The following is a 113493-nucleotide window of genomic DNA, read 5'->3' as shown; positions in this document are numbered from 1 at the left end:
GTCAGGTACTCGCTGTAGACCATGTCCGGGAGTTCGGGCATGGCGAAGCGGAAGAGGACGAAGGGACCGTACGTGCCGGGGTGGTGGCCGGACGCGAACTCCGCGATCTGCAGGGTGACGTTCGGCAGCTCGGACGCTTCGAGCAGCCGGTCGAGCTGGTCGCGCATCACCTCGGGCCCGTCGCCGACCGGCCGGCGGAACACCGTCTCGTCCATGATCACCCAGAACTTGGGGGCGTCCTCCCTGGTCAGCAGGGACTGGCGCTCCATCCGCAGGGCTACATGCCGATCGATGTCCTCCTCGCGCGCGGCGTCACCGCCGCCGCCGACCGCTCCGCTGCGCAGGATGGCGCGGGCGTACTCCTCGGTCTGGAGCAGACCGGGGACGAACTGGGGTTCGTAGGCCCGGATGAGGCTCGCGGCCCCCTCCAGGCTGACGTACATGGAGAACCAGCCGGGCAGCACGTCGTGGAACCGCTGCCACCAGCCGGGCAGGTTGGCCTCCTCGGCGAGGGCGACGAAGGCCTCCGCCTCGGGGCCGTCGATGCCGTACGCGCGCAGCAGCAGCTGGACGTACGGGATCTTCAGCGCGACCTCGGCGGTCTCCATGCGGCGGATGGTGGCCGGGGCGACGTGGAGGACCTTGGCGGCCTCCTCCCGCTTGAGGCCCGCGCGCTCGCGCAGGTCCTGCAGTCGCCGACCGAGTACGACCTGTCCCACCGTGGGGGCGGACCGCGGCTCGCTCACTCTCAGACCTCCCCGACGCGCTGTGTTCGACGAGTGTGCCACGAAGCCCGGCCAGAGAGAACAAGGCACTCTGCATTTTTCAGAGTGCCACTTGCCAAGTGTCCGAGTCAGGAGGACAGTGTTCCGGTGAACCAGTACGGACTGCCGCCGGTGCCCCCCTCGGGCCCGGCGACAGCGACGTACGGCAGCCCTGCCCACTGTTGTGAGGAACCGGTCGTGGCTTCTGGTAACGCGCAGCCCTCAGGTCTCATGAGCCCCAGAGTCATGGCCCAGCGTCCCCAGGCCCACCACGATCCCGCCCACCGCTTCGCCTTCGAGCTGCCCGCCCGCACCGAGTCCGTGAGCCGCGCCCGCCACCTCACCGAGGAGCGGCTGCTGCTCTGGGGCCGCGGCCCCGAGATACGCGACACGGCCGCCCTGGTCGTCTCCGAGCTGGTCACCAACGCCGTGCTGCACACCGCCAGCACCCGGATCGTCTGCGAACTCCGCCAGGGCGCCGACAGCCTCCGCATCGCCATCCGCGACGAGGGCGGCCCCGCCGGCCCCCGGATACGCGACTGCGGCGCGGACGAACGCGGCCGCGGACTCCTCATCGTCGACGCGCTCTGCGAGGCCTGGGGCGCCGAGCGCACCGGCCACGGCACGGCACAGATCGTCTGGGCGGAGCTGCCCCTCTCCCTGGGGGAGCGATGCTGAAGTCGATGGCCGGCCTGCTCGTCCCCCGCGCCCGCCGCTCCCCCGAGAACGGCCCCGGCCTCTCCCCCGCCGTCCCCGCCACCCGCCTCTCCGTGCCCACCGGCCTCAGCACCGGACTCGGCTGCGACGCGGTCGGCGTCCCCGCCCGCTTCGGCTTCAAGATCCTCTCCCGGCTCCCCGCCAAGGGCTGTGTGTACGCCGACACCGACTGGTGGTGGTGGCTGGTGCCGGCCGGCTCCGACCTCGACCTGGTCTGGCCGCTGCCCGCCTGCTACGCCCGGGGCGCCGAGATCCCCGACCGCGGACCGCGCCTGATCCACCACCCGGACGGCACCTCGCCCTACACCCCGCCGATCCCCCTCTACCTGCTGGCCTGCCAGCTCACCGGCATCGCCCCGGCCTGGCCGGCCCCCCAGGTGCGCACCGCCCTGTGACGCTCCGGGCCGCCCGCTGCGTAGAGTCGGCACCATGTTCACCCCGCAGGGTCCGACCCTCCGCGAACTGACCGTCCAGGCCCTCTCCTCGGTCGAGCACGGCTACGACCTCCTGGCGCCCACGTTCGAGGCGACGCCCTTCCGCACCCCGGACCGGATCCTCACGGCGGTGGCCCGCACCCTGGAGGAGCTGGGCCCCTTCGACGCGGGCCTCGACGTCTGCTGCGGCACCGGCGCCGGCCTCCCGGTCCTCCGCGCGGTCTGCGCGGGCCGGGTCACGGGCGTCGACTTCAGTACGAACATGCTGGCGGAAGCGCGCCGACGGCACCCCGCCGCGACCCTGGTGCGCGCCGACGCCCTGGCCCTGCCCTTCACCGCCGCCTTCGACCTGGCGGTCAGCTTCGGCGCCTTCGGCCACTTCCTCCCGGACGAGCAGCGCACCCTCTTCGCCGGCGTCCACTCGGCCCTCCGCCCCGGCGGCACCCTCGCCTTCCCCCTCCCGGCCCCGCCCCCGGTCGGCTCCCGCGCCTACTGGGCCCTCTGGGCCTTCGACGCGGCGATGCGCGTCCGCAACGCGGTGTGGCGCCCGCCGTTCGTCATGTACTACCGCACCTTCCGCCTGGCGGACGTCCGCACCCGCCTGGAGGAGACGGGCTTCCACGTCACCCACCAGCCCCTGACCGCCTTCGGCACCCGCCCCGACGGCAGCCCGAACTGCCGGCTGGTGGTGGCGCGGAAGGGGTGAGTCAGGGAAGCTTCCCGCCCCAGAAGGCGGAGTCGCCGGTGAAGTCGACGCTCACCTCGACCTCCAGGACGGAACCCGTCCCGGGCGGCACGTCGAAGGCGTAGGCCGCGACGGCCCGGCGACCGGGAAGCAGGGTTCCGGTGTGGCCGGACCCCAGGTCCTGAGCCGCGTCGAAGACGCGCTCCGTCTCCCGCCCGTCGCCGTCCCTGCCCCGGATCTGGACGACGGCGAGTTCGAGGCGTTCCCGCGAGCCGTTGCGGACCGTCACCTGCACCGTGACGGCGGTGTACCCGGCGCGGTGGCCCGCAGAGGTGTCCGAGGGCACGAAACGCTCCGGGGCCGAGACCGTCACCTCCACCCCGTCCGCGTACCGGTGGGTCCGGCCGAACGGCAGCAGGCCCGCGCTCTCCGGCGGCGGCGGCGTGGTCGTCTCCCGCGCGGGGGACGCCGGCGGTGGGGCCGAGGCCGCTCCGCCGCCCCCTCCCCCGCCGTCGCCCCCGAACGCTCCCGTGCCGACGAGGAGGCCGACGACGCCGACGGCGAGGACCAGCACCCCGGTCAGGGCGAGCAGCCAGGTGCGGCGGCGGGGCGGCGTGGGGGCCGGTCCGCTCAGCGGGCCGGGCGGGGGGCCTGCGGGAGGGCCGCCACCCGGGGAGGGCCGTCCGGGGCCGGAACCGTTCGCGTCGCTCATGGCACGCCTCCGCTGTCCCCGAGGGGTTTTCCTCAGGGTAGGCGTGGCATGCCGAAAGCGCCGGTCGATGAGATCGACCGGCGCTTCCGTGTGGTGTCCGAGGGGGGACTTGAACCCCCACGCCCGATAAAGGGCACTAGCACCTCAAGCTAGCGCGTCTGCCATTCCGCCACCCGGACAGGGTGTGTGTCGTTGTCGCGGGTGTTCCCCGCGGCGACATGGATAACTCTACCAGGGGTTCGCGGAGGCTTTCACCGGCGTTTTCCGTGGTCAGTCGTGGGGTGGCCGGAGGGGGAGGTCCCGTGCGCCGGTGGACCCCGGGTCGTGACCGGACGCACGGGGACCGCCCATCCCCTGGAGGATGCCGCCGTGGCGGCCGGGAGCCGGGCGCCCCCCGACGCCCGCTCCGGGGACCACGATCGCTCCGAGGGGTTGGTCCAGGCCAGTCGGTGTCCGGAATACGTCAGGTCAGGCACGGAGGTCGGTGAGGCGGGCGGAGACGACGACGTTGCCCGTGTAGCCGGTGGCGCGGCTGTAGGTCCCGCCGCAGGTGATCAGGCGGAGTTCGGGAGCGCGGGTGGAGGCGTAGACGCGGTCGGCGGGGAAGTCGTCCTTCGGGAGGAGTTCGACGGCGTGCACGGTGAAGACGGCCGTGCGGCCGTCGGCCCGGCGGACCTCCACGGTGCGTCCCCGGGTGAGGGCGCCGAGGGAGTGGAAGACGGCGGGGCCCGCGGCGGTGTCGACGTGGCCGGTGAGGACGGCGGTGCCGGGTTCGCCGGGGGTGACCGCGCCCGCGTACCAGCCGGCCCGGTCGGGGTGCCCGGCCGGGGGGGCCTCCAGCCAGCCGTCCGCGTCCAGGCCGACCCGGGTGAGGGGGGCGTCGACGCCGATCGCGGGGATCGTGACGGCGAGGGGGGCCGAGGCGGGGAGGCCGGCGCGGGCCGGGGGCGGGGGCGCCGCCGGGGCCGGGGCGTCCGCCGCCAGGGGCCGGGGCGGGCCGGGGGCGGTGAGCTGCTCCGTACCGCCGCGGACGAGGTGGACGCCGGCGAGGAGGAGGATCGCGACGACGCCCCAGGCGCCGCGCCGGCCGTACGCGCTGTCCACGGCCACGGGACTCCTCTCCTCGGATCCTCGGATGCGTGCTGGTCGCCCCTCCGTCCCGGACCTCGTCACACCGGGACGGAGGGGCGGTCTCAGGGGCGGCGGCGGGCGAGGACGAGGGCGGAGCCGGCCGCGGCGGCGATGAGGACCGCGCCGGTGGCCAGTTCGGCGGCGCCCAGCGCGTCGGAGCCGGTGGAGCCGCCGAAGCCCGCCTTCACGCCCTTGTGCGGGGGCGTCGGGTGCGCCGGGGTGACCGGCGCGGGCGGCGGGGTGGTGCCGTGGGCGACGGTCAGGGTGGTGGTGCCGCGCTCGCCCTTGCAGTCGAAGGCGATCTCGTACTCGGCGCCGGCCTTGGCGTCGAGGTCGACGGTCGCGCGCCCGGGGCGGCCCTCGGTGAGGGTCACCGTGTCGAAGACGCCGGAGGTGACCGTCACGGAGGGCACCTCGCAGCCGTCCGTGGTCAGGGTGACCGTGCCGCCGGGGGCGACGGTGCGGGGCGTGACGGAGAAGCCGAAGGAGGTGATGTTCGTTCCGCTGCCGGCCCCCGGGCCGGTGCCGGCCCCGGTTCCGGTTCCGTCGTCGGCGGAGGCCGTGGGGGCGGCGGAGAGCGCCAGGGCCGCGGTGACGATCAGGGCGGCGGAAGCGGTACGTATCGCGCGCATGCGGTCCTCCGGTTCGCGGCGGGGGCACGGGCACCCCCACCGCGATCGAAGCTAGGCGCGCCCCGGGGGCGCCGCCACCGGGCTCCCCCTCGCGCTCCGCCGAACGGGGCCGTTTCAGGGCAGTCGGACGACCTGGCCGGCGTAGGAGAGGTTGCCGCCGAAGCCGAAGAGGAGGACGGGCGCGCCGGAGGGCAGCTCGCCGCGCTCGACGAGCTTGGCGAGGGCGAGCGGCACGGAGGCGGCGGAGGTGTTGCCGGAGTCGACGACGTCCCGGGCGACGACCGCGTTGACGGCGCCGATCTTCGCGGCGAGGGGTTCGATGATCCGGAGGTTGGCCTGGTGGAGGACGACGCCGGCGAGGTCCTCGGGGACGATCCCGGAGCGGGTGCAGACCTCGCGGGCGAGGGCCGGGAGCTTCTGGGTGGCCCAGCGGTAGACGCTCTGGCCCTCCTGGGCGAAGAGCGGCGGGGTGCCCTCGATGCGGACCGCGTTGCCCATCTCGGGGACGGAGCCCCACAGGACCGGGCCGATGGCGCCGGTGTCCGTCTCGGTCGCCTCCACGATCACGGCGCCGGCGCCGTCGCCGGTGAGGACGCAGGTGGTGCGGTCGTTCCAGTCGGTGACGCCGGTCATCTTGTCGGCGCCGATGACCAGGGCGCGGCGGGCGGCGCCGGCGCGGACCGCGTGGTCGGCGGTGGCCAGCGCGTGGGTGAAGCCGGCGCAGACCACGTTGAGGTCGAGCGTGGCGGGCGAGGCCATGCCGAGGCGGGCGGCGACCCGGGCGGCCGTGTTGGGCGAGCGGTCGATCGCGGTGGAGGTGGCGACGATGACGTAGTCGATGTCGCCGGGGGCGAGACCGGCGGCGGCGAGCGCCTTGCCCGCGGCGTGCGCGGCGAGCTCGTCGACCGGCTCCTCCGGCCCGGCGACGTGCCGCGTGCGGATGCCGACCCTGCTGAGGATCCACTCGTCGCTCGTGTCGACCCGCTCGGCCAGGTCGTGGTTGGTCAGTACCTTGGCGGGCTGGTAGTGCCCGAGCGCGGCGATGCGAGTGCCCGTCATCCCGGGACCCCCTCGATGGTTCGTTCAGCGGCAGGAACCACCCAGTCTTGCCAGCGACTGATGGGTAACAGGTGACGTAAACCACCAAGATTCCCCCGGGTCGCTTGGCCGACCGTGACAAGGGGGCAGGCGGGACACCGGATCCGGCGGGTCGGGCGGGGGTGGCGCAGAATGGCACGGTCAGGGGCAGGAACACCGGAAGAATCGAAGGCGGCGGGGATGGGACGGGTCACCGAGCGACGGCGGGTCACACGGATCCGGGGCGGCGCGGTGAGCACGCGGCCGGACACGCTGGTGGCGGAGGAGCCGCTGGAGATCCGGCTGAACGGCAAGCCGCTGGCGATCACCATGCGGACGCCGGGCGACGACTTCGCGCTGGCGGCGGGCTTCCTGGTGAGCGAGGGCGTCCTGGCCTCGGCGGCGGACGTGCGGTCCATCGTGTACTGCGCCGGGGCGAAGGAGGACGGGACCAACACGTACAACGTGGTGGACGTGCGGCTCGCGCCCGGGGTCGCCGTCCCCGACATCACGCTGGAACGGAACGTCTACACGACCTCGTCGTGCGGCCTGTGCGGCAAGGCGAGCCTGGACGCGGTGCGGACGACGGCCCGTTTCCCGATCGCCGACACCCCGCCGGTACGGCTCTCCCCCGCGCTCCTGTCCGCGCTGCCGGACCGGCTGCGGGCGGCGCAGAAGGTCTTCGACACGACGGGCGGGCTGCACGCGGCGGCGCTCTTCACGGAGGACGGCGAGCTGCTCGACGTGCGGGAGGACGTGGGCCGGCACAACGCCGTCGACAAGCTGGTCGGGCGGGCTCTGCGGGAGGACCGGCTGCCGCTGGACCGGGCGGTGCTGCTGGTGTCGGGGCGGGCCTCCTTCGAGCTGGCGCAGAAGGCGGTGATGGCGGGGATCCCGGTGCTGGCGGCGGTCTCCGCGCCGTCGTCCCTGGCGGTCGACCTGGCGGCGGAGACGGGCCTGACGCTCGTCGGCTTCCTGCGCGGCCCGGACATGAACGTCTACACGGGCGAGCACCGCGTCACGCTGTGACGGAGCCCTTCGCGGGCGCGGCCGGGGCCGGCTCCGGGTCGCGGGCCCGCCGTTTGGCCAGGGCGGCGCAGGTCATGAGCTGGAGCTGGTGGAAGAGCATCAGCGGGAGGACCGCGAGCGAGGCGTGCGGGCCGAAGAGGACGCTCGCCATGGGCAGCCCGGCGGCCAGGCTCTTCTTGGAGCCGGCGAACTGGATCGCGATCCGGTCGGCCCGGCCGAAGCCCAGGCGGCCCGCGCCGTACCAGGTCAGCGTCAGCATCACCGCCAGGAGGACGGCCTCCGCCGCGAGGAGGAGGGCGAGCCGGCCGGGGGTCACCAGGTGCCAGATGCCCGCGACCATGCCCTGGCTGAAGGCCGCGTAGACGACCAGCAGGATCGAGCCCCGGTCCACGTACCCGAGGATCCGCTTGCGGCGGACCAGGAAGCCGCCCAGGCGGGGCCGCAGGAGCTGGCCCAGGAGGAACGGGGCCAGGAGCTGGAGGGCGATCCTGAGGACGGAGTCCGCCGACAGGCCCCCCGCGCCGCCGCCGAGGAGCGCCGCGGCGAGCAGCGGGGTGAGCACGATCCCGGCGAGCGAGGAGAAGGAGCCCGCGCAGATCGCGGCGGGGACGTTGCCCCGCGCCATCGACGTGAAGGCGATCGAGGACTGGATCGTCGACGGCACCAGGCAGAGGAAGAGGAAGCCGGTGTACAGCCCGGGGGTGAGGACCGTGGGCACGAGGGCGCGCGCGGCGAAGCCGAGCAGCGGGAAGACGAGGAAGGTGCAGCCGAGGACCGTGAGGTGGAGCCGCCAGTGGCGGAGCCCGTCGAGGGTCTCGCGGGTGGAGAGCCGGGCGCCGTAGAGGAAGAAGAGGACCGCGACGACGGCCGTGGCGGCCGACTCGGCGACGGTGGCGCCCGCGCCGGAGGCGGGCAGCAGGACGGCGAGGCCGACCGTGCCGAGCAGCGCGAGGAGGTAGCCGTCGACCGGCAGCCAGGGGGGCGGGAAGGAACGGCGGCGGGTCATGGCTCCACGGAGGTTCTCGGGGGGGTGGTTCGGTGTCCATCCTGGTCGAGGCCGGGGTCATCGGGAATCCCGTACAGCGCTCTGACTGTCATCACGGATCGCGATAGCCTCGTCCTGTGTACGAGCCCACCCAGCTGCGCACCTTCCTGGCCGTCGCGCAGACGCTCTCCTTCACCCGGGCCGCCCGCCGGCTCGGGGTGCGGCAGTCGACCGTCAGCCAGCACGTGCGGCGGCTTGAGGAGGCGGCGGGGCGGCCGCTGTTCACGCGGGACACCCACAGCGTGGAGCTGACCGGGGACGGGGAGGCGATGCTCGCCTTCGCCCGGACGATCCTGCGGGCGCACGAGCAGGCGGCGGCCTTCTTCGCGGGGACGCGGCTGCGCGGGCGGCTGCGGTTCGGGGCCTCGGAGGACTTCGTGGCGACCCGGCTGCCGGAGATCCTGGAGTCCTTCCGGCGCGCCCATCCCGAGGTCGACCTGGAGCTGACCGTCGAGCTGTCGGGGACGCTGGAGGCGCGGCTCGCGGCGGGGCGGCTCGATCTGGTCCTGGCCAAGCGGGGCGCGGGGGCGGACGGCGACGGCGAGGTCCTGGTGTGGAGCGACGTCCTGGTGTGGATCGGGGCGCCGGGGCTGCGGCTCGACCCGGAGCGGCCGGTGCCGCTGATCGTCTACCCGCCGCCGGGCATCACCCGCGCGCGGGCGCTGGCCGCCTTGGAGGCGGAGGGCCGGTCCTGGCGGATCGCGTGTACGAGTTCCAGCCTGAGCGCCAATGTCGCGGCGGCCCGCGCGGGGCTCGGCGTGATGGCCCACACGCGCGGTCTCTTGCCGCCCGGGCTCGTCCCCGTACCGGCCAGGTCGGGGCTGCCGGAGCTGGGCGGGGTGGACTTCGTGCTCCGGCACGGACGGCGCGGCGGGGCGACGCAGGAGGCCGCGGACGCGCTGGCGGAGGCGATCCTGGAGGGCGGCGACGGACTGCGGCGCCCCGACGAGCGGCACCCGCCCGGGGTGTGACCGACCGGGGCGCGGCGGGGCGCGGCCGGTCGGGCTCCGTCGGATACCGGCCGGTCACGGGGGCGTGCGGGGGCGGTACAGATTCCGTGGAGACTTCGGGACGGCCGGACCTACCGGACGGTACGCAACGGGGGGCTTTCGCCGGTCACTTGCCTGCCCACCTGCCCTGACCTGTACGAACGGCGAATGTCGCGGCTTGGTGAAGGTCCTGCCGCGGGCCGTCCGGGTGGGGTACGGTCACGGCGCCGCAGCCGATGCAGCGGCCCCTTTCAGCCACCGAGCCGTCGAGGGAGGAGCAGGTCCGTGCGTGAGTTCACCGTGCCGCCCGTCGAGGCGCCCCCGCTCGGCGGCGGGCTCGCGGACGCCGTCTTCACCCGCGCCGACGCCACCCCCGACGCGATCGCCTTCGGGCGCCGGACGCCGCACGGGGAGTGGGAGGACGTCAGCTGCGCCGCCTTCCGGGACGAGGTGCTGGCCCTCGCGAAGGGGCTCGTCGCGCACGGGGTGCGGTTCGGCGACCGGGTCGCGATCATGTCCCGCACCCGCTACGAGTGGACGCTCTTCGACTTCGCGCTGTGGACGCTCGGCGCCCAGCCCGTGCCGATCTACCCGACGTCCTCCGCCGAGCAGGTCCACTGGATGCTGTACGACGCCGAGGTCACCGCCTGCGTGGTCGAGCACGAGGACCACGCCATGACCATCGGGTCCGTGGTGGACCGGCTGCCGCGCCTCCAGCGGCTGTGGCAGCTCGACCCCGGCGAGGACGCCGGCCCGGGCGCGGTCGCCGAGCTGACCGCCGCCGGCGCGGCCATCGACGAGGACGTGGTGCAGCGGCACCGGCGGGCCGTGACCCCCGAGTCGGTGGCGACGGTCATCTACACCTCGGGCACCACGGGCCGCCCCAAGGGCTGCGTGCTCCACCACGGCCACTTCATGGTCGAGACCGACGCCCTGCTCGCCGGCTGGGAGCCCGTCTTCCGCTCGCGCCCCGGCGACCAGGCGTCCACCCTGCTCTTCCTGCCGCTCGCCCACGTCTTCGGGCGGATGGTGGAGGTCGCGGCCGTCCGCGGCGGGGTGAAGCTGGGCCACCAGCCGTCGATGACCGCCTCGGCGCTCCTGCCCGACCTGGTGACCTTCCGGCCGAGCTTCGTCCTCGCCGTGCCGTACGTCTTCGAGAAGATCTTCCACGCGGCGCGCCGCCGGGCGGAGGCGGACGGCCGGGCCGGCGTCTTCGACAAGGCCGTGGACGTGGCCGTGAAGTACGCGGAGGCGCTGGAGCAGAAGGCCTTCGGCCTCGGTCCAGGCCCGTCGGCGGCGCTGCGGATGCAGCACCAGTTCTTCGACAAGACGGTGTACGGCAGGGTCCGCGAGGCGCTCGGCGGGCGGATCCGGTACGCGATGTCGGGCGGTTCGGCGATGGACCGGCGGACCGGGCTCTTCTTCGCCGGCGCCGGCGTCACCGTCTTCGAGGGGTACGGCCTGACGGAGACGACGGCGGCGGCGACCGCGAACCCGCCCGGCCGGGTCCGGTACGGCACGGTGGGCCGGCCGGTGCCGGGCACGACCGTGCACATCGCGGAGGACGGCGAGGTGTGGATCCACGGCGGCCAGGTCTTCTCCGGCTACCTCGGCGACCCGGCGTCCACCTCGGCCGTCCTGAACGACGGCTGGCTCGCCACCGGCGACCTGGGCGCACTGGACGGCGAGGGCTATCTGACGATCACCGGGCGGAAGAAGGAGATCCTGGTGACCTCCGGCGGCAAGAGCGTGGCGCCGTCCGGTCTGGAGGAGCGGGTGCGGGCGCACCCGCTGATCGCCCAGTGCCTGGTCGTCGGCAACGACCGCCCGTACATCGCGGCCCTCGTCACCCTGGACCAGGAGGCGGTGGACCACTGGCTGGCCATCCAGGGCCGGGCGCCGCTCTCCCCCGCCGAGCTGGTCCGCGACCCGGACCTGGAGACGGAGATCCGGCGCGGGGTGGTGGCCGCCAACACGCTGGTGTCACAGGCGGAGTCGATCCGCACCTTCCGCATCCTCGCCCAGCCCTTCAGCGAGGAGCACGGGCTGCTCACCCCGTCGCTGAAGCTGAAGCGGAAGGCGATCGAGCGGGCGTACGCGGCGGAGGTCGAGGCGCTGTACGGCTGACGGAACCGCCGTACGGCCGTGGCGCGGTGACCGGAATGATGCGGGGCGCGTGATCGTTGGAGTTCGAGGGGCGGTCGTTTCGCGCGCCCGCCCGCGCACGAGCCACGAGCACGACGACGTAAGGATCCCTCCCACGTGAGCACGGACAGCAAGGTTCCCCCGGTCACCCTGAACAACGGCGTGGTGATGCCGCAGCTCGGCTTCGGCGTCTGGCAGGTCCCGGACGACGAGGCGGAGCGGGCGGTGGCCACCGCGCTCGAAGCCGGTTACCGGTCCATCGACACGGCGGCGATCTACGAGAACGAGCGGGGCACCGGCAAGGCGCTGGCCACCTCCGGGCTCCCCCGCGAGGAGCTCTTCGTCACCACGAAGCTGTGGAACGCCGACCAGGGGTACGACTCCGCCCTGCGGGCCTTCGACGCCTCCCTGGAGCGGCTCGGCCTCGACCACGTCGACCTGTACCTGATCCACTGGCCGACGCCGGCGAAGGACGCGTACGTCGACAGCTACCGGGCCCTGGAGAAGATCCTCGCCGACGGCCGCGCCAGGGCGATCGGCGTCTCCAACTTCCTCCCCGAGCACCTGGAGCGGCTGACGGCCGAGACCGGTGTGGTGCCGGCGGTGAACCAGATCGAGCTGCACCCGCAGCTGGCGCAGGCCGAGTCCCGCGCGCTCCACGCGGAGCTGGGCATCGCGACGGAGGCGTGGTCGCCGCTGGGCTCGGGCCGCGGCCTGCTCGACGTGCCCGCGATCGTCGCCGTCGCCCGCAAGCACGGGCGCACCCCCGCGCAGGCGGTGCTCCGCTGGCACCTCCAGACGGGCAACGTGGTCATCCCGAAGTCGGTGACCCCGTCCCGGATCCGGGAGAACATCGACGTCTTCGACTTCGAGCTGGACGCGGAGGACATGGCCGCGATCGCCGCGCTCGACGAGGGCCGGCGCCTCGGGCCGAACCCGGCCGAGTTCAACGCGGGCGCCTGAGGCCGTGGCGGAGGGGAGGGTCGACGGGGGCACCGCCCCCGTCCAGGACGGGCTGTACCGGCTGCGGAACGTGGGGAGCGGCCTGGTCCTGGAGGTGTACGCGGGTTCGCGGCGCGGCGGCGCCAAGGTGCAGCAGGGCGCCGCGACGGACGCGCCGGGGCAGCGGTGGCAGGTGTCCGCGGTGCCGAACGGCGGCGGGCTCTACCACCTGGTCAACGCGGCCAGCGGGAAGCGGCTCGACGTCGTGAACGCCTCCACGGAACCGGGCGCGCTGATCCAGCAGTGGCGGGCGAACAACTTCGGCGCCCAGGAGTGGATCATCGAGCAGGACGTCGAGTCGCCCGGGACGGTGACGCTGGTGAGCTTCATCAGCGGGCTGCTGCTCGAAGTGGCGGACGGCTCGACGACCGAGGGCGCCGACATACGCCAGGGCGAGGACACCGACTCGCCGTTCCAGTGGTGGCGGCTGGAGCCGGTGACCTCCTGAGCGTCCCCCGGGCGGTCAGCCCTTGCGGGCGGTGTGGACCGTGTGCGCCGTCAGGTGGAACAGGTCCGTGCGGTGGTGCAGGGACTGCTCGTCGGCCGGGTCGAGGAGCCGGTCGAGGGTCGCCCGGTCCTCGGCCTCCAGGTGCTCGCCGAAGCCCTCGCGGAGCCGCCCGAAGTGGCTGACGGCGAGCTCGCGCACGACCTGCGGGACGGGCGCGGGCACGTCCACGAGGAAGGTGCGGGTGCCGGCCGGGGTGAGGCCCGCGGAGACGAAGAGGGCGCGCCAGTCGTCGGGTTCGCGCGTCGAGCCGGGCAGCTCGGCGCGCATCCGGGCGAACCAGCCGGCGTGCTCGGCGTCGAGGCGGGCCTCCAGGCCGGGGCGGCCGATGCCGATGTCGCGGGGCAGGTGGCGGGGGGTGAGCCCGCCCTCGACGAGGGCGATCAGGCCGCCCGGGCGGAGCAGCTTCGCGACGTCGGCGAGGGCGGCGCGCTGGTCGCCGATGTGGTGCAGGGAGTTGCCGGCCCACAGCAGGTCGGCCTCGCCCAGGCTGCCGGTCTCCTCCGGGAGCTCGGCCCGCAGGGTGCTGACGCGCGCGCCGAGGCCCCGGACCTCGGCCCGGGCGCGGGCCCGCTCCAGGAGCTCCGGGGTGCCGTCGACGGCGACGGCCTCCGCGTACGGGAAGGCTTCCGCGAGCACGGCGGTGATGACGCCGGGGCCGCTGCCGACGTCGAGGAGCCGGCGGACGCCGCTCGCGGGGACGAGGGTGCCGAGCCAGGCGGCGGCCTCCCGGTAGGCGCCGCCGGCCACCTCGGCCTGCGCCTCCAGGAGCGGCGCGAGCCGGCCCCAGTCGAGCTCGGTGTCGTGCCCGTGGGAGTGCGCGTGCGTGTGCGCGTGCCCGTGGGAGTCGGAGTGGTCGTGGTCGTGGTCGCCGTGCGGCGGCTGGGATGCGCGATGCCGGTTCATGGCACCAGCGTGCGCCGGGACGTCCGGAAGCGCGAGAAAAGTTGCCGGTACGGCAAACGTGTCGCGCCCCGGCGGAAAAGGGGCGGCGGCGTGGCACGGGCGGCTGTTAGCCTCGGCGTATGGGTGCGTTCCACTACTACTTCCTCTGATTCCGGGTGCCGGCCCGGCCGCCGTCGCGGCCGTGGGGCCGGTTTCGTGTGCCCTGATTCCACGAACCCACCAGAGGAACACCCATGCGCGAGCGCGCTCAGCTCACCCTCCGTCAGGTCGGCGTCGCCTTCGGCGACCGCCGCGTCCTCGACCAGGTCTCGTTCACCGTCCGCCCCGGCGAGAAGGCGGTCGTCGTCGGCGAGAACGGCTCCGGCAAGTCCACCCTCCTCCGGCTGCTCGACGGCGGTCTCGCCCCCGACGAGGGCGAGGTCCTCGTCCGCTTCCCCGGGTCCGCCGCCCGGCTCGCCCAGACCCTCCCCGAGACGTACCCCGTCGGCCCCGACGACACCGTCCAGGACGTCGTCGACCTCGCCCTGCGCGAACTGCGCGCGATGGAGGCGGAGTTGAGGTCCGCCGAAGAGCGGCTCGGAGAGGCGGACGCCGAGGAGCTCACCGCGTACGGGGAACTCCTCGAACGCTTCGAGGAGCGCGGCGGCTACCGCGCCGACGCCGAGGTCGCCGCCTCCCTCCAGGCCCTCGGCCTCGGCCACATCACCGCCGGCCGGCGGCTCGCCGGACTGTCCGGCGGCGAGCAGGCCCGGCTGGCGCTGGCCTGTGTGCTCTCCTCCGGCGCCGAGCTGCTGCTGCTCGACGAGCCGACGAACCACCTCGACCGCGACGCCGTCGACTGGCTGCGCGGGCGGCTCGCCGCACACCGGGGCACCGCGCTGGTCGTCACCCACGACCGGTCCTTCCTCGCCGGTTTCGCCACCACCGTCCTGGAGGTCGACCGGGACCGGCGGACCGTGCTGCGGTACGGGGACGGCTGGGCCGGCTACCGGGCCGCGAAGGCCTCCGAGCGCCGCCGCCTGGCACAGGAGCACCAGGAGTGGCGGGAGGAGGTGGCCCGTACGGAGGAGCTGGTCGCGGCGGCCGGGCAGCGGCTCGCGGTGACCGGGAGGGATCCGCGCCAGGGCTTCGGCAAGCACCGCCGCTCCAGCGAGAACAAGCTCTCCGGGCAGGTCCGGACGGCCCGCCGCCGCCTCGATGAGCTGCTGCGGGAGCCGGTGGCCGCGCCGCCCGAACCGCTGCGGTTCGGCGGCCGGTTCACCGGGGACGGGACGCTCGCCGACGTGCTGGTGGAGTGCGACGGGGTCCGGGTCGGCGAGCGGCTCGCCGTGGACGGGGTGCGGATCGGAGCCGGCGAGCGGGTGCTGGTCTCCGGTCCCAACGGGGCTGGGAAGACGACCCTGTTGCGGCTGCTCGCCGGCGAACTCGCCCCGGAGGAAGGAGTGGTGCGCCGCACCGGCCGGGTCGGCTACCTCGCCCAGGAGCTGCCGCACTCCCCCACCCGCCGGACCGCCCTCGCGGTCTGGGCGGACGGCAGGCCCGGACCGCCCGAGGAGCACGCGGCGGAGCTGCTCGCCCTCGGACTGCTGCGCGAGGAGGACCTCGCCGTCCCCGTGGCCGCCCTCTCCGCGGGCCAGCGCCGGCGCCTCGAACTGGCCCTGCTGGTCTCCCGCCCCGCGGACCTGCTGGTCCTGGACGAGCCCACGAACCACCTGGCGCCCGCGCTGGTGGAGGAGCTGGAGGAGGCGGTGGCCGCCTTCCCGGGCACGGTCGTCGCGGTCTCGCACGACCGCGAGTTCCGCGCGCGCTTCGGCGGCCGCGGCCTCGAACTGGCCGGAGGCCGGGTGGCGGGCTAGGGCGCCACCGGCTTGGCGTAGGCCGCCAGGCGGTACTCCGGGGCCGGGCGGGGGCGGGACTGGTCCGGGAGGGCCGCCAGGGCGGTCGCCAGGGAGTCCGCCGCGGCCCGGTCGCCGCGGAACCAGGAGGCGTAGTAGCCGGCGCGGAGCTTGCGGGCGGTGCCTTCCGGGGTGGCGCCCTGGCCGTGGCCGGTGAAGGCGGTCGCGCCCGCGGGGGCGAGGCCGTGCGCGGCGGCGAGGGCCTCGACGCGGCCGGCGCGGTCGTGCGCGGCGCCGGGCGCGCGGTGCGGGCGCAGCAGGGCGTCGATGTCGCTGCCGACGTCGTGGGCGGCGTCCTTGTCGACGGTGACGGCGAGGACGCCGCCGGGGCGGAGCACCCGCGCGGCCTCGGCGACGATCTCCTCGGTGAACGGCACCAGGTGGAGCAGCCACACCGCGCCGACCGCGTCGAGGCTCGCGTCGGGGAACGGCAGGCGGCGGGCGTCGGCGCGCAGGACCCGGCCGGGGAGGCGCCGCCCGGCGGCCAGGAGCATGGCGTGGGCGGCGTCGGCGCCGAGGACCTTCAGGCCGGGCCGGGCGATCCGTCCGGTGACGAGCCCGGTGCCGCAGGCGAGGTCGAGGAGCGTGCGGGCGCCGGGAGGCACCAGGCGCAGCACGGCCGCGGCCGCCGCCTCCGCCCGGGGCACGCCGCCGCGGGTCTCGTCGTAGTGGGCCGCCTCGGTCTCGTAGTCGAGCAGGGTGTCCGCCATGGCGGACAGCCTACGGAGCGGACGGGACGTCAGTGGGCGCCGTGGCCGGGGGCGATGCCCTCGACGCGCTCGGCCAGCGTGAAGTCCTTCTCCGTGAGGGCCCCGCCGGCCGAGTGGGTGTGGACGGCGAGGGCGACCGTGTCGTAGCCGAGCGTCAGGTCCGAGTGGTGGTTCAGCTCCTGCTGGATCTGCGCGACGTGGACGACGAGGGCGGTGGCCGCGAAGTGGTCGGGGAGCCGGTAGGAGCGGACCAGGCGGGCGTCCTCGACGGACCAGCCGGGGAGCTCCCGCAGACGGTCCTCGATCTCCTTCTGCGACAGCGGCTGCGTGGACACAGGGGTGCTCCCTCCGGTCGGTGGTGCGCGGGGCGGGGTCGGTGGTGCGGACGCTCCCCGGGGTACGTACCCGGGTCACCCCTCTGGGATACCGTCTGCGCATGACGACAGTGGTGAGCGACACGGGGGTCGGGCCGCTGCTGCGCGGCTGGCGCGAGCGGCGGCGGCTCAGCCAGCTGGAGCTGGCGCTGCGCGCGGACTCCTCGGCCCGGCACATCTCCTTCGTCGAGACGGGCCGGTCGCGGCCGAGCGAGGAGATGATCCTGCGGCTCGCGGAGCACCTGGACGTGCCGGTGCGGGACCGCAACGCCCTTCTCCTCGCGGCGGGTTACGCGCCCCGGTACGCGGAGTCGACGCTGGACGCGCCGGAGCTGGAGACGCTGCGGGAGGGCATCGCGCGACTGCTCCAGGGGTACGAGCCCTATCCGGCGCTCGTGGTGGACGGCGCGTACACGGTGGTGGCGGCGAACCGGGCGATCGGGCTGATGCTCGGCGGGCTGCCGGAGCACCTGCTGACGCCTCCGCTGAACGTCATGCGGATCACCCTGCACCCGGAGGGCCTGGCGCCCCGGATCCACAACCTGCGGGAGTGGCGGGCGCATCTGCTGGCCCAGATGGAGCGTCAGATCGCCTTCGCCCGCTCGGACGCGCTGCGCGTGGTCTACGAGGAGGTGAAGGCGTATCCGCTGCCCGAGCCGCGCCCGGACGACGTGCCGGACCCGGAGCCGTATCCGTACTTCGCGCTGCCGCTGCGGATCGAGCACGACGGGCGGGTGCTGTCCTTCGTGTCGTCGATCTCGACGTTCAACACGCCGATGGACGTGACCGTCGCCGAGCTGGCCATCGAGACGCTGCTCCCGGCGGACCCGGCGACGGTGGAGTATCTGAAGTCCCTGGAGTTCTGACGGTCCTTCAGTCGGTCGCGGCGCGCAGCGCGGCCCACTGGAGGAGGGCGAAGCCGGCGACGGTGCCGGCCTGCATCGGGGTCCAGACGAGTCCGGCGGTGGTGGGCTCCAGCCAGGCGACGAGGGCGACCACGCTGAGGGCGGCCCACAGCAGGTTGGCGTCGACGACGAGCTTCACGGCGGTCGCCGGGGGCTGCGGGCGGCTCGCGAGCCAGGCGACGCCGGCGGCGTACGCGGTGAGGAAGAGGCCGAGTCCGAGGAGCAGCCCGGCGTCCACGCCGAGGAGTTCGCCGAGCGGGCCGGAGGCGAGGGCGTAGGCGAGTCCGTTGGCCCCGGTGACGACGGCGTCGAGGGCGAGGAAGCGGCGGAGCGCGGTGGCCGGCCGGGTGGTGCGGGCGAGACCGGTGAGCAGGGTCTGGGACATGGCGGATCACCCTCCAGTTGGGGTCGTGCGTACGCGGGGACCCGGCGCCCGGGCGGAGTGCGCCGCCCGGGTTCCGGTGCTTCAGAGCTTGCCGCCGGGGGCCGGTGCGGGTCGATTACCTCGGAGGTCATGCCGGGCGGCCGGGACCGGATCCGTCAGGAGGCGGCCTGGCGGCGGCCGATGTGGGCGCGCGGCCGGGCGGTGTCGGCGTCGGTCCAGCCCGGGGCCGGTCGGTCGGGGTCGTCCGGTCGGCCTCGTACGCCCGGACGGCCGCCCGCAGTCGGATTCCCCGGTCGCCGGGGGGATCCGGCCGCCGGGCGGCCGGATCTCCCGGGGGTCAGCGGGTCGGGTGCTCCCGGCGCGGGCGCGTCCCGGCCGCGTCCGGGGCGGTGTCCGGGGCGGTCGGCTCGGGCGCCGGTTCGGGCCGGTGCTCGGCGGCCCGGCGGTCCCGGGCGGCCTCGGCGCGCAGCAGGGCCTGGAGGACGGCGTACGGATCGGTGGGCATGGCGGTGCTCCTCGCGGACGCGGGGGTGGGTGGGTGAGAACTGCTGGAGGCGGGGCCTGTCAGCAGCGCAGCACCACCCGCCGGTGCGAGGACGTCCGCGGGGCGGGCACGAGGGCGGGGGCGGCGCCCCGCGGCGCGCGGCGGCGGGGCGGGCCCGCCGGACCGGCGGTCCTGGCCCTGGTCCGGCGGTGCCGGGTACGCCCGGGCAGCCCCGCCTCGGCGCTCCCCGGCTCGTACGTCTCCCCGGCGGGGTCGGGTACGGCGGGCGCCCCCGCCGGCCGGGGTTCGGCAGCGGATCCGGCGAGCTGCCCCGCCGGGCCGGGCGCGCCGAGGGCGGCGAGGACCGCGACCACGGCGAGCACGAGGAGGACCCCGCGGAGCAGGGCCGGCAGCCGCCGGGCGCGCGCCGCCCGCCCCGCCGGGGCGGCGGGGCGGGCGGGGGGCCTGGGGGCGGGGGTCACGGTGATCCGTACTGCCCCGCGCGGCCGGTGCGCGCTCCGGGCGGGCGGGAGATCCGCTCTCCTGGGCTACGCCTCCGGGGCCGGATTCACCGCCTCGGCCGCACGGGCGGCCGCCGCGCGCTTGCGGCCGGCCATCCAGGCGTGGACGAGGACGCCGGCGAAGAGGAAGAGGACGCCCTGGTAGACGGCGGCGTAGCCGGAGCCGGCGACGAGCCAGAGGGAGAAGCCGAAGGCGGCGAGGGCGAGGACCGCGTCGCGGACGAGCCGGGGCCGGTGGACGCGGTCGCCCTGGCCGGAGAGCAGGAAGTGGATCTGGGCGGCGGCGGAGAGCAGGTAGGGGACGGTCGCGGTGAAGGTGGTGACGAGGACCAGCATCTCGAAGACGCCGCTCGGGCCGGCCGTGTAGTTGTACACGGTCAGGAGGGAGGCGAGGACGACGGTCACGATCACGCCGACGGTGGGCACCCCGCGCCGCTTCACGGTGAAGACCTGCGGGAAGAGGCCGTCGCGGGCGGCGGCGTACGGGGTCTGGGCGCTGAGCAGGGTCCAGCCGTTGAGGGCGCCGAGCATGGAGACCAGGGCCATGCAGGCGACGGCGGCGCCGCCCCAGCTTCCGCCGAACATCAGGTTGACGGAGTCGGCGAAGGGGGCGCTGGAGGCGACGAGCGCGTCGTGCGGGACGGTGCCGAAGACGGAGACCATGGTGAGCAGGTACAGCGTGGCGGCGGCGAGGGTGCCGAGGACGGTGGCGCGGCCGACGTTGCGGCGCGGGTCGCGGACCTCGCCGGCGCTGACGGTGGCGGACTCGACGCCGAGGTAGCTGAAGAGCAGGATCGCCGCGGAGGCGGAGACCGCGCCGAGCGCGCTCTCGTCGCCGGCCCGGAAGGGGCCGAGGTTGGCGCTGTCGAAGAAGAAGAACCCGCCGACGGCGACGAGCAGCAGCGGCACGAACTTGAGCACGGTGGCGACGAGCTGGACGGCGCCGACGTACCGGGTGCCGGCGAGGTTGGCGAGGGCCGGCAGCCACTGGATCAGCAGGGCGGCGCCGATGGTGGCGGCCTTCGAGTCGTGGAGGGGCACGAGGACGTCGAGGTAGCCGACGGCGGCGACGGCGAGGGCCGCGTTGGAGACCCAGGCCGTGATCCAGTACGACCAGGCCGCGAGGAAGCCGGCGAAGTCGCCGAAGGCCTCGCGGGCGTAGACGTACGGGCCGCCGGTCTTCGGGTGGCGGTGGGCGAGCCGGCCGAAGACCAGGGCGAGGGCGAGGGCGCCGAGGGTGAGGACGCCGAAGGCGACCAGGCTGATGGTGCCGAAGGGGGCGACGGAGGCGGGCAGCAGGAAGATGCCGCCGCCGATGATGTTGCCCATGACCAGGGCGGTCGCGATCGGGAGGCCGAAGCGGCGGGCGTGCCGGCGGCCGGGGTCGCCGGTCCCGTCCGTGCCGTCCGTGCCGTCCGTGCCGTCCGTGCCGTCCGTGGGGAGCGTCGGGGCCGTGGGGGCCGTGGGGGCCGTGCTCATGGGGTGGTGCGCCTTCCGTCGTGCGGTTCCGGACAAGCCTCCGGAACCGGACCATGGTCGGGTACGGCGAACACCCGTCCAAATCAGTGCTTTTTGTCCGGCGGGACCGGCCACTCCACCGGAAGAACTGATTCCGTTTCCGTTCCGGACGGGGAAATCTCCGGGGCGTCGGCCGGGTCGGCGGACGGGCCGAGCGGCACCTGCGGCCCGTCGTCCTCGCGCAGCCAGCGCCGCAGCACCCGGTGCACCCGCTCGGCGCCCACCAGCTCCTCCCCCTCCGCGACCGGCGGCGACAGCTCCGGCGGCGACAGCAGGAAGGGGTGCGCCTGCTCGCCGCCCAGACCGCCGTGCGAGCCGATCTGCTCCTCGAAGGCGTGCACGGTACCGGCCGCCGGGTCGTACATCGAGTTCACCATCACGTCGGCGACGTGCGGGAAGCCGTCGGTGCGCCGGACCGCGTCGGCCGCGCCCCGGCCGAAGACCGCCAGCGGCCCGTCGTCGGCCAGCTCGGCCACCGGTACCTCCACGCCGTCCCCCGCCAGCACCACCGAACCGTGCGCCTCGCTCGCCACAAGGAGGAAGCCGATCCCCGGATGCTGGGCCAGGGTCCGCAGCAGCGCCGGATGACGCCGGTCGATCTCCTCCCGCGTCATCCGGTGCGGCACGTCCGGGAAGGAGACCAGGCCCAGATTGCCCGAGGCGAGGACCACCGGCTCGGACGGCCGGGCGGGCAGCTCCCGCTCCGTCTCCTCGCCCGTCTCCACCGGCCGGTGCAGGGCGCTGCGCAGCGCGTCCCGGGCGGCGTCCCCGGCCTCCGCGCCGCTGCGGGTCCGGCCGACCCGGCGCGACACCGGCAGCCCGCAGCCCGCCCGCACCAGGTCCTTCAGCGTCAGCCCGTACGCGCCCTCGAAGGTCTCCCCCGGGCTCTGCCCGTGGTCCGACAGGAGCACGATCCGGTACGGCCGCGGGGCGTGCTCGGCGACCCGAGCGATCAGCCCGACGGCGCGGTCGAGGCGGCGCAGCACCTGGTCGGTGTCGCGGCCGCGCGGCCCCGAGTGGTGCGCCACCTCGTCGTACGCGACGAGGTCCGCGTAGACGGCGGTGCGGCCGGCGAGCATGTCGCCCATCACCGCCGCGACCACCACGTCCCGCTCGACGACGGTCGCGAAGGCGCGCACGAAGGGGTACGTGCCGCCGCGCCGGATCCGGGGCGTCTCGCGGCGCAGCCGGGCCCGGGTCGACTGGACCACCTCGCGGACGACCTCGTTGACGAGGGAGCCGGCGGTGCGGACCGCGTTGGCCGGATCGGAGAAGTACGCGAAGTAGCCGGCGCGCGAGCGGTTGCGGCGGCCCCGGCGGGCGGCGACCGTCAGGACGAGCGCCACCTCGTCGGCGCCGCCGCTGAACAGGTTGCCCCGGGAGGCGCCGTCCAGGCTGAGCAGGCCGCCGTCCCCGGTGCGGCGCACCGCCCGCCGCTGCAGCTCCACGGCGCTCGCCGGCCGGTTCGACACCATCAGCCGCCCGGTGTCCTTCTCGTACCAGCGGAAGGCTGGCACGTCCTCGTTGCTGCCGTGCAGGATGCCGAGCTGGCTGGCGCCCGTCTGGCTCGACCAGTCCGTCCGCCACGGGGTGAGCCGGTACCCCGCCTCCAGCCACCCGGCCACCGTCGGCATCAGCCCGTCGTCGACGGCCCGCCGCAGCACCTCGTGCCCGACGCCGTCGAGCTGCAGGAAGACCGTGCCGGGCGCGGGCACGGGGACGGACCGGGGGTCGCGCGGCCGGGTCCGGCCCGTCAGGCGGTACAGCCGGCGGCGGTACGCGTCGTCGTCCCGCACGGCGAGGGCGGTCGACGTCGCGGACGCCACGGCCGACATCACGGCCGCGACGACGACGGCCGTCTCCGGGTCCGCCGCGCCCCGGCCGTCCGGGATCAGCCACAGGGCGACGAGCAGCAGCGAGCCGTTCAGGAAGAACACCAGCAGTCCGAGCACCAGCGCGGGCACGAGGAGCAGGGCGCGGACGACGAGCGGCCAGACGAGCGCGGTCAGCAGGCCGAAGGCGCCGGCGGCCCAGGCCGCGGTGAGGGCCGTACGGGTGAGGGTGTCGCCGTCCGGCGACTGCAGCTGGAAGTCGGGCAGGAGCGCGGCGAGCGCGAGCAGGGTCGCCGTCGACACCGCCCACACGCTGACCACCCTGACGGCGGCCCGCCCCGCCCCGCGCCATCGCCCGTACCCCACGCCACCCGACCTTCCACCCAAACGTCCCCCCACCCTGACATACCCACTCCGTTGCGGGCATACGTTCCGGGAGGGGGAGGGGGAGGGGGTCAGGTGCCGTCGTAGCCGGCGGTGGGCATGGAGAGGCGGCGGTGGACGGCCGCCTTCGCCGCCGAGTCGTACCCGGGCAGCGGCCCGTCCGCCGTCTCGACCCGCACCCCCCGCCGCGCGCACTCGGCGCGGAAGTCCGGCACCGAGGTCAGCGCCCGCGCGAGGACCCGCTCGTTCGCCGCGACGAAGACGTCGACCTCGCCCGACTCGACGTCGGCCCAGAGCGCGTCGTGGTCGGGGCGGACGCCGTAGCAGTGGAGCTCGCGCGCGAGGACGTACCCCCGCTCCACCGCCCAGCGGGCGCACACCGCGTGCTGGCCGCGCGTGTCGACGAGGAAGGGGTCGGAATCGAGTTCTTCGAGCGGGGTCAGGCTGGCGATCGCCGCGACCCGGACGTCGTTCATGGGCAGACCCTACTGCCCGTCGCGGCCGCACGGGAGGGCCGCCGGGCCTCTACCCTCGGGAGGGAGAGCGCGCGGGCGAGGGAAGGGCGGCATGCCGGTGGAGGTCACCTGGTGGGGGCACGCGACCTGCACGGTCGAGGACTCCGGGGTCCGGTTCCTCACCGACCCGCTGTTCGCCCGGCGCCTCGCGCATCTGCGGCGCAGAAGGGGCGCCCCGCCGCCGCCGGAGGCGACGGTCGCGGAGGCCGTGCTCGTGTCGCACCTGCACTCCGACCATCTGCACCTGCCGTCGCTCGCGCGCCTCGCGCCGGGCACCCGGATCCTGGTGCCGCGCGGCGCGCCGGAGGCCGTACCGGGGCTGCGGCGGCTCGCCGGGGCGGGGCTGCGGCTGACGGAGGTCGCGCCGGGCGACGAGGTGGCGGTGGAGGGCGTGACCGTGCGGGCGGTGCCGGCCCGGCACGACGGGCGGCGGCTGCCGTTCGGCCCGCACCGCTCCCCCGCGCTCGGGTACGTCGTCGAGGGCGAGGCGCGGACGTACTTCGCCGGGGACACCGGGCTGTTCGACACGATGGCGGAGGAGGTCGGGCCGGTGGACGTGGCGCTGCTGCCGGTCGGCGGCTGGGGTCCGTACCTGGGGCAGGGGCATCTGGACGCGGGGCGCGCCGCGGAGGCGCTCGCCGCGCTCTCCCCCGCCGCGGCGGTGCCGGTGCACTACGGCACGTACTGGCCGATCGGCCTGGACGGGGTGCGGCCGCACGAGTTCCACGCGCCGGGCGACGAGTTCGTGCGCCACGCGGCGCGCCTCGCGCCGAAGGTGGCGGTGCACCGGCTCGGCCACGGCGAGCGGGTGCGGCCGGAGGTCGCCCGGTGACGGGTGCCCTGCTGGCGGCGGCCGGCGAGCTGCCGCCGGAGTCGACGCAGCAGGCGGTCGGCTATCCGTCGCTGTTCCTCCTGGTGGCGCTGGGCGCCCTGGTGCCGGTGGTGCCGACGGGGGCGATCGTCAGCTCGGCGGCCGTCGTCGCCTTCCACCAGTCGTCGCCGTTCTCGCTGCTCGTCGTCTTCCTCCTCTCCTCGGCCGCCGCCTTCCTCGGCGACCTGGCCCTCTACTGGCTGGGGCAGCGCGGGGTGCGGTCGCGGAACGGTTCGCGCTGGCTGGCCGCCCTGCGCGCCCGGGTGACCCCGGACCGCCTCGCGCAGGCGCAGGAGCGGCTCGACACCCATCAGGTGTCGGTCCTGGTCCTGTCCCGGCTGGTCCCGGCGGGCCGCATCCCGGTCATGCTGGCCTGTCTCCTGGCCCGCATGCCGCTGCGCCGCTTCGCCCGCGGCGACGCGGCGGCCTGTCTGGCGTGGGCGGCGACGTACCAGCTCATCGGCATCCTGGGCGGTTCCCTCTTCCCCGAGCCCTGGCAGGGCGTGGTCGCCGCGGTCGGCCTGACCGTGCTGATCAGCGCCGCTCCGGCGGTCTGGCGGCGGCTGCGGGGCGGTGGCCGGCGGGACGGCGACGGGCGGGCCCTACGGCACGAGGACGCGTGAGCCGCCGACCGGGAGGGTCCACAGGTCCTCGGCGGGGAGGCCGGCGTGCGCCCAGGCGGCGCGGACCCGGGTGAGGGGTTCCAGGACGGGTTCGGAGGAGAGCACGAAGGTGGCCCAGTGCATGGGGGCCATCCGGCGGGCGCCCAGGTCCTGGAGGGCGCGGACGGCCTCCTCCGGGTCGGTGTGGACGTCGCGGAGCCACCAGCGCGGGGCGTACGCGCCGATGGGCAGGAGGGCGAGGTCGATGCCGGGGTGGCGGCGGCCGATCTCGGCGAACCAGTGGCCGTATCCGGTGTCCCCGGCGAAGTGGACGCGGTGTCCGGCGGGGTCGGTGAGCACCCAGCCGCCCCACAGGGAGCGGCAGGTGTCCAGGAGGGTGCGCTTGGACCAGTGGTGGGCGGGGACGAAGTCGAAGCGTACGCCGCCGAGTTCGGCCGCCTCCCACCAGTCGAGCTCGGTGACCCGGGTGAAGCCGCGGCGGACGAACCAGCGGCCGAGGCCGCCGGGGACGAGCACCGGGGTGGCGCGCGGGAGGCGCCGGAGGGTGGGGGCGTCGAGGTGGTCGAAGTGGTTGTGGCTGATGACGACGGCGTCGACCGGCGGCAGGTCCTCCCAGCGGACGCCGACCGGGGTGAGCCGGGCGGGCGTGCCGAGGATCCGCCGGGACCAGACGGGGTCGGTGAGGACGGTGAGGCCGCCGACCCGGAGGACCCAACTGGCGTGCCCGGCCCAGGTGACGGCGACCGTGGACGGCCCGGCGGGCGGCAGCGGACCGGGGTCGAAGGGCAGCAGCGGAGCGTCCCGCAGCCCCTCGGGGCGCGGCCGTACGGCCCCTTCGCGCGCGAGCCGCGCGAGCGCCCGCACTCCGGGCAGCGGCGCGGTCAGCCGGCCGGCGAAGCTGCGGGGCCAGTCCGCCCGCAGCCTTCCGAGCGGCTGCAGCACGGAGGTGGGCAGGACGGTGGCCCCGGCCGGACGCGGGTGGCCGGCGGGCGCGGTCGGGCGGAGGTGGTCCGTGGGCGCGGCCCGGGGCGGGGTCCCGGGCGGCGTGGCCGGGGGCGGGGCCTGGGTGGCCGGGGCGGGGTGGGCCGTCCGTTCGGTCATCTGCGGGCTCCGTTCTGCGCGGTCGGGTGGGCCAGGTCGTCGAGGACGGCGGTGAGGGCGGCCAGGGCCCGTACCGTCTGGGGCAGTTGTTCGGGTTCGCGGGTGGCGAGGGTCTCGGCGCGTTCGGGCGGGGTGGCGCCGAGCAGCGGCGCGGTGGCGAGGCGGACGCGCAGGGCGCCGAGTTCGTCGCCGAAGCGGTGGCCGCCGGGGGTGGGGGCGCCGAGGCGGGCGGTGAGGTACTGCTCCAGTTCCAGGGAGTCGGTGACGCCCCGGGCGGCGAGGCCGGCACGGAGCGGTCCGAGGTCGGCGTAGAGGTGGCGGCCGGCCTGCGGGGGCCGGGCGAGGGCGCCGGCGGCGAGGACGGCGCGGTGTGCGGCGGCGGCGAGCCGGCCGTGGACGGCGGCGGCGCGCAGGGCCGGCACGAAGACGTCCTCGGGTTCGTCGAGGGCGTGCGCGACGGCGGGCGCGACGGGGGCGGGGAGCACGGCGCCGAGGGCGGTGAGGACGTCGAGGGCGCGGGCGCGGGGGTCGCCGTACCGGTCGGCGCGGGCGGCGCCGGTGGGCGGGAAGCGGGCGATGGCGCAGGGCCAGGAGCCGGGGACGAGTCCGCCGCCGGCGAGGTCGGCGAGGACGGTGACGTCGTCGGGGCACATCTCGGCGGGGCTGAGCAGGACCGTGTCGCGGGGGTGGTGGAGGGTGTCGCGCCAGGTCTCGTCGCTGATGACGTGGAGGCCCTCGGCGACGGCGGCCTCGCAGCTCTCGCGGACGAGTTCGGGCGGGGGGACGGTGGCGGTCGGGTCGTCGGCTACGGAGAGCAGCAGCACCCGGGGGTCGCCGCCCTCGGCGCGGACCCGGCGGACGGTCTCCAGGAGGGCGTACGGGTCGGGGACGCCGCCGGCCTCGGCGGTGGTGGGCACGTGGTACGCGGGCCGCCCGAGGAGCCGGATCTGCGGGGTCCACCAGGCGGGGCAGGGGCGGGGCAGCAGCACGTCGCCGCCGTGCGCGGCGAGGAGGGCGAGGAGCAGGGCGGGGGCGCCGGGGGCGGCGAGGGAGTCCTCGGCGTGGCCGCGCAGGCCACGGCGCCACCAGTAGCCGGCGGCCGCCTCGCGCAGGACGGGTCCACCGCCGGGCGGTTCGGGGTCGGTCCGGCCTGCGGCGGCCGCGAGGAGGGCGGCGAGCCCCGGGGGGACGGGCCGGCCGCTCTCGGGCGCGGGAGGTCCGTAGCGCACCGGGCCGCGGCCTTCCGGAGCCGTCTCCCGCATGTCCCGTACCTCCTGAGCGCGCGGGGCGCCGGGCAGGGCGTCCCCGTGCCCTTTATACGGAGGTTCGTCGCGTCATGCCCGTTCAGGTGACGGTGATCGGGTGACGGACGACGGCGTCGAAGAGGTAGCCCTGGGTGTTGTGGACGGCGGTGCCGGGCTGGACGTTCCCGGCGGCGTCGGTGGTGCGGGAGAGGAGGGTGGCGGGCCCGGCGGCCGTGGGCCGCCAGGGCAGCGACCAGCGGACCCAGGCGCCGCGCCGGGGGCCGTCGTGGAGGCGTGCGGGACGCCAGGTGCCGCCGCCGTCGGTGGAGACCTCGACGGAGCGGACGGGCGCGTGCGCGGACCAGGCGCGGCCGGTGAGCCGGTGGACCCTGCCCGCCTCCAGGGTGGCGCCGAAGGGCAGCTGGAAGCCGGACTTGAGGGTCTGGCGGGTGATCGGGGCGCTGCCGCCGGCCGGGTGCGGCTCCCCGAAGAGGCGGTACCAGTCCGTGGACCAGGGGCTGGCGAGCGGGCGGGTCGCGACCTCGATGTCGCCGAGCCACTTGATGGAGGCGATGCCGACCCAGTGCGGCACGACGAGCCGGACGGGGTGGCCGTGGTCGTACGGGAGCGGCTCGCCGTTCATCTCGTACGCGAGGATCACGTCGTCCAGCGCCTTGGCGACCGGCAGCGGGCGGCGGACCCGGCCGTGGTCGGTGCCGCCGGAGACGTACGGGTCGTCCAGGCCGCGCGGCAGCAGGTCGACGGCGTCGGGGGCGAGTCCGGCGCGGTGCAGCACCTCGGCGAGGCGGACGCCGCGCCAGCGGGCGGCTCCGACGGCTCCCAGCGTCCAGGCGGTGCCGGAGACGGGCTGCCCCTGCTGGGTGGCGTAGAGGCTGCGGCCGTTTCCGGCGCATTCGACGAGGGCCGTCCGGGTGACGGAGGGCAGGTCACGGAGCTGTCCGTAGGTGAAGTGGACGGGGGCGCGGCCGTGGAGTCCGTCGCCCCAGAGGGTGAGCCGCCAGTCGGCGGCGTCGAGGACCGGGGTGGAGGTGTGGTTCCGGACGAAGAAGCGGTCGGCGGGGGTGAGGAACCCGGTGTCGGCGAAGGCGTCGAACCGGGCCTCGGCGTTGGTGCCGCGCACCGTGAAGTACGCCTCGGGCAGGGCCTTGACGATCCCGGGCGCGGCGGAGGCCGCGGGCGCGGCGGAGGCCGCGGGCGCGGCGGAGGCCGCGGGCGCGGCGGAGGCCGCGGGCGCGGCGGCGGCCGCGGGCGCGGCGGAGGCCGCGGGCGCGGCGGCGGCCGCGGGCGCGGCGGAGGCCGCGGGCGCGGCGGCGGCCGCGGGCGCGGCGGCGGCCGCGGGCGCGGCGGCGGCCGAGGTGGGGGCGGCGCCGAGGGCGACGGCGGCGGCCGGGGTGGCGGCGAGGGCCTTCAGGAGTGTTCGGCGGGCGGGCGCGGACGGGTGCGGCACGGGACTCCTCGGCACGGTCGCGGGACGGTCCGCCGGACGGCGGCGGGCCGATCGTAGGCGCGTGCGGGGCGCCCGGGCCGGGGCGACGGGGGTCTGTTCACGAGGCTGTCACGAGAACGGCCGAAAAGGGCGCGGCGGCGGCCCGGTTTCCCCCACGGTCCGGGCCGCCCCGCGCGGTACGCGCCCCCGTTGCGCGTCCCCCCGCACCGAACGATATAGAAGTCGTTTCTAGAAACCAACTTCAATCCGTCCGCTTTCCGTCACGACCTGGCGAGACGTCGTCCGAACTCCCCTCCTCCCGGCGAGCGTTCACCACTCCCCTCCCCGCCGATAGAGTCCACATGTCAAGACGACGGTCTCACCATTCGGCGATCGGCCGTACGGTGGACCCACCACCCACACCGAGGGAGTCGGTTCCATGACGCAGCAGCCCGTCGTCTACACCCACGGCCACCACGAGTCGGTCCTCCGTTCCCACACCTGGCGCACGGCCGCCAACTCGGCCGCCTACCTGCTGGGCGAACTGCGCCCGGGGCTCGACCTGCTGGACGTCGGCTGCGGTCCCGGCACGATCACCGCCGACCTGGCCGCGCTGGTCGCCCCGGGGCGGGTGACCGCCGTGGACACCTCCGAGGAGGTCCTGGCGAAGGCGCGCGCGACGGCCGCCGAACGGGGCCTGGAGAACGTGGAGTTCGCGGTGGCGGACGTCCTGGCCCTGGACTTCCCCGACGACTCCTTCGACGTCGTCCACGCCCACCAGGTGCTCCAGCACGTGGGCGACCCGGTGGGGGCGCTGCGCGAGATGCGCCGCGTCTGCCGGCCCGGCGGGATCGTCGCGGCCCGCGACAGCGACTACGGCGCCTTCGCCTGGTATCCCGAACGGCCCGTCCTGGACGGCTGGCTGGAGCTCTACCACCGGGTGGCGCGCGCCAACGGCGGCGAACCGGACGCCGGGCGGCGGCTGTTCGCCTGGGCCCGGAGCGCCGGACTCGCCGACGTCACCGTCACGACGACCGCCTGGACCTTCGCCACGCCCGAGGAGCGCGCCTGGTGGAGCGGCCTGTGGGCGGACCGCACCACCGCCTCCTCCTACGCGGACCTGGCGGTCGGGGGCGGCCACGCCACCCGGGCCGAGCTGGCCGGGATCGCCGCGGCCTGGCGCGAGTGGGGCGCCCGGGAGGACGCCTCCTTCATGGTGCCGCACGGCGAGATCCTCTGCCGCGTCTCCTGAACCGGGACCCCGGTCGCGGGCGGCGGCCGTTTTATCGGCGCGCGCCCGCGCCCGCCCCCGACCTAGGGTGGAGGGTCGTCCGCCGTCGGGGCGGGCGCGGGAGCACCACGGGAGTACGAGAGATGGGCACGCCACACACCTACCGGGTCATCGTGCGGGGCACCTTCGACGGGCTGACGCCGGAGAGCCGGGAGCGGCTGCTCGCCGGGGTGGAGGAGCACGGCCTGGCCTCGATGCGGTTCACCGAGGAGGGCTCGCTCACCTACGACCGGGCGCTGAAGCACTTCTCGTACCGGCTGGTGGTCGTGTCGGACGCCGAGGACGGCGACGAGATGGCCGGGGCGCTCGCCGAGGAGCGGGTGGAGGCCGCGCTGGCCGCGCTCGGCCACGGCCACCAGGGGCTGAAGTCCACGGTGACCGACCTCGACACGATGAAGATCAACCGCAAGGGTCGGTGATCGCCCAGCGCTCGTGGTCCCGCCAGGCGCCGTCGATGAACAGCATGGCGGGCGAGAAGCCCTCCAGGCGGAAGCCGGCCCGGCGGACCAGGGCGCGCGAAGGGGCGTTGCCCGGCTGGATGTTGGCCTCCAGGCGGTGCAGTCCCATCGGCCCGAAGGCGTGGGCCAGGAGGAGGCCGAGGGCCTCCCCCATCAGGCCGCGCCCGGCGGCGTGCGCGAAGGCGCCGTAGCCGAGGGCGCCGCTGCGGAAGGCGCCGCGGACGATGTTGTTGACGGTGAGGAAGCCGGCGATGCGGCCCTCCTCGCCGTGCTCGCAGACGAGGAAGCCGGCCCGGGCGGGCTCCGCGATCAGGGCGCCCGCGTAGGCGGCGTAGTGCTCGGCCGTCCGGGGCGGGAACAGCCACGGCCGGTGGAGCTCGACGCTCTCCTCGGCGCGGGCGGTGAACTCCTCGGCGTCGCCGAGGGTGAACGGCCGCAGACCCACGCGGGGTCCGGCCGTGAGGAACCGGTCGGGTTCATCGGGCATGCGCCCAGGCTAGCCCGGGTCCGCGGACCGGCCTCCGGAGCCCCGCGCCCGCTCTGACCCGCGCCCGCTCCGACCCGCGCCCGCTCAGCGGCGGGCCGTCGTCACGCGGACCGGGCAGGGCTCGCCCTTGCGGAGGACGCCGATGACGACCGTGGTGCGGCGGTCGAGGCCCGTCCCGGCGGAGGGGTACTGGGTGCAGACCCGCCAGCGCGGGGGCCACAGGACCCGTCGGTCCCGGCCGCTCGCGTCGTGGACGTCGAGCCGGGTGCGGTGGTCCAGGCGGGTGAAGACCCGCCACAGGCCGCCGCCCCGGAAGTCCGGCATCGGCGGCCACGCGCCGGCCGCCGCCCGCCGGGCCCGCCGCGTGTCGGCGTCCCCCGCCGCCCCGGCCGCCACGGCGGCGAGGGCCAGCGCCGCGCCCGCCCCGATCAGGGCGCCGCGCTTCACCGGCTCCTCCTCGGGCCCCTCCGGGCCGCGTACCAGCCGCAGGCCGCGCCGAGCAGCGCGGTCGCGAGGAGCGCGAGGTAGAGCGGCATCGTCACCTCGGGGACGAGCAGCCGGATCTTGACGTCGCCGGTGTTCTCGAAGATGAAGACGAGCAGGAGGACCGCGACGACCGCCATCCCGATCCGTCCGGGGGTGAGGGCGCCGAACCTGTCACCCCTCCCCGTGCCCGCCGTGTCCTTGGGACTCATGCCCGCCGCCTCCTCCGTCGTCCGTCACGGGCGTACCCGTGGGACCAGAATGGGGGGACCGGCACGTCGAGGGGGCGGTGGACGACGCCGTCCGGGTGACTTGTCAGACAACCAGGACCGTTACGGTGGTGGGGACCGGGCGCGGGACGAAACGGCAGGAGGAGGGGCCTTGGCGGCCAGCGGGCACCGGCGGCGACCTGTGGTGGCGCTCTACGAGCGGATCGCGGACGCCGTCCACGACGGCACCTATCCGCCCGGCTCCACCCTCCCCTCCGAGCCGAAGCTCGCCGCCGAGCTCGGCGTGAGCCGGCCCGCGCTGCGCGAGGCGCTGCTGCTGCTCCAGGAGGACGGCCTGCTGACCGTGCGCCGGGGCGTGGGCCGGACCGTGAACGCGCGGCCGCCGCGCCGGGGCTTCGAGCAGGTCCAGCCGCTGGAGGAGCTGATCGGGGGCGGCACCGGGCCGCGCGTGCGGGCCCTGCTGCGCACGGTGGAGGAGCCCACCGACTTCACCACCCAGCACCTGCTCGCCCCGGCCCGCGCCGAACTGCGGTTCTGGGAGTCGGTGCTCGGCGGCGAGGCCGGACCGGCGGCGCTCTGCCACGAGTGGGCGGCCGCCGACGAGGTCCTGGACCGCGTCCACCCGGCCTTCGCCGCCGCCCTGCGGACGTGCGCTTCCACGCCGGCGGACCCCGCCGTGTCGATGCTGTCGGTCCTGCTCGGCGCCTCCCGCGAGGTCGCGCTGCACGCCCACAGCGGGATCACCGCCACCCTCCTCGGGCGGCGCCGCGGCGAGCAGCTGGGCCGCCCCGCCGACACCCCGGCCGTCCTGGTCACCCAGGTCGTCCGGGTCGGGGACACCCCGGTCCTGGCCGCCAAGCACATGCTGCCCACCGGCGCGCCCGCCCTCCCGGTCCTCCAGTCCCACTGAGCCCCGCCGCGCCCCGGGCCGGCGGGCCCGGCCGGTCGCGGGACGCCCGCCCTCGGAGCCGTACGGAATCGTCCTCGCGCATCCGTGCCCGCGCCGGGCGGGTCATGACGTACACTTCCCGGCCATGCACTTGTCTGACAACCCTGCCACGCCTGCCCGGGCCGCCGTCTCCGACTGGATCCGCCGCGCCCCGAAGGCCGTCCTCCACGACCACCTCGACGGCGGGCTCCGCCCTGCCACCATCGTCGAGCTGGCCAGGGAGTGCGGCTACACCGCGCTGCCGACCGAGGACCCGGCCGAGCTCGCGGTCTGGTTCCGGGACGCCGCCGACTCCGGCTCGCTGGAGCGCTACCTGGAGACCTTCGCCCACACCTGCGCGGTCATGCAGACCCGCGAGGCGCTGGCCAGGATCGCCGCCGAGTGCGCCGAGGACCTGGCGGCGGACGGGGTCGTCTACGCCGAGGTGCGGTACGCCCCCGAGCAGCACCTGGAGGCCGGCCTCACCCTCGACGAGGTCGTCGAGGCCGTCAACGACGGCTTCCGCGAGGGCGAGCGCAGGACCGGCGGCCGGATCACCGTCCGCGCCCTGCTCACCGGCATGCGGCACACCGACCGCTCCCTGGAGATCGCCGAGCTGACCGTCGCCCACCGCGACAACGGCGTCGCCGGCTTCGACATCGCCGGCGGCGAGATCGGCAATCCCCCCGCCCGCCACCTGGCCGCCTTCCAGCACCTGAAGCGGGAGAACTGCCACTTCACCATCCACGCCGGCGAGGCCGTCGGCGCGGAGTCGATCCACGAGGCCGTGCAGGTCTGCGGCACCGAGCGGATCGGCCACGGCGTGCGGATCACCGACGACATCGCCGAGGACGGCACGCTCGGCCGGCTCGCCGCCTACGTCCGCGACAACCGGATCGCCCTGGAGGTCTGCCCGACCTCCAACCTCCAGACCGGCGCGGCCAAGGACTACGGCTCGCACCCGATCGACGAGCTGCGCCGGCTCGGGTTCAGGATCACCCTGAACACCGACAACCGGCTGGTCTCCGGCACCACCATGAGCGAGGAGTTCCAGCACATGGCGGACGCCTTCGGGTACGGCCCCGAGGTCTTCGAGGAGTTCACGGTCGCCGCCCTGGAGGCCGCGTTCCTGCCGCTGCCCGAGCGCGAGCGCCTGATCGAGGAGCTCGTGCGTCCGGGGTACGCCGCGCTCTGACGGACCGGCCGCGGGAAGGGAGGGCGGCGGGCGCCGCCCTCCCCGATGGAAGAATGGCGGCCATGACAGCTGCTGAGGAGTTCAGGCCCGAGTCGGAGCGGATCACGCGCACCCTGCGCGACCAGATCATCGACGGGACCCGGGCCCCCGGCAGCCGGCTGGTCGAGCGGGAGATCGCGGCCGAGCTGGACGTGAGCCGGCTGCCGGTCCGCGACGCCCTGCGGGACCTGGTCAACGAGGGGCTCGTGACGCCCCGGCCGCGGACCTGGGCGGTGGTCCGCGAGTTCACCGCCTCCGACATCGCCGACCTCGTCGAGGTGCGGTCCGCCCTGGAGATCCTCGCCTTCCGGCTCGCCGCCCAGCGCCGCACCCGCGCGGGCCTCGCCAAGCTGCGCGCCGTCCTCGACGCCGAGCAGGCGGCGGCGGCGCGCGGCGACGGCGCGGAGGCGCGGCGCGCGGCGGCGGACTTCCACGAGACGGTCACCGAGCTCGCCGACAACGCCCTGCTCAACGAGTTGGAGGGCACCCTGCGCAGCCGGATGCGGTGGCTGCTCGGGCAGCACGACGAGTTCGCCGTCGTGGCCGAGGAGCACGAGGAGCTGTTCCGCGGGATCGAGGCGCGGGACGTCGAGCGCGTCGAGGAGCTGGCGCTGCGCCACCTGGAGACGAGCCAGAGCAAGGCGGCGGACCACCAGCGGAGGCTGGCGGCGGAGTAGCCGCCTCCCGGCTGCCCCCTCCCGCACAGGACGGCCGTCAGAGCAGGGCGGGTACGTCGAAGGCGAGCGTGCCCGCGTCGGCGTCGAGGACGGCCGGGACGCCCAGCGGCACGGTCGGCGCGGCGGGGTCGTGGCCGAAGCCCAGCCCTTCCACGACCGGCACGCCCAGGCCGCCGAGCCGGTCGGCGAGGAGCGCCCGCACCTCCTCGTAGGGACCGCACTCCTCCCAGGAGCCGAGGGCGATCCCGGCGACGCCGTCGAGCCAGCCGGAGCGCAGCAGCTGGGTGAGGATCCGGTCGAGGCGGTACGGCTCCTCCCCGACGTCCTCCAGGAGGAGCAGCCCGCCGCGGGCGGAGGGTCTGGCGTGCGGGGTGCCGAGGTCGGCGGCGAGCAGGCTGACGCAGCCGCCGAGGGTGACGCCGGCGGCCCGGCCGGGCACCAGCGTGGTCCCCGTCGCCGGGGTCCGTACCGTCTCGGGCGCGAAGAGGGTGGCGCGCAGCGACTCCCGGGTGCGCGGATCGCCGAGGAAGGCGGCGGTCGCGATCATCGGGCCGTGCAGGGTGGCGAACCCGGCGCGGACGGCGAAGGCCTCGTGCAGGACGGTGACGTCGCTGTAGCCGACGAAGGGCTTGGGGCCGGCCGCGCGGATGGCCTGCCAGTCCACCAGGTCCACCATCCGCTGGGCGCCGTAGCCGCCGCGCGCGCAGATGACGGCCGCGACGGACGGGTCGGTGTACGCCTCCGTGAGGTCGCGGGCCCGGGCCCGGTCGGCGCCCGCGAGGTGGCCGAGCGTCGGATGGGCGTCGAGGACGTGCGGGGCGACGACCGGTTCGAGCTCCCAGCCGCGCAGCAGGTCGAGGCCGGTGCGGAGCCGGTCCTCGGGGATCGGGCCGCTGGGGGCGACGACGGCGATCCGGTCGCCGGGTCGCAGCCGGCCGGCCCGCGCGAGCGCGGGGACCGGTGCGGAGGCGGGTGCGGGGGCCGTCATGTGCGCAGCTCCAGGGCCGGCACGTCCGGCCGCTCGAAGCCGAAGGCCTTTGCGTAGAGGGCGAGTTCGGCCTCCAGGGCGCGGATCATCGTGTCGGCTTTCCGGAAGCCGTGGCCTTCGCCGGGGAAGGCGAGGTAGGCGTGCGGGACGCCCCGGCCGGCGACTCGGGCGAGGAGCCGCTCGGCCTGGGCGGGCGGGCAGATGACGTCGTCGAGGCCCTGGAGGAGGAGGAAGGGCGCGGTGATCCGGTCGACGTGTGTGATCGGCGAGCGCTCGGCGTACAGCTCGGGCACCTCGTCCACGGGTCCGACGAGCCCGTCGAGGTAGCGGGACTCGAAGTCGTGGGTCTCGTCGACGAAGCCCGTGAGGTCCAGGACGGGGTAGATGATCGTGCCGCAGGCGTAGACGTCGGTGCGGACGAGGGAGGCGGCGCTGGTCCAGCCGCCGGCGCTGCCGCCGCGGATCGCGAGCCGCGCCGGGTCGGCGGTGCCCTCGGCGGCGAGGGCGGCGGCGACGGCGGCGCAGTCCTCGACGTCGACGACGCCCCACGCGCCGCGCAGCCGCTCGCGGTAGGCGCGGCCGTATCCGGTGGAGCCGCCGTAGTTGACGTCGGCGACGCCGATGCCGCGGGAGGTGAAGTAGGCGATCTCCAGGTCGAGGACGAGCGCGGAGTGCCCGGTGGGGCCGCCGTGGGCGCGGATGACGTAGGGCGGGAGCTCGCCGGCGGGGCCGGTGGTGGCGGGGTTGCGCGGCGGGTGGACGTGCGCGTGGATGTCGCGGCCGCCGGGTCCGGTGAAGGTGCGGGTGACGGGCCGGGGGTAGTGGGCGGGGTCGACCCGGTCGGTGTGCGGGGAGCCGACGACCCGGGTGCGCCCGGTGCGGGTGTCGAGTTCGACGATCTCGTGGCGGCGGTGGGCCGCGGCGGCGACGCCGAGGACGCGGGTGCCGTGGACGGCGAGGGTGGCGCTCCAGGCCGTCCAGGGCCCGGGGGCGTCGACGAGGGTGCCGGTGTCGGGGTCGAGGATGCCGAGGACGGCGTCGCCCCGGCCGTGGAGGACGGCGACGGGCCCGGTCTCCAGGGCCTTGAACCAGGTGAGGCCGGTCTGCCAGAGCGGTCCGGCGAACTCCTCCTCGCGGGGGCAGAGGGCGGTGACCGGTCCGAGGGTGCCGTCGGCGCCGACCTCGGCCCGGTAGAGGTTCCACCAGCCGGTGCGGTCACTGGCGAGGAGCAGCCGGCCGGCCGCGTCCCAGTCGGCCTGCGGCACCGACTCCTCCGGTCCGCCGGCGACGGTCCTGGCGTCCTTGAGGGTGCCGTCGGCGGTGATCTCGGCGAGGACCGCCTCGGTGCCGTCCCACGGCATCCGGGGGTGGTCCCAGCCGAGCCAGACGGCCCGCCGTCCGTCGGGCGAGATCCGGGGTCCGGTGACGAACCGGTGGCGCCCGTCGGAGAGTTCGCGGACGGCGGCCCGGTCGTCGGCGGCGGAGCCGTCGAGCGGGATTGCGGCGAGGACCCGGCGGACGTCGGTGGGCGCGGGGCCGGTGAACTCCTCCAGGACGCACCAGACCTCGCCGCGCTCGGGCAGGACCACCGGGTCGGTCCAGCGCAGCCCGCCGCCGAGCCCGGAGACGGGGGTGAGCGGCCGGGGCTCCGCGCCCGGCCGGGCGTCGGGCTCGTAGGCGTACAGCCGCTGGTCGGGGAAGTGGCCGAAGACCACGAGGGGCCCGCCGGCGGGCCGTTCGACGGCGGCCCAGGGGCAGCCGCCGTATTCGAGGACGCGGTTGCGGACGTTCCACGGCGCGGGCAGCAGGGTCTCCTCGGTGCCGTCGGCGCGCCGACGGACGAGGGTCCGGCGACCGCCTTCGGTGGGCCGGGGCGCGGTCCACCACACCTCGTCGCCGACGGCGGCCAGATGATTGGGCCGTCCGTCGTCGGCCGCCGCGAGCGCGGCGGTGACGGGTGACGGCCAGCTGCCGTAGGCGGCCGTGTTCTGCATCCTCGCATCCCCCCAGGGTGCCGGTTCGGTCGCACGGGGACGTCGGTGTCCCCGTGCGGTTCTCGGAGTGTTACGCGGTCTTCAGGTAGTGGTCGAGCACCCGCACGCCGAAGTGCAGGGCGTCGACGGGGACGCGTTCGTCCACGCCGTGGAAGAGCGCGCCGTAGTCCAGGCCCGGGGGCAGCTTCAGCGGCGAGAAGCCGTAGCCGGTGATGCCGAGCCGGGAGAACTGCTTGGCGTCGGTGCCGCCGGACATGGTGAAGGGCAAGGCGTGCCCGTCCGGGTCGAAGCGCTCGACGGCCGCCCGCAGCTTGGCGAAGGTCGGGGAGTCGACGGGTGCTTCGAGGGGCACCTCGCGGTGGTGGAACTCCCACGCGACGTCCGGCCCGGTGAGCAGGTCCATGGTGGCCGCGAACTCGTCCTCGGTGCCGGGCAGCATCCGCCCGTCGACGTAGGCGACGGCCTGGCCCGGGATGACGTTGCACTTGTACCCGGCCTGGAGCATCGTCGGGTTGGCGCTGTTGCGGACGGTGGCCTCGACGAGGGCGGCGGCCGGTCCCAGCTTGTCGAGCAGGAGCGGCACGTCGAGCTCGGGGGCGCCCGTGTCGACCTCGATGCCGTGCAGCGCGGCCAGTTCGGTGAGGGCGGCGCGGACGGTGGCGGTGAGCCGCACGGGCCAGGTGTGGGCGCCGATGCGGGCGACGGCGGCGGCGAGGCGGGTGACCGCGTTCGCCTCGTTGACCTTGGAGCCGTGGCCGGCCCGGCCGTGGGCGGTGAGCCTGAGCCAGGCGGTGCCGCGCTCCCCGGCCCCGATGGGGTACAGGGTCATGCCGGGGTGCGGGTGGAAGCTGAAGGCGCCGGATTCGCTGATGCCCTCGGTACAGCCCTCGAAGAGCGCGGCGTGCCGGTCGGCCAGGAAGCCGGAGCCGTCGTCGGCGCTGTCCTCCTCGTCGGCGGTGTAGGCGAGGACGATGTCGCGGCGCGGCCGGATGCCCTGGCGGGCCCAGGAACGGGCGACGGCGAGGACCATCGCGTCCATGTTCTTCATGTCGACGGCGCCGCGCCCCCAGACGACGCCGTCGCGGACCTCCCCGGAGAAGGGGTGGACGGTCCACTCGGCCGGGTCGGCGGGCACGACGTCGAGGTGGCCGTGGACGAGGAGCGCGGGCGCGGTGGGGTCGGTGCCGGGGATGCGGGCGACCACGTTGGTCCGGCCGGGGGTGCGCTCCAGGAGGGTCGGTTCGATCCCGGCGTCGGCGAGCCGTTCGGCGACGTACTCGGCGGCGGGGCGCTCGCGGCAGTCGCCGCCGCCGCGGTTGGTGGTGTCGACCCGGATCAGGTCGGAGGTGAAGGCGACGACCTCGTCGAACGCCTTCGCGTCGGGGCCCGGGAGGGACTCCGCGCTGCCGGGGGACGTGCTTGAGGGGGACGTGCCCGAGGGGGACGTGCTGCTAGCCATACTGCTCCTCCACGGCGGCCGAGACGATCGTCGTGACCGCCTTGAACGTGCGGATCGCCTCGTACATCGTCGCGCTGGTGTAGGCGACGCGCCGCTCACCGCTGCGCGCCACGCCGGGAACCACCGTGGCGGCGGCGCCCAGGTGCTCCGCGTCGAACTCCATCTGGACGGTGTGCGGCCCGGCGTGCACGGGCTCGTGACGGACGGCCAGGGCGGCGGCCTCCCGGGCGGCGGCCCGGATGTCGGCGGCGGTGCGGGCCGGCGTCCGGCACACGGCCGCGTACCGCGAGACGTGGTCCTTGACGGCGACCTTGAGCGCCTCGGGGGCGTAGTCGAGGGCGTCCTCGCAGGTCAGGTCGTCGCCGGTGACGAGGACGACGGGGACGCCGTACTCGGCCACCACATGCGCGTTGAGCACGCCCTCGCTCGCCCGGAGGCCGTTCAGCCAGACGCCGGTGATCGAATTGGCGAGGTAGGTGTGGGCGAGGACGCCCTCGGCGCCCGCGCCGGTGTGGTACCCGACGAACGCGATGCCGTCGACGTCCCCGTGCTGGACGCCCTCGACCATCGACAGCGCCTTGTGGCGGCCGGTGAGCATCTGGACGCGCTCGTCGAGCCGCTCCAGGAGCAGGTTCCGCATCGTCCAGTGCGCCTCGTTCACCAGCACCTCGTCGGCGCCGCCGTCGAAGAAGCCGAGCGCCGCCGCGTTCACGTCCGAGGTGAACATGGGGCGGCAGCGCTCCCACTGGGGCGTGCCGGGCAGCACGTCGGCCGGCCAGGTGACGCCGGTGGCGCCCTCCATGTCGGCGCTGATGAGGATCTTCATGACTGGCACCGTACGCTCCGCCCGGCGGCCGTACCACCCCTGTGGATAACCGTCGTTGGAGTGGACCAATGGAGCCGCCGGAGCGGCGGTACCGGCACGTCAGGGGCGTTCGGCGAGGGTCCGCGGATCCGTCGCGTACAGGCGGCGCAGCGCCTCGGCGGCGCGGTCCGCGGGCGGTCTCCCGTCGTCGGGCAGGCGCCACAGGAACTGGCGCGGCGCGCCGGCTCCGTCCGCGGGCGGCCCGGTGAAGGTGACGACGGTGACGTCGGGGTCCTGGAAGTGCGTACTGATCCATCCCCGCCGCAGTCCCCAGCGGGTGAGGAGCTCGGGCCGGTCGCGGAGGCCCGCGGTGATCAGACGGGCGGTCCGCCGGGCCGGCCAGGTCCAGCCGTGGTCGTGCTCGGCGCGGGCGATCTCGGCGTCGTAGGCGCCGGCGTCGAAGCGGTACGCGGGGAGTTCCGGCGGCCGGCCGGGCCGTCGCCAGCCGTCCCACACCACGTGCGGGCCCTCGCGGCGGACGGTGACGTACAGGGCGCCGCAGCAGGCCTCGGCGCAGGAGGTGACGCCGAGCCGCACGGGGCGGGGCTCGGCACCGGCCCGCAGGGCGCCGGAGTCGAGGAGTTCCTCGGGGGTGTCGCCCCGCCCCTGCGGGAAGGCGAGCGGCAGGATCGGCCGCCCGTCGACCAGGATCCGGGTCTCGACGGCGGTCGGCCCGGCCGGATCGGCGACGGCGACCTCGATCCGCAGCCGGGGCGCGGGGGCCGGGCCCGCCGCGCGGAGGTGCCGGGCGGTGCGCCGGATCCAGTCGGCGCGGCGCCCCGCCTCCGCGGGTTCGCGCACGGCGTCCAGGAGCCGCGCGCGGACCGTCTCGCGCCGGCCGGGCGGCAGGTCGAGCAGGTGGGCGGCGCCGCTGTGGAGTTCCCGGGCGAGGGTGAGGAGGCGGGCCTGGTGGCCGGGGTCCGGGGGCAGCAGGTGGGCGCGCGCGGCCACCGTCCCGTAGAGGGCGAGGGCGTCGGCGTGGTCGAGGATCTCGACGCCGTGGTCTCCCTGGGTGACCGTCCGCGCGAGGAGCCGCAGGGCCTGGCCGAGGAGCGCGGTGTCCTCGGGCGCCCGGTCGAGGAGGTCCGCGAGGCCGGTGGCCTCGGCGACGCGCCGGGCCTGGTCGGGCCCCATGGTCCGGTCGTCACCGGCGAGCGCGAGGAGCCGTTCCCGTACGGCGGCGGGGTCCCCGGCGGCGACGGCCTCGACGAGCGGGCGCGGGGCGTTCACGGGCTGGTGGGTCAGCCACAGGAGGGCGGCCGCGGGCCGGTCCAGGGGGTCGAGGGCCTCGACGGCGTACGGGAAGAGGACGTCGAGCCACCCGAGGGTCCGCAGGCAGGGGACGTCCTCGGGTTCGCCGAGCCCGGTGAGCAGCCCGAGGCCGGCGGCCACGCCGTGGACGGTCGTCCCCTCGCGGACGAGCCGACGGGCCAGGGCGCGGGCGGCGACCGGGTCGGCGGGGTCGAGCGCGGCCGCGGTGGGGAAGACGAGCTGTTCGCGGACGCGGGTGGCGACGAGCGCCCGTTCGGTCTCGGCGGCGGCCCGCTCCGTGTCGGGTGCGGCGAGCCGGGCCCGGAGGAGGCGGGTGACGATCTCGCGGGCCTGCCGGTACGGGGGCGGGGCGCCCTCGCCGTACGGGGGCCGCGCAGTCCCGGGAAGCGAAAGGCCGCCCTGGGGCGGCAGGGGGCCGGGCGCGGCGTCGCGCAGGCTCCTGGCGTACGCGTACAGGGAGGGAGCGGGCGTCGGCCGCTCGTGCGGGGCGCTCACCGGGCGGGGCGGGGCTCGATTCCGTGGATCATGGGGGCACGATGCCGGTGGTCCCGCCGGGGCGCCATCCCTTTCTCCGACGATCCGAATCCGGAATCGGGCCAAATATCGCCAAGCGGTACGTATAGGCTGTCGGCCGCAGTTGTCCCGCCCGACCGACCGGAGTGTTCTCGGTGACCATCGCCCTCGATCCGTCCGACACCACCCCCGCCTCCGCCTCCACCTCCGTCTCCCCCGGGTCCGGGGCCGGCGCCGAGTCCGAGGAGAACTTCTGGGTCCCGGAGGACTCCCCCGCACCGGAGGCGTCCGAGGAGTCCGAGGAGTCCGCAGTGGAGGCGGCCATGGAGGAGGCCGTGGAGGAGGAGGCCGCCGCCGACCCCGCCGACCACGATCCGGTGGTCGTCCGGGACGCCCAGGACTTCGGGGTGTACGCGCGGACGGGCGGCTGGGCGTTCGCGCTCAAGGTGGCGCGCAGTGTGCGGCCCGGCGGCCAGGCGGCCGAGGGCACGGCGGCGCGGAAGGTGTCGGCGCGGGCGTTCGCCGCGCTCGCCGGGTGCTCGGCGGAGCGCGTGATGCGCTACTACAAGGCGTGGGACATGGCGGCGGACGACGGTCTGGTGCCGCAGTTCGAGGTCCTGGAGCCGGGCGCCGACATCGAGCTGCCGGACGCCGACGTCTGGCTGTCGTACTACACCTCCCGCAACAGCGCGTCCTCGGTGCGCGGCCAGGCGATCAGCGCGGCGGCGGAGGCAGAGGGGATCCGGCCGACGAAGGCCCTGGAGGTGGCGGAGAACCCGACGGCGCTGCGGGCCGCGATCCTCGCCGACCCGGGGACGGCGGAGGCGGCGCGCGGGGCGCTCCTCGACCGGATGAAGGAGGACCCGGCGCTCCAGACGGAGATGGCCCGGGCGATCGCCCGCACCGACGACCTGAAGAAGGCCGTGGCGAGCGAGGCGAAGGTCGCCGACCGGGTCGGCTACGTCCGGCAGATCGTGGAGAGCGGCCAGGTCAAGACCCCCGCCGGGCAGACCGTGGAGGCCCCGGCCGAGGTGCGGGCGGAGGCCGAGCGGCATCTGTCGCTGATCGACGAGCTGGACGACTCGGAGGAGGCCGGCGAGTGGGCCGGCGAGGCGTACGAGTCGGTGAAGGGGCTCGTCGCCAGGGCCGTCGAGGAGGACCCGGCGCTGCGGGTGCAGGAGCGGCGGACCCGCTTCTACAGCTCGCTCCAGAAGGCCACGAAGGTCTTCGAGGAGCTGACCCTCGACGAGGTGATGGAGGAGGAGATCTACGAGGAGGACATGCTCCAGCGCCTCGAAGCCCTCCAGGAGGCGATCGGCAGCTGCATCGCCGCCCTGCGCAAGGCCGCGCCGACCGCCCCCTGAGGCACCGGGTCGCTCAGTCCTGGTGGCCGAGCTGGAGGTCGCGTTCGGTGCGGCCGCCGCCGGCCACCTGGAGGACGGTGGCGACGGGCGGGTAGCCGGCGGCGATGACGGTGTACTCGCCCGAGGACAGGTCGACGAAGCGGAAGGTGCCGTCGGGGCCGGTGGTGAGGGTGTCGACGACGTTCCCGGCGGCGTCGAGCAGGGTCACCCGGGCGTCCTCGACGGGCCTGCCGCCGCCGGCCCTGACCGTGCCCCGCAGGACCGCCCCGCCCGCCAGCTCGATGTCCTGGCGGGTCTCGCGGGAGGACTGGACGCTGACCGGGACGGCGGCGGGCCGGAAGGCGGGGGCGCTGGCCGCGAGGGTGTACTCGCCGGCGACGAGCTCGGTGATCACGTATCCGCCCTCGCGGCCGCTGCGGGTGGAGGCGACGACCTCGCCGCGTACGTCGGTGAGGGTGACGGCGGCGTCCCGGACGGGGGTGCCGTCGGCGGTGAGGACGCTGCCCGCGAGGCGGCCGGCGCCGCCGAGGACCACGTCGAGTTCGACCGGCCGGTCGCCGACGGTCACGGAGACGGCCTGCGGCTGGTGGCCGCCCGCCGCGGCGATGAGCACGTACGAGCCGCCGCCGGGCACGCTGAGCGCGTACCGGCCGTCCTCGCCGCTCGCGCCGCGGCCGATCTGCCGGCCGCCGACGTCGATGAGGGTGAGCGCGGCGCGCGGGACGCGGCTGCCGTCGTGGTGCTGGACGGTGCCGCAGACGGGCACCCCGGTGTGGGGTGGCGGGGCGGCGGGGGCGGGGGCGGCGTGGCGGGCGTGCGGGACGGCCTGGGCGTGGCCGGTGTCGAAGGGGGCGTCGGTGGCCTCGGGGGCGGGGGTGGGGTGGGACACCAGCGGTTGCTCCTTGAGGAAGAAGGCGAGGACGAGGCCGAGCACGAGGACCGGCACGAGGTAGAGGAAGATCCGCGGCATGGCGTCCGCGTACGCCTGGACGTAGAGGTCGCGCAGGGCGGGCGGCAGCGCGTGCACGGTCTGCGGGGTGATCGCCTCGGCGGGCGGGAGGGCGGCGCCCTGGACGCCGGAGTCCCGGACCGACGCGAGCCGGTCGGCGAGGGCGGAGTCGAGGCGGGCGGCGAAGACGGTGCCGAAGATCGCGGCGCCGACGCTGCCGCCGATCTGGCGGAAGTAGTTGTGGGCGCTGGTGGCGGTGCCGAGGTCGGCGGGCCGGACGCTGTTCTGCACGGCGAGGATGAGCACCGGCATGATCAGGCCGATGCCGGTGCCGAGGACCGCCTGCCAGAGGCTGTGGGTGAGGCGCGGGGTGCCGATGTCCATGCGGGAGAGCAGGGCCATGCCGAGGACGGCGAGGGCGGAGCCGAGCACCGGGTAGATCTTGTAGCGGCCGGTGCGGCTGATGAGCTGTCCCGAGACGACGGAGGCGACGACGATCCCGCCCATGAGCGGGAGCATCAGGAGCCCGGACTCGGTGGCGGTGGCGCCCTCGACCATCTGGAGGAAGCTCGGCAGGTAACTCGCGGCGCCGAAGAGGGCGATGCCGACGACGGCGCCGACGAGGGCGGTGACGGTGAAGACGGAGTCGCGGAACAGCCGCAGCGGGATGAGGGGTTCGGGCGCGAAGTGCTCGACGACGAGGAAGAGCAGGACCGTTCCGGCGGCGCCGCAGCCCAGGGCGATGATGACCCGGTCGTCCCAGTCGTACTCCGTCCCGCCCCAACTGGTCAACAGGACCAGGCAGGTGGAGGCGGCGGCGAGGAGCAGGGTGCCGAGGACGTCGAAGCGGGCGCGGGCCTTCGGCTTGGGCAGCTTGAGGACGGCGGCGACGACGGCGAGGGTGACGAGCCCGAAGGGCACGTTGAAGTAGAAGCACCAGCGCCAGGAGACGTGGTCGGTGAAGAAGCCGCCGAGGAGCGGTCCGGCGACCGAGGCGAGGCCGAAGGCGGCGCCGATCAGGCCCATGTAGCGGCCGCGTTCGCGGGCCGGGACGATGTCGGCGATGATCGCCTGGACGCCGATCATGAGGCCGCCGGCGCCGACGCCCTGGAGGGCGCGGAAGGCGATGAGCTCGTCCATGCTGCGGGACCAGCCGGCGAGTCCCGAGCCGATGACGAAGACGACGATGGCGAAGAGGAAGACGCTCTTGCGGCCGAGGAGGTCGCCGAGCTTGCCGTAGACGGGCAGGCCGATGGTGGAGGTCAGCAGGTAGGCGGTGATCGCCCAGGACATCCGGTCCAGGCCCTGGAGTTCGCCGACGATCTTCGGCAGCGCGGTGGCGACGATCATCTGCTCCAGGGCGGCCAGGAGCAGCGCGAGCATCAGGCCGAGGAAGACGAGCCGGACGCGGCGGGGGTCGAGCGGGGTCTCGGCCGGGGCGGGCGGCGGGGGTCCGCCGGGCGGGCCGTCCTCGGGGAGCGCGGGGGCTCCCCCGGCGTCCTTCACCAGCGTGATCGCACCCACGTACGGCTCCCCTCGTCATGGCGTCGCCCCGGCGCGGCAGCGGCCTCGGCGCGAAGGCGCCCTCGGGGACGGGTCATTCTTCGCATCGGGCGCGAAGCGGGAGCAAGTCGGGCGCGGGGGACGGGAGGTGGCCGTACGGAGGCCCGCGGGGGGCGTACGGCGGGGTGCGGAGGGGTGCGTGCGGCGCTCATCAGCGCCTTTGCGGAACTCCCCGCGCCCCCGCGGCACTTCGGGCGCCGGTACGGGGGCGGCGGGGAATCCACTCGAATCGGTGAACGCCCCGGGCGTTACTTCTCGGTCTCGGCCGCGAGGTTCGCGAGGATCGCGTCGTAGATCCGGGCGAGGCCCTTGGGGGCGAAGGTCCGCTCGAAGAAGCCGCCGATGCCGCCGGCGCCGTTCCAGACGGAGCTGACGACGGCGCGGGACGTGCCCTCGCCGGCCGGGGTCACGGTCCAGGTGGTGACCATGGAGGAGTTGCGGTCCTTCTCGACGAGCTGCCCGTCGGTGGGCTCGCTGACCTCCAGGAGGCAGTCGCGGACGCGCTTGCTGGTGGCCTGGAGCTTCCAGTGGACGAGGGTGCCCTCGCCGTCGCCGCCCTCGCGCACCTCGTACTCGCTGAACTGCTCGGGCAGCAGCTTCGCGCGCGCGCCGCTGTAGTCGGCCAGCGTGTCGAACACGGTCTCCGCGTCCGCCGCGATGATCCGTTCCGTCGTGGCCTCGACCTGCGCCATCGCCATTCCTCCAGCTCATGGTTCTCGGGGGTGTTTCCGGGGTGTGGGCCAAGCGAACCACGAGCCCCGTGGGGGGCGAAATCCGGGTTGCGACGATCAAGAGAACAGTTGTTCTATTCTGGTCGCCACGAGAGTCGAACGTGCGAACGAAATCGATCGAGGAGGGCGTCCATGCGCTGGGACCATCTGGGCGACACCCCGTCCGCGCCCGCCGACACCGCCCTGTTCGGCGCGGACGCGGTCACCACCCGGACCTTCGACACGCCCGAGTTCCGCGGCATCACCTTCCACGAGGTCCGGGCCCGGTCCATCCTCAACCGCGTCCCCGGCGCCTCCCGGATGCCCTTCGAGTGGACCGTGAACCCGTACCGCGGCTGCACGCACGCGTGCGTCTACTGTTTTGCCCGGAAGACCCACGGCTACCTGGACCTCGACACCGGCATCGGCTTCGACTCCCAGATCGTGGTGAAGGTCAACGCCCCCGAGCTGCTCACCCGACAGCTCGCCTCCCGCCGCTGGCAGGGCGCCCACATCGCCATGGGCACCAACGTCGACTGCTACCAGCGGGCCGAGGGCCGCTACCGCCTGATGCCCGGCATCCTCACGGCGCTGCGCGACCGGGCCAACCCCTTCTCCCTCCTCACCAAGGGCACCCTGATCCTGCGCGACCTGGAGCTGCTCACCCAGGCCGCCGAGGTCACCGAGGTCGGCGTCTCCGTCTCGGTCGGCTTCACCGACGAGGAGCTGTGGCGCACGATCGAGCCCGGCACCCCCGCGCCGCACCGCCGCCTCGACGTGGTCCGCACCCTCGGCGAGCACGGCATCGGCTGCGGGGTCCTCATGGCCCCCGTCGTCCCCTTCCTCGGCGACTCCCCCGAGCAGCTGCGCGCCACCGTCCGCGCGATCGCCGAGGCCGGCGCGGTCTCCGTCACCCCGCTCGTCCTCCACCTGCGGCCCGGCGCCCGCGAGTGGTTCATGAGCTGGCTCGCCCACCACCCCCCCCACCTGGTCGCCCGGTACGAGCGGATGTACGCCGGCGGGGCCTACGCGCCGACCTGGTACCAGCGCCGGATCACCCGTCAGGTCCACGAGCTGGCCGCCGAGTTCGGCATCGGACCGGCCCATCGGGGCGCCCCGCGCCCGATCCCGCGCCCCTCCCCCGAACCGTCCCAGGGCCCGGAGCAGCTCACCCTCCTCTGAGCCCGCCGACACGCCGTGAGGTCACCTGACACGCCGTCGGCGCACCCTCCGTTCGGGTCGTTCCACGGCACAACAGGTCGTGTCCCGCGCCCCGCGGGGCACTCCAGGCTCCATGACCACCCGCGCAGGAATGCTGATCGCCGCTGGGGCACTGGTCGCCGGGACGGTCACCGTCCTGCCCGCGTCCGCCGCGGGCACCGGTGAACCGGTCCCCCGCCCCCTCCCCCCGCTCGCCTGGACCGACTGCGGCACCAAGGCGTACCCGAAGCTCCAGTGCGGCACCCTCAAGGTGCCGCTCGACCACGACGACCCGGCCGGCCGGAGCATCACGCTCGCGCTGACCCGGATCCCGCACACCGCGAAGACCTCCCAGGGCCCGCTCCTGGTCAACCCCGGCGGCCCGGGCGGCAGCGGCCGCGGCATGGCCGGCTACGTCGCCGCCTCGCTGCCCGCGAAGGTCGCCGCCCAGTACGACGTCATCGGCTTCGACCCGCGCGGCGTCGGCGAGAGCGAGCCCGCGCTCGACTGCCGGCCCGGCCACTTCGACCCGGTGCGCCCCGACTCGGTGCCGCGCGGCACGGAGGCCGAGCGGACCGCCCTGGAGCGCGCCCAGGCCTTCGCCGCCGCCTGCGGCAAGAAGCACGCCGACGTGCTCCCGCACATCGACACCGTCTCCACCGCCCGTGACCTCGACCTGATCCGCGCGGCGCTCGGCGCCGAACGGATCACCTACCTCGGCTACTCGTACGGCACCTACCTGGGAGCGGTCTACGCCCGGCTGTACCCGGAGCGGGTGCGGCGGATGGCGCTGGACTCCGTGGTCAACCCCAACGGCGTCTGGTACGAGGACAACATCGCGCAGGACTACGCCTTCGACACCCGCCACAAGGACCTCATGGCCTGGGTGGCGAAGCACGACGAGGCGTACGGGCTCGGCAAGGATCCGGCGGCGGTCGAGGCCGCCTGGTACCGGATGCGCGAGGAGCTGCGCGACGCGCCGGCCGGCGGCAAGGTCGGCCCGGGCGAGCTGGAGGACACCTTCCTCCCCGGCGGCTACTACGACGGCTACTGGCCCAAGCTCGCGAGCGCCTTCTCCGCGTACGTGAACGAGCAGGACCCCGCCCCGCTCGTCGCCGCCTACGAGCGGTACGGCGAGGCCGACTCCGCCGCCGACAACGGCTACTCCGTCTACGCGGCCGTCCAGTGCCGGGACGCCGCCTGGCCCAAGGACTGGAACGTCTGGCGGAAGGACAACTGGGAGGTCCACGCCAAGGCGCCCTTCTCCACCTGGAACAACGCCTGGTACAACGCGCCGTGCGCGTTCTGGCCCGTCGAGCCGCTCACCCCGCCGGACGTCACCAACGACCGGCTGCCGCCGGTCCTCGTCCTCCAGGCCACGGACGACGCCGCCACCCCGTACGAGGGCGGGCTCGCCCTGCACCGGATGCTGCACGGCTCCAGCCTGGTCGTCGAGCAGGGCGGCGGGAACCACGGCGTGACCCTGGCCGGCAACGAGTGCCTCGACGAGCACCTGAGCACCTACCTCGCCACCGGCACCGTGCCGCGCGCCGAGGGCGGGTCCGAGGTCGACGCGGTCTGCGCCGCGCTCCCGGCCCCCGAGCCCGCGCCGGCCCCGAAGAAGGAGAAGGAGAAGGAGAAGGAGACCGGGAAGGAGACGCGGGAGCGGGCCGCGGCCGGCGACGGGACGGTCGCCGGGACCACCCTGCACGGACTGCTCGGACACGCGCGCTGACCTGTGGCTCTCGTCACTCGTGACGCCCGCGCCCCCGCGAGGGCGCGGGCGTTGTCAGTGGCGTGCGCGAGGATGGCCCGCATGACCAGCCACCTCACCCACGTGCCCGCCCCCGAGGGCCTCGCGCCCAGCGCCCAGTACAGCCACGTCGTCTGGGGGACCGGCCGGTTCGTCGCGATATCCGGGCAGCTGGCGCTGGACGGCGAGGGGGCCCTGGTGGGCGCGGGGGATCCCGCCGCCCAGGCCCGGCAGGTCTTCGCGAACGTGGAGCGCTGCCTGGCCGCCGCCGGCGCGGGCTTCGGGGACGTGGTGAAGCTGACGTACTTCCTCACCGACGTGGCCCACCTCCCGGCCGTGCGGGAGGCCCGGGACGCCGCCTTCGCCGGGCTGCCGCTGCCCGCGAGCTCGGCGGTGCAGGTGGGCGCGCTGGTGCGGCCCGAGCTGCTGATGGAGGTCGAGGCCTTCGCCCTGGTGCCGGAGGAGCGCCCCGAGGAGGATCGGCCGGAGCTGCGGCTCGTCCGCTGACGCGGGCGGCGGCCGGCGGGCGGGCGGTCAGACCGCGGGGCCGCCGAGGAGGGTCAGAGAGCGTTCGGCGGCGCGGCCCAGGCGGGGGTGCGGGAGGGCGGCTTCGAGGACGTCCCTGGCGGCCGGGTCGCCGAGGGTGCCGAGGCCCTCGACACAGGCGAGGCCGACCCGCCAGTGGGGGTCGCCGGCCGCCAGGCGGCGCTCCAGGACGGTGACGAGGGCGGGGACGGACTCCGGGGCGCGCAGGTCGGCGAGGAGCCGGACCGGCAGGAGGGCGTAGGCGGCCCGGAGTTCGTTGGTGGCGAGGGCGGCGGCGGCGCGGGCGGTGCGCGGGTCGCCGAGCCGGACGAGGGCGTGGGCGGCGGTGACGCAGCGCTCGGGGTCCCGGTGGTTGAGGAGGAGGACGAGGGCCTCGAAGGCGCGCGGGTCGCCGGCCGTGCCGAGCCGGTAGGCGGCGACCTCCCGGGCCCAGAGCGGCTGTCCCGGCGCGGTGAGGAGCCGGTGGAGTTCCTCGGGGTCGGTGGTGCGGGCGAGTTCTCCGAATGCGGGGGGAAGGGCTCCCTCTTCGTTCTCGATCTCGTCGCCCAATCGATCGATCATCGAGCAGAATTCGGGATCATCGGAGATTCCCTCGGCGATTTCCATGAATCCGAGGCTATCCGCGATCCACATCACATTTTCCCGACTTCCCAGGACTGGCGCGCTCGTTACCCGCCGGTTAATCTCAAGTGAGCGGGGAACCCCCGCACTTCTCGCCGCGGCCTGGTGACGCAGCCGTGGCGAGCGCTGGTCGGTTCGGCAGTTCTCGACGTGGCTCAGGGACAGAGCCCGCGTCCTCCCTTCCTTGCTTTCCCTCAAGGACCTTCCCTCAAGGCCCTCGCCGCCGCGTGCGCCGGGGCCGTATCCCCGGTATTTCCCGCGCCCCCTTTTTCTCCGTGCGCGCGCACCGCCTTCAGTCGTCACTCTTCCTCCCAGGAGTCCCCTGATGGACACCCCTCTCTCCACCATCGCCGTCGTCGGTCTCGGCACCATGGGCACCGGCATCGCCGACGTCCTCGTCCGGGCCGGCCGTGAGGTCGTCGGCATCGACGTCAGCGAGTCCGCGGCCGCCCGCGCCGTCGCCGCCCTGGAGGCGTCCACCGCCCGCGCCGTGGCCCGTGAGCGCATCACCGAGGACGAGCGGCAGGACGCGCTCGCGCGCTTCCGGGTCTACTCGGACCTCCAGGCCGCCGCCGCGGCCGACCTCGTCATCGAGGTCGTCCCGGAGACGTACGAGACCAAGCAGGAGGTCTTCCGGGCGCTCGACGGGATCGTCCGGCCGGACGCCGTCATCGCCACCGGCACCAACGCCCTCTCGGTCACCCGGCTGGCCGCCGACTCCGCCCACCCGGAGCGCGTCCTCGGTCTGCACTTCTTCGCGCCGGTCCAGGCGATGAAGCTGGTCGAGGTCGTCTCCTCGGTGCTGACCGACCCCCGGGCCGTGGCGGCGGTCACCCGGCTCGCCGAGGAGCTCGGCAAGGAGCCGGTGGCGGTCGGCGACCGGGCCGGCTTCATCGCGGACGGGCTGCTCTTCGGCTACCTCAACCAGGCCGCGGCCATGTACGAGGCCCGCTACGCCTCCCGCGAGGACATCGACGCCGCCATGAAGCTGGGCTGCGGCCTGCCGATGGGCCCGCTGGAGCTGCTCGACCTGGTGGGCATCGACACCGCCCGTACCGTCCTGGACGCCATGTACCAGGCCTCCCACGACCGGCTGCACGCCCCCGCGCCGATCCTCAAGCAGCTCTCCGAGGCCGGTCTCACCGGCCGCAAGGCGGGCCGCGGCTTCTACACGTACGCGGCGCCGGGCTCGGCCGAGAAGGCCGCCGACGCGCTGACCCCGGCCGCCGAGGGCGCCGGCGGCACGGGCCGCGAGGTCCGCTCGGTGGGCGTGGCCGGCTCGGGCACGATGGCCTCCGGCATCGCCGAGGTCTTCGCCAAGGCCGGGTACGACGTCGTCCTCGCCGCCCGCTCGCAGGAGAAGGCGGACGCGGCCAAGGCGTACATCGCCAAGTCGCTGGCCCGCTCGGTGGCCAAGGGCCGGATGACCGAGGAGGCCCGCGAGGAGACGCTGGCCCGGATCGCCCCGGCCGGTTCGCTCGACGCCTTCGCCGAGGTCGACCTGGCGGTCGAGGCGGTCGCCGAGGACCTGGCGATCAAGCAGGAGCTGTTCGGCCGGCTCGACAAGATCTGCAAGCCGGGCGCGGTGCTCGCCACCACGACCTCCTCGCTGCCGGTCGTGGCCTGCGCGAAGGCGACGAGCCGCCCGCAGGACGTCATCGGCATGCACTTCTTCAACCCGGCGCCGGCGATGAAGCTGGTCGAGATCGTCCGTACGGTCCTGACCGCCGACGACGTGCACGCCACCGTCCGCGAGGTCACCGCGAAGATCCGCAAGCACGGGGTGGACTGCGGCGACCGGGCCGGCTTCATCGTGAACGCGCTGCTGTTCCCGTACCTGAACAACGCGGTCAAGATGGTCCAGGAGCACTACGCGACGCTGGACGACATCGACACCGCGATGAAGCTGGGCGGCGGCTACCCGATGGGCCCGTTCGAGCTGCTCGACGTGGTCGGCCTGGACGTCTCGCTGGCGATCGAGAAGGTGCTGCACCGCGAGTTCCGCGACCCGGGCCTGGCCCCGGCGCCGCTCCTGGAGCACCTGGTGGCGGCCGGCTGCCTGGGCCGTAAGACGGGGCGCGGCTTCCGCGAATATGCCCGGCGCTGAGCCCGTCGAGCCGCGACGGGGGTGGGGAGGGCTCCTGGAGCCCTCCGGCGGTCCGCCCCCGCAGGCGCGTCTTCCTGCACCGATGCAGTACGTTCGGGTCATGCCCAAGGCCGTGAAGACACCCCGTGCCACCTCTTCGTCCGACGCTCAGGAGAGCGCGGCGGGGACCCGTGCCGCCGCACAGCGGCTGAAGATGCGGCGGGAGCTGGCGGCCGCCGCGATGGAGCTCTTCGCGACGAAGGGGTACGAGGCCACCACGGTCGACGAGATCGCGGCGGCGGCCGGGGTGGCCCGGCGGACCTTCTTCCGTCACTTCCGGTCCAAGGAGGAGGCGATCTTCCCGGACCACGACGACACGCTGGTCCGGGCGGAGGCGGTGCTGAACGCGGCGCCGCCGCACGAGCACCCGCTCGACACGGTGTGCCGGGGCATCAAGGAGGTCATGAAGATGTACGCGGGCGCGCCCGCGATCTCCGTGGCCCGCTACCGGCTGACCCGCGAGGTGCCGACGCTGCGGGAGCGCGAGATCGCCTCGGTGGCCCGCTACGAGCGGCTCTTCACCCGCTATCTGCTCGGCCACTTCGACGAGCGGGACCACCACGACGGCAACGACGACCCGCTGCTGGCCGAGGTGGCGGCCTCGGCGGTGGTCACCGCCCACAACCACGTGCTGCGGCGGTGGCTGCGGGCCGGCGGCCAGGGGGACGTGGAGTCGCAGCTGGACCACGCCTTCGCGATCGTCCGGGAGACCTTCGGCTCGGGCATAGGCGCGGGCCGTCCGGCCCCCTCCTCCTCCTCCACCGCCCCGCAGGCCGCCAAGGCCACCCAGGAGGGGCCCGCGGCGCGGGTCTCGGCCTCGGGTGACGTGGTGGTCGCCGTGGCGCGTACCGACGCTCCGCTCGACGAGGTCATGCGGACCATCCAGCAGGCACTCACGAAGGGCTGAGGCCCGCTTCTCCCGCACCTTCGAAGGCCCGACAGGAGGGCCGCCCCCGGTTTCCCGGGGGCGGCCCTCTTTGCGTTCCCGCAGCTCAGAGGCGCATTCGATCGATCATCGCTCATCCGTGAGCACCTTTTCGCATCTGAGAGAAATTGTTGGCACGCAGTGCCTTGTCACGTGACACGGCGTGCCATACGTTGATCTCGTCCGGGCATCCGGAGCACCGGGAAAGCCCGTGCTCCGGCTGTCCCCACAGCCTCACGGCCGTGCGCCCGGACGCCTGCGTCACAGGCAACCCTCGCGCCCCACCGGGCGCCGCCACAGCACCACCCGAGCCGAACCGACGGCACACCTCCACAGCAGCAGCACTCCCCGACGTAACCCTCAGACGTCCGGCCCCCCGGACGCTCTCCGCCGGAGGCACACCGTGAAGGAAATCCTGGACGCGATCCAGTCGCCGGACACCACGTCCGCCGACTTCGCGAACATCAAGCTCCCCGAGTCGTACCGGGCCGTCACCGTCCACAAGGACGAGGCCGAGATGTTCGCCGGAGTCGCCAGCCGCGACAAGGACCCCCGCAAGTCGCTCCACCTCGACCAGGTGCCGCTCCCCGAGCTCGGCCCGGGCGAGGCGCTCGTCGCCGTCATGGCCAGCTCCGTGAACTACAACTCGGTCTGGACCTCGATCTTCGAGCCCGTCTCCACCTTCGGCTTCCTGGAGCGCTACGGCCGCCTCTCGGAGCTCACCAAGCGCCACGACCTGCCGTACCACGTCATCGGCTCCGACCTCGCGGGCGTCGTGCTGCGCACCGGCCCGGGCGTCAACGCCTGGACCCCGGGCGACGAGGTCGTCGCGCACTGCCTCTCGGTCGAGCTGGAGTCCTCCGACGGCCACAACGACACGATGCTCGACCCCGAGCAGCGGATCTGGGGCTTCGAGACCAACTTCGGCGGCCTCGCCGAGATCGCGCTCGTCAAGTCCAACCAGCTGATGCCGAAGCCGAAGCACCTCAGCTGGGAGGAGGCCGCCGCCCCCGGCCTGGTCAACTCCACCGCCTACCGCCAGCTGGTCTCCCGCAACGGCGCCGGCATGAAGCAGGGCGACAACGTCCTCATCTGGGGCGCCTCCGGCGGCCTCGGCTCCTACGCCACCCAGTTCGCCCTGGCCGGCGGCGCCAACCCGATCTGTGTCGTCTCCTCCCCCGAGAAGGCCGACATCTGCCGGGCCATGGGCGCCGAGGCGGTCATCGACCGCAACGCCGAGGGCTACAAGTTCTGGAAGGACGAGCGGACCCAGGACCCGCGCGAGTGGAAGCGGTTCGGCTCCAAGATCCGCGAGTTCACCGGCGGCGAGGACATCGACATCGTCTTCGAGCACCCCGGCCGCGAGACCTTCGGCGCCTCCGTGTACGTCACCCGCAAGGGCGGCACCATCACCACCTGCGCCTCGACCTCGGGCTACATGCACGAGTACGACAACCGCTACCTGTGGATGTCGCTGAAGCGGATCATCGGCTCGCACTTCGCCAACTACCGCGAGGCGTGGGAGGCCAACCGCCTGATCGCCAAGGGCAAGATCCACCCCACCCTCTCGAAGACGTACAGCCTGGAGGAGACCGGCCAGGCCGCGTACGACGTCCACCGCAACCTGCACCAGGGCAAGGTCGGCGTCCTCGCGCTCGCGCCCCAGGAGGGCCTCGGCGTCCGCGACGAGGAGCTGCGGGCCAAGCACATCGACGCCATCAACCGCTTCCGCAACATCTGAGCCGGGGACCGTACATGACTGAGCGCCAGAAGGACCGGCCGTGGCTCATGCGGACCTACGCCGGTCACTCGACCGCCGAGGCCTCCAACGAGCTGTACCGGCGCAACCTCGCCAAGGGGCAGACCGGTCTGTCGGTCGCCTTCGACCTGCCGACCCAGACGGGCTACGACCCGGACCACGTCCTCGCCCGCGGCGAGGTCGGCCGGGTCGGTGTCCCGGTCTCGCACCTCGGTGACATGCGCCGGCTGTTCCAGGACATCCCCCTGGAGCAGATGAACACCTCGATGACCATCAACGCCACGGCGATGTGGCTCCTGGCGCTCTACCAGGTGGCGGCCGAGGAGCAGGGTGCGGACGTCACCAAGCTCCAGGGCACCACCCAGAACGACATCGTGAAGGAGTACCTGTCGCGCGGGACGCACGTCTTCCCGCCCGGCCCCTCGCTCCGCCTCACGACGGACATGATCGCGTACACGGTCAACAACATCCCGAAGTGGAACCCGATCAACATCTGCAGCTACCACCTGCAGGAGGCGGGGGCCACTCCGGTCCAGGAGATCTCGTACGCGATGTCCACCGCCATCGCGGTCCTCGACTCCGTCCGCGCCTCGGGCCAGGTGCCCGAGGAGCGGTTCGGCGAGGTCGTCGCCCGCATCTCCTTCTTCGTGAACGCGGGCGTCCGCTTCATCGAGGAGATGTGCAAGATGCGCGCCTTCGGCCGCATCTGGGACAAGATCACGCTGGAGCGGTACGGCATCCAGGACGCCAAGCAGCGGCGCTTCCGCTACGGCGTCCAGGTCAACTCGCTCGGCCTCACCGAAGCCCAGCCGGAGAACAACGTCCAGCGCATCGTCCTGGAGATGCTGGCCGTCACCCTCTCCAAGGACGCCCGCGCCCGCGCCGTCCAGCTCCCGGCCTGGAACGAGGCCCTGGGCCTCCCCCGGCCCTGGGACCAGCAGTGGTCCCTGCGCATCCAGCAGGTCCTCGCCCACGAGTCCGACCTCCTGGAGTACGAGGACATCTTCGCCGGCTCCCACGTCGTCGAGGCCAAGGTCGACGCCCTCGTCACCGAGTGCCTCGCCGAGATCGACCGGATCCAGGAGATGGGCGGCGCGATGGCCGCCGTCGAGTCCGGCTACCTCAAGGCCCAGCTGGTCTCCTCGCACGCCGAGCGGCGCGCCCGGATCGAGTCCGGCCAGGACAAGATCATCGGCGTCAACGTCTTCCAGTCGACCGAGCCGAACCCGCTCACCGCGGACCTCGACACGGCGATCCAGACCGTCGACCCGGCCGTCGAGGCCCGGGTGGTCGAGGCCGTCACCCGCTGGCGCGCCGAGCGGCAGGAGTCCACGGACCGCCAGGGCAACGGCGACCCGTTCGTCTTCCCGACCACCCAGCAGGCCCTGGACCAGCTCAAGGAGGCCGCCCGGGGCACCGAGAACCTCATGGAGGCCACCCTGGAGTGCGCCCGCGCCGGCGTCACCACCGGCGAGTGGGCCGGGGCGCTGCGCGAGGTCTTCGGCGAGTACCGCGCCCCCACCGGCGTCTCCTCCGCCCCGGTCGCCGTGCCGGCCGAGTACGGCTCGCCGCTGGCCGAGGTCCGCCGCAAGGTCGACCGCACCGCCGAGGACCTGGGCATCGGCAAGCTCCGCTTCCTGGTCGGCAAGCCGGGCCTGGACGGGCACTCCAACGGCGCCGAGCAGATCGCCGTGCGGGCCCGCGACGCCGGGTTCGAGGTGGTCTACCAGGGCATCCGGCTCACCCCCGAGCAGATCGTGGACGCCGCCCTGGAGGAGGACGTGCACGCCGTCGGCCTGTCGATCCTCTCCGGCTCGCACGCCCAGCTCGTCCCGGACGTGCTGGACCGGCTCAGGGAGGCCGGCGCGGCCGACATCCCGGTCGTCGTCGGCGGGATCATCCCGAACGCCGACGGCGAGGAACTGCGCCGCGCGGGCGTCGCGGCCGTCTTCACGCCGAAGGACTTCGGCATCACCGAGATCATCGGCCGTATCGTCGACGAGATCCGGAAAGCCAACAAGCTCAGCCCCCTCGAAAGCACGGAGGTCCCCGCATGACCAGCACCGCTTCCCCTGTGAACCGGCTGCGCCCCCGCCGCTCCTGTCTCGCGGTGCCCGGCTCCAACCCGCGCTTCCTGGAGAAGGCCCAGGGCCTCGCCGCCGACCAGGTCTTCCTCGACCTGGAGGACGCCTGCGCCCCGCTGGCCAAGCCCGAGGCCCGGCACACCATCGTGAAGTTCCTCAACGAGGGCGACTGGACCGGCAAGACCCGCGTGGTCCGCGTCAACGACTGGACGACCCACTGGACGTACCGCGACGTCGTCACCGTCGTCGAGGGCGCCGGCCAGAACCTCGACTGCATCATGCTGCCGAAGGTCCAGGACGCCCAGCAGATCGTCGCGCTCGACCTGCTGCTCACCCAGATCGAGAAGACCATGGGCTTCGAGGTCGGCAAGATCGGCATCGAGGCGCAGATCGAGAACGCCCAGGGCCTGACCAACGTCAACGCGATCGCGCAGGCCTCCCAGCGCGTCGAGACGATCATCTTCGGCCCGGCCGACTTCATGGCCTCCATCAACATGAAGTCGCTCGTCGTCGGCGAGCAGCCGCCCGGCTACCCGGCGGACGCCTACCACCACATCCTGATGAGCATCCTGATGGCGGCCCGCGCCAACAACCTCCAGGCGATCGACGGCCCGTACCTCCAGATCCGCAACCAGGAGGGCTACAAGGCGGTCGCGCAGCGCGCCGCGGCCCTCGGCTTCGACGGCAAGTGGGTGCTCCACCCGGACCAGGTCGCCGCCGCGAACGAGATCTTCTCGCCCTCGCAGGAGGACTACGACCACGCCGAGCTGATCCTCGACGCGTACGACTACTACACCTCCGAGGCGGGCGGGAAGAAGGGCTCCGCGATGCTCGGCGACGAGATGATCGACGAGGCCTCCCGCAAGATGGCCCTGGTCATCTCCGGCAAGGGCCGCGCCGCCGGCATGCAGCGCACCAGCAAGTTCGAGATCCCGGAGGCCTGACCCCATGCAGTTCGGACGCACCTACGAGGAGTTCGAGGTCGGCGCGGTCTACAAGCACTGGCCCGGGAAGACGGTCACCGAGTACGACGACCACCTCTTCTGCCTCCTCACCATGAACCACCACCCGCTGCACATGGACGTGAACTACGCGGAGAACACGACCGACTTCAAGCGGAACGTGGTGGTCGGCAACTACATCTACTCGCTGCTGCTCGGCATGTCCGTGCCGGACGTCTCCGGCAAGGCCATCGCCAACCTGGAGATCGAGTCGCTGCGGCACGTGGCGCCGACCTTCCACGGCGACACGATCTACGGCGAGACCACGGTCCTCGACAAGACCCCGTCGAAGTCCAAGACGGACCGCGGCATCGTCTACGTCGAGACCAAGGGCTACAAGCAGGACGGCACCCTCGTCTGCGTCTTCCGCCGCAAGGTGATGGTCCCGACCGCCGCGTACATCGACGCGCGCGGCGGCGAGCAGCCCGGCCGCCCCGAGCTCATCGAGCCTTCCAAGAAGTCGGAGAAGTAAGCCATGGCGCGACTCGCCCAGACCCACGGTCTGACCGATGTCCAGCAGGAGATCCTCGCCACCGTGCGGGACTTCGTCGACAAGGAGATCATCCCGGTCGCGACCGAGCTGGAGCACCGCGACGAGTACCCCCAGCAGATCGTGGACGGGCTCAAGGAGCTCGGCGTCTTCGGTCTGATGATCCCCGAGGAGTACGGGGGCCTGGGTGAGTCGCTGCTCACCTACGCGCTCTGCGTGGAGGAGATCGCCCGCGGCTGGATGTCGGTCTCCGGCATCATCAACACCCACTTCATCGTCGCGTACATGCTGAAGCAGCACGGCACCCAGGAGCAGAAGGAGTACTTCCTTCCGCGGATGGCGGCCGGCGAGACGCGCGGCGCGTTCTCGATGTCGGAGCCGGCGCTCGGTTCGGACGTGTCGGCCATCACCTCGAAGGCGGTGAAGGACGGCGACGAGTACGTCCTCAACGGCCAGAAGATGTGGCTGACCAACGGCGGTACGTCAACGCTGGTGGCCGTCCTCGTCCGAAGTGACGAAGGCCACCCCGAGGGCACCGCGCCCCACAAGTCGATGACGACCTTCCTCGTCGAGAAGGAGCCCGGCTTCGGAGAGGTCCGCCCCGGCCTCACCATCCCGGGCAAGATCGACAAGATGGGCTACAAGGGCGTCGACACGACCGAGCTCATCATGGACGGCCTGCGCATTCCGGCCAATAGGGTCCTCGGCGGGGTCACCGGCCGAGGGTTTTACCAAATGATGGACGGCGTCGAGGTCGGCCGCGTGAACGTGGCGGCCCGTGGTTGCGGCGTCGCTCAGCGTGCTTTCGAACTGGGCGTCCAGTATGCCCAACAGCGTCACACTTTCGGAAAGCCGATCGCCCAGCATCAGGCCATCCAGTTCAAGCTGGCCGAAATGGCTACCAAGGTCGAGGCCGCCCATGCGATGATGGTGAACGCAGCACGCAAAAAGGACTCCGGGGAACGAAACGACCTCGAAGCGGGGATGGCGAAGTACCTCGCCTCCGAATACTGCAAGGAGGTCGTGGAGGATGCCTTCCGCATTCACGGCGGCTACGGGTTCTCGAAGGAGTACGAGATCGAGCGGCTCTACCGCGAGGCGCCGATGCTGCTCATCGGTGAAGGTACCGCCGAGATCCAGAAAATGATCATTGGCCGCCGCCTCCTGGAGGAGTACCGCCTCCAGGGTTGATTGTCGGTTTTGAGTCGATTCGGCCGCGAAGAAGATCACACCCCGTGTTCGTCTTCCGGCCGTCGACTCGGTTCCTGGCTTGCCCAGTTGCGCCCCGCAACCGATAGCATCGCCGGAAAGCCGCCGTCCCCCCGTTGCCAGCGCGGCATCATCCGCTACGAAGGTCATCCATGCCCCACAGCCCAAACTCTGCACACCGCGACAGCCTCAAGGGCGCACGCATCGCACGCGGAGCATCGCCGTGGCTTCTGCCGACCGTCGCCACCGCGGCGCTCAGCCTCGCGCGCTCCGGCCGTTCGAAGCGCGCCCGTGCCATCGCCGTGCCGACCACCGCGCTCGCGGCCGGCATGCTGTGGTTCTTCCGCGACCCCGAGCGCGAGATCGCTCAGGGCCGGGTCATCTCCCCCGCCGACGGCGTGGTGCAGAGCATCATGCCGTGGAAGGACGGGCGCACCCGGGTCGCCATCTTCATGAGCCCGCTGAACGTGCACGTCAACCGTGCGCCGATGGCCGGCACGGTGACCTCGGTGGAGCACGTCCCGGGTGGCTTCGTCCCGGCCTTCAACAAGGAGTCCGAGAACAACGAGCGCGTCGTCTGGCACTTCGACACCGAGCTCGGCGACATCGAGATGATCCAGATCGCGGGTGCCGTGGCGCGGCGCATCGTGCCGTACATCCCGCAGGGGACGAAGGTCGAGCAGGGTGACCGCATCGGTCTCATCCGCTTCGGCTCGCGCGTCGACATCTACCTTCCGGAGGGTGTCGAGGTCGCCGTCGAGGTCGGGCAGACCACGACCGCGGGGGTGACTCGCATTGACCGTGATTGATCCCGACACACGTGCCGCCGACTGGGCCGCCGACGCCGAGGCGGAGGCGGCCGACGAGGCGGAGGAGATGCCGCTGTCGCTGAGGCTGTCCATAGCGGACGCCCTCACGCTCGGTAACGCCACGTGTGGCTTCATGGCGGTGTACTTCACCACCACGGGCATCCTCATCCCGCACCTCACCGGCAGCACCGAGACCGGAATGGCGCGCAACAGCGCCGCCACCGCGGTGATACTGATGCTGTGCGCGGCGATCTTCGACCTCTTCGACGGCATCGTGGCGCGCAAGCTCCGCAGCTCGCCGATGGGCGCCGAGCTCGACAACCTCTCGGACCTGATCAGCTTCGGTCTGGCCCCGGCGTACTTCGTGCTCGTCTACGGCATGGTCGCGGACGACGCGCAGCAGAAGGTCTCGGCGGTCGCCGCGATCGTGGTGCTGCTCGCGGTGGTGCTGAGGCTGGCGCGGTTCTCCTGCGTGACGATGAAGGACGGCATGTTCCAGGGCATGCCGAGCCCCTTCGGCGCGCTGACGGTCGTCTCGATCATCCTGCTCGAACTCCCCTTCATCCCGACGCTGCTCGCGATCATCGGCACGGCGTGGCTGATGGTGAGCCGGGTCGAGTACCCGAAGCCGCGGGGTGTCCTCGCGGCGGCCATGCTCAGCTGGATCGTCGGGGCGATGGCCATGCTGGCCGCGTGGGCCTTCGACGCCCCCGGCGGTCAGTTCCTGCTCCAGGCCGGCTGCGCCCTCCAGGTCGTGCTGGGCGCCGTGATCCCCCTCTTCGCGACGGCCCGCCGAGTGAACACCTTCCGCGGCAACCGCCGCGAGAGCCGGGAGGCCCGGCAGGCGGAGGCGGCGCAGCTGCGCTGACCCGCCGTCGTACGGAACGGCCGAAGGGCCCGGAAGCATCGCGCTTCCGGGCCCTTCGTCATGCGCCGGACCTACGCCAGGAGCTTGTAGTAGAGGGTCGTGGCCCGCAGGGTGCCGGCCGGGTCGGCGGCGTACTCCGGGATCGTGCCGGCCGCCGTCCAGCCCGCGCCCCGGTACAGCCGTTCGGCGGGGCTGTCGGTCTGGGTGTCCAGGACGAGGAGGGTGAGGCCGGTGGCGGCCGCGTGGGCCTCGGCGGCGGCCAGCAGACGGCGGCCGACCGCCCGGCCGCGGGCCGAGCGGTGGACGAGGAGCCGGGCTATCTCGCCGCGGTGGCGGCCGTTGGCGGTGCCGGTACGCAGGAGGGTGACGGCCCCGGTGACGGCGCCGTCCGGCCCGAAGGCCGCCCACACGTCCCGGGTGCCGGCGGCCCCGGCCCACCAGGCGGCCGCCTCGGCGTGCTCCACGGGCGCCAGGAAGCCGACGGAGGCGCCGCCGTCCACGGCGTCCACGAGGAGCGCGGCGAGCCCGTCGACGTGCCGCCGTACGGCGTCGGGGGCGAGGAGCTCGACGCGGTCGCCGGGGGCGAGCCGCTTCTCCAGGCAGAGCAGGCCCGGGCGGTCGTCCCAGGAGTCGGTGGGCTCGAAGCCGAGCTTGCGGTAGAGCGCGAGGGGCCCCTGCCGCCACTCCCACACGGTGAGCCGGACGCGCTCCGCGCCCGCCGCCGCGGCCCGCCGCAGCGCCTCCCCCATCAGCGCGCCGGCCAGCCCCCGGCCGCGGGCCTCGGGCTCGACCCACACCCGCTTGACCTCGGGCACCGGCCCGGCCTTCAGGACGAGACAGCCGACGGCCTCGCCCGTCTCCGGCGCGGCGGCGAGCAGCACGGTGTCGGCGGCGAAGGCGGTGACGGGGTCCTCGGCCTCGGCGCGGCGGGCGGGCGGCAGGCCGGCCGGGCCGGTCACGGCGGAGCCCTTCTCGGCCTCGGTGGCCAGGTGGTAGGCGGTGAGCAGGGCGGGCAGGCGGGGGTGGGCGGCGTTCTCCTCGATCAGCACGTTCATGATCCGAGGATCACACCGGCAGGTTTCGGCGAGGTGACGGCCGCTCCGTCGGCCCCGCCGGTGAGGAACGCGGCCAGCGCGGCGCCCTCGTCCGACACGGCGGTCCGCTCCGCCCGGGACAGGGGCCGGAGCGGGGTGACGACGAGGTCGGAGCCGCGCGGGGTCCAGGTGGCGGCGACCCGGCCGTCGACCAGGGCGACGCGCTCGCCGGCGACGGAGAGCAGCCGGTGGTCGTGGTCGATGATCCGGCTCCGGTCGTGGTAGCCGAGGATCGCGTTGTCGAAGGCGGGCAGGAAGCGGACCGGGGCGGGGGTGTCCGGGTCCGGCCGGGGCGCGTCGGGGAGGTCGAGGAGTTCGCGGCCCCGCTCGTCGCGGAAGGTGACGAGTTCGTCCCGTACGGCCCTGACGGCGGCGGGCAGTCCGGCGAGGCCGCACCAGGCGCGGAGGTCGGCTGAGGCGGCGGGCCCGTAGGCGGCGAGGTAGCGGCGGACCAGGGTCTGGCCGACGGGGTCGGCGGGGTCGTCGGGGAGCGGCGGGACCTCGCGGCCCAGCCAGCCGGCGAGAGTGGCGTTGCGGACGCCCGCGCGGGAGCCCCAGAGGCCGCGCGGGGGCAGCTGCACGGTGGGGAGGACGCCGCCGACGATGAGCTCGCCGAGGGCACGGCGGGGCGGTTCGGGCCAGCGGCCGGAGACGGCCTCGACGAGTTCGGCCAGGGTGCGGGGCTCGCCGTCGGCCATGACCGCGTGGGCGGCGGCGGCCAGCTCGTCGGGGTCGACGCCGGCGAGTTCGGCGCGGTAGGTGGTGAGGACCTTCTGGCGGAGCATGGCGTCGTGGCGGGCGCGCCAGGCCAGGGCGTCGTCGGCGGTGACGAGGTGGATGGTGCGGCGCATCAGGGGGACGCGCACGACCTGGCGTCCGGTGAGGAGGCCGTCCAGGGTCTCCGGGCGGAAGTCCCCGACCCTCGACCAGAGTCCGGTGAAGGGCTCCTGGGGTTCCTGGGCCTGCATCCCGCACAAGTGGGCGATGACGCCGGCGGCCGGGGTGCCGGTCCGTTCGAGGAGGAACTGGCGGGCGAGGGTGGCACGGCCGAGGGCGCGGGCGGTGAGGACGGTCATGGCGGTCACGCTCCCATGGAAAGAGGACAATTCCCGTCCTCTTTCCATGGGACACGGGCTCGTCAGGGGGTGTACTCCTTCGCCGCCTCCGAGGCGAAGGGCTGCCGGACCGTGCGCATGCCGCCGGGGACCTTCTTGTCGGGCTGGATGATGACCGACTCGCGGGACGACGGGGCCTTCGGGTCGCTGAAGTCGTGGGTCATGCCGAAGCCGGGGTCGTGGGCGCTGAGGATGAGCAGCGCCTTGGCGACGCCCTCGCGGCTGAGGTCGCCCTTCTCGCACGCCTTCCTCAGGATCTCGCCGAAGGCCGAGGCGGCGGTCCAGCCGGCGACGACGCCGTTGTCGAGGCCGTCGTCCGGGTAGGCGGCCGCGTAGTCGGCGGCGAGCTTCTTCGCGACCGGGGTGTCGGCGCCGATGGGGAGGCTCGGGGAGGCGAACCAGTACATCTTCTCCAGGGCCGGGCCCGCCTGGGTGCCGAGGAGCTGCGGGGCGAAGGCCGAGTTGTTGCCGACGACGGGGACGCGGAGGCCGGTGGCTGCGGCCACGCCGACCAGGGAGGCGGCCTGGCGCGGTCCGGCGCTGACGAGGACGGCCTTCACGCCGGCCTGCTTGAGCGCGGCGACCTGCGCGGACATGTCGTTGTCGGTGGGCTTGATCTTCTGCTCGACGACGGTGAGGCCGGCCTTCTCCGCGGCGTACTTGGAGCCCTTGAGCGCGTTCTCGCCGTAGTCGCCCTCGAAGTAGACGTGCCCGAGCTTGTCGCCCTTGGCGAGGCCCTTCTCCGTGACGAGGAAGTCGACGGCGTTGATCGTCTCGACGTCGTAGGTGGCGCCGAGGACGCGGATGTACGGGGAGCCGAGCAGCGAGGCCGACCACGCCTGGGGCATGACCAGGCCCTTGTCCTGGCCGTCGACGCGCTGCTTGACGGCGGCGACGAACGGGGAGCCGATGAACTGGGCGTAGCCGACGACCTTGGGCTCCAGCTCGGTGTAGGCGGCGAGCGCCTTCTGCGGGTCGTAGCCGTGGTCGCGGACGGTCAGCTCCAGCTTCCGGCCGCAGATGCCGCCGGCGGCGTTGACCTGCTTCACGTACAGCTGCTGGGCCTGGGTGACGCTCTTGCCGAGGGTGGCGTACACGCCGGTCATGTCGGTGAGCGCGCCGAGGGTGATGGTGGTGTCGGTGACGCCCTCGCCGGTCCTGATCCCACCGGCGCCGGTCTCCTTGCCGTCGCCGGTCTTCGCCTTGGAGCTGCATCCGGCGGCGGTGAGCGCGACCAGGGTGGCGAGCGCCGCGGCCAGGCCCCGCACGGCCGCCTGTCGTCTGTGGGTCATCGAGTCTCCCCTGAGGGTCGGTGGATCGGGGTTCGCGCGACGAGCCTCGCGAGGCCGCCGGGCAGGAAGAGGACGGTGCCGACGACGGCGGCGCCGTAGAGGTAGCGGGCGGCCTCGCCGGGGGCGATGCCGCCGGTGCCGGGGGCGGAGACCAGCGGCAGGGCTTCGGCGTACCGGTTCAGGAGCTGCGGCAGCAGGGCGACGAAGATCCCGCCCGCGACGGCCCCGGCGACGGAGCCGAGCCCGCCGATGACGATCATCGCCAGGTACTCCAGGGAGAGCGCCATGCCGAAGTACTCGGGCACGGTCCGCTGGAAGACCAGGGCGAGCAGGACGCCGGCGAGGCCCGCGTACATGGAGGACAGGACGAAGACGGCGGCGCGGTGCCGGGCCACCGGGATGCCCAGGACGCCGGCGGCGATCCGGTGGTCGCGGATGGCGTTCATGGCGCGCCCGGGGCGGCCGCGGAGCACCCCGCGGGCGAACAGGACGCCGCCGAGGAGCAGCGCCAGGCCCAGGTACCAGAGCTTCTCGACGGCGCCGAACGGCACCTGGGCGACCAGGAGTTCGGTGTCGTCGAAGGTGAGGCCGAAGAGGTTCAGCGGCGGGACGGCGCGGCCGTTGTAGCCGCCGGTGAGGTCGTGGGCGTTGAAGAGGACGTGCTGGCCGATGAAGATCAGCGCGAGGGTGGCGATGCCGAGGTACGCGCCGTGCAGCCGGCCCGCGATGGGGCTGAACGCCCCGCCGGCGAGCCCCGCGAGGCCGACGGCGAGGACGGCGGCGAGCCAGCCCGGCAGGCCGAGGCCGGCGAGCCCGTCGGTGCCGTCGCCGGCCAGCGCGCAGTAGCCGTAGGCGCCGACGGCGAGGAAGAAGGCGTGGCCCATGGAGAGCTGGCCGGTGGCGCCGGTGAGGAGGTTGATGCCGACGGCGCCGATGGCGGCGGCGATGGCGAAGAGCCCGGCCTGGAGCCAGAACCGGTCCAGGTAGAAGGGGAGGGCGAGGAGGACGATCCCGGCGGCGGCGTACGCGTACGCCTTGGCGGGGATCCCGCGGCGCTCAGACACGGGCGAGCTCCTTCGTGCCGAAGAGGCCGGCCGGGCGGATCAGCAGCACGGCGACCATCACCAGGTAGGGGGCGAGGTCGCCGATCCCGCGGCCGAGGAAGGCGAGGTCGGACTGGTAGCCGGTGGCGAGGGACTCGGTGACGCCGACGATCAGTCCGCCGGCGAGCGCGCCGGTGGTGGAGTCGAGGCCGCCGAGGATCGCGGCGGGGAAGGCCTTGAGGGCGGCGAGCGAGGTGCCGCGTTCGAGGCCGGGGGTGGGGAAGACGGTGAGGAAGAGCGCGGCGACGGCGGCCAGTCCCCCGGCGACCGCCCAGGCGCCGAGCGAGACCCTGCCGAGCCGGACGCCCATCAGGGCGGCGGTCTCCTGGCTCTCGGCGGCGGCCCGCATGGCGACGCCCCAGGAGGTGTGCCGGAAGGCGAGCAGGAAGGCGGTGATGAGGAGGGCGGCGGCGAGCAGGGCGGCGATCCGGGTCTCGGCGATCGTCACCGGGCCGAGGGTGACGACGGCGTCGCCCCACGGGTCGCCGAGGGCGAGGATGTCGGTGCCGATCCGGCGGGTGAGCTCGGTGGCGAGGAGGATGTCGACGCCGATGGTGACGATGGCGAGGACGCTGTGGTCGGCCCCCCGGTGGCGGCGCATCACGAAGAACTCGACGGCGGCGCCGACGACGGCCGCGCCGGCGACGCCGGCGGCAAGCGCGGGCCAGAAGCCGAGCGGTTCGTGGAGGACGGCGACGAGGTAGCCGCCGGCCAGGAGCAGCGAGGCGTGGGCGAAGTTGACGACCTCCGTGGCGCGGAAGATGACGACGAAGCCGAGGGCGATGAGGGCGTAGACGGAGCCCAGGGAGAGCCCGTTGATGAGGAACTCCGCGAAGGTGCTCACGCGGCGGTCTCCTCTCCGAGGTAGGCGCGGACGACCGCCGGGTCGTTCTGGACGTCGGCGGGGCTGCCGTCGGCGATGCGGCGGCCGAATTCGAGGACGGTGACGGAGTCGGCGAGCCGCATGACGAGGCCCATGTCGTGCTCGACGAGGAGCACGGAGATGCCGAGGCCGTCGCGGACGCCGGCGATGACGGCGGCGGTGCGGCGGCGTTCGTCGGCGGTCATGCCGGCGACGGGTTCGTCGAGGAGGAGCAGGGTGGGCTCCATGCAGAGGGCGCGGGCCAGTTCGGCGAGCTTCTGCTGGCCGTACGGGAGCGAGCCCGCGGGTTTTGTCAGCTGGTCGCCGAGGCCGACGAAGTCGGCGATCTCCCGGACGCGGGCCCGGTGCCGGGCCTCCTCGCGGGCGGCGGACGGCAGCCGGAGCCCGGCGGCGAGGAAGCCGGTGCGGGTGAGCCGGTGGCGGCCGAGCATCAGGCTGTCCTCGACGGTGGCGCGCGGGGGCAGCGCCAGGTTCTGGAAGATCCGGCCGACGCCGAGGTCGGCGATCCGGTGCGGGGGCAGTGCGGTCAGCTCGTGGACGCCGAGGCGTACGGAGCCGGAGGTGGCCCGGTACACCCCGGAGAGCACGTTGAAGCAGGTCGACTTGCCGGCGCCGTTGGGCCCGATGAGGGCGTGCACGGTGCCGGGGCGGACGGTGAAGTCGACGCCGTCGAGCGCGGTGAGCCCGGCGAAGCGGACGGTGAGGCCGGTGACGGTGAGGGCGGGGACGTCGTCACGCGCGGGTGCGGCGCCGGGGGCGGGGCCGCGCGGGGCGGGCACGGTCGGCTCGTCCGGGGTGGTCATCGGGGGGTCTCCTTGCGGCGCGGGCCGCGGGCGGGGGCCGGGCGCTCGGCGTCCCAGCGGGACAGGACGGGGTGGACGGCGCGGGCGCGGTCGGCGTCCTCCGCGGCCTCGGCGTCCACGACGCCGAGATAGCGGCGGCGGACCTCGTCGGAGGCGGCGAGTTCGTCGGCCGGGCCCGAGAGGGTGACCTCGCCGACCTCCAGGACGTACGCGTGGGAGGCGAGCCGCAGGGCGAGCGCCGCGTTCTGCTCGACGAGGAGGACGGCCGTGCCCTGGGCGTTGATCTCCCGGACCGCGTCGGCGATCCGGGCGGCCATCAGCGGGGCGAGCCCGAGCGAGGGCTCGTCGAGGAGGAGCAGTTCGGGGGCGGCCATCAGGGCGCGGCCGACGGCGAGCATCTGCTGTTCGCCGCCGGAGAGCAGCCCGGCGGGCTGCCGGGCCCGTTCGGAGAGGACGGGGAAGAGCTCGTGGACGCGGCGCAGGGCGGCGGCCTTGGCGGTGCGGTCGCCGCGCCGGGCGAGGCCGCCGGCCCGCAGGTTGTCCTCGACGGTCATGCGGGCGAAGACCTGCCGGCCCTCGGGGACCTGGCAGACGCCGGCGGCGACGACCCGGTCGGGCGGCAGTCCGTCGAGCGGCCGGCCGGCCGCGGCGACCGTGCCGGAGACCACGGCGCCGCCGTGGAACCGCAGGGTGCGCGAGACCGCCCGCAGCAGTGTGGACTTTCCGGCGCCGTTGCCGCCGAGGACGGTGACGACGGCCCCCGCGGGCACGGTCAGCGAGACGCGCCGCAGCGCGTGCACCGGTCCGTATCCCGCCGTCAGGTCCGTCACCGTCAGGGCGGGTGCGGTACCTCCCATGACTCCCCTTTCCCCGGCCGCCGTTGTTACCCGTGCGTGCTACTCGGCCGTTCGGTCGCTCACCCCAGCACCGCGCCGGAGGGTCCGTCCACGCCCGGCGCCGCAAACGCTGCCGGTGACCAGCGGGGCAGCCGGAGGGCTGTGCACGCGCACAACACCGCGCGTCAGGGCGTTGCCGTCGGGGGCTGGGCGGTGGATGCTCCCGGCATGGGACGGCGCAGACGGCGGACCGGTGACGACTGGAAGGTGCTCGCCCGCGCGTGCACGGCGCTTCTGGAGCGGGTGCCGGAGCTGGTGGACGAGCATCTGACGGAACTGCACGCGTACGAGCCCGCCTACGGGCGGATCGTGCCGTACGACCAGCACTGGCAGGAGGCGCACGAGGCGATCCGGATCGGCATCGAGATGATCTCGGCGCCCCGGCACTCGCCCCGGCGGGACCTGGAGCACGCGGAGCTGATGGGCCGGCGGCGGGCCGAGCAGGGCATGCCGCTGGAGCTGGTGGTGCACGCGTACCGGCACGCGGGGCATCTGGTGTGGGACGCGCTGATCGAGGGCGCGGGCCCGGACGCGGTCCAGCTGGCGGCGCTGATGCAGTCGGCGACGACGGTGTGGTCGGCGGTGGACGCGCAGGCGGACCGGGCCTCCGAGGCGTACCGGGCGACGGAGGCGGAGCTGCGGCGGCGCACGGACGAGCAGCTCCAGGCGCTCCTCGACGCCCTCCTCGAAGGCGAGCGGGCGCCGGAGATGGTGACGCGGGCGGCGGCGGGCCTGGACCTGCCCGAGCAGGGCCGGTACGCGGTGGTCGTGCTGCGCCCGGACCGCCGGGAGGAGCGGGAACCCTTCCACCGCCAGGTGCGGGCGGAGGGGCTGCGGTTCCTGTGGCGGATGCGGGCGGACTGCGAGATCGGCGTGGTGGCGTTCGCCGACGGCACGGGCCTCGACGCGCTGGCGGACCTCCTCGACGGGCGGGCCCCGGGCCCGGGCGGCATCAGCCCGGTCGTCACGGGCCTGACGGAACTGGGCCGGGCCCGCCGCCTCGCCGAACTCGCCCTCCGCACCTGCCCGCCCGGCACCCGCCAGGTGGTCCGCCTGGACCGCCGGATGGCGGGCGCCCTGATCGTCGGCCGCCCGGACCTGGCGGAACTCCTCGTCACGGACGTCCTCGGCGGCCTCCTCGAACTGGACCCGGCGGACCGCGCGGTCCTCCTGGAGACCCTGGACGTCTGGCTGGACTGCGAGGGCTCGGCGGGCCGCGCCGCCGGCCGCCTCTACTGCCACCGCAACACGGTCTTCAACCGCCTGCGGCGGCTTGAACAGCTGACGTCGCGGTCACTGTCCCGGCCGAGGGACCTCACGGAGATGACCTTGGCCCTGGACGCGTTCCGGCTGACGGCGCAGGGGTGAGGGGCCTCGCTGGCAGGATGCCTCCGTGACGACAACGAACATGCGTACGGCCATACGACGGCGGCCGGTTGCCGGGGCGGTACTGGTACTGGGCGGGCTGCTGACCGCCGTGGCCCAGCCGGTGGGCCACCTGCTGGGTGAGAAGACCCGGCTAATGGTCCTGGTCGACGCGTTCCAGTACCGCTGGGGATGGTGGTGCGCGGCCGCCGTGCTGCTCGGCGCGGGCTGCTGGCTGGCGATCGAGCGCTTCCGGCTGCGGGTGACGGCGGCTTGCCTGTTCGGGGCGGCGGCCCTCGCGCTGCTGTTGTTCCGGCTGACGCTGTTCGGCTTCTTCACCGGGGACTGGGAGGTGACCCGGCGGCTGAACGCTCCGGACGGCGTGGACCGCTCCGTACGGGTCGAAGAGGGCTTGGCCGTGATCGACACCATCTGGCGCGTGTCGGTGATCGACGGGTCGGGGCCCGGGGCCCGTCACTACCCGGTCGCCTTCTTCAACGGTGACTCGGCGGACGACGGGCTGGCCGAGGTCGTCTGGGACGGCCCGGACGCGCTGCGCTTCGTCCTCGGCGAGGGCGAAGTGATCACCGTGCGGCTCGATCCGGAGACCGGGCGGCCCGAGCGTGAGGTCGAGCGGCCCGAGTCGCCGTGACGGGCCGGGGGCGTCGTCGCCGCACCCCGGCCCTGACGCCCTACGCCAGGAAGTCCCGCGCGATGTGGGACGCCACTTCCTCCAGGAGGGGGCCGGCGTTCGGGATGGACTTGGCGGGGTCGGGCTCCAGGGCCGAGAGGGGGTAGGCGCGGCGGATGCCGGCGGTGCCCAGGGCCTCCGGCGGGAGGGCCAGGCGGCCGCAGACCGCGACGACCTCCTTGCCGGCCGCGCGGGCGGCGGCGGCGACGCCCGCAGGGGCCTTGCCGTGGAGGGTCTGCTCGTCGAGGGAGCCCTCGCCCGTGATGACGAGGGTGGCGCGCTCCAGGGCGGGGGCGAAGCCGAGGACCTCCAGCATCAGCTCGATGCCGGGACGGAAGCTCGCCCCGAGGAGGAGGGCGCCGTAGCCGATGCCGCCGGCGCCGCCCGCGCCCGGGGAGGCGGCGAGCTCGGTGGCCTTCGGGCCGATCGCCTTCTCCAGGACCTGCGCGTAGTGCGCGAGGGCCGCGTCGAGGGTCTCGACGTCCTCGGGCGTGGCGCCCTTCTGCGGGCCGTAGACGGCCGGCGCGCCCTTGGGGCCGGTCAGCGGGTTGTCGACGTCGCTGGCGAGGATGAACTCGACGCCGGCGAAGCGCGGGTCGAGGGCGGTCAGGTCGGCTGAGGCCAGCTCCGCGAGGGCCGCGCCGCCGGGGCCGACGGGCTCGCCGTCCGCGTCGAGGAAGACCGCGCCGAGCGCGGCGAGCATGCCGGCGCCGCCGTCGGTCGTGGCGCTGCCGCCGACGCCGAAGACGATCGTGGTGGCGCCCGCGTCGAGCGCCGCGCGCAGCAGCTCGCCGGAGCCGTACGTCGTGGCGGTCAGCGGGGCGAACGTGCCGGCGGGGAGGAGCTGGAGGCCCGACGCCTCCGCCATCTCGACGACCGCCGTGGTGCCGCGCAGCGCGAACGCGGCGGTGACCGGATCGCCGACCGGTCCCGTGACCCGTACCTCGTGGCGGTCGAAGCCCGCCGCGACGGCCGCCGCGACCGTGCCGTCGCCGCCGTCGGCGACGGGCAGGGCCTCGACCGAGAGGCCGGGGACGACCTTCCGGAGTCCCGCCGTGACCCGCTCCGCGACCTGTACGGCCGTGAGCGAGCCCTTGAACTTGTCGGCCGCCACGAGCACGTGAGCGACCTGAGTTGCTGCTCCGTCCGTCACCTTGCATCCCTTGCTTTCGAACAGGCAGTCGCGCCAGGGCCGACCCTATCCGTACGGCCAGACGGCGTGCCACCCCCGGATAACGTCAAATGTCCGACCATAGTGGGCTCACATGAGCACGGATATGAACGAGCGGCCGTCTCCGGATCACGTACCGGAACGGCACGCGCCCGACGCGCAGGTCATCGGGATCGGCGTGGCCGCCGTCGTCGGGGTGGTCGGCTGGGCGGCGCTCGGCAAGGACTCCTTCGACAGCGCCTCCTCCGCCGCCCTCTCCTGGGTCCTGTCCAACTTCGCCTGGCTGTTCGTGGTCGCCGCCGACGCCTTCCTGGTGCTGTGCGTGGTGCTCGCCCTGAGCCGGTACGGCCGGATCCGCCTCGGCGCGGACGACTCGGAGCCGGAGTTCACCAATCTGGCGTGGATCGCGATGATGTTCAGCGCCGGCATGGGCATCGGCCTGATGTTCTACGGCGTCGGCGAGCCGCTCCAGCACTTCCTGACCCCGCCGCCGGGCGGCGGCCCGGCGGGGACGGGCGCGGCGGCCCGGACGGCGATGGAGTACTCCTTCTTCCACTGGACGCTGACCCCGTGGGCGATCTACGGCATCGCCGGTCTGGCGCTGGCGTACGCGGGCTTCCGCAAGGGCCGCGGCAACCGGCTGAGCAGCGCCTTCGTGCCGCTCCTCGGGGAGCGCCGGGCCCGGTCCTGGCAGGGCAGGGCGATCGACCTGCTCGCGGTCTTCGCGACCGTCTTCGGCACCGCGACCAGCCTGGGCCTGGGCGCGCTCCAGGTGGCGGAGGGCCTGAACCTCACGATGGGAGTCGAGGACTCCACGGCCACCGAGCTGATCATCATCGTCTCGCTGTCGGCGGCCTTCGTCCTGTCGGCCTTCTCCGGCCTGCACAAGGGCGTGAAGTGGCTGTCGACGCTGAACATCGTGCTCGCCGCCTGCCTGGCGCTCTTCGTCTTCCTGCTCGGCCCGACCGTCTACATCCTGGACTCCCTCCCCGCCTCGGTCGGCGGCTACCTCCACGAGCTGCTGCCGATGGCGAGCCGCACCGGCGCGTACACCGACCGCGACTGGCTCGGCGCCTGGACGATCTTCTACTGGGCGTGGTGGCTGTCCTGGGCGCCGTTCGTCGGCACCTTCATCGCCCGGATCTCGCGCGGCCGGACGATCCGCGAGTTCCTGGTGGGCGTGCTGCTCGTGCCCTCCGGGGCGACGGTCGTCTGGTTCTGCGTGATGGGCGGCACCGCGATCCGCCTGGAGTCGACCGGTGAGGCCGACCTGGCGACGGCGGTGCGGGACGGGGTGGAGGCGTCGCTCTTCGCGATGCTGGACGCGCTGCCGCTGGGCACGGTCACCTCCGTCATCGCGATGCTGCTGGTCATGACGTACTTCGTCACCAGCGCCGACTCGGCCTCGCTCGTCATGGGCTCGCTGACCAGCCGCGGCTCGCTGCACCCGCCGACGTGGCTGGTGGTCACCTGGGGCGTGCTGATGGCGGCGGTCGCGGCCGTGCTCCTGGTCGCGGGCGGCCTGAACTCGCTCCAGACGGCGACGATCCTGGTGGCCCTGCCGTTCGTGGTGGTCATGCTGGTGCTGTGCTGGGCGCTGGTGAAGGAGCTGCGGGAGGACCCGGGCGCGGGCCCCGCCCGGCACCACGCGCTGCACGGGATGCGGGACGCGGTACGGGCCCTGGTCGGCGAGGCGATGACCGAGCAGGGCGGCGGCCGCCACCACCGGCTGCACCGCGCGGCCCGCTCCCGCGCCGACACGGAGAGCGGCGAGCCGCCGAAGGACGGCGGGGCATGACGTACGCCTCCGGGCAGCGCCCGGACGCCACGGACGCGCCGGCCGCGGGGCCGGACCTCGCGGACCGGATCCTCGGCGGCTGGACCGGCCGGATCGCCGGGAACATGCTCGGCAAGCCGGTCGAGCAGGGCGAGCACTGGACCCGGGAGCGGATCGACGCCTACCTGCGGCTCGCCGACGCGCTGCCGCTCACCGACTACCTGCCGCCCCCGCCCGCGGGCGCGGAGGGCTTCGTCCTGCGGCCCGAGTGGCCCCGGTGCGTGCGCGGCGGGATCCGCGAGAGCTGCCGGGACGACGACGTCGACTACACGCTGCTCGGCCTGCACCTGCTGGAGACGCACGGCTTCGGCTTCACCACCGAGCAGGTGGGCGGGCTGTGGCTGCTGCGGCTGCCGTACCTCCAGACGTTCACCGCCGAGCGGGCCGCGTACCGGAACCTCGCCAACGGGCTGCGACCGCCGCTGACCGCCACGTACGACAACCCCTACCAGGAGTGGATCGGCGCACTGATCAGGGCGGACGTCTACGGCTTCACCAGCCCCGGCGACCCGCGCCGGGCGGCCGGCCTGGCCCGCCGGGACGCGGTGGTCTCGCACACCGGGAACGGCGTGTACGGGGCGATGTGGGCGGCCGCCCTGGTCGCCGCCGCCTTCACCGCGCCCGACGCCCGCTCCGCCCTGGTCACGTCCCTGGAGGTGGTGCCGGCGGGCAGCCGGCTCGCCCGGACCGTACGGGAGACGATCGCGCTGTACGAGGCGGGGCTCGGCTGGCCGGCGACGCTCGACGAGATGGCGGTGCGCACGGCGGGGCTCGGCTGGATCCACGTGGTGCCCAACGCGGCGGTGCTGACCGCCGGGCTGCTCCACGGCGAGGGCGACTTCACCCGCACGATCGCGCTGACCGTGCGCGGCGGCCTGGACACGGACTCCAACGGCGCGACGGCCGGATCGGTCGCCGGGGTGCTGTGCGGGGCGGCGGCGATCCCGCCCCAGTGGTCACGGCCGCTGAACGACCGGGTGCGCAGCGCCGTGTACGGCTTCGACGGGGCGAGTATCCGCCAACTCGCGGAGCGGACGCTCCGGCTGGCTACGCTGGCGCCGTGACCGTCACCGACTACGCCACCTACATCGCCGGCCTCCCCCGGGTCCTCGCCGGTGCCGCCGTGCTCTTCCGGGACGCCCGCGGGCGGCTCCTCGTCGTGGAGCCGAACTACCGCGAGGGCTGGGTGCTGCCGGGCGGCACGGTCGAGTCCGACGCGGGCGAGACGCCCCGGCAGGCGGCCCGCCGGGAGACCCTGGAGGAGATCGGCCTGGACGTACGGCCGGGGCCGCTGATCGCGGTGGACTGGTCGCAGAGCCCGGCCCGGCCGCCGGTGGTGGCGTACCTGTACGACGGCGGGGTGCTCTCCGAGGAGCGGTTCGCGGAGATCCGGCTCCAGGAGGCCGAGCTGGTCTCCTGGAAGCTGATCGAGCCGTCCGAGGTGCCGGCCCATCTGCCGGGCAGCCTGGGCCCCCGGGTGCTGGCCGGTCTGCGCGCCCTGGCCGAGGGAAGCGGTCCGGCGGAGCTGGTCAACGGCCGGCCCGACGAGAGGTGAGCTCCCGTCAGTTCGTCGCGGTGGGAACGGGTTTGGAGTCGTCGCCGTCCCGGTCGTAGAAGCTGGTGATCGCCACGGACATCAGCAGCATCGCGAGGCAGGCCAGCAGGATCGCGGCGATGAGGACGCCGAAGCAGCCGCCGATGAGGAGCCGGGCGCGCCGGTCGGGGTCCGGCTCCGTCGGGGCGCTCATCCCTGCGGGGGCTCGGGCGGCGGCATCTCGCCGGTGCGGTGGGCCTCGTCGCGGGTGGCGGTCCTCGCCTCCGTGCGGTGGCCGCGCGCGATGTAGTCGCGGACGACGGCCTCCACGGCGTCCTGCGGGCTGCCGACGCCCGCCAGGACCATGACTTCCACGACGAGTTCGGCGTCGAGCGCGATGTTCACCTTGGCCATGAGCGGAACCTAGCACCGGGAAACCCGGTCGCGGGAGCCGATCCGGAGTGCCTACGCTCCCGCCATGACGATGGTCGCGATCCTCAGCGGTGCCGGTATCTCCACGGACTCGGGCATCCCGGACTACCGGGGGCCGAACGGCCTGTGGCGGCGGGACCCCGAGGCCGAACGGCTGGTCACCTACGGGCCGTACATGGCCGACCCGGAGGTCCGCCGCCGCTCCTGGCTGATGCGGCGCGACGCCCCGGTCCTCGCGGCGGAGCCCAACGCGGCGCACCGCGCGATCGCGGCGTACGAGCGGACCGGGAACGCGCTGCGGGTGATCACGCAGAACGTGGACGGGCTGCACCAGGCCGCCGGGGTGCCCGACCGGAAGGTCTTCGAACTGCACGGCACCGCCCGCTCGGTGGTGTGCACGGCCTGCCACGCCCGCTCGCCGATGGCGGAGGCGCTGGAGCGGCTCGACGCCGGCGACCCGGACCCGGCGTGCCGGACCTGCGGCGGGATCCTGAAGCCGGCGACCGTGATGTTCGGGCAGCGGCTCGACCCGGTGGTGCTCGCGAACGCGATGTCGGTGGCCAAGGCCGCTGAGGTGTTCGTCGCGGTCGGTACGAGCCTCCAGGTGCAGCCGGCCGCCTCGCTGGCCGGGATCGCGGCCGAGCACGGGGCCCGGCTGATCATCGTGAACGCCGAGCCGACCCCGTACGACCCGCTCGCCGCCGAGGTCGTGCGCGAACCGATCGGCACGGCCCTGCCGGCGCTCCTGGAGCGGCTGCCCTAGAAGAGCGCGTCCGGCGCGGCGGCTCCCGACTCGAAGGCGAGCAGCCGCTGCTTGCGGTCCAGGCCGCCGCCGTAGCCGGTGAGGCTGCCGCCGGAGCCGATGACGCGGTGGCAGGGGACGATGACGCTGACGGGGTTCTTGCCGTTGGCAAGACCGACCGCGCGGGAGGCGTTGGGGCTGCCGAGGGCCTCGGCGAGTTCGCCGTACGTGCGGGTCTCCCCGTACGGGATGAGCCGGAGCTGTTCCCAGACGCGCAGCTGGAACGGGGTGCCCTCCAGGTGCAGCGGCAGGTCGAACTCGGTGAGCTCGCCGTCGAAGTAGGCGTCGAGCTGGCGGATCGCCTCCCCGAACGGGCGGGGGTCGGGCGCGCCGAAGCTCTCCTCGGGCGGGCGGTGGCGCTGGCCGGTCATGTGGACGCGGCTGAGGACGCCGTCGACGGCCACCAGGGTCAGCGGCTCGTAGGGGCTGTCCACGACCGTGTGCACGACCGTGCGGGACGTGGTGGTGCGGGGCATGGCGGACCTTCCTTACGCGGGGAGGTGGTTGATGGGGTGGCTGTCGGTCGCCCACAGGTACTGGACGGCGTACGCGCGCCAGGGCGCCCAGTCGGCGGAGCGGGCGGTGAGCGCGGCGGGGCTGCCGGGCAGGCCGAGGCCCTCGGCGGCGCGGCGGATGCCGAGGTCGCCGGGGAGGAAGGCGTCGGGGTCGCCGAGCGCGCGCATGGCGATGATCTCGGTGGTCCAGGGGCCGAACCCGGGCAGCGCGAGCAGCCGAGCGCGGGTCTCGGCGCGGTCGGTGTCGGGGCCGAGGGCGAGGCTGCCGTCGGCGAGCGCGCCGACCAGGGTCAGCAGGGTGGTGCGGCGGCTGCGGGGCAGGGCGAGGGTCTCGGGGTCGAGCCCGGCGAGCGCCTCGGGGGCCGGGAAGAGGTGGGTGAGGCCGCCTTCGGGGTCCTCGACGGGCACGCCGTGGGCGGTGACGAGCCGGGCCGCGTGGGTGCGGGCGGCGGCCGTGGAGACCTGCTGGCCGAGGACGGCGCGGACCGCGAACTCGGCGGGGTCGACCGTGCCCGGCACGCGCCGCCCGGGCGCCTCGTCGACGAGCGGGGCGAACAGCGGGTCGGCGCGCAGCCGGTCGTCGACGGCGACGGGGTCGGCGTCGAGGTCGAGGAGGCGGCGGCAGCGGCTGATCGCGTGGGTGAGGTCGCGGGGGTCGGTGAGGGAGAGCCGGCAGGCGATGTGGTCGGGGCGCGGGGCGAGGGCGACGATCCCGTGTCCATAGGGGAGGGCGAGGGTGCGGCGGTAGGCGCCGTCGCGCCACTCCTCGACGCCGGGGACGGCGGTGGCGGCGAGGTGGCCGAAGAGGTTGGACGGCTCCAGCGGGGCGCGGAAGGGCAGCCGGAGGCTGATCACGCCGGGCGTGTGGGGCGCGGCGGGCCGGGCGGCGCGGGCGCGCAGTTCGCCGGGGCTGAGGCCGAAGACCTGCCGGACGGTGTCGTTGAAGGAGCGGATGGAGGCGAATCCGGCGGCGAAGGCGATCTCGCCGAAGGGCAGCGCCGTCGTCTCGACGAGGGTGCGGGCGGTCTGGGCGCGCTGGGCGCGGGCCAGGGCGAGCGGGCCCGCGCCCAGCTCGGCGAGGAGCTGGCGCTCGATCTGCCGGGTGGACCAGCCGAGCCGCCGGGCGAGCCCGGGGACGCCCTCCCGGTCGACGACCCCGTCCTGGATCAGGCGGACGGCGCGGGCGACGGCGTCGGCCCGCACGTTCCACTCCGGGGAGCCGGGGCTGGTGTCGGGGCGGCACCGCTTGCAGGCCCGGAAGCCGGCCCGCTGGCAGGCGGCGGCGCTGGGGTGGAACTCCATGTTCTCGGGCTTCGGCGGGACGGCCGGGCAGCTGGGGCGGCAGTAGATCCGGGTCGTGCGGACGGCGGTGAAGAAGACGCCGTCGAAGCGGGCGTCCTTGGACTGGACGGCCCGCACACAGCGCTCGCTCTCGGTGTGCATGGATCCAGGATCGACGATGCGCGGGCCCCGGGCTGGCAGAAAAACGACATGGACCTTCAGTCGGAGACCGGCACCGTCCGGAAGTGGGTGGTGATCCGGCCGTCGCCGTCGAGGACGTGGAAGGCGACCCCGGGCGGGGTGTCCAGGTGGACGTGCGGGCTGTCGGGGCCGGGGTGCTCCCACGGCAGCCGGATCGTGGAGACGGTGCCGGGGGCGACGAGCAGCGGGCGGCCGGCGAAGGTGGTGGCGGCGGCGGTGTGGGCGTGCCCGGCGAGGAACGCGGTGAGGTGGGGGTGGCGGGCGGCGAGCGCGGCGAGCCGGTCCTCGCCGTACTGCCGGATCTCGTCGACGTACGGGGTGTGCAGCGGCACCGGCGGGTGGTGGAAGGCGACGAGGACGGGCGTGTCGTGCGGGGTGTCGGTGAGGACCCGGTCCAGCCACTCCAGGGTGGTGTCCTCCAGGTGTCCGTCGTGCTTGCCGGGGATCGAGGAGTCGCAGACGGCGAGGACGAAGCCGTCGCCGCGCAGCACCTGGTCGACGGGGGCGGTGGGCGCGGGGTCGCCGTCCTCGTGGAGCAGCGGCGCGAGGCCGGCGCGGAAGGCGGCGCGGTCGTCGTGGTTGCCGGGGCAGACGACGAGGGGGTGGCGGCCGGCGAGGAGGGCGCGGGCGCCGTCGTACTCGGCGGGGGCGCCGTGGTCGGCGATGTCGCCGGAGACGAGGACGGCCGCCAGGTCGTACGGGAGCTCTTCGAGGTGGCGCAGGACGGCGCGGGTGCGCGCGGTGGCGCGCTCCCCCGCGTCGATGTGGATGTCGCTGAGGTGGGCGATGACGATCACGCGTGGGCCTCCGACGGTCGGGGGTGAACGGTGGTTCACCGGGCCGACCGTACGGTGATCACGACGGGCGCGTAAGGGCCACCGCCGGTGAGGTGGCCCTTTCCGCTCCGCTCACTCGAAGCGGGTGGGGTCCCCCGCGCCGACCCGGACGACCTCGGGGTCGCCGTCGGAGAAGTCGACGACGGTGGTGGGGACGGTGCCGCAGTCTCCGGAGTCGAGGACGGCGTCGACCTGGTGGTCGAGCCGTTCCTTGATCTCCCAGCCCTGGGTGAGCGGCTCCTCCTCGTCGGGCAGCAGGAGGGTGCTGGAGAGCAGGGGTTCGCCGAGTGACGCGAGCAGCGCCTGGGTGACGACGTGGTCGGGGATGCGGACGCCGACGGTCTTCTTCTTCGGGTGGAGGAGCTGGCGGGGCACCTCCTTGGTGGCGGGCAGGATGAAGGTGTACGCGCCGGGGACGGCGGACTTGACGGCGCGGAAGACCCGGTTGTCGATGTGCACGAGCTGGCCGAGCTGGGCGAAGTCCGCGCACATCAGGGTGAAGTGGTGCCGGTCGTCGAGGCGGCGGATCTCCCGGATGCGGGTGAGGCCCTCGTGGTTGCCGATCCGGCTGCCGAGGGCGTAGCAGGAGTCGGTGGGGTAGGCGATGAGCCCGCCCTTGCGGATCGAGTCGGCCACGCCGTCGATGATGCGCGGCTGGGGGTTCTCGGGGTGCACGTCGATGTACTTCGCCATGGGCCGAGTCTAGGTTCCCGCGCCGTCGAGGGTTCTGAGGTGGCGCCAGACGGCTTTGGCGGCGTTGTGCCCGGACATGCCGTGGACGCCGGGGCCCGGCGGGGTGGCGGCGGAGCAGAGGAAGACCGCGGGGTGGGGGGTGTGGTACGGCCACGGGGAGAGGGTGGGGCGCAGCACGAGCTGGAGGCCGCGGGCGGCGCCGCAGGCGATGTCGCCGCCGATGTAGTTGGCGTTGCGCGCGGCGAGTTCGGGCGGTCCGGCGGTGGCGCGGGCGAGGATCCGGTCGCGGAAGCCGGGGGCGAAGCGCTCGATCTGCCGCTCGATCGCGTCGGTGAGGTCGCCGCGCCAGCCGTTGGGCACGTGGCCGTACGCCCAGAAGACGTGCTTGCCCTCGGGGGCGCGGGAGGGGTCGACGAGGCTGGGCTGGGCGGTGATGAGGAACGGCGTCTCGGGGGCGGAGCCGGAGGAGGCCTGGCGCAGGGCGGTGTCGATGGCGCGGGCGGAGGGCCCGACCTGGACGGTGCCGGCCCGGCGGGCGGCCTCGGCGGTCCACGGCACGGGGCCGTCGAGGGCGTAGTCGATCTTGAAGGCGGAGGCGCCGTACCGGTAGTGGGCGTAGTGGTGGGCGCCGAAGCCGGTGATGCGGGCGAGGGCGGTGGGCGAGGTGTCGAAGAGGTAGGTGCGGGCGGGCGGCAGGTCGTCGAGGCGCTTGACCTCGTAGCCGGTGTGGACGGTGCCGCCGAGCTCGGTGAGGTACGCGGTGAGGGCGTCCGGGATCGCCTGGGAGCCGCCGCGGGGCACGGGCCAGCCGACGGCGTGCGCGGCGATCGCGAAGACGAGCCCGACGGCGGAGGTGGCGAAGCCGTCGAGCGGCGCGATGACGTGGCCGACCATCCCGGCGAAGAGGGCGCGGGCCTTCTCGTCGCGGAAGCGGCGCAGCAGCCAGGTGGAGGGCGGCAGTCCGGTGAGGCCGAAGCGGGCGAGGCCGACCGGGTCGCGGGGCAGCGCGGTGAGCGGCAGCTGCATGAAGTCCCGGAAGAGCGTCTCCCACCGGCCGAGGAAGGGGGTGACGAGCCGGCGGTAGGTGCCGGCGTCGCGCGGCCCGAGGGAGGCGGCGGTCTCGGCGACGGAGCGGGAGAGGACGGCGGCGGTGCCGTCGTCCCAGGGGTGGGCCATGGGCAGTTCGGGGTGGAGCCACTCCAGGCCGTACCGGTCGAGCGGCATGGTCCGGAAGACGGGCGAGCCGGCGCCCAGCGGGTGGACGGCGGAGCAGGGGTCGTGGCGGAAGCCGGGGAGGGTCAGCTCCTCGGTACGGGCTCCGCCGCCGACGGTCTCCTTCGCCTCGAACACGGCCACGGAGCGGCCGCGGCGGGCCAGCTCCACGGCGGCGGTCAGTCCGTTGGGCCCCGCCCCCACGACGACGGCGTCGAGCAGTGACGTCACCTCGTGCTCCTCACGTCGGCCGGCGCTCCGGCAGGCCCAGGATAGGCCCGCGCGCCCCGCCGCCACGGCGCCCCCTGGGGAACCACGCCTTCCGCCGCCGCGCGGGGGCGGCGACCCGGGTGCGGGAAGGGCCGGTTCCGGGGCCGGGCGGGCCTGGTGACCATCGGTCAGTCCTCGGTCGGGGCGCCGGCGAGGAGGGTGCGGACGCGCTCGGCGGTGGCGGCGTCCCGGGCGGCCGTGAACGGCAGCGCGTTGCCCCCGGCGATCCGGAACGGCTCGCCGGCGACGGTCGTCTGCGCGCCGCCCGCCTCCGCCACGAGCAGCAGCCCGGCCGCGTGGTCCCAGGCGTACTCCCAGCTGAAGGCGGTGGCGTCGAGCGTGCCCCGGGCGATCGACAGGTACTCCAGGCCGGCCGAGCCGCACGGCCGGGGCCGGACGCCCTCGGTGACGAGTCCGAGGAGGGCCCGCTTCTGCTCGGGCGTGGAGTAGTCGGGGTGCGAGGTGGCGACCTCCAGGACGGCGCCCGGGGCGGGCGAACCGGACCGGATCCGCTCTCCGTTGAGCACCGCGCCGCGCCCCCGGACGGCGACGGCCAGCTCGCCGAGCGCGGGCGCGTAGGTCCAGGAGGCGAGGAGCTCGCCGTGGTGGGCGAGGGCGACCAGCGTGCAGAAGGCCGGATCGCCCTGGACGAACTGCCGGGTGCCGTCGACCGGGTCGACGATCCAGACCGGCGCGTCGCCGCGCAGCGCGTCGTACCGTCCGGGCTCCGCGTGGACGGCCTCCTCGCCGACCACGACGGAGCCCGGCAGCAGCGCGGTCAGCGCCGCGGTCAGATGCTCCTCGGCCGCCCGGTCGGCGACCGTCACCAGGTCGTACGGCCCCTTCTTCTCGATGATCTCGTGGTCGGCGAGCTGACGGAAACGCGGCATGACCTCCGCCGCGACCGCCTTGCGGACCGCCTCCTCCACCTCCGTCGTACCACCGCCGAGAACGTGCTCAAGGAAGGACTCGATCATGCGTCCAGCTAAGCACGCCGGTCCGACAACCGGTACGGCGCCTGCCGGCGCCCTCCACGGGACGCGCGCGTCTGACTAGGATCACCAGCACCTGCAGAAAGGGGACGAAACGGTGCACGGTGAGTACAAGGCGCCCGGCGAGAAGCTCGTCGTCGTCGATCTGGACGTCGAGGACGGGGTGCTGCGCCACGTGCGGGTGGCGGGGGACTTCTTCCTCGAACCCGACGAGGCGATCCTCTCCATCGACCGCGCCCTGGAGGGCGCCCCCGCCGACACCGACGCCTCCGGGCTCGCGGCCCGCATCGACGCGGCGCTGCCGCCCGGCACGCAGATGTACGGCCTCACCAGCGAGGGCGTCGGCATCGCCGTCCGCCGCGCGCTCGCCCACGCCACCGACTGGACCGACTACGACTGGCAGCTGATCCACGAGCCGCCGCAGTCCCCCGCCCTGCACATGGCGCTCGACGAGGTGATCACCGCCGAGGTCGCGGCCGGCGTCCGTCCGCCGACCCTGCGGGTCTGGGAGTGGGGCGCGCCCGCCGTCGTCATCGGCAGCTTCCAGTCGCTGCGCAACGAGGTGGACGCGGAGGCCGCCGAGCGGCACGGGATCCGTGTGGTGCGCCGGATCAGCGGCGGCGGCGCCATGTTCATCGAGCCCGGCAACACCATCACGTACTCCCTGTCGGTGCCCGACGCCCTGGTGCAGGGCCTGTCCTTCGCCGACAGCTACGCCTACCTCGACGACTGGGTGCTCGGCGCGCTCGGCGACATGGGCGTGAAGGCCTGGTACCAGCCGCTCAACGACATCGCCACCGAGGCCGGGAAGATCGCGGGCGCGGCGCAGAAGCGGATGGTGACGGGCGCGGGCGCGGTGCTGCACCACGTGACGATGGCGTACGACATCGACGCCGACAAGATGACCGAGGTGCTGCGGATCGGCCGCGAGAAGCTCTCCGACAAGGGCACCAAGAGCGCGAAGAAGCGCGTCGACCCGCTGCGCCGGCAGACGGGTCTGCCGCGCGAGGCGGTCATCGAGCGGATGGTCGCCTCCTTCCGGCAGCGCTACGGCCTGACGGAGGGCCGGGTCACGGAGGAGGAACTGGCCGCCGCGAAGGAGCTGGCGGAGAACAAGTTCTCCTCCCCCGAGTGGACCGCGCGGGTCCCCTAGGGTTCCTGGCATGCGTGTGGGATCCCCGGTGCGGCCCGGGCTGCGGATGGAGTGCGCCGACGGGCGGCGGCTCGTGCTGGTGCAGGGTGCGGTACCGGTGCTCTTCGCCCGGCAGCGGGTGACGCACCGGGGCCTGCACTACGCGCGGACGGGCCGGTACGTGTCGCCGCTGGCGCCGCTGCGGGCCGAACGGGCGCGCGGGTACGCGGAGTTCGCGGAGCCCGGCGGGGCGGCGTGGACGGAGCGGTGGGCGGCGCACGCGGAGGCGGAGCTGCGGGCGGCGGCGGCCGGGCCCCTGCACGAGGGCGAGTGGCGGTTGGCGCCGGACGCCTCGGGCTGGTTCGTCGACCGCAACTGGTCGCACCTGCTGCCGTACGACACGGACCGGGGGCACCTCACCTGGTTCGGGTACGGCGACCCCGACGGCGACGCCCGCGACCTGCTGCCGCTGCGGGCCCTGTCCGTCCCGGAGGCGCCCCGGGTGAAGGCGTACCGCCGCCACTACCGGGAGGGCGTGCTGCCGCCGGTGTTCGCCTGGTGGATCAGCGGTCTGAACGTCCCCGTCGTCCTGGACGGCCACGACCGGCTGACGGCGGCGCTCGCGGAGGGCGGCCGGCCCGAGGTGCTGGTCCTGTCCCGGGCGGCCGACGCGGCGTGGCTGGAGCTGTGCGTGAAGCATCCGGTGGCGGCGTACGAGGGGCGGATGGCGGCGCTGGAGGACGGCCCCCTGCGGGCGGTCCGGGCGTCGGGCGAGGCCCGCCGGCTCGCGCGCGAGCCGGCCGCGGCAGCCGACCGATCCGGCCCGACCCGCGCCTGGCCCTTCCCGGGCGGTGTCCCGGCCTGGGAGGCGGCGGCCGCCTCGTACGTCCCCGGCCGGCGGCCCGACGCGGAGCGGTGACCTGCCCGTCGTCGGCTCGTTGACGTCGTGGACACGCTGGGTCGACGGCCACGGAGGGCACATTGGGACGGGTGAGGACGGCGGCGGCGGCGCTCGCCGGGATGGTGCTGGCGGCGGTGCCGGCCGCGCCGCGTGAGGCGGCGGCCGTCGTCGGCGGGCAGGAGGCGGCCCCGGGGGCGTACCCCTACGTGGCGGCGCTGGTCGACGTGGAGCACCGCCGTCAGTTCTGCGGCGGCGCGCTGATCGGCCCCCGGCACGTCCTGACGGCCGCGCACTGCCTGGCCGGCTCGTACGCGGACACCCGCCGGGTCGCGGTGCTCCTCGGCGACCACGACCTGCGCACGGCGACGGAGTCCCGGCACGCGCGCGTGGCCCGCCCCGTCCGCTTCACCGTCCACCCCGGCTACGACCGCCGCACCCAGCACGACGACCTCGCCGTGATCACCCTGGAGACCCCGGTCCGCCCGGACGCCGGGGTACGCCCGATCGCTCTCCCCGCACCTGCAGAATCGTTCGACCACACCCGTCTGGAAGCCGTCGGCTGGGGCGCGACCGCCTTCGGCGAGGGCCCCTCCCCCGTCCTGCGCACGGTCACCCTCGACACCGTCCCCCACGCCGCGTGCGCCCGCCGGGGCGTCGGCTCCCTCACCCCCGCCCAGCTCTGCACCTGGACCCCCGGCCGCGACACCTGCGTCTACGACTCCGGCGGCCCCCTCGCCCACCGCACCGGAACCGGCCGCCCGGTCCTGGCGGCCCTGGTCTCCTACGGCCGCGGCTGCGCCACGGACACCCCGGCGGTGAACACCAGGATCACCTCCCACCTGGCGTGGATCACCCGCACGACGGGCGTCCGCCCACCGGCGGCCTGAGCCCGCCGCGCCGGTCTTCTCCCACCGGTCCTCTCCGGGCGTACGAGAACGAGCCGTGCGGTCCGGTTTCCACCGGCCCGCACGGCTCGTCGTCGATCGTGTCCGAGGGGGGACTTGAACCCCCACGCCCGATAAAGGGCACTAGCACCTCAAGCTAGCGCGTCTGCCATTCCGCCACCCGGACAAGGTGTTGGTCTCCGCTGGTTTCCCTCGCGGCGACGAACATCAATCTACCAGGTGTTCGAGGTGCTCCTCACCCACGTTTCCTGTGGTCAGGGCGGCGGCGGGGGGATCAGGAGGGCTGTCCGGCGATGTTCACCATCCAGACGACGCCGAACTCGTCGGTGCACATGCCGAAGACGTCGCCCCACATCTGCCTCTCCAGCGGGACGGAGACCGTTCCGCGCGCGGAGAGCTTGTCCCAGTAGCCGCGGAGTTCGGTCTCGTCGTCGCCGCTGACGCTGATGCTGATGGTGGAGCCGGGGGTGTGCTCCATGCCGGGCGGGGCGTCCGCGACCATCAGCGTGAAGCCCGCCGGGGTCTCCAGCATGCCGTGCATGATCTTGTCCGCGAAGCCGGGGGGCGCCTCGCCGTACTGGGAGTACGTGTTGACGACGGGCTCGCCGCCGAAGACCTCCTGGTAGAAGTCGAGGGCCTGCTTCGCCGAGCCGGTGAAGCTGAGGTAGGGGTTGAGCCGTGAGGCCACGGGGGCTCCTTCCGAGCCGAGGGGGGTCAGACGTGCGACCGACCCTAGGCAGCCGGTCCGGTGCCGCCGCCTTGCCGCGCCGGGACGTCACTCCGACGACGGCGCCCCATGGGCGCCGTGCAGAGGAGGAGGGCGGCGGCCAGGCCGACGGCCCAGCCGTAGTCGGCGATGAGGATGCCGGCCCGCGTCCAGGGCACCGGCGGCGGCCGCACGACCCGGTCGGGGCGCGTCCGGGGGCCGCTGGGATGATGCGGCGCATGAAGCTCACCAGCAGACGCACCCTCCTGACCTCCGTCGCCGCGGCGGCGGCCACCCTGCCGCTCCTCAACGACCTCGCCGGGAACGGCGGCACCGCCGCCGCGGCGACCGCCGAGACCGAGTTCCCGACGAACGCGGCCCTGTACAGCAGCACCGAGTACCAGGAGGGCGTCCACTGGATGCGGCGCTTCCGCACCCACCCCCAGGGCCTCCTCCTCGACAACACCAGCGCGAGCAGCGGCGCCATACGCAGCACGGCGGTGATCGCGCCGCACGGCGGCGGCATCGAGCCGGGCACCAGCGAGCTCTGCCTCACCCTCGCCGGGTACTCGCGCGTCGGCGCCGGGACGGACCCGGTGGCGGACACCGCCGTGCCGCAGCGCGACTACTGGATGTTCGAGGGCATCGCGTCCTCCAGCTCCCTGCACGTCACGTCGACCCACTGCGACGACCCCGCCGCCCTGGCGGTCTGCGCGGCCAATCTGTACGCCGTCTCCCTGCACGGCTTCGCGCCGGACGCGGGCGCGCCGGCCAAGCAGATCCTCATCGGCGGCCGGGACGCCCGCCTGATGCGCAACCTCGCCGCGGCCTTCGCCGGCCACGGGCTCACCACCGGCAACGCCGACCCGGCGCTCGACGTGACGGTCACGGTCGCGGGCGTGAACAGCCCCCTGAACGGTGACGACCCGGACAACATCGTCAACCGCACCCGTACCGGCGCCGGCGCGCAGCTGGAGATCTCCACCGAGCTCCGCAGGGCGATGTTCGGCGACTTCTCCAGCGCCTCCGGCCGCCGGACGACCGCCGGCGTGGGCTCCGCGCACGAGGCCCACTTCTGGAACGGCTTCGTCGACGCGGTCCGCGAGGCCGTGGACCGCCACGAGCGCGGCCTCGACTCCCTCTAGCCGTCCGCACCGGGCGCCCGGCCCGGCGGCGTCAGGCGTTGATCACCGGGATGATCCCGGTGCCGTAGGCGTCGATGGTGCCCTCGCGGTTGTCGTGCATGGCGTAGACGGCGAACTGGTCGACGCCGAGGTCCTTGAGGTGGCGCAGCTTCTCGATGTGGGCCTCGGCGGGGCCGAGGAGGCAGAAGCGGTCGACGATCTCGTCGGGGACGAAGGCGGTGTCGGGGTTGTCGGCGCGGCCGTGGTGGGAGTAGTCGTACCCCTGCCGGTCCTTGATGTACGCGGTCAACTCCTCAGGCACCATCGAGGAGTGCTCGCCGTACTTGGAGACCAGGTCGGCGACGTGGTTGCCGACCATGCCGCCGAACCAGCGGCACTGGTCGCGGGCGTGGGCCAGGGCCTCGGGCGAGTCGTCGGCCGTGACGTAGGCGGGGGCGGCCACGCAGATCGTCAGGGCGTCGGGGTCGCGGCCGGCGTCCTGGGCGGCCTTCCTGACCGCCTTGACCATCCACTCGGTGAGGAACGGGTCGGCGAGCTGGAGGATGAAGCCGTCGGCCTTCTGCCCGGCCAGCGCGAGCGCCTTGGGGCCGTAGGCCGCCATCCACACCGGCAGTTTCCCGTTCTTGATCCACGGGATGCGGATGGCGTTGCCGTCCACGCTCGCCTCGCGGCCTTCCGCCAGGTCGCGGATGACCTCGATGGCCTCGCCGAGGCGGGCGAGGGTGTTGGGCCTGCGGCCGGCGACGCGCATCGCGGAGTCGCCGCGGCCGATGCCGCAGACGGTGCGGTTGCCGTACATGTCGTTGAGGGTGGCGAAGGTGGACGCCGTCACCTCCCACGTCCGCGTCCCCGGGTTGGTCACCATCGTGCCCACGTGCAGCTTGGTGGTGTTGGCGAGGATCTGGCTGTAGATGACGAAGGGTTCCTGCCAGAGCACGGCGGAGTCGAAGGTCCAGCCGTAGCGGAAGCCGTTGCGTTCCGCCCGGCGCATCAGGCCGACGACCTGCGAGGCGGGCGGGTCGGTCTGGAGCACGAGTCCGAAGTCCACTTCGGTGGCCTCCTAGTTCAGGTACTGACAGGTGGATCGGGGGAGGAAGACGCCGTGGCCGGGGCGGCCGACGTAGGTGCGGTCCTCGATGACCGGCACGCCGCGCGAGAGGACGGTCTCGACCCGGCCGGTGACCGTCTTCCCCTCGTACGCCGAGTAGTCGACGTTCATGTGGTGGGTCTCGGCCGACAGCACCTGGGTGGCGTGCGGGTCGTAGATGACGATGTCCGCGTCCGCGCCGGGCGCGATCGTCCCCTTCTGCGGGTAGAGGCCGAACATCCGGGCCGGGGTGGCGCAGGCGATCTCGATCCAGCGGCGGCGGGAGATGTGCCCGTCCACGACGGCCTGGTGGAGGAGGTCCATGCGGTTCTCCACGCCCGGCAGGCCGTTGGGGATCTTCGAGAAGTCGCCCCGGCCCAGTTCCTTCTGGCCGACGAAGCAGAACGGGCAGTGGTCCGTCGACACCACCTGGAGGTCGTTGGTCCGCAGCCCCCGCCACAGCGCCGCCTGGTGCTCCTTCGGCCGCAGCGGTGTCGAGCACACGTACTTGGCGCCCTCGAAGTCCGGCTCCGCCAGGTTGTCCGTGGAGAGGAAGAGGTACTGCGGGCAGGTCTCGCCGAAGACCGGCAGGCCCTTGTCCCGGGCGGCCGCCAGCTCGGCCACCGCCTCCTCGGCCGAGACGTGGACCACGTAGAGCGGGGAGCCGGCCACCCGGGCCAGCTGGATGGCGCGGTGGGTCGCCTCCGCCTCCAGGAGCGCCTTGCGCACCTCGCCGTGGAAGCGGGGGTCCGTCTCGCCCCGCGCCAGGGCCTGCTCGACCAGGACGTCGATCGCGATGCCGTTCTCCGCGTGCATCATGATCAGCCCGCCGGTCTCGCCGGCCACCTGCATGGCCCGCAGGATCCGGCCGTCGTCCGAGTAGAAGACCCCCGGGTAGGCCATGAAGAGCTTGATTGCTCTAGGAACCCTCAAGAGACATGGCGCTGAGTGTTATGAGAGTTTGGATTCTCTGAAATGCCCCTTCGACGTCGCCTCCCCTATCCGAAGAATCCAGGGCCGGCAGGACGACCGGCGGTTCATCTCGGCTGGAGCCGCCCCGATTGCGCTTCGGGCAGGATCTGCGAGCGAGTACACGGCCTCAGCAGGGCGACCAGCCGCCGCAGCGAACGCAGGAGGTCAGCACCCGAAGCCCCTGATGCCGGGCCCTGTCCAGACTCGTAGCAACGGCACTGCGGGGAACCCCCTCCACACGCCAGGTACCGCTGCTCTCCACAACCCTGCCGTCCACGGGGACAACAGGACACCCCGATACATGCGCCGCCAGGCGAACCTGTCGGCCAGAGAAACGCACGAGCACCGCGAGCCGGAACAGGTCCTCAGGCAGGGCAGACGCACATGAAACACCGACATCAGCAGACACCCTGGCACCATATGCGGCTCCAATGTGCCCTGTCGTCGCCGGTGGGCATGCACCGCCGCACGACTCGTCACGCCCGTTGCGCGCGCAGAGACGGTCGGCGGGGGTTGCCGTTGCCGGCGCTGACCCATGCCCGACGAGGCCCGCTCGCAGGACACACCCCCCTGCAGTGATCGTTTCCCCGGTGAAAACCACCACCCACCTGGGCAATACGGACTACGGAAGCCTTTCGGGCCGGGTGTCGAGAGGTCTAAAGACCGCGCCCTATGCGGTGAGGCAATCGCTGGGCTGGGTATGGGGCGGGGTACGTGGAGTTAGTTTGTTCCGGACGGGTTATGGGAGATCGCAAAGCCGCTGGTCCCGCCGTCCAGGGTGCGGCCGCAGGGCGGCGGGGCACAGGACACGGCTGATGAGACGCTGTTCGCCGCGATCATCTACATGCTGCTCAGCGGGTGCCCCCTGGCGAGCTCTGCCACCAGGCTTCGGCATATCGAAGTCCACCGCCCATCGCCGGTCCCTGATCTGGTCGCGGGCCGGGGTGTGGGGCCGGCTGCACGAGGAGATCCTGCGCCGCCTTGACGACGCCGGCCTGCTCGACCTGTCCCGCGCCGTCCTCGACTCCACCCACGTCCCGGCGAAAAAAGGGGGCGAATTCACCGGTCCAAGCCCTGTGGACCACGGCAAAGCGGGTTCCAAGATGCACGTCCTGTCGGACGCGAACGGGCTGCCCCTCATTGTCGACTCGCGCTCCTTCCTCGACGAGCAGTCGGGCAGCGTCGCGGCATCCGACGTACGCGGCCGTGTCCGGGCCGAAGAAGCCGTGCCGCTGACGCTGTGGGCAATGGCGGCCTCCGGCGCCCTGCTCGCACTGGTCGGGATCGGATCGGGACTCTGGCGGTACCCGACCAGGCAGCGCCCCTGACGCGGCGATAGCGACCTGGTGTCCGTGGTTGGTCCGGACTTGCGGCTTTCGGGGCAGGTAGTGGGCCGGACGCGAGAATCCTGCGACAGCGTTGTGAGGTCTTTCGGCAGCCGCGGCAGTCTCGCCATGGAAATCATGCGCTCGGTACCGCCGTGGGGCTGCGTCCCGCTGCTGCACGCGCGGACCTGATCCACGTGGGTGTGGTGGTGATCACAGCGCGAAGCCGTGATGATCCCTGCGCCCGTTCCGCTGGATTCCGCGAGGACCACGGAGAACCGGTGTCCTCCGAGAACCACGGAGGACCGGGCACCGACCGGTTCGTGTACGAGGGGTGGGAAAACGATGGACCGCGTCAGTCGGACGCTGCGAGCTTCCGAGATGAGTGGGTATGCCGCCGAGTTCGTCTCCCGCGCGACGGCGAGGACGCGCTTGCCGCTGGACTACTCGGTTGCCAGCCTGCGCGTCGTGGACTGGGTGGTGGACGGACTGCGACGGACGACCGACGACCCTGCCGCCGTCAGGCAAGTACTGCAGGGTCTTGGCGCCTACGCCGGCGAGGTGTTCGTGCGCAGATACGGCGCGTGCTGGGTCGACTTCGACGAGGGGACCTACAGGCTCTTTCGGCAGCCGGTTGGCGTGCGTAGCACGGACGGGCGGGCGTGGAACCCGTTGGGCAAGGTGGTGAACCGCTTCGAGCTGGGCGCCGCAGAGTCCATGCGCGAGTTCGCCTTCCTCTTCCCGAGGCGAGTCCGGACCTCCCCGCTCATGGGGTGTGCCGGCGAACGCGTAAGGTAGCAGGCCGGGAAGGGGCCGACGGCTCATCAGTTGCCGGATTCCCAGACGACATCACGCAGGAAGACCGACTGGCACCGATGAAGGCTCACGACGTTGTGCTGGGGCGTGCTGTCGAGAGAGCCCAAGCCGGCGACGAGGCTGCCTTCGCGGAGGCTTATCGGATCGTGCACCCCGGCCTGCTGGGATACTTGCGGGGGATGGTCGGGCAGGACGCCGAGGACGTCGCCTCCGACGCCTGGCTCGAAATAGCAAGGGACCTCGGGAGGTTCCGCGGTGACGGTGCGGGCTTTCGCGGCTGGACCGCGACCATCGCCCGTCACCGGGCGCTCGACCATCTCCGGCGCGTGCGTTCCCGTCCCCGCCACGACCTTGCCGGCCAGGACGTGCTGGAACTGCCCGCGCAGCGGGACACGGCGGGCGAGGCCATGGAGACGCTGTCCACAGGACGGGTGTTAGAGCTCGTAGCCGGCCTTCCCCGGGAGCAGGCGGAGGCTGTGCTGCTGCGGGTGGTGGTCGGACTCGACGGGCCGACCGCGGCACGGGTACTGGGCAAGCGGCCCGGTGCGGTACGGTCCGCTGCGCATCGCGGACTGAAGCGACTGGCGAACCAGCTACGGGGAGGTGACAGATGAAGTGGGACCACGCACGGGACGACGAGCACGGGAGCGACGCTGCGGCGGAGGCGTTGCGAGCCACCCTGCGCCCGAACCGGCCTATGGGCGAGGAAGAGGCGCAACACGCGGTCGCCGCGTTCCGCGCCGCTCGCGACGCGGGCATGCACTCCGGGCCGGGTGTACCGAGGACACGTCGCCGTGACGACTGGCGGCCGGTCACCGGCCGGCGTATCGGACCCTGGCCGAAAGCGGCGCTGATCGCGCTGATCTCGGGCATGACGCTGGGTGGCGTTGCGGTAGCCACGGGGAAACTGCCGAATCCTCTTCCTGATCCGCAGGAAGGCCGTCCCGAGCCGGGTGCCAGTGCGCATGCCCCGATCTCGCCCGAGGAAGGCATCGCGTCCGCGTCGCCCTCGCAGTCGGCTCCGTCCACGCCACCTGTACGGGAGACCTCCGTGCCTGGGCAGACGGAACCGGAGCGAATTCCGCCTGGTGCCGCGAAGAGTCACGAGGCGTTGTGCCGCGCGTACGAGCAGAGGACCGGGCACGCTGGCGAGGCCGTGGACGCGACCGCTCTGCGGCGCCTGGTCGAGGCAGCAGGCGGGAAAGAGGCCGTGCCGGTGTACTGCGAGAAGCTCACAGACGGCTCCAAGGCCCACGACAAGACTCCCCCTGAGGCGAGAGCTGACGGCCAGGACCACGGCCGGAGCCGTTCCGAGGACAAGAAAGCCCCCGCCGACCGCCGCTAAGCGTGGGTCTCAGGGACGAGCCCGCGCAAGGTCGCCTCGTGAGTTGAGCGTGCGTCTGGCCGAGGGGGAGGTGGTACGTTCGGCACCCTCCCCTCGCAGAGCGTCGAGCCGGCATGGACCGCTGATGCGCAGCCTCCTGGGTGGTCGTCGACCCGTTCGGCGGCAGGAGGCCATCGGCTCCAGCGCATTCGACGTCATCGAGTACCCCGTCCCGTGCTGGGACGCGCGGCTCCACACAGCCTGTCGACGTCAAGGGCTCGGATGGCACTGTCGATCTCCGCTGGTACCCGCAGGGCGCCGGGACTCGTCGCTGACGCGCGTGTCGACCGTATTCTGGGAGGCGACGGGACGGAGTCGCCGATGAGCGTCGAGGCGATCATGCACACCGAGTTCCCCGAGGGATACACGGTCTTCTTCGGTGCCGACGGGAAGGTGATCATGACCCCGCAGAGCCTGGAGCATTCCAGCACGATCCGCTCGATGCAGATCGACACGCTTGCTCTGGGTCGTCATGCGAAGGCGACCTCCGACGTGTACATCGACTTCCCGGCCGACGAGAACTCCGCCCCTGGTCTCGCGATCCTGCGCGAGGACGCGGAGAACCAGGGCAAGTGCTACAGCTTCGAGGACGTCCTGCTGATCTCGGAGGTGGTGTCGGTCTCCTCCGCGCGCAAGCACTACGACGACTGCACCGCCAAGTACGGCCGCTACGGCATCCCGGTCTACCTGGTGGTGGACCCGTACGCGGCGGAAGCCGTCGTCCACACCCAGCCCACCGGAACGGGCTACATCGCGGCGTACACGCACCGGTACGGCACCGGCAAGCTTCCCATCGACCTGGCCGACGGTCGGACCTTCACCCTCGACCTGGACGAGCTGCCCCGGCCCGAACCCGAGGCCGGCGCGCACTGACGAGCCGGCTGCCGGTGGCGGGGAGCGAGCCGACGTACAAGCGGCAGATGCATTACGTAGCGTGATGGATCGCGCCGAGTCCATCTGGTGAGCGCTGGGACGGCCCACGCAGTGACGGCGGGGACCGCAGGCGAGCAGAGTCGTCCTGAGTTCCGCCGCAGCGGCGGAGCAGCGATAGCGGTGCAACGAACGCTGCACGGTCCTCGATCGAGCGGGATCGAGAGGGGGCGCAGCCTGATGGAATGGGATGGACATGTCCGGTCCTCCGGCGTTTCCGCAGGTGAGACGCGTCACCGAAATGGGTTCGAGTCCCACCCGCCCCACCGTAGAAAACGTTCCGACCTGCGGAAGCACCCCCGGAGGGGTGCTTCCGCGCGCAGCGTTCGCCTCTCATCGGCGCGACGAAGCAGTCGCCCTCGGCTTGTCTCGCAGGGGCCGGACCTTCTTGACCTGCAGTTTCGGGTGGAGCGTGGATGTGAAGCCACGCCGATGATCCCACGGCGATCCCACGGCTCCTGTGTGTGACGCGCCGCACATCGTGTCGAGTTCTGCACGCTTGCTGTCACCTCACGCGTGGTCCTGTCGCCGCCTTCGGTGCCGGACGTAGACCGTCTTCTGGTAGATCACTCAGCTCACGGTTCACACCTTGGGGGCAAAGGCGGACCAGTCGGCCGCAGGGGTCATCAGGTCGGCAGGGCGCCGGTGGCCGTGTCCGCAATGTCCGCCGCCTGGTACCTGCGGCTGCGGAACCTGTATAACCGGCCGCCTTGATGCGCGGTGGTGCGTGCCGCGCTATTCCGACGAACCGAGGAATCACTTCGTGCTGCGCTCTTCCTGTAGGTACGCGTCCGTTCTGGCCGTCATCGGGACGATGACTCTCGTATCGGCCTGCGGCGGCCAGAAGGAACCCGTCGGCTCCGCAGCCTCCGTCGCGCCCGGTGCCGACCTGGGTGACCACGAGGCCCAGAGCAGCTCTGCATCGGCGAGCCCGTCTGCCTCTGCCACGGCTTCCGCCTCAGTCTCTGCTTCCCCCTCCACCTCGCTTTCCGCGTCACCCTCGACGTCACCCTCCACCTCAGCCCCCGCGCCCAAGTCCCCGTCCGTCTCAGCCTCCGCCTCCGCCCCCGCGAAGCCGTCCGGAAGTGTGGCCCCGGCGGTGAAGCCCACGAGCGGTGCGGCCGGCGGGTCCGTACAGCAGACGTCCGAGCCCGCGGCGGCGCCGGCCTTCCCCGTGCCGGTGAACGTCGGCAACGCCACGCAGGTCATCACGGTCAAGGCCGGCGGCTCGTACGCCACCGTCACCGCGTGGCAGAAGGGATCGACCGGCTGGAAGGCGCAGTTCTCCACGAGCGCCGGACGCGTGGGCTCCAACGGCGTCGTGGACGGCGCGACCCGCCGGCAGAATACGTCCACCACGCCGTCAGGCACGTACACGATCACCGAGGGCTTCGGGGTCGAGTCCGGTGGAACCGCCATGCCGTACACGAAGGTCGATGACCGTCACTGGTGGGTGCAGGACCCGGAGTCGAAGTTCTACAACCAGATGCACACAGCTGAGGGCGCGGACTTCCCGCTCATCGAGTCCGGAGAGCGCGGCAGCGAGCATCTGGTCAACTATCCGACGCAATACGCCAAGGCACTGGTCATCAACTTCAACCGGTGGCCCGCCGTCCCCGGCCGCGGTGCCGGGATCTTCCTGCACGTCAACGGCAGCGGTGCGACAGCCGGCTGTGTGTCGGTGCCGCGGGCGACGATGGACCGGTTCATGGGCTGGGTCAAGCCTTCAGCGAACCCGCGGATAGCCATCGGCTGAGTCGTCGCGTGATGGCAGGCGGCCGGGACCCTGCGGAGGGTCCCGGCCGCTGGTGTGTTCGTGGTGGCCGTGCTCGTCAGTTTCCGGTGGCGTACGGGGAACTGCCTGCGGCCGTACGGATTCCGGGGAGCGCGGAGTAGAGGGTGGCGCCGGGGCAGAGGGTGGCGTAGCCGTCGCGGTGTCCGGAGATGGTGTTCAGCGTGGCGGCCTGGCCCTTCGTCCACACGCCCGTGTCGGCGGCGGCGGTGAGTGTCACCTTCGCCTGCGGGTCGACGCCGTGCAGGCCGAGCTTCCAGGCTGCGAGGTCGGCGATGGCCTGCTGGGCCGCGGCCGTCGGCGTGCCGCCGCTCTCGTAGTTGCCGAGCAGGGAGATGCCCGAGGAGTAGCTGTTGAAGCCATAGGTGTGCGCGCCGAGGACGGGCCGGTCCATGCCGCCCGCACGGCCCTCGAAGACCGTGCCGCACTTGTCGACGAAGAAGTTGTAGCCGACGTCGTTCCAGCCGTTCGTCCGCACGTGGTAGGTGAGGATCGCGCGGATGATGGCCGGGGAGTCGGCGCAGGCGTAGTCGTTCGTCCCGGCGGTGTGGTGGACGAAAACGGCGTCGACCTTGTTCAGGTACGAGGGCGGGTTCTGGACGAGCGACTCGTCCGCGCCCCAGCCGGCACGGCTGACGATGGCGGGAGTCGTTGGAGCCGTTGGAGTGGTGGTGCTGGGTTCGGGGGTTTGGGTCGGCTCGGTGGTGGGGGCGGGCCCGGTGGGCTCCTGAGTGGGCACCGTGCTGAGGGTCGGGCCTGTGGGGGCTTCGCTGGTGGCGGCCTCGGTCGTGGGCGCGTCGTTCGGAGCCCCGGTGGGTTCGTCCGTCGGTTCTTCCGTCAGGGCCGGGCCCGGGGCGGACTCGGTCGGGGTGGTGGACGGAGTCGGGCCCCCGGGCGTATCGGTCGAAGCTGTCGACTCCCCGGCCGGCGGCTGTGAGACCTCGCCGCCGTCAGACCCTCCAGGTGTGTCGCCAAGAGTGCTGCTGGGTGCGGCCGTCGTCGGGGCGCCGGTCGGCTCGCTGGCGGAAGGCTCCGGTACGGGGCCGGCCGAGGTGGTCTGCGTGGCGTCCGGGGAGGCGGTGGGCTTGGTGGCCCCCTTTCCGCTCCCCTTGATGTCGGCGTTGCCCTTGCCCTTGAGGGTCTCGCCGGGGTCGATCATGTCGAGGCGAAGCGCATCGGGCACCACGGTTTCCTTACCGTCCGCGACGACCTGCGCCTCGACCCCGTCCGACGGGCCGACCCACAGCGGCTCCGATGCGCCCCGCACATTCGGCTCTTCGCCCTCGGTGGACTCCGGCGCCCGTACGTCGAAGTCGAGGTCGCGCCATTCGCTCCACTCGCCGGTGGCGGCCTCGCGGGTACGAATCTGAGCGGTGCCCTCGAAGGTGTCGCCGCTGTTCTCCCACGAGAGGCCGATGAGCGAGAACGTCTGTGTCCCGGTACGCGGGAGCGCGCGCCTCTTCGGGTCCTTGCCGTCCAGTGCCAGCACATGCGCCTTCGCCTGCTGTGTTCCGTCACCAGGCCCGGCGTCCTCGCCACCTGCCGAGGCGGCGACGGCGGTCACCGCCGTGCCTCCCAGGACGACGACTCCTGCCGCGAGCCACGTCACGCGCTTCTTGCCGCTCGCCCGCCTGGCGCGGGCTCCTCTCGGACTCATGGTCCCATCCCTTTCAGGCATTTGATCGATTTTCGGCCGGTTGCCGTCAGCCGTTCATCTCATGGGACGGGAAACGAGGGGGTAGCACGGTTTCGGAAATTCTTGACTTTCAACTGATTTCCACTCGCGAGAGCTCGAACCCCGTATTCCCGCCGCACGGCGCAGCGGTTGCACAAGACACGCCTACTCCGGCGCACCTGAGCGGGCGAACCGGACATCGGGTTCTCCGAAAAGGGACGTGTCACCCTTTCTCGTCGTCGGAGAGCAGGTCGCCGGAGCACGTGGCCCGCCCGAACTCTCCCATGGCGGTGGCGCGCTGGACGTGCTTGCCGCGGATCGCCAGTGCGCAGGCGGCCTGTCCTCCCTTTCCGTCGAGGACGACGGCGACGGTCGGGGCCTTGCCCAGGGGTGCCCGGACGGACTTCTTCCAGGGGAGCGTGACGTCCTTCTCGACCGTGGCCGTGCCGTCCTCACTGCGGGCGAGGTAGGAGATCTCGGCGGTTCCCGTGCCCGTGACCTCATACGTCACCTCGGCCGTGGGCGCGGCTTGCGGCTTCGGGCGCTCATCGGTGTCGAGCACGCCGTAGCCGACGAGCCCGAGGCAGGCGAGCAGCACGACTCCGGCGACCAGTAGCCCTCGCCGGTCCGGCGAGCCCGCGGGTTCGGTTCCCTGCTGTGCGGAGTTTTCCGTGACTTCACTGGACGACATGAAAGAGCCCGACTTTCGACGAACTGACAGATGAACCGGGCGGTTATACATCATGCCGCAGACTACATGCGAGCGAGCGGAGAAAACGGGCAAACAACACCCCTTCAGGGCGTGCGATTGTCCCTAATGTCGCCAGGGTTGACTTGCTTTCACGATGCTGGTTAGAAATCCTCCGCGGCTCCGCGAGTTCGCACTCTTCTACTTCTCGCGGTCGGCTCGCATTGCTCCAAGCCGGGCGGAAACCTTCGCTCCGGCTCGTTCGGCGTGCCCATTTCGCGTGCAGCGAAGCGGGTACGCCGATACCGAAAGGCATTGTGGTGAAAGTTCCACACAGGAGATTCATCTCCTGTCTGGTCGTATCGGCGGTGGCGGGCACGCTGCTGCCTCAGGCTGCCTATGCGGCTCAACCGTCCTCGTCCACGGACGACGGCCCCGGTGTCTTCGACACGATCGCCGGCTGGTTCTCGGAGGACGGCGAGGAGGCGACGAAGCCCCCGGTCGGCGGAGCGCTGGAGATACCCAGCCGGGAGAAGCTGCCGAGGGGGGAGAAGCTCCCGAAGGCGAAGCGGGTCAAGGAGCTGACGGCCAAGCGCACGTCGCAAGCGCGCTACTGGCAGCTCTCCGACGGCCGGATCGAGGCCGAGCTGACGGCGGTGCCGACGTCGTACAGGTCCGGGAAATCCTGGAAGCCGGTCGAGACCACCGTGCGCGCCACCCAGGACAAGGGCTTCGAATTCGCCAACACCGCGAACACCGGCAAGAGCTGGTTCGGCTCCGATGCCGGCAAGTTCATGCGCTTCGAGGCGGAGAGCGGCGGGGCGGTGACGTTCGGCCTGACCGGCGCAGGCGCCGGCGCGCTCAAGCCGGAGGCGAAGGGCGACCGGGTTGTCTACAAGGACGCCATCGCTGGCGCGGACCTGTCGTACCGGGTCGGCAATGGCCAGGTGAAGGAGGACATCGTCCTCACCGAACGCCCGGCAGGACCGGTGTCGTTCACCTTCACGCTGGACACGGAGGGCGGCCTGACACCGAAGACCCGCAAGGACGGCTCGATCGCCTTCTTCGGCGAGGCTCCGGGTACTCCGGTCATGGTGATCCCGGCTCCGTACATGACGGACGCCAAGAAGGACCCGCAGTCGGTCACCGGCGGCACGTACAGCACCGCGGTCACCCAGAAGCTGAGCCGTGACACGGACGGCAAGGGCTGGAAGCTGACCGTCACGCCGGACGCGAAGTGGCTCGCGGCCAAGGAGCGGCAGTACCCGGTCGTCATCGACCCGACGATCACGATCACGCCGATCGCCTCGGACTCCGAGGACACGATGGTCCTGTCGGACCAGCCCGGGGTGAACTTCAACAGCACCTGGAAGCTGTCGGTCGGCAAGACCGACACCGGCATCGCCCGCTCCCTGATCAAGTTCCCGCTGAACGAGATCCCGGCCGGAGTGAAGGTCGACGCGGCCCGGCTGAGCCTGTACTACGACCAGTCGCACACCACCAACGGCAACACGGTTGCCCTCGAAGCACACCGGGCCACCGGCGCTTGGAGCGAGGCGGGCGTCACGCCCGCGACCTGGTCCAACACCAGCGCCCTAGTGGGCGAGCTGTCCGGCACCACCGTCCAGCTGGACGACGGCGACGCCGGCACGGCGGCGGTCGGCGAGTGGCCGCGCGGCACCACGACCGGCGGTGCGGCGACCAACGACGACTACGCCTTCAACAAGAACGCGCTCACGGGCGAGTCGTACGCCTGGCAGCCGAGGGTCCCGGAGACCGACACCTACCGGGTGGACGTGCACTACCCGGCGGCGTCGGACGCGGCCACGGCCGCCCCGTACACGGTCGTCCACAACGGCGGCACCAAGAACTACACGGTCAACCAGACCGGCACCGGCGGCGTCTGGAAGACCCTGGACGCGGCGGAGCTGAGCTTCGCCAAGGGGAACGCCGGCAAGATCACCCTCGGTGACACCGGCTCGGCCACGACCCGCACCCTGGCCGACTCGGTGCGGCTGGTGAACCCCGCCGAGATCACCAAGGCCGCCTGGGACTACAACAAGTGGCACGACTTCCCCGTCGCCGACACGGTCCAGAAGTGGGTCTCCGGCACAGCCGTCAACCACGGCTTCGTGCTCAAGGCCAAGGACGAGTCCGGCACCGCCCCGATCGGCGGCCCGCGCTACGAGGCCGCCGACGGCAACGCCTACGGCGGCGAGACGTCCACCTACCCGCGCCTGACGGTGACCTACGGCGCTGTCGGCACGTCGCTGAACTCGCCGACGGTGGTCCACTCCACCGGCCCGGAGCTCTCGTGGCCGGCGTACGCCAACGGCAGCGGTGACACGGGACTGGACATGGTGGAGTACCAGCTGCACCGCTCCACGCAGCAGGTCTTCACTCCGTCCGCCGCGACGCTGATCGCCCCCATCCCGACGAGCACCACCGCCTACACGGACACCACGGCGGTACCGACCCCGGACTCCTCCTCCAGCGAGATCGGCAAGTCGTACTACTACCAGCTCGCGGTCAAGACCAAGAACGGGCAGCTCCTCGGCTCGCCGACCCGCATCGTGGGCATCCCCAAGGCCGGCCGGACGATGAGGATCATCCAGGCGGGCCAGGTCGACACCACGCTCTCCTCGCAGCAGCCGACCGTCAACCACGACGGCCTGGTCTCCGGCAAGGCACAGACCTGGCTGAGCGTCGGCAACAACTCCGGCACCTACGGCAAGACCCGTGCCGCCCTGAAGTTCCCCACCACGTCCATCCCCACCACCGCCACGGTGCTGGAGAACAAGATGTACATGTGGGGTGCGGAGACCACCAGCACCACCAACGGCGCGATCTACGAACTCCACGCGCTGACGCGGGACTTCACCGAGACCCAGGCCACGTGGAACAACGCCAACTCCACCACTCCGTGGACCACCGCCGGTGGTGACTTCTCCGCCACCGTCTCCGACACCGTCCCGCAGATCACCGACGAGGTCGGCCGCCACTGGTGGGACGCCACCGGACTCATGCAGTCCTGGGTCAAGACCCCCGCCAACAACAAGGGCGTCGTGGTCAAGCTGAAGGACGAGACCACCACCGGACCGCAGGAACGCACCCTGTTCCTGTCGTCCGAGGCGTCCGACCCGCAGCTGCGCCCGTACATGCAGGTCATCTACGTCGACTCGACCACCGAGGACACGTACTACGCGCCGACCACCCCGGCCCGGATGACCCCGAACTCGCAGTACACGGTCGAGTTCACGGTCACCAACACCACCACCACGGCGTGGGCCGCCGGTGAGCGCGAGCTGTCCTACACCTGGAAGCTCCCCGACGGCACGGACGTGACCACCGGTGGCAACCAGCTCTCCACCGCGATCCCAGCCCTGCTGCCGGGCAAGTCGGCGACGATCCAGGCGCAGGTCAAGACGCCGATCAACTCCGACAACGGCAACAAGCGCAACGAGTACGTGCTCGGCTGGGACGTCCGCAAGATCGCCGACGGCAGCTGGCTCTCTGCCGGCACCGGCGGCATCCCGTCGCTGAAGCAGAACGTCGCGGTCGAGGACCCCACCTCCAACAGCCTCGGCCTGGAGAAGTTCTACAGCTACACCGGCAAGAACACCGGCGCCGGCTCCACGGTCATGAACAACCTGGCCTCGGGCAACAGCGTCTGGCAGTACAACGCCTTCAGCAACCCCGGCCGGGGCCTGAGCACCTTCGTCCGGTTCGCATACAACAGCCAGGACACCTCGGACACGGTCGCCGGCCACGGCTGGTCGATCCAGGCCGCCGGGCCCATCCGGCTCGGCGCTCCGCTGGACTTCCACCCGAACCCGAACCCGACGGAGATCCGCCTCCCGGACGGCGACGGCACCACGCACGTCTTCCGCAAGCAGGCGGACGGGACGTGGAAGGCCCCGGCGGGCGTTCACTACAAGGTCACGATGAAGGCGGGCCTGGACTGCAAGCCGACCAAGGACCCGGTCCCCGACGCCTGGACGCTCACGCGCCCGGACGGCACCCGCTTCCTGTTCGGCTGCGACGGCTACATGACCTCGACGGTGGACAAGAACGGCAACACCCAGAGGTTCACTTACGAGGAGCGCAAGTCCAACAACAAGCCGACGAAGTTCCTGACCTATGTCACGGACCCGGCCGGCAGGCAGACGCTCACCGTCGACTACTTCAAGAAGGGTGACGCGTCCTACGAGTACATCAACGACCTGGGCGTGAAGGTCACGGGCTCGAACCTGACCAACTCCAAGATCTACGACCACGTGAAGTCCATGACGGACATCTCCGGCCGTAGGATCGCCTTCTATTACACTGACAAAGGCCTGCTCGGACAGATCACCGACGGCGCCGACTCCAGCCAGCCCAAGAACTTCACGTTCACCTACGACGCCACGCAGGGGAACAAGAACGTCAAGCTGGTCAAGGCGACCGACCCGCGCGGCAACGCCACCCAGCTGGCGTACTACGCGCCGCAGGCCGGCGACGACCCGAAGTACCACTGGTGGACTAAGACGATCACCGACCGTCTCGGTGGCGCCACGGGCTTCACGTACGCGGTGAACACCGCGAACACTAAGTTCACGGACACCAAGGTCACCGACGCCGAGTCGCATTCCTCGACATCGGTTCTCGACGACTTCGGCAGGCCGGTCCAGATACTCAACGCCAAGTCCCAGGCCACCAAGATGTCCTGGGACGCGGACAACAACGTCACGTATCTGGAGGAGGACAACGGCGCGAAGACGGTCTACTGCTACGATCAGAAGACCGGCTACCCGCTGTGGCAGCGCAACGCCGAGAACAACAAGGCGGGCATCCCCGCTCCGGCCGACTGCGCTCCGGGCGTCTACCCGGCGAATGCGCAGAAGTTCGAGTACCAGACCCGTGTCGACGGCTTCTCGGCCGATCTGTTCCGAAAGACATCCGTCGAAGGGCGCACCTGGCAGTTCGGCTATGACTCCTTCGGCAACCTGAAGACGGTCACCGACCCCAAGGGCGTCTCGACCACCTCGGTTCCCGACGACTACACCACGACGTACGAGTACGACTCCTACGGTCAGCTCACCAAAACAACCGACGCCAACGGCAACCCGACCACCAACAGTGAATTCGGGCCCACTGGCTACCCGGCTACGATCACCGACGCCCTCGACAACTCGACGACATACGTGTACGGAGAGCGCGGGCAGGTTCTCGAAGCCGTGGATGCGTTGGGTAACAAGGCCACTCAGACCTACGACGTCTATGGGCGCCCCCTGGTCGGCACCGTACCGAAGGATCAGGCGAAAGGGGAGCGGATCACCTCACCCGCTCCCGAGTACGACGCCAACGACAACGTGACGAGGTCGACCTCGCCGAACGGCGCGGTGTCCACGGCGGTCTACGACGCGGCCGACCAGGTCACCGCGGCCACGGCCCCAAAGGACACGGCTACCTCCGCCGAGCGGAAGACTCTGTTCAGCTACGACCGGGTGGGCAACGTCAGGACGAGCACGGAACCCAAGGGCTCCTTGACCACCACGGATGTCACCGACTACGTCACCACGCAGAACTACGACGAGATTTACCAGTTGACCAGCGCGGTGAACTCGCGCGGGGACAAGATCTCGTACACGTACGACAACGTCGGCAACGTGACGACGATCTCCGACCCGAAGAAGAGTCAGACGCCGGATACGACCGACTTCACGTCGAAGATGACCTACGACCTGAACCACAGGGTCGTCACTGTCACGGATGCGGCAGGCAAGTCCACGACCCGCACGTACGACAAGGACTCTCTGGTCGTCGAGTCCAAGGACCAGACGAACAGCAGCACGTACGTCGTGTACGACGAGCGGGGCAAGCAGAAGGAGGTCCGAGTCCCCTACGAGGGAACCACGTTCCGTACCAGCCGATTCGAGTACGACGAGGTCGGCAACACCACCAAGGTGATCAGCCCGCGCGGTGTGAATACCGTCGCCGCCGACGACTTCGTCTCGCGTACCGACTACGACGCGCTGAACCGGCCCGTCAAGCAGTACCAGCCGTACGACCCAGCGGACGTCCGGTACAACGACCCTAACGTCTACACCCAGACGGTGTACGACGCCGTGGGCCGTGTGTCGAAGAGCTCGCTGCCGCCGTCCGAGGGCCAGACGGTCCGCAACGAGTCGGTCGTCGAGTACTTCGACAATGGCTGGGTGAAGAAGTCCACCGACCCGTGGGACATCGTCACCACTTTCGACTACAACGAGCTTGGCCAGCAGACGGCCCGTACGCTCGCCTCGGCCGACGCCTCCACGTCCCGCACCATGGGCTGGTCGTACTACCCGGACGGCAAGCTCAAGTCGAAGACGGACGACGGTGTTCCGGTCGGCAGCGCGGTGGTTGTCGTCGACAACTCCGACACTCAGCACACAAGCGCCACGGGCACCTGGACGAAGGGGAACGCCTCGGGCCAGCAGGGTTACGACCACCAGGTCCATGTCGCTGGCACGGGCACGGATGCCTTCACTTGGACCCTGAACATCCCCAGGGACGGAACCTACACGGCCTACGCGAAGTTCCCGCAGGTCACGGGAGCGGCAACCACCGCGAAGTACACCGTGACCCATGCCTCCGGCACAGCTTCGGTGACCAAGGACCAGAATGCGGCCGCCGGCACCTGGGTGCCGCTGGGCACGTACGCCTTCACGCAAGGCAACACGGCCAAGCTCAAGCTGGAGCAGAATGGCGTTGGCGTCGTCGTCGCCGACGGCGTCAAGCTGGTACGCGACACCACCGGTGAGACCGACAGTGAGAAGCACTCCTTCGCGTACGCCTACGACGTCAACGGCAACATGACGTCGATCGACGACACCTCGTCGGGAACGAAGGTCGACGCCTACACGATTACCTACACGGGTCTCAACCAGGTCCAGAAGGTGACCGAGGCGCTCGCCGGCCAGGAGAAGAAGTCCACGGCCTACACGTACGACGTGAACGGCAAGCCGGACACGGTCATGCACCCCGACCAGTTCTCCCGTTACACCTACGACCTCCGGAACCTGGTCACATCGGTCTCGGTAGGCAAGTCGCCCACCGACCCGTCGCCGAAGGAGTCGTCGTACACGTACACCGACCGCGGCCAGAAGCTCAAGGAGACGAAGGCGAACGGCAACGCGGTCGACCACACGTACTACTTGAATGGTGTGGTCAAGTCCCTAACGGAGAAGAAGCCGAACGGCACACTCGTCTCCTCGCACACCTACACCTATGACGCCAATGGCAACAAGGCGCAGGACGTGGCGAAGAAGATGAACGCCGACAACCACGCGGCGTACCTCGACTCCACCACCGATTACACCTACGACCCGGTCGGGCGGCTCGCCGAGTCGGTCAAGACGGGTACAGGCGCGGGTACCGAGACGTACACCCACGACGACAACGCCAACGTCATCAACCAGACGGTCAAGGGTGTGACGACGACGTATGTCTACGACCGCAACCGCCTGCAGAGCGTTGCGACCGGCGGCGTCTCCTCCTCGTACAACTACGACCCGTTCGGACGTCAGGAGTCGGTGACCTCCGGCGGCCAGATCATCGAGCGGCAGATCTACGACGGCTTCGACCATGTGGTGGAGTCGCAGCGCAAGGACGTCGGCGGCGCGATGAAGGCGACGACGTTCACCTTCGACCCGCTCGACCGGACGTCGTCGAAGACCGCAGACGGCAAGACCACCGACTTCACGTATCTCGGCCTTTCCAACGAGGTCCTGAACGAGGAGGTCGCGGGCAAGCTGACCAAGTCGTACCAGTACAGCGCATGGGGCGAGAGGCTGTCGCAGGTCACGCACAACGGCGACGGCACGACCGAAGACGGATTCTACGGCTACAACAGCCACACCGACGTTGAGACGGTCACTGACAAGAACGGTGACTCGAAAGCAACTTACGGCTACACAGCCTATGGCTCCGACGACTCCTCGGAGTTCACAGGCATCGACAAGCCCGACACAGCCGACCCCACCAAGGAGGCGTACAACCCATACCGCTACAACGCCAAGCGCTGGGACTCCCGGTCCGGCACCTATGACATGGGCTTCCGCGACTACAGCCCGGAGCTGAACCGCTTCACGACCCGAGACATGTACAACGGCGCTCTGGCTGACATGAACCTCGGTGCAGACCCCTTCACCGGCAACCGCTACGCCTTCGCCGGCGGTAATCCGACAAGCTTCATCGAGATGGACGGCCACCTTCCGTGTGCGGAGGGAATCAGGGACGTGTGCGGGGGTGGCAGTGGATCCTCCATGTTCCTTGCGCCTCCCAGCAATGTGAACCTGTGCGACACCAGGTGCGAAAAGGCGTTCCAGTACTCGATGGACAACATCTCACTGATGGCGACGGACCTGGTTCCGGCAAATCAGCGCCACCCTCTTCCCGTCGAAGGCGGGGGTGCGGGGGCTCCTCCGAGGGTCGGAGGAGGATCGGTCCCTGGCGCGGCGGTGAGCTTGCTTCTGCGTGTCCTCATGGGCGGTGCCGAAGCGGAGGCGTGGCAGACGCCACAGCGCATGTATGTGGACGGTGCCGAGGACAAGGGGAGGGACTGCCTGAACAGCCGTGACACCGCGAGCGCTATCTGGAACAGCTCCCCCGACATCATGGAGCGCGCCACAGGAGGTTTTGCCTGCCTCAACCCGGCCGATGCGGAGGAGAAGGATTCCCGAGATCCGCAGACGCCGCAGGGCTGGAATCTCCAGGGGGCAAACGAACAGTGGGACAGGTCCCATCTGATCGCGCGTGAGTTCGGCGGCAGCTCTCGACGGAAGAACATCGTCCCGATGTCACTGTATGCAAACCAGACAGGGATGCGATCGGTCGAGCAGGAAATCAGGCGCCGCCTCAATGCAAATGAGAAAGTGTACTACCAGTCTATACCGGTATACAATCCTGACTCGGGACTCCCAGTGGGGGTGCATATGTACGTCGCCAGTTCCAGTAGCCCTTCGTTCTCCAGGTTGGTACCCAGCCAGATCTACCCCAGGTAACGGATAAGTCGAGTGCCCTGCCTCCTCTCTTTAGTGACGAGGGGCGGGGCGCTTCCATATCCGGGTGAGATTTATTGCATTCATTCAAGCCGGCCATTGCTTCGCGACAGAGTAAAATCGTTCGGATGTCATGGCAAGGATCTCCGCCGTCTACGACGAGAGTGGAATCCATTGGACTGAACAGGAAATGCCAGCTCAGTCGTACCGTCGTCGCTTGTGGAGTTCGACCTTGGTTGACTCCCACTGAAGTAGTGTCTTTGAGGTGCTCATCTGTCGATGCGGCGTAGCCTTCACGGAAGCCGCAGAGGGAGACAGCTGCCGTCTGTTCGACCAGCACTAGAACCCTGAATCCCGAATCCTGATTGCGGCGCGGATGGGCGGCAGTATTGAGCTCATTGAGGGCTCTGTGGTTAACTGCGCAGCATTGACATAAATTCGGAATATGCTTGCAGGTGGTCGGCCAGTGGTTTCCAGGAGTTTAAATGGGCGGACACGGCACTTTCGATGGCCGGGGGATGCTGTGGCGACCACCGGTGATAGGCAACCTGGGCCGCTTCGGGGCTGCCAAATCGCTTTGGCTTCTCCGGCCGATGCGACGCAGTTGAAGATCGACGGCCCTGCTCCGACCTGCCGACAGACATGCGCCGCACATGATGAGCGTGCATTGGCCACGCCGTCCGATCGCAACTCGGGCAATAGTCTGCCCAGCCTCGGCCGAGAGTCGCGCTGCTCCTGTGATCTGAATCTCGAGATCCATCCACGAGCGCTGCGCCACCGAAATTCAGCCGAGGTTGAGTCGTCTCGCCACATTCGTGCTGAACCGCCTCTGTCTCAGCCGAGGTAGGCGGCCCTCGCCGCTAGGGCTTTCGAGTCGCCAATTCGGAAAAATTGAGACGAAAAGCGAACATTACTCTTACCTCTGCTATACGGGCCAAAGCTTCTGGACCTCGTCAAGTCGAGAACGCTGCTCGTCAATCCAGCCGTCGGTCAAATCCAGTAGTACCTGGACCGTCGACTGAGACATGGAGCGATCGACCACTGAGACTCGAACGCGATCTTCATCCTCATCTCGGTCAATTACCTTGATTTGCAGCTCGGCTGCCTTCTGTCCCTTTCTCCATGAGGCACTCCCGATCCGCGCCAGCTCGTCCAGAGCCGTCCTCCATGCGGTGAGGTCCTCAGGGAAGATCCATGTCGGCAGCGTCCCCTTGGTGAATTTTGTGTCAACGGCGATCTCGCCGACGAGTACCTGCGGATCTCCCTTGGTGTCCCGACCATTTACACGGACTACCACGCTATTTCCATACATTCCGGCCAGGCGAACCAGGTCGACATACCCTTGCTCTTGCACGTCAACTCCCAATCAACTAGCTGTACGTGGGAACGCTACCGTACGACTCGTCGGCGAGCTAAGGGGTGCTCCCAGTGATCTTGGCGTCAGAGATAACCCTTCACCTGGACGCTCGACATCCCCAAGGGCGGCAATTACACCGCGCGTGAAGTGCCCGGCGGTGACCGGCGCGGCCACCGCCGCCAAGTACACGCTCTCGCACGGTACGACCATCGAGCCGGCGGTCACCAAGGACCAGACCTCCGGCGCCGGCACCTGGGTCAGCCTCGGCACCTACGCCCTCAAGCAGGGTGAGGACACCAAGCTGAAGCTGGACCAGGACAGCGCCGGTGTCGTCGTCGCCGACGCGGTCAAGCTGGTGCGCGACAACTCCGCGGAGACCGACACCGAGAAGCGGACCTTCACCTACGCCTACGACGTCAACGGCAATCTGACGTCGATCGACGACACATCGTCCGGGGCGAAGATCGACGGCTATGCCATCACCTACACCGGCCTCAACCAGGTCCAGAAGGTGACGGAGTCGCTGGCGGGCGCGGAGAAGAAGGCCACGACCTACACCTACGACGCCAACGGGCAGTCGGAGACGGTCAGCCACCCGAGCCAGTTCTCCCGCTACACCTACGACCTCCGCGAGAAGGTGAAGACGGTGTCCGTCGGCAAGTCCCCCACGGACGCCGACCCCAAGGTCACCTCGTACACATACACCGGCCGCGGCCAGAAGCTGCAGGAGACCAAGGCCAATGGCAACACCGTCGACTACACCTACTACCTGGACGCCGCACTGAAGTCGACGGCGGAGAAGAAGCCCAACGGCACCCTCGTGGCGTCGCACACCTACGCCTACGACGCCAACGGCAACAAGGCCCAGGACGTCGCGAAGAAGATGAACGCCGACAACAAGGCGGCGTACCTCGACTCCACGACCGACTTCGGCTACGACCCGGCTCGCCAAGTCCGTCAAGACGGGCAACGGCGCCGGCACGGAGACGTACGTCCACGACGACAACGCCAACGTCGTCAGCCAGACGGTCAAGGGGACCAGCACCACGTTCGGCTACGACCGCAACAGGCTGCTGACCTCGACGACGGCGGGCGCCACCGCCACGTACTCCTACGACCCGTTCGGCCGCCAGCAGTCGGTCATCGCCGGCGGCAAGGTCATCGAGCGGAGCGTCTACGACGGCTTCGACCACGTCGTGGAGTCCCAGAAGGCGGACTCCGGCGGCGCGATGAAGTCGACGACGTACACCTTCGACCCGCTGGACCGCACCGCGTCGAAGACCGCGGGCGGCAAGACCACCGACTTCGAGTACCTGGGCCTGTCCGGTGAGGTGCTCGACGAGAAGGTCGCCGGCGCGCTGACCAAGTCGTTCCAGTACAGCCCGTGGGGCGAGCGCCTGTCGCAGGTCAAGCACAACACCGACGGGACGTCCGAGGACGGCTACTACGGCTACAACAGCCACACCGACGTCGAGACCCTGACCGACGAGAACGGCGACACCAAGGCCACCTACGGCTACACGGCCTACGGCAACAACGACGCCACCGAGTTCACCGGCATCGACAAGCCCGAGGCATCCCAGCCGGACAAGGAGGAGTACAACCCCTACCGCTACAACGCGAAGCGCTGGGACGCCCAGTCCGGCACTTACGACATGGGCTTCCGAGACTACAGTCCGGGCCTCAACCGTTTCACCACCCGGGACATGTACAACGGCGCCCTCGCCGACATGAGCCTTGGCGCGGACCCCTACACCAGCAACCGCTACGCCTTCACCGGCGGCAACCCGGTCAGCGGCGTCGAACTGGACGGCCACCTGGTCTGGTTCGGCATTCCGCTCGCCTACTACGGGTACGCGGCACTGTTCGGCACGGCCGCCTACGCGGCGACTCCGGACGGCAACCAGCGTCTGCAGGACGCGGGGCAGGCCGTCGGGGACATGCTGAGGCCGTCCGCGGACTCCTCCAGCTCCTCCGACTCCTCCAGCTCCCCGCGCCCCGGTCCGACTCCGCAGCCCTCGCCGAACCCGGCACCCAGGCCTGCGCCACGGGTCACCGACACCAATGACCCCAAGTGCGACCCGCTTCCCGCGTTCGATGGCGGGCGCATGTATCACGGTCTCGAGCAGTTCACGGATCACTCCGGGAAGAAGGCCTGTCGCGCGACCGGCGCCACGGCCTTCCTCACCAAGGCCGACCGCAGGTCCCGCACCGGGGCGGGCGGCCTGCCCAAGTGCCCTGAATGCAACCCGTCCGTGAGCCCGGAGGGCATGGACCAGATCGAGGCTTCGGGCGGTGAGGCCGAGGCAGGCCACCTGATAGGTTACTGGGGCAAGGGCACTGGCAAGGACGTCAAGAACCTCGTGGCCATGTACGGTCGGGCCAATCGGAGGATGGCCTCCAAGATGGAGCGTTACGGCTGGACGCACCTGACCGGCAACAACCAGTTGATCATTTCGGTCGTTCCCGTCTATGGGGATCCGCATTCCGCCGTCCCCACGACCATTCAGCTGGGGATGACCACGTACGGCCCCGGTGGGAACATAGTCAACCACTACTCGTGCACGGCGGAGAACACCCCGCGCAGCAGCAATACCGGGTGTTAGAAGGGTCAGGATCGTGGCAACACTCACCGACATACGGGCCCTGTTGGGCGAACCTCGGTTCAATTGGTCGGATCCGGCGCCCTGGATCGAACTGGAGCAGGAACTCGGCATCGAGTTCCCGGCGGACTTCCGTGAGATCGTCGACGCATACGGTTCGGTCCTGGTCAACGAGCAGTTGTACCTGAAGCATCCCGCCCGTCATCTCCTGCACGACCTCGGGACGCTGATCGACGGGGACCTCGAAATGTGGCGCGAAGAGGACATGGCAGAGTTTCTGCCGAGCCCAGTGGGGTCGCAACCCGGCGAACTGATGCCAGTGGCGTCGGCCAGGACGGGTGAGTCGGTCTTCCTTCGCGTTCCCGATAACTCCGGGTCGCCCTGGCGCGTGGTGGTCCAGGAGATGGACAGCCCTTCGTGGACGCTCTACGAAATGACGTTCGGCGAGTGGCTGCTGGCCTACCTCAAGGGCAGAGACGTGACATTGTGCTCGCGCGACCACGCCCCTGACGGACCGTCGTACAGGTTCCTTCCCTGATTTCGGCGAGAAGTATGGAGCCCCGCCATTTTGTGGCGGGGCTCCTGTAATTTCTGAGGATGCCAGGAACGGGCGAGGGTCGAAATGCTTTGACCCGACCTGTTTTCTGGCATCCTGGGCGGCGACGGAGAATGACCGGAGAGCCTGCCCGCTTGCTCCAGGTCCGCTAACATCTACACCCGAGGCCGGGTCCGGCAGGTGTCCGTCAACCGCCACTTCGAGCGCCAGGCAAAGCGGTACGCCAGTGACGGCTGCACCGTTCTCCGCAAGGCGGCCCCCTTATGCAGCGGCACCGGCACTGTTTCATTCCGGTACGGATTTAGCGCGGAGCTGGGGAACCAGGACGGGCAGCCGGGTCAGCGGAGGTGCAGGCGGACGTCGATCCTGATGTCCGCCTGCATCCTGCCCTTCCGGGAAAGGTCTTTACATGTGGGTGCAGCGCATTCTCGAATTCACCGACCGGGAGCCGTCGGCGCACGCCGTCGACTGGGCAGCGGTAGAGGAGGAGCTTCGCATTCCTCTGCCGGTGGATTTCAAGCAACTGTGTGAAAGTTTCGGCGGGGGAACCTTCTGTGACTCCGTCGCTTTTTACGGCAGGGCGAGGGGGTTTATTTCAATTTTCTCCTGCCGCGGCAAGCGCCTCTTCCTCCCCTTCCTGCGGAAAGTGGCCAGTACCAGGAGTACACGCCTGGCGGCAAGGGGTACATCAAATGGGCCTCGACAGAATGGGGAACTGAGTACTGCTGGCTTGTCGACGCGCAGCAGCCCGGTACATACCCTGTCCTCGCGCGGGGCGAAGCCGGCGAGTGGTGCGCATACGACATGTCGACGTCGGAATTTCTCTACAGAGTCCTGGCAGACAAGGATTTCCAACCGTTCGGCATCGCCCGGTATGACCTCGACCCGACGTTCCAGCCGGGCCCCGGGGCTCACAGCGACTGACGGGAGGCAAGGAGGGTGTCGACGCAGCAGCGAAGCGCGGGCCGCGGACTGAGAATCGCCTCATCGGTGCTGGTTCCTCTGAGGCTGATCCTGGTGCTGGGCGCCGTGGGAGGGCTGGTGCGCGGCGGTGGCCTGGAAGGCGAGGGGATCACTGAGCATTTTCAGCGTTGACGCTCCAGGGTGAGGATGGCTGCGGCGATCGCGGTCATGCGGTTGGGACTGCAGCGGGCCCGGCGGAGGATTCGCCAGGACTTCAGCCTTGCGATGCTGCGTTCGACCGGTGCTCGAGCCGCTGACAGGGCCCGGTTGATCGTCTGCTGGGTTGTGGTGAGGTCCCGGTTCGGGAGCCGTCTGATGGGTGTGGTTACCCAGGGGCCGGCGCCGATGTAGGCGCGGTCGGCGAGGACGGGGACGCCCTGGCGTTCGCAGATCCGGATGATGCGGTGGGTGCGGGCCGCGGTCAGGTCGTGGGTGCGGCCGGGCAGCGCGGGCGAGATCCACAGCAGTTTGCCGGTGGGATCGGCGATGACCTGCACGTTCACGCCGTGACGGCGGTGCTTCTGGGAGAAGTCGGCCCGGCTGTCGCCGACGCGGTCGCGCTCGGCGAGGGTCCCGTCGAGCAGGACGTAGTCCGGGCCGGTCTCACGCAGAACCCGCAGCAGTCCGGGTGCCCGGCCGGACAGGTGCTGGACGACTACTTTGGCGTAGGCGTGGGCGGTGCCGACGGATATGCCGAAGCCGGCGGCGATCTGCGCGAGCGTGTCGTGGCGGCGGAGGTAGACCAGGCCGACGAGGGCTCGCTGGTGGGGCGGGAGCTTGCAGCGGCGGTCACACTCACGGGTGACGATGAGCATGGATACCCACTCGACCAGGGCGTGCGGCAGGTCGAGTGCGGCAGGATGGGGAACCAACAGGGCTCCTGTGCCGATGGGTTGAGACTTCGAACACCTCCCTCAACGGCACGGGAGCCTTGTGCGTTGCGGTCCTCAGCCTGACTCGGCGAGCAATTGTCAATTTCTGTGGATCAACGTGGGGGGCCGCAAGTGGCCCGTAGCCATTGATCGAGGATGGTGAAGTCTTCGTCGGTGAGGCCGCG

General features: G+C 72.6%; 101 protein-coding genes, 2 tRNA genes and 4 pseudogenes (1 of these 107 only partly in view). 50 read left to right on the top strand and 57 right to left on the bottom strand.

All coding sequences use genetic code 11. From position 1 onward, the window contains the following. Positions 1-746: the 5' portion of a helix-turn-helix transcriptional regulator gene (locus ABZ621_RS28665; RefSeq protein WP_360609319.1), read on the bottom strand. The gene continues 130 nt to the left of window position 1, outside the view; 746 of the gene's 876 nt are visible here — the first part of the coding sequence; the start codon lies at positions 744-746; the stop codon falls past the left edge of the window. Between the two features lie 264 nt (positions 747-1010). Here ABZ621_RS28665 and ABZ621_RS28660 point away from each other — a divergent pair, with 264 nt between their 5' ends. The 3 genes from ABZ621_RS28660 to ABZ621_RS28650 are packed head-to-tail and all read left to right on the top strand — an operon-like array spanning position 1011 to position 2621. Continuing rightward, positions 1011-1442 (top strand): ATP-binding protein, encoded by a 432-nt coding sequence (locus ABZ621_RS28660; protein ID WP_360609318.1) that lies wholly within the window; start codon positions 1011-1013, stop codon positions 1440-1442. Continuing rightward, a complete protein-coding gene (locus ABZ621_RS28655; RefSeq protein ID WP_360609317.1) occupies positions 1436-1876 on the top strand; it encodes a hypothetical protein in 441 nt (146 codons plus the stop codon). The genes ABZ621_RS28660 and ABZ621_RS28655 overlap by 7 nt, the downstream gene beginning before the upstream one ends. A 34-nt stretch (positions 1877-1910) precedes the next feature. Next, on the top strand, positions 1911-2621 hold the full coding sequence (locus tag ABZ621_RS28650) for a class I SAM-dependent methyltransferase (protein ID WP_360609316.1): 711 nt from the start codon (positions 1911-1913) through the stop codon (positions 2619-2621). A 1-nt stretch (position 2622) separates the two neighbouring features. Here ABZ621_RS28650 and ABZ621_RS28645 read toward each other — a convergent pair whose 3' ends face one another. From ABZ621_RS28645 to ABZ621_RS28625, 5 genes are all read right to left on the bottom strand, one after another. Then, positions 2623-3312 (bottom strand): DUF4352 domain-containing protein, encoded by a 690-nt coding sequence (locus tag ABZ621_RS28645; protein ID WP_360609315.1) that lies wholly within the window; start codon positions 3310-3312, stop codon positions 2623-2625. A gap of 91 nt (positions 3313-3403) precedes the next feature. Next, a tRNA-Leu gene (locus ABZ621_RS28640) sits at positions 3404-3491 on the bottom strand. Between the two features lie 289 nt (positions 3492-3780). Then, the gene (locus tag ABZ621_RS28635; RefSeq protein WP_360609314.1) at positions 3781-4422 is read right to left on the bottom strand and encodes a class F sortase; all 642 of its coding nucleotides are present in this window, start codon (positions 4420-4422) and stop codon (positions 3781-3783) included. A gap of 83 nt (positions 4423-4505) precedes the next feature. Beyond that, entirely contained in the window at positions 4506-5075 is a 570-nt protein-coding gene (locus ABZ621_RS28630; RefSeq protein WP_360609313.1) for a hypothetical protein, read from the bottom strand. Between the two features lie 114 nt (positions 5076-5189). Further along, positions 5190-6134, bottom strand: coding sequence for a beta-ketoacyl-ACP synthase III (locus ABZ621_RS28625; protein ID WP_360609312.1), 945 nt, complete (start codon positions 6132-6134; stop codon positions 5190-5192). A 219-nt stretch (positions 6135-6353) separates the two neighbouring features. Here ABZ621_RS28625 and fdhD point away from each other — a divergent pair, with 219 nt between their 5' ends. Beyond that, positions 6354-7181: a formate dehydrogenase accessory sulfurtransferase FdhD gene (gene fdhD, locus ABZ621_RS28620; RefSeq protein WP_360609311.1), complete on the top strand. Its 828-nt coding sequence runs from the start codon at positions 6354-6356 to the stop codon at positions 7179-7181. On the opposite strand, the gene ABZ621_RS28615 is transcribed toward fdhD, so the two are convergent. Beyond that, on the bottom strand, positions 7171-8187 hold the full coding sequence (locus tag ABZ621_RS28615; protein WP_360609310.1) for a bile acid:sodium symporter family protein: 1017 nt from the start codon (positions 8185-8187) through the stop codon (positions 7171-7173). The genes fdhD and ABZ621_RS28615 overlap by 11 nt on opposite strands. A 116-nt stretch (positions 8188-8303) precedes the next feature. Here ABZ621_RS28615 and ABZ621_RS28610 point away from each other — a divergent pair, with 116 nt between their 5' ends. The 4 genes from ABZ621_RS28610 to ABZ621_RS28595 all read left to right on the top strand — a co-directional run bounded on the left by ABZ621_RS28610 (position 8304) and on the right by ABZ621_RS28595 (position 12810). Further along, on the top strand, positions 8304-9197 hold the full coding sequence (locus ABZ621_RS28610) for a LysR substrate-binding domain-containing protein (protein WP_360609309.1): 894 nt from the start codon (positions 8304-8306) through the stop codon (positions 9195-9197). 303 nt (positions 9198-9500) lie between these two features. Further along, positions 9501-11342, top strand: coding sequence for a long-chain fatty acid--CoA ligase (locus ABZ621_RS28605; protein ID WP_360609308.1), 1842 nt, complete (start codon positions 9501-9503; stop codon positions 11340-11342). Between the two features lie 186 nt (positions 11343-11528). Then, positions 11529-12323: an aldo/keto reductase gene (locus ABZ621_RS28600; protein WP_360609409.1), complete on the top strand. Its 795-nt coding sequence runs from the start codon at positions 11529-11531 to the stop codon at positions 12321-12323. A gap of 4 nt (positions 12324-12327) precedes the next feature. Then, complete coding sequence (locus ABZ621_RS28595; RefSeq protein WP_360609307.1) at positions 12328-12810, top strand: RICIN domain-containing protein; 483 nt, start codon at positions 12328-12330, stop codon at positions 12808-12810. A gap of 15 nt (positions 12811-12825) precedes the next feature. Here ABZ621_RS28595 and ABZ621_RS28590 read toward each other — a convergent pair whose 3' ends face one another. Continuing rightward, on the bottom strand, positions 12826-13773 hold the full coding sequence (locus ABZ621_RS28590; RefSeq protein ID WP_360609306.1) for a class I SAM-dependent methyltransferase: 948 nt from the start codon (positions 13771-13773) through the stop codon (positions 12826-12828). Positions 13774-14006: 233 nt separating this feature from the next. Between ABZ621_RS28590 and ABZ621_RS28585 the strand changes: the two genes are divergently transcribed. Further along, positions 14007-15629, top strand: a complete 1623-nt coding sequence (locus ABZ621_RS28585) for an ABC-F family ATP-binding cassette domain-containing protein (protein ID WP_360609305.1) — start codon at positions 14007-14009, stop codon at positions 15627-15629. Here ABZ621_RS28585 and ABZ621_RS28580 read toward each other — a convergent pair. Continuing rightward, positions 15626-16378, bottom strand: a complete 753-nt coding sequence (locus ABZ621_RS28580) for a class I SAM-dependent methyltransferase (protein WP_360609304.1) — start codon at positions 16376-16378, stop codon at positions 15626-15628. The two genes, ABZ621_RS28585 and ABZ621_RS28580, sit on opposite strands and share 4 nt — an antisense overlap. Before the next feature lie 29 nt (positions 16379-16407). Continuing rightward, positions 16408-16713, bottom strand: a complete 306-nt coding sequence (locus tag ABZ621_RS28575; RefSeq protein WP_360609303.1) for a 4a-hydroxytetrahydrobiopterin dehydratase — start codon at positions 16711-16713, stop codon at positions 16408-16410. A gap of 101 nt (positions 16714-16814) precedes the next feature. On the opposite strand from ABZ621_RS28575, the gene ABZ621_RS28570 reads away from it, so the two are divergent. Beyond that, complete coding sequence (locus ABZ621_RS28570) at positions 16815-17618, top strand: helix-turn-helix transcriptional regulator (RefSeq protein WP_360609302.1); 804 nt, start codon at positions 16815-16817, stop codon at positions 17616-17618. Between the two features lie 7 nt (positions 17619-17625). Here the strand turns inward: ABZ621_RS28570 and ABZ621_RS28565 are convergent, their stop codons facing one another. From ABZ621_RS28565 to ABZ621_RS28540, 6 genes are all read right to left on the bottom strand, one after another. After that, positions 17626-18042, bottom strand: coding sequence for a hypothetical protein (locus ABZ621_RS28565; RefSeq protein WP_360609301.1), 417 nt, complete (start codon positions 18040-18042; stop codon positions 17626-17628). Positions 18043-18379: 337 nt separating this feature from the next. Beyond that, the gene (locus tag ABZ621_RS28560; protein WP_360609300.1) at positions 18380-18547 is read right to left on the bottom strand and encodes a hypothetical protein; all 168 of its coding nucleotides are present in this window, start codon (positions 18545-18547) and stop codon (positions 18380-18382) included. A gap of 59 nt (positions 18548-18606) precedes the next feature. Further along, entirely contained in the window at positions 18607-19008 is a 402-nt protein-coding gene (locus ABZ621_RS28555; protein ID WP_360609299.1) for a hypothetical protein, read from the bottom strand. A gap of 66 nt (positions 19009-19074) precedes the next feature. Then, positions 19075-20526, bottom strand: coding sequence for an amino acid permease (locus ABZ621_RS28550; protein ID WP_360609298.1), 1452 nt, complete (start codon positions 20524-20526; stop codon positions 19075-19077). A gap of 83 nt (positions 20527-20609) precedes the next feature. After that, on the bottom strand, positions 20610-22763 hold the full coding sequence (locus ABZ621_RS28545) for a phage holin family protein (protein ID WP_360609297.1): 2154 nt from the start codon (positions 22761-22763) through the stop codon (positions 20610-20612). 89 nt (positions 22764-22852) lie between these two features. After that, a complete protein-coding gene (locus tag ABZ621_RS28540) occupies positions 22853-23257 on the bottom strand; it encodes a hypothetical protein (RefSeq protein WP_360609296.1) in 405 nt (134 codons plus the stop codon). A 91-nt stretch (positions 23258-23348) separates the two neighbouring features. Between ABZ621_RS28540 and ABZ621_RS28535 the strand changes: the two genes are divergently transcribed. Together ABZ621_RS28535 and ABZ621_RS28530 are read left to right on the top strand one after the other, a co-directional pair. Continuing rightward, positions 23349-24128: an MBL fold metallo-hydrolase gene (locus tag ABZ621_RS28535; protein WP_360609295.1), complete on the top strand. Its 780-nt coding sequence runs from the start codon at positions 23349-23351 to the stop codon at positions 24126-24128. Then, the gene (locus ABZ621_RS28530) at positions 24125-24790 is read left to right on the top strand and encodes a VTT domain-containing protein (RefSeq protein WP_360609294.1); all 666 of its coding nucleotides are present in this window, start codon (positions 24125-24127) and stop codon (positions 24788-24790) included. Before ABZ621_RS28535 ends, ABZ621_RS28530 begins: the two co-directional genes overlap by 4 nt. Here the strand turns inward: ABZ621_RS28530 and ABZ621_RS28525 are convergent. The 3 genes from ABZ621_RS28525 to ABZ621_RS28515 form a co-directional block, all read right to left on the bottom strand. Further along, positions 24770-25891: an MBL fold metallo-hydrolase gene (locus tag ABZ621_RS28525; RefSeq protein ID WP_360609293.1), complete on the bottom strand. Its 1122-nt coding sequence runs from the start codon at positions 25889-25891 to the stop codon at positions 24770-24772. The genes ABZ621_RS28530 and ABZ621_RS28525 overlap by 21 nt on opposite strands. Continuing rightward, positions 25888-27153 (bottom strand): aminotransferase class I/II-fold pyridoxal phosphate-dependent enzyme, encoded by a 1266-nt coding sequence (locus ABZ621_RS28520; RefSeq protein WP_360609292.1) that lies wholly within the window; start codon positions 27151-27153, stop codon positions 25888-25890. Before ABZ621_RS28520 ends, ABZ621_RS28525 begins: the two co-directional genes overlap by 4 nt. An 82-nt stretch (positions 27154-27235) precedes the next feature. After that, positions 27236-28603 carry a sulfite oxidase gene (locus ABZ621_RS28515; RefSeq protein ID WP_360609291.1) on the bottom strand — a complete coding sequence of 456 codons (1368 nt, stop codon included), beginning with the start codon at positions 28601-28603 and terminating at the stop codon, positions 27236-27238. 418 nt (positions 28604-29021) lie between these two features. Here ABZ621_RS28515 and ABZ621_RS28510 point away from each other — a divergent pair, with 418 nt between their 5' ends. Both ABZ621_RS28510 and ABZ621_RS28505 read left to right on the top strand, forming a co-directional pair. Then, positions 29022-29834 carry a methyltransferase domain-containing protein gene (locus ABZ621_RS28510; RefSeq protein WP_360609290.1) on the top strand — a complete coding sequence of 271 codons (813 nt, stop codon included), beginning with the start codon at positions 29022-29024 and terminating at the stop codon, positions 29832-29834. Between the two features lie 122 nt (positions 29835-29956). Further along, positions 29957-30292 (top strand): DUF6204 family protein, encoded by a 336-nt coding sequence (locus ABZ621_RS28505; protein ID WP_360609289.1) that lies wholly within the window; start codon positions 29957-29959, stop codon positions 30290-30292. On the opposite strand, the gene ABZ621_RS28500 is transcribed toward ABZ621_RS28505, so the two are convergent. The 3 genes from ABZ621_RS28500 to ABZ621_RS28490 all read right to left on the bottom strand — a co-directional run bounded on the left by ABZ621_RS28500 (position 30273) and on the right by ABZ621_RS28490 (position 31513). Beyond that, a complete protein-coding gene (locus ABZ621_RS28500) occupies positions 30273-30818 on the bottom strand; it encodes a GNAT family protein (RefSeq protein ID WP_360609288.1) in 546 nt (181 codons plus the stop codon). The genes ABZ621_RS28505 and ABZ621_RS28500 overlap by 20 nt on opposite strands. A gap of 84 nt (positions 30819-30902) precedes the next feature. Then, positions 30903-31265: a hypothetical protein gene (locus tag ABZ621_RS28495; protein ID WP_351845251.1), complete on the bottom strand. Its 363-nt coding sequence runs from the start codon at positions 31263-31265 to the stop codon at positions 30903-30905. Continuing rightward, entirely contained in the window at positions 31262-31513 is a 252-nt protein-coding gene (locus ABZ621_RS28490; RefSeq protein WP_360609287.1) for a lipopolysaccharide assembly protein LapA domain-containing protein, read from the bottom strand. The genes ABZ621_RS28495 and ABZ621_RS28490 overlap by 4 nt, the downstream gene beginning before the upstream one ends. A 169-nt stretch (positions 31514-31682) precedes the next feature. Between ABZ621_RS28490 and ABZ621_RS28485 the strand changes: the two genes are divergently transcribed. The 3 genes from ABZ621_RS28485 (at position 31683) to ABZ621_RS28475 (ending at position 34370) form a co-directional block, all read left to right on the top strand. Beyond that, a complete protein-coding gene (locus tag ABZ621_RS28485) occupies positions 31683-32441 on the top strand; it encodes a GntR family transcriptional regulator (protein ID WP_360609286.1) in 759 nt (252 codons plus the stop codon). Positions 32442-32565: 124 nt separating this feature from the next. Next, positions 32566-33654 (top strand): adenosine deaminase, encoded by a 1089-nt coding sequence (locus tag ABZ621_RS28480; protein ID WP_360609285.1) that lies wholly within the window; start codon positions 32566-32568, stop codon positions 33652-33654. 62 nt (positions 33655-33716) lie between these two features. Continuing rightward, positions 33717-34370, top strand: coding sequence for a GntR family transcriptional regulator (locus ABZ621_RS28475; protein WP_360609284.1), 654 nt, complete (start codon positions 33717-33719; stop codon positions 34368-34370). A gap of 37 nt (positions 34371-34407) precedes the next feature. Here the strand turns inward: ABZ621_RS28475 and ABZ621_RS28470 are convergent, their stop codons facing one another. The 5 genes from ABZ621_RS28470 to ABZ621_RS28450 form a co-directional block, all read right to left on the bottom strand. Then, positions 34408-35358, bottom strand: a complete 951-nt coding sequence (locus ABZ621_RS28470) for an LD-carboxypeptidase (RefSeq protein WP_360609283.1) — start codon at positions 35356-35358, stop codon at positions 34408-34410. Beyond that, positions 35355-37352, bottom strand: a complete 1998-nt coding sequence (locus tag ABZ621_RS28465; RefSeq protein ID WP_360609282.1) for a prolyl oligopeptidase family serine peptidase — start codon at positions 37350-37352, stop codon at positions 35355-35357. The genes ABZ621_RS28470 and ABZ621_RS28465 overlap by 4 nt, the downstream gene beginning before the upstream one ends. 70 nt (positions 37353-37422) lie before the next feature. After that, positions 37423-38811, bottom strand: a complete 1389-nt coding sequence (locus tag ABZ621_RS28460) for a M20/M25/M40 family metallo-hydrolase (RefSeq protein ID WP_360609281.1) — start codon at positions 38809-38811, stop codon at positions 37423-37425. After that, positions 38804-39637 carry a M55 family metallopeptidase gene (locus ABZ621_RS28455; RefSeq protein WP_360609280.1) on the bottom strand — a complete coding sequence of 278 codons (834 nt, stop codon included), beginning with the start codon at positions 39635-39637 and terminating at the stop codon, positions 38804-38806. The genes ABZ621_RS28460 and ABZ621_RS28455 overlap by 8 nt, the downstream gene beginning before the upstream one ends. A 99-nt stretch (positions 39638-39736) precedes the next feature. Continuing rightward, the gene (locus ABZ621_RS28450) at positions 39737-41443 is read right to left on the bottom strand and encodes a hypothetical protein (RefSeq protein ID WP_360609279.1); all 1707 of its coding nucleotides are present in this window, start codon (positions 41441-41443) and stop codon (positions 39737-39739) included. 341 nt (positions 41444-41784) lie between these two features. On the opposite strand from ABZ621_RS28450, the gene ABZ621_RS28445 reads away from it, so the two are divergent. Continuing rightward, the gene (locus ABZ621_RS28445; RefSeq protein WP_360609408.1) at positions 41785-42825 is read left to right on the top strand and encodes a hypothetical protein; all 1041 of its coding nucleotides are present in this window, start codon (positions 41785-41787) and stop codon (positions 42823-42825) included. A 13-nt stretch (positions 42826-42838) separates the two neighbouring features. Here ABZ621_RS28445 and ABZ621_RS28440 read toward each other — a convergent pair whose 3' ends face one another. Next, positions 42839-45298, bottom strand: a complete 2460-nt coding sequence (locus ABZ621_RS28440; protein ID WP_360609278.1) for an MFS transporter — start codon at positions 45296-45298, stop codon at positions 42839-42841. Positions 45299-45585: 287 nt separating this feature from the next. Further along, positions 45586-46029 carry an SRPBCC family protein gene (locus ABZ621_RS28435; protein WP_360609277.1) on the bottom strand — a complete coding sequence of 148 codons (444 nt, stop codon included), beginning with the start codon at positions 46027-46029 and terminating at the stop codon, positions 45586-45588. Positions 46030-46200: 171 nt separating this feature from the next. On the opposite strand from ABZ621_RS28435, the gene ABZ621_RS28430 reads away from it, so the two are divergent. From ABZ621_RS28430 to ABZ621_RS28420, 3 genes are all read left to right on the top strand, one after another. Further along, the gene (locus ABZ621_RS28430) at positions 46201-47229 is read left to right on the top strand and encodes an Rv2578c family radical SAM protein (protein ID WP_360609276.1); all 1029 of its coding nucleotides are present in this window, start codon (positions 46201-46203) and stop codon (positions 47227-47229) included. 112 nt (positions 47230-47341) lie between these two features. Beyond that, positions 47342-48982: an alpha/beta hydrolase gene (locus ABZ621_RS28425; RefSeq protein WP_360609275.1), complete on the top strand. Its 1641-nt coding sequence runs from the start codon at positions 47342-47344 to the stop codon at positions 48980-48982. Between the two features lie 81 nt (positions 48983-49063). Next, on the top strand, positions 49064-49507 hold the full coding sequence (locus ABZ621_RS28420; RefSeq protein ID WP_360609274.1) for a RidA family protein: 444 nt from the start codon (positions 49064-49066) through the stop codon (positions 49505-49507). 27 nt (positions 49508-49534) lie between these two features. On the opposite strand, the gene ABZ621_RS28415 is transcribed toward ABZ621_RS28420, so the two are convergent. Next, positions 49535-50152 carry a HEAT repeat domain-containing protein gene (locus ABZ621_RS28415; RefSeq protein ID WP_360609273.1) on the bottom strand — a complete coding sequence of 206 codons (618 nt, stop codon included), beginning with the start codon at positions 50150-50152 and terminating at the stop codon, positions 49535-49537. Between the two features lie 340 nt (positions 50153-50492). Between ABZ621_RS28415 and ABZ621_RS28410 the strand changes: the two genes are divergently transcribed. The 9 genes from ABZ621_RS28410 (at position 50493) to pssA (ending at position 61458) form a co-directional block, all read left to right on the top strand. After that, positions 50493-52274 carry a 3-hydroxybutyryl-CoA dehydrogenase gene (locus ABZ621_RS28410; protein WP_360609272.1) on the top strand — a complete coding sequence of 594 codons (1782 nt, stop codon included), beginning with the start codon at positions 50493-50495 and terminating at the stop codon, positions 52272-52274. 100 nt (positions 52275-52374) lie between these two features. Beyond that, positions 52375-53220, top strand: coding sequence for a TetR family transcriptional regulator (locus ABZ621_RS28405; protein WP_360609271.1), 846 nt, complete (start codon positions 52375-52377; stop codon positions 53218-53220). Between the two features lie 421 nt (positions 53221-53641). Next, positions 53642-54979, top strand: coding sequence for a crotonyl-CoA carboxylase/reductase (ccrA, locus tag ABZ621_RS28400; RefSeq protein ID WP_360609270.1), 1338 nt, complete (start codon positions 53642-53644; stop codon positions 54977-54979). 14 nt (positions 54980-54993) lie between these two features. Next, complete coding sequence (locus tag ABZ621_RS28395; protein ID WP_360609269.1) at positions 54994-57054, top strand: protein meaA; 2061 nt, start codon at positions 54994-54996, stop codon at positions 57052-57054. Beyond that, positions 57051-58025: a CoA ester lyase gene (locus ABZ621_RS28390; protein ID WP_360609268.1), complete on the top strand. Its 975-nt coding sequence runs from the start codon at positions 57051-57053 to the stop codon at positions 58023-58025. The genes ABZ621_RS28395 and ABZ621_RS28390 overlap by 4 nt, the downstream gene beginning before the upstream one ends. 4 nt (positions 58026-58029) lie before the next feature. Continuing rightward, positions 58030-58554 (top strand): MaoC family dehydratase, encoded by a 525-nt coding sequence (locus ABZ621_RS28385; RefSeq protein ID WP_360609267.1) that lies wholly within the window; start codon positions 58030-58032, stop codon positions 58552-58554. A 3-nt stretch (positions 58555-58557) separates the two neighbouring features. Then, positions 58558-59763, top strand: a complete 1206-nt coding sequence (locus ABZ621_RS28380; RefSeq protein WP_360609266.1) for an acyl-CoA dehydrogenase family protein — start codon at positions 58558-58560, stop codon at positions 59761-59763. Positions 59764-59933: 170 nt separating this feature from the next. Further along, positions 59934-60590 carry a phosphatidylserine decarboxylase gene (locus tag ABZ621_RS28375; RefSeq protein WP_169089696.1) on the top strand — a complete coding sequence of 219 codons (657 nt, stop codon included), beginning with the start codon at positions 59934-59936 and terminating at the stop codon, positions 60588-60590. Continuing rightward, complete coding sequence (gene pssA / locus ABZ621_RS28370; RefSeq protein ID WP_360609407.1) at positions 60583-61458, top strand: CDP-diacylglycerol--serine O-phosphatidyltransferase; 876 nt, start codon at positions 60583-60585, stop codon at positions 61456-61458. Before ABZ621_RS28375 ends, pssA begins: the two co-directional genes overlap by 8 nt. Before the next feature lie 71 nt (positions 61459-61529). Here the strand turns inward: pssA and ABZ621_RS28365 are convergent, their stop codons facing one another. The 8 genes and pseudogenes from ABZ621_RS28365 to ABZ621_RS28330 form a co-directional block, all read right to left on the bottom strand. Next, positions 61530-61967, bottom strand: coding sequence for a GNAT family N-acetyltransferase (locus tag ABZ621_RS28365; RefSeq protein ID WP_360609406.1), 438 nt, complete (start codon positions 61965-61967; stop codon positions 61530-61532). Positions 61968-62078: 111 nt separating this feature from the next. Next, positions 62079-62513: pseudogene (locus ABZ621_RS28360) on the bottom strand (GNAT family N-acetyltransferase); the annotation flags it as partial. Further along, the gene (locus tag ABZ621_RS28355) at positions 62510-63628 is read right to left on the bottom strand and encodes a winged helix DNA-binding domain-containing protein (RefSeq protein ID WP_360609405.1); all 1119 of its coding nucleotides are present in this window, start codon (positions 63626-63628) and stop codon (positions 62510-62512) included. The gene ABZ621_RS28355 and the pseudogene ABZ621_RS28360, both read right to left, overlap by 4 nt. Positions 63629-63690: 62 nt before the next feature. Then, positions 63691-64959, bottom strand: a complete 1269-nt coding sequence (locus ABZ621_RS28350; RefSeq protein WP_360609265.1) for an ABC transporter substrate-binding protein — start codon at positions 64957-64959, stop codon at positions 63691-63693. Further along, positions 64956-66023, bottom strand: a complete 1068-nt coding sequence (locus ABZ621_RS28345; protein ID WP_360609264.1) for a branched-chain amino acid ABC transporter permease — start codon at positions 66021-66023, stop codon at positions 64956-64958. Before ABZ621_RS28345 ends, ABZ621_RS28350 begins: the two co-directional genes overlap by 4 nt. Next, entirely contained in the window at positions 66016-66906 is an 891-nt protein-coding gene (locus ABZ621_RS28340) for a branched-chain amino acid ABC transporter permease (protein WP_360609263.1), read from the bottom strand. The genes ABZ621_RS28345 and ABZ621_RS28340 overlap by 8 nt, the downstream gene beginning before the upstream one ends. Beyond that, entirely contained in the window at positions 66903-67748 is an 846-nt protein-coding gene (locus tag ABZ621_RS28335; RefSeq protein ID WP_360609262.1) for an ABC transporter ATP-binding protein, read from the bottom strand. The genes ABZ621_RS28340 and ABZ621_RS28335 overlap by 4 nt, the downstream gene beginning before the upstream one ends. Further along, positions 67745-68605, bottom strand: a complete 861-nt coding sequence (locus tag ABZ621_RS28330) for an ABC transporter ATP-binding protein (RefSeq protein WP_360609261.1) — start codon at positions 68603-68605, stop codon at positions 67745-67747. Before ABZ621_RS28330 ends, ABZ621_RS28335 begins: the two co-directional genes overlap by 4 nt. Before the next feature lie 207 nt (positions 68606-68812). On the opposite strand from ABZ621_RS28330, the gene ABZ621_RS28325 reads away from it, so the two are divergent. Together ABZ621_RS28325 and ABZ621_RS28320 are read left to right on the top strand one after the other, a co-directional pair. Then, a complete protein-coding gene (locus ABZ621_RS28325; RefSeq protein ID WP_360609260.1) occupies positions 68813-70012 on the top strand; it encodes a helix-turn-helix domain-containing protein in 1200 nt (399 codons plus the stop codon). A gap of 25 nt (positions 70013-70037) precedes the next feature. Then, positions 70038-70661: a hypothetical protein gene (locus ABZ621_RS28320; RefSeq protein ID WP_360609259.1), complete on the top strand. Its 624-nt coding sequence runs from the start codon at positions 70038-70040 to the stop codon at positions 70659-70661. A gap of 40 nt (positions 70662-70701) precedes the next feature. Here ABZ621_RS28320 and ABZ621_RS28315 read toward each other — a convergent pair whose 3' ends face one another. Further along, a complete protein-coding gene (locus ABZ621_RS28315; protein ID WP_360609258.1) occupies positions 70702-71853 on the bottom strand; it encodes a glycerate kinase in 1152 nt (383 codons plus the stop codon). 112 nt (positions 71854-71965) lie between these two features. Between ABZ621_RS28315 and ABZ621_RS28310 the strand changes: the two genes are divergently transcribed. Genes ABZ621_RS28310 through ABZ621_RS28300 form a run of 3 tightly spaced genes read left to right on the top strand, consistent with a single transcriptional unit; the run spans position 71966 to position 75263 of the window. Beyond that, a complete protein-coding gene (locus ABZ621_RS28310) occupies positions 71966-73669 on the top strand; it encodes a BCCT family transporter (RefSeq protein WP_360609257.1) in 1704 nt (567 codons plus the stop codon). Then, the gene (locus tag ABZ621_RS28305; RefSeq protein ID WP_360609256.1) at positions 73666-74772 is read left to right on the top strand and encodes an ADP-ribosylglycohydrolase family protein; all 1107 of its coding nucleotides are present in this window, start codon (positions 73666-73668) and stop codon (positions 74770-74772) included. Before ABZ621_RS28310 ends, ABZ621_RS28305 begins: the two co-directional genes overlap by 4 nt. Continuing rightward, complete coding sequence (locus ABZ621_RS28300; protein ID WP_360609255.1) at positions 74769-75263, top strand: NUDIX hydrolase; 495 nt, start codon at positions 74769-74771, stop codon at positions 75261-75263. Before ABZ621_RS28305 ends, ABZ621_RS28300 begins: the two co-directional genes overlap by 4 nt. Positions 75264-75270: 7 nt before the next feature. Here ABZ621_RS28300 and ABZ621_RS28295 read toward each other — a convergent pair whose 3' ends face one another. Continuing rightward, complete coding sequence (locus tag ABZ621_RS28295) at positions 75271-75456, bottom strand: hypothetical protein (RefSeq protein ID WP_360609254.1); 186 nt, start codon at positions 75454-75456, stop codon at positions 75271-75273. Further along, positions 75453-75656 carry a type II toxin-antitoxin system VapB family antitoxin gene (locus ABZ621_RS28290; RefSeq protein ID WP_360609253.1) on the bottom strand — a complete coding sequence of 68 codons (204 nt, stop codon included), beginning with the start codon at positions 75654-75656 and terminating at the stop codon, positions 75453-75455. The genes ABZ621_RS28295 and ABZ621_RS28290 overlap by 4 nt, the downstream gene beginning before the upstream one ends. 64 nt (positions 75657-75720) lie before the next feature. On the opposite strand from ABZ621_RS28290, the gene ABZ621_RS28285 reads away from it, so the two are divergent. Beyond that, complete coding sequence (locus ABZ621_RS28285; RefSeq protein ID WP_360609252.1) at positions 75721-76437, top strand: Sir2 family NAD-dependent protein deacetylase; 717 nt, start codon at positions 75721-75723, stop codon at positions 76435-76437. Here the strand turns inward: ABZ621_RS28285 and ABZ621_RS28280 are convergent. From ABZ621_RS28280 to ABZ621_RS28255, 6 genes are all read right to left on the bottom strand, one after another. Continuing rightward, positions 76434-76952, bottom strand: coding sequence for a methylated-DNA--[protein]-cysteine S-methyltransferase (locus ABZ621_RS28280; RefSeq protein WP_360609251.1), 519 nt, complete (start codon positions 76950-76952; stop codon positions 76434-76436). The genes ABZ621_RS28285 and ABZ621_RS28280 overlap by 4 nt on opposite strands. A 12-nt stretch (positions 76953-76964) precedes the next feature. Continuing rightward, complete coding sequence (locus ABZ621_RS28275) at positions 76965-78434, bottom strand: AlkA N-terminal domain-containing protein (RefSeq protein WP_360609250.1); 1470 nt, start codon at positions 78432-78434, stop codon at positions 76965-76967. Between the two features lie 56 nt (positions 78435-78490). Next, positions 78491-79270, bottom strand: coding sequence for a metallophosphoesterase (locus ABZ621_RS28270; protein ID WP_360609249.1), 780 nt, complete (start codon positions 79268-79270; stop codon positions 78491-78493). Positions 79271-79381: 111 nt separating this feature from the next. Beyond that, a complete protein-coding gene (locus ABZ621_RS28265) occupies positions 79382-80002 on the bottom strand; it encodes an L-threonylcarbamoyladenylate synthase (RefSeq protein WP_360609248.1) in 621 nt (206 codons plus the stop codon). A gap of 9 nt (positions 80003-80011) precedes the next feature. Beyond that, the gene (locus ABZ621_RS28260) at positions 80012-81445 is read right to left on the bottom strand and encodes an NAD(P)/FAD-dependent oxidoreductase (protein WP_360609247.1); all 1434 of its coding nucleotides are present in this window, start codon (positions 81443-81445) and stop codon (positions 80012-80014) included. A gap of 167 nt (positions 81446-81612) precedes the next feature. Beyond that, complete coding sequence (locus ABZ621_RS28255; RefSeq protein ID WP_360609246.1) at positions 81613-82461, bottom strand: inositol monophosphatase family protein; 849 nt, start codon at positions 82459-82461, stop codon at positions 81613-81615. Between the two features lie 112 nt (positions 82462-82573). On the opposite strand from ABZ621_RS28255, the gene ABZ621_RS28250 reads away from it, so the two are divergent. The 3 genes from ABZ621_RS28250 (at position 82574) to ABZ621_RS28240 (ending at position 85396) form a co-directional block, all read left to right on the top strand. Further along, on the top strand, positions 82574-83629 hold the full coding sequence (locus tag ABZ621_RS28250) for a biotin/lipoate A/B protein ligase family protein (RefSeq protein ID WP_360609245.1): 1056 nt from the start codon (positions 82574-82576) through the stop codon (positions 83627-83629). A gap of 10 nt (positions 83630-83639) precedes the next feature. After that, the gene (locus ABZ621_RS28245; RefSeq protein WP_360609244.1) at positions 83640-84527 is read left to right on the top strand and encodes a hypothetical protein; all 888 of its coding nucleotides are present in this window, start codon (positions 83640-83642) and stop codon (positions 84525-84527) included. 71 nt (positions 84528-84598) lie between these two features. Continuing rightward, the gene (locus ABZ621_RS28240; RefSeq protein ID WP_360609243.1) at positions 84599-85396 is read left to right on the top strand and encodes a serine protease; all 798 of its coding nucleotides are present in this window, start codon (positions 84599-84601) and stop codon (positions 85394-85396) included. 99 nt (positions 85397-85495) lie between these two features. Here the strand turns inward: ABZ621_RS28240 and ABZ621_RS28235 are convergent. From ABZ621_RS28235 to ABZ621_RS28225, 3 genes are all read right to left on the bottom strand, one after another. Then, positions 85496-85580: transfer RNA gene (locus ABZ621_RS28235), tRNA-Leu, on the bottom strand. A 108-nt stretch (positions 85581-85688) separates the two neighbouring features. Then, positions 85689-86102, bottom strand: coding sequence for a VOC family protein (locus tag ABZ621_RS28230; RefSeq protein WP_360609242.1), 414 nt, complete (start codon positions 86100-86102; stop codon positions 85689-85691). 44 nt (positions 86103-86146) lie between these two features. After that, positions 86147-86299, bottom strand: coding sequence for a hypothetical protein (locus tag ABZ621_RS28225; protein WP_360609241.1), 153 nt, complete (start codon positions 86297-86299; stop codon positions 86147-86149). 60 nt (positions 86300-86359) lie between these two features. Here ABZ621_RS28225 and ABZ621_RS28220 point away from each other — a divergent pair, with 60 nt between their 5' ends. Beyond that, positions 86360-87265 carry a poly-gamma-glutamate hydrolase family protein gene (locus tag ABZ621_RS28220; RefSeq protein WP_360609240.1) on the top strand — a complete coding sequence of 302 codons (906 nt, stop codon included), beginning with the start codon at positions 86360-86362 and terminating at the stop codon, positions 87263-87265. Positions 87266-87296: 31 nt separating this feature from the next. On the opposite strand, the gene ABZ621_RS28215 is transcribed toward ABZ621_RS28220, so the two are convergent. Both ABZ621_RS28215 and ABZ621_RS28210 read right to left on the bottom strand, forming a co-directional pair. Beyond that, the gene (locus ABZ621_RS28215; protein WP_360609239.1) at positions 87297-88313 is read right to left on the bottom strand and encodes a TIGR03842 family LLM class F420-dependent oxidoreductase; all 1017 of its coding nucleotides are present in this window, start codon (positions 88311-88313) and stop codon (positions 87297-87299) included. A gap of 12 nt (positions 88314-88325) precedes the next feature. Continuing rightward, a pseudogene (locus tag ABZ621_RS28210) lies at positions 88326-89258 on the bottom strand (amidohydrolase family protein); the annotation flags it as partial. Positions 89259-90072: 814 nt separating this feature from the next. Between ABZ621_RS28210 and ABZ621_RS28205 the strand changes: the two are divergent. From ABZ621_RS28205 to ABZ621_RS28185, 5 genes and pseudogenes are all read left to right on the top strand, one after another. Beyond that, positions 90073-90469, top strand: a pseudogene (locus ABZ621_RS28205) (transposase); the annotation flags it as partial. Between the two features lie 525 nt (positions 90470-90994). Beyond that, a complete protein-coding gene (locus tag ABZ621_RS28200; protein ID WP_360609238.1) occupies positions 90995-91447 on the top strand; it encodes a hypothetical protein in 453 nt (150 codons plus the stop codon). A 77-nt stretch (positions 91448-91524) separates the two neighbouring features. Further along, positions 91525-92079 (top strand): RNA polymerase sigma factor, encoded by a 555-nt coding sequence (locus ABZ621_RS28195; RefSeq protein WP_360609237.1) that lies wholly within the window; start codon positions 91525-91527, stop codon positions 92077-92079. Continuing rightward, complete coding sequence (locus tag ABZ621_RS28190; RefSeq protein ID WP_360609236.1) at positions 92076-92810, top strand: hypothetical protein; 735 nt, start codon at positions 92076-92078, stop codon at positions 92808-92810. The genes ABZ621_RS28195 and ABZ621_RS28190 overlap by 4 nt, the downstream gene beginning before the upstream one ends. Before the next feature lie 360 nt (positions 92811-93170). Continuing rightward, the gene (locus tag ABZ621_RS28185) at positions 93171-93722 is read left to right on the top strand and encodes a Uma2 family endonuclease (RefSeq protein ID WP_360609235.1); all 552 of its coding nucleotides are present in this window, start codon (positions 93171-93173) and stop codon (positions 93720-93722) included. A gap of 813 nt (positions 93723-94535) precedes the next feature. Here the strand turns inward: ABZ621_RS28185 and ABZ621_RS28180 are convergent. Beyond that, positions 94536-94979: a hypothetical protein gene (locus ABZ621_RS28180; protein WP_360609234.1), complete on the bottom strand. Its 444-nt coding sequence runs from the start codon at positions 94977-94979 to the stop codon at positions 94536-94538. Here ABZ621_RS28180 and ABZ621_RS28175 point away from each other — a divergent pair. Beyond that, entirely contained in the window at positions 94960-95535 is a 576-nt protein-coding gene (locus ABZ621_RS28175) for a L,D-transpeptidase family protein (protein ID WP_360609233.1), read from the top strand. The two genes, ABZ621_RS28180 and ABZ621_RS28175, sit on opposite strands and share 20 nt — an antisense overlap. 76 nt (positions 95536-95611) lie before the next feature. Here the strand turns inward: ABZ621_RS28175 and ABZ621_RS28170 are convergent, their stop codons facing one another. Next, entirely contained in the window at positions 95612-97228 is a 1617-nt protein-coding gene (locus ABZ621_RS28170) for an N-acetylmuramoyl-L-alanine amidase (protein WP_360609232.1), read from the bottom strand. 241 nt (positions 97229-97469) lie between these two features. Continuing rightward, positions 97470-97937, bottom strand: coding sequence for a hypothetical protein (locus ABZ621_RS28165; RefSeq protein WP_360609231.1), 468 nt, complete (start codon positions 97935-97937; stop codon positions 97470-97472). Positions 97938-99259: 1322 nt separating this feature from the next. Between ABZ621_RS28165 and ABZ621_RS28160 the strand changes: the two genes are divergently transcribed. Continuing rightward, positions 99260-106960 (top strand): DNRLRE domain-containing protein, encoded by a 7701-nt coding sequence (locus tag ABZ621_RS28160; RefSeq protein WP_360609404.1) that lies wholly within the window; start codon positions 99260-99262, stop codon positions 106958-106960. 922 nt (positions 106961-107882) lie between these two features. Here ABZ621_RS28160 and ABZ621_RS28155 read toward each other — a convergent pair. Then, positions 107883-108311, bottom strand: coding sequence for a DUF5959 family protein (locus ABZ621_RS28155; RefSeq protein WP_360609230.1), 429 nt, complete (start codon positions 108309-108311; stop codon positions 107883-107885). 99 nt (positions 108312-108410) lie between these two features. Here ABZ621_RS28155 and ABZ621_RS28150 point away from each other — a divergent pair. From ABZ621_RS28150 to ABZ621_RS28140, 3 genes and pseudogenes are all read left to right on the top strand, one after another. After that, positions 108411-110920: pseudogene (locus ABZ621_RS28150) on the top strand (RHS repeat-associated core domain-containing protein); the annotation flags it as partial. A gap of 13 nt (positions 110921-110933) precedes the next feature. Further along, positions 110934-111455, top strand: a complete 522-nt coding sequence (locus ABZ621_RS28145) for an SMI1/KNR4 family protein (protein ID WP_360609229.1) — start codon at positions 110934-110936, stop codon at positions 111453-111455. Positions 111456-112412: 957 nt separating this feature from the next. Beyond that, positions 112413-112568, top strand: a complete 156-nt coding sequence (locus ABZ621_RS28140) for a hypothetical protein (RefSeq protein ID WP_360609228.1) — start codon at positions 112413-112415, stop codon at positions 112566-112568. Here the strand turns inward: ABZ621_RS28140 and ABZ621_RS28135 are convergent. After that, entirely contained in the window at positions 112559-113308 is a 750-nt protein-coding gene (locus ABZ621_RS28135; RefSeq protein WP_360609227.1) for a transposase family protein, read from the bottom strand. The two genes, ABZ621_RS28140 and ABZ621_RS28135, sit on opposite strands and share 10 nt — an antisense overlap. Positions 113309-113493 lie beyond the last annotated feature (185 nt).

The organism is Streptomyces sp. NPDC007863, from assembly GCF_040633895.1.
Classification (GTDB): domain Bacteria; phylum Actinomycetota; class Actinomycetes; order Streptomycetales; family Streptomycetaceae; genus Streptomyces.
The sequence above is the reverse complement of the archived record's forward strand: the minus strand, read 5'-3'. Positions and strand labels throughout refer to the sequence as shown.

Coding starts and splice junctions, on each gene's coding strand:
- ABZ621_RS28645 (WP_360609315.1), bottom strand. CDS start 3,312: ATGAGCGACGCGAACGGTTCCGGCCCCGGACGGCCCTCCCCGGGTGGC.
- ABZ621_RS28165 (WP_360609231.1), bottom strand. CDS start 97,937: ATGTCGTCCAGTGAAGTCACGGAAAACTCCGCACAGCAGGGAACCGAA.
- ABZ621_RS28490 (WP_360609287.1), bottom strand. CDS start 31,513: ATGAGTCCCAAGGACACGGCGGGCACGGGGAGGGGTGACAGGTTCGGC.
- ABZ621_RS28500 (WP_360609288.1), bottom strand. CDS start 30,818: ATGCCCGATGAACCCGACCGGTTCCTCACGGCCGGACCCCGCGTGGGT.
- ABZ621_RS28480 (WP_360609285.1), top strand. CDS start 32,566: ATGCACTTGTCTGACAACCCTGCCACGCCTGCCCGGGCCGCCGTCTCC.
- ABZ621_RS28510 (WP_360609290.1), top strand. CDS start 29,022: ATGACGCAGCAGCCCGTCGTCTACACCCACGGCCACCACGAGTCGGTC.
- ABZ621_RS28275 (WP_360609250.1), bottom strand. CDS start 78,434: ATGCACACCGAGAGCGAGCGCTGTGTGCGGGCCGTCCAGTCCAAGGAC.
- ABZ621_RS28585 (WP_360609305.1), top strand. CDS start 14,007: ATGCGCGAGCGCGCTCAGCTCACCCTCCGTCAGGTCGGCGTCGCCTTC.
- ABZ621_RS28415 (WP_360609273.1), bottom strand. CDS start 50,152: ATGGAAATCGCCGAGGGAATCTCCGATGATCCCGAATTCTGCTCGATG.
- ABZ621_RS28410 (WP_360609272.1), top strand. CDS start 50,493: ATGGACACCCCTCTCTCCACCATCGCCGTCGTCGGTCTCGGCACCATG.
- ABZ621_RS28305 (WP_360609256.1), top strand. CDS start 73,666: ATGACGTACGCCTCCGGGCAGCGCCCGGACGCCACGGACGCGCCGGCC.
- ABZ621_RS28160 (WP_360609404.1), top strand. CDS start 99,260: ATGGTCCTGTCGGACCAGCCCGGGGTGAACTTCAACAGCACCTGGAAG.
- ABZ621_RS28380 (WP_360609266.1), top strand. CDS start 58,558: ATGGCGCGACTCGCCCAGACCCACGGTCTGACCGATGTCCAGCAGGAG.
- ABZ621_RS28390 (WP_360609268.1), top strand. CDS start 57,051: ATGACCAGCACCGCTTCCCCTGTGAACCGGCTGCGCCCCCGCCGCTCC.
- ABZ621_RS28420 (WP_360609274.1), top strand. CDS start 49,064: ATGACCAGCCACCTCACCCACGTGCCCGCCCCCGAGGGCCTCGCGCCC.
- ABZ621_RS28455 (WP_360609280.1), bottom strand. CDS start 39,637: ATGAAGATCCTCATCAGCGCCGACATGGAGGGCGCCACCGGCGTCACC.
- ABZ621_RS28195 (WP_360609237.1), top strand. CDS start 91,525: ATGAAGGCTCACGACGTTGTGCTGGGGCGTGCTGTCGAGAGAGCCCAA.
- ABZ621_RS28290 (WP_360609253.1), bottom strand. CDS start 75,656: ATGGCCAAGGTGAACATCGCGCTCGACGCCGAACTCGTCGTGGAAGTC.
- ABZ621_RS28505 (WP_360609289.1), top strand. CDS start 29,957: ATGGGCACGCCACACACCTACCGGGTCATCGTGCGGGGCACCTTCGAC.
- ABZ621_RS28335 (WP_360609262.1), bottom strand. CDS start 67,748: ATGACCACCCCGGACGAGCCGACCGTGCCCGCCCCGCGCGGCCCCGCC.
- ABZ621_RS28330 (WP_360609261.1), bottom strand. CDS start 68,605: ATGGGAGGTACCGCACCCGCCCTGACGGTGACGGACCTGACGGCGGGA.
- ABZ621_RS28600 (WP_360609409.1), top strand. CDS start 11,529: ATGCCGCAGCTCGGCTTCGGCGTCTGGCAGGTCCCGGACGACGAGGCG.
- ABZ621_RS28295 (WP_360609254.1), bottom strand. CDS start 75,456: ATGAGCGCCCCGACGGAGCCGGACCCCGACCGGCGCGCCCGGCTCCTC.
- ABZ621_RS28325 (WP_360609260.1), top strand. CDS start 68,813: ATGGGACGGCGCAGACGGCGGACCGGTGACGACTGGAAGGTGCTCGCC.
- ABZ621_RS28220 (WP_360609240.1), top strand. CDS start 86,360: ATGAAGCTCACCAGCAGACGCACCCTCCTGACCTCCGTCGCCGCGGCG.
- ABZ621_RS28470 (WP_360609283.1), bottom strand. CDS start 35,358: ATGACGGCCCCCGCACCCGCCTCCGCACCGGTCCCCGCGCTCGCGCGG.
- ABZ621_RS28310 (WP_360609257.1), top strand. CDS start 71,966: ATGAGCACGGATATGAACGAGCGGCCGTCTCCGGATCACGTACCGGAA.
- ABZ621_RS28405 (WP_360609271.1), top strand. CDS start 52,375: ATGCCCAAGGCCGTGAAGACACCCCGTGCCACCTCTTCGTCCGACGCT.
- ABZ621_RS28475 (WP_360609284.1), top strand. CDS start 33,717: ATGACAGCTGCTGAGGAGTTCAGGCCCGAGTCGGAGCGGATCACGCGC.
- ABZ621_RS28650 (WP_360609316.1), top strand. CDS start 1,911: ATGTTCACCCCGCAGGGTCCGACCCTCCGCGAACTGACCGTCCAGGCC.
- ABZ621_RS28375 (WP_169089696.1), top strand. CDS start 59,934: ATGCCCCACAGCCCAAACTCTGCACACCGCGACAGCCTCAAGGGCGCA.
- ABZ621_RS28560 (WP_360609300.1), bottom strand. CDS start 18,547: ATGCCCACCGATCCGTACGCCGTCCTCCAGGCCCTGCTGCGCGCCGAG.
- ABZ621_RS28425 (WP_360609275.1), top strand. CDS start 47,342: ATGACCACCCGCGCAGGAATGCTGATCGCCGCTGGGGCACTGGTCGCC.
- ABZ621_RS28285 (WP_360609252.1), top strand. CDS start 75,721: ATGACGATGGTCGCGATCCTCAGCGGTGCCGGTATCTCCACGGACTCG.
- ABZ621_RS28465 (WP_360609282.1), bottom strand. CDS start 37,352: ATGCAGAACACGGCCGCCTACGGCAGCTGGCCGTCACCCGTCACCGCC.
- ABZ621_RS28550 (WP_360609298.1), bottom strand. CDS start 20,526: ATGAGCACGGCCCCCACGGCCCCCACGGCCCCGACGCTCCCCACGGAC.
- ABZ621_RS28385 (WP_360609267.1), top strand. CDS start 58,030: ATGCAGTTCGGACGCACCTACGAGGAGTTCGAGGTCGGCGCGGTCTAC.
- ABZ621_RS28565 (WP_360609301.1), bottom strand. CDS start 18,042: ATGTCCCAGACCCTGCTCACCGGTCTCGCCCGCACCACCCGGCCGGCC.
- ABZ621_RS28570 (WP_360609302.1), top strand. CDS start 16,815: ATGACGACAGTGGTGAGCGACACGGGGGTCGGGCCGCTGCTGCGCGGC.
- ABZ621_RS28190 (WP_360609236.1), top strand. CDS start 92,076: ATGAAGTGGGACCACGCACGGGACGACGAGCACGGGAGCGACGCTGCG.
- ABZ621_RS28630 (WP_360609313.1), bottom strand. CDS start 5,075: ATGCGCGCGATACGTACCGCTTCCGCCGCCCTGATCGTCACCGCGGCC.
- ABZ621_RS28200 (WP_360609238.1), top strand. CDS start 90,995: ATGGACCGCGTCAGTCGGACGCTGCGAGCTTCCGAGATGAGTGGGTAT.
- ABZ621_RS28255 (WP_360609246.1), bottom strand. CDS start 82,461: ATGATCGAGTCCTTCCTTGAGCACGTTCTCGGCGGTGGTACGACGGAG.
- ABZ621_RS28430 (WP_360609276.1), top strand. CDS start 46,201: ATGCGCTGGGACCATCTGGGCGACACCCCGTCCGCGCCCGCCGACACC.
- ABZ621_RS28660 (WP_360609318.1), top strand. CDS start 1,011: ATGGCCCAGCGTCCCCAGGCCCACCACGATCCCGCCCACCGCTTCGCC.
- ABZ621_RS28170 (WP_360609232.1), bottom strand. CDS start 97,228: ATGAGTCCGAGAGGAGCCCGCGCCAGGCGGGCGAGCGGCAAGAAGCGC.
- ABZ621_RS28185 (WP_360609235.1), top strand. CDS start 93,171: ATGAGCGTCGAGGCGATCATGCACACCGAGTTCCCCGAGGGATACACG.
- ABZ621_RS28245 (WP_360609244.1), top strand. CDS start 83,640: ATGCGTGTGGGATCCCCGGTGCGGCCCGGGCTGCGGATGGAGTGCGCC.
- ABZ621_RS28525 (WP_360609293.1), bottom strand. CDS start 25,891: ATGACCGAACGGACGGCCCACCCCGCCCCGGCCACCCAGGCCCCGCCC.
- ABZ621_RS28280 (WP_360609251.1), bottom strand. CDS start 76,952: ATGCCCCGCACCACCACGTCCCGCACGGTCGTGCACACGGTCGTGGAC.
- ABZ621_RS28520 (WP_360609292.1), bottom strand. CDS start 27,153: ATGCGGGAGACGGCTCCGGAAGGCCGCGGCCCGGTGCGCTACGGACCT.
- ABZ621_RS28265 (WP_360609248.1), bottom strand. CDS start 80,002: ATGGCGAAGTACATCGACGTGCACCCCGAGAACCCCCAGCCGCGCATC.
- ABZ621_RS28655 (WP_360609317.1), top strand. CDS start 1,436: ATGCTGAAGTCGATGGCCGGCCTGCTCGTCCCCCGCGCCCGCCGCTCC.
- ABZ621_RS28445 (WP_360609408.1), top strand. CDS start 41,785: ATGGAGGAGGCCGTGGAGGAGGAGGCCGCCGCCGACCCCGCCGACCAC.
- ABZ621_RS28460 (WP_360609281.1), bottom strand. CDS start 38,811: ATGGCTAGCAGCACGTCCCCCTCGGGCACGTCCCCCTCAAGCACGTCC.
- ABZ621_RS28355 (WP_360609405.1), bottom strand. CDS start 63,628: ATGACCGTCCTCACCGCCCGCGCCCTCGGCCGTGCCACCCTCGCCCGC.
- ABZ621_RS28590 (WP_360609306.1), bottom strand. CDS start 13,773: ATGAACCGGCATCGCGCATCCCAGCCGCCGCACGGCGACCACGACCAC.
- fdhD (WP_360609311.1), top strand. CDS start 6,354: ATGGGACGGGTCACCGAGCGACGGCGGGTCACACGGATCCGGGGCGGC.
- ABZ621_RS28435 (WP_360609277.1), bottom strand. CDS start 46,029: ATGGCGCAGGTCGAGGCCACGACGGAACGGATCATCGCGGCGGACGCG.
- ABZ621_RS28625 (WP_360609312.1), bottom strand. CDS start 6,134: ATGACGGGCACTCGCATCGCCGCGCTCGGGCACTACCAGCCCGCCAAG.
- ABZ621_RS28395 (WP_360609269.1), top strand. CDS start 54,994: ATGACTGAGCGCCAGAAGGACCGGCCGTGGCTCATGCGGACCTACGCC.
- ABZ621_RS28350 (WP_360609265.1), bottom strand. CDS start 64,959: ATGACCCACAGACGACAGGCGGCCGTGCGGGGCCTGGCCGCGGCGCTC.
- ABZ621_RS28615 (WP_360609310.1), bottom strand. CDS start 8,187: ATGACCCGCCGCCGTTCCTTCCCGCCCCCCTGGCTGCCGGTCGACGGC.
- ABZ621_RS28580 (WP_360609304.1), bottom strand. CDS start 16,378: ATGGCGGACACCCTGCTCGACTACGAGACCGAGGCGGCCCACTACGAC.
- ABZ621_RS28540 (WP_360609296.1), bottom strand. CDS start 23,257: ATGAACGACGTCCGGGTCGCGGCGATCGCCAGCCTGACCCCGCTCGAA.
- ABZ621_RS28535 (WP_360609295.1), top strand. CDS start 23,349: ATGCCGGTGGAGGTCACCTGGTGGGGGCACGCGACCTGCACGGTCGAG.